Here is an 87717-nt window from a genome sequence, read left to right on the forward strand (position 1 = left end):
CGAGGGTGGCATCGGCGTTGACGGTGAGGGCGGGCGTGCTCATCAGCTCCCCGGCCGTCAGCGCGCCGGCCTTGCGCGTGTCGTCGAGGCGCCGCAGCTGTTCCAGACGGTCCGGATCGAACTCCCGGAACTCCTCTTTGGGCAGCAGATCGGCTTCGGAGACCACGCCGATGACCCGTCCCTCGCCCTCCAGCACCGGCAGGGCGCTCACCTTCCACTGCTCCATGGTCTCGACGATCTCCTTGAACCGCGCCTCCCGGCCGACCGAGACCACGGTCTGGGTCATCACGTCACTGACGATGCGCGGTGTATGCCCCATGACGACTCCTCGATACGGACCCCTGTTCCACAGTCGGCGTGACACCTCCACCATGGGTTTCCCCGACGCCCCGGGACAGGGCCGTTCGGCCCGCGAATGGGCCCGGCAGCCCCTCACCGGGACCGTCCCCGCCGGGCCACCGTGGAAGCGGAACCGTCGAAGAGCTCCCGCTGGAGGCGCACCATGACCAGCCCCGTGGCCGTCGGCCTGGACGGCTCACCCGCCAGTCTCGCCGCCGCGGACTGGGGTGCCCGTGAGGCACTGCGCAGGAACCTGCCGCTACGACTCGTCCACGCCTGGGAGTGGCAGCCCCTCACCTACGCACCGCTCGCGGGAACGGACGCACCCCGGCTGTGGTCCGAGCGCGTACCCCGTGAGACTGCCGCCGAACTGCGTGAACGCTACCCGGATCTGGAGATCACCACGGACCACCTCACAGGCGCGCCGCCGGAGGTGTTGTGCGATGTGGCAAAGGAATCCGAGCTGCTGGCCCTCGGCAGCGCGAGGCTGGGCAGACTGGCCGGCTTCTTCATCGGTTCCGTCGCGATGTCCACCGTCACGCACGTCGAGCGGCCGACCGTGCTCGTACGGGCCGGAACGACCGCCGTCGACGAGCATGTGTCCGCGACCGACGGACGGCCGCTGTCAGCGATGCGCTACCGCCCGGTGGTCCTCGGCCTGGATCTGAGCCGGGCCTGCGGGGACGTGATCCGGTTCGCCTTCGAGACCGCGTCGCTGCGGGCGGCCCCGCTCCGGGTCATCCACGGCTGGAACCCACCGGCCTTCGTCACGTACGGCCTCGGCTCGGCCCTGGGCTCGCCGACCGACATGGCGGCCCGGGAAGCCGACGCACTGCGGACCGCGCTGCGGCGATGGCGGGAGAAGTACTCCGGCATCGACGTGATCGAGCAACCCGTGGTCGGACAGCCCGCGCACCACCTGGTGGATGCCGGGGCCGACGCCGGGCTCGTCGTCATCGGCAGACGCACCAACCGCCTCTCGGCCGGGCCGTCCCGCATCGGGCACATCACCCATGCCGTCATGCACCACTGCCCGGCCCCGGTCGCAGTCGTCCCGCACGACTGACCTCGGCCCGTCCGGACGGGTCAGTCGCACCGCAACGCGAGCGTGCACGTGTCACCGGGCGCCACCGTGACCGCCCGGTCGGGCAGCACCACGCGGACCGGGGCCTCCTCGGGGCCGGGCACGGTGATCACCAGATGCCCGCGGCGCAGCCGCACGCCGACGCCCCAGTGGCCGCGGTAGCGCAGCGAGAAGCCGTACTCGGACAGCTCCGGCAGCGGGACCGGGGGCCAGCCACAGGCGTCCTCCCGCGTTGCGAGACCGGTCAGGCCGCACTGGACCAGGTCGAGGGTGCCGGCCATGGCGCCGAGGTGGATGTCCTCACCGGTGGTGCCGCCCTGCACGTCGGCCACGTCGCTTTCGAGTGCGTCCCGGCAGTACGTCCATGCATCGGCGCGGTGCACGCGGGCGAGAACCCAGCCGTGGACGAGGGCGCTGAGAGTCGATCCGTGGCTGGTGCGGGCAAGTAGTGTGCGACGGTCTCGCGCCAGGTCTCGTCGGTGAGTGCGTAGCCGAGCCGCCGGAAGAGATCTGCCCGTTCGACGGGTGAGAAGAAGTAGCCGAGCAGTACGTGCCCGGATAGTGCACCAGGCCGGCCCTGCTCTCGGGCGCCGCCGCGCGTGGCGAAGTAGCCGTTGCCGAGCGTGCACAGCACTCCGCGGCAGGGACATAGCCCTCGTACTGCCAGGTCCACTCCGGCATCCGTCCTCACTCCCGCACCGTCACGAAAGGCCGAAAGCGCGACCGGAGGCACCCGTTCACGCCCGCTGCGGAACGACGGCGACGGGACAGCTCGCATGGTGCAGCACCGCGTGGCTCACCCGGCCGAGCTGCAGCCCGAACCGGCCGTGGCGTCGGAGGGCGCCGACGACCAGCAGGTCGGCCTGCGGCGATGCCTCCAGCAGGACCTTGTGGGCGGGGCCCTCGGTCACCTGGCGCCGCGCATCGACCCGGGGGTTGTCCCGCACAGCCCCACGCGGTGCGTCGGGCGCCGATGCAGGTCCAGCGCGCCAGGTCCTCGTCCTCGCCGCGGTCGGTGAGGTTGCGTGCCTCGGCTTCGGCAGGCGGCTCCGGTATCCACTGCAGATGCCATCGGGTGGGGAAGTCCAGTGCCGCGCCTTCCCGACGGGCGGCGTCGCTCAGGACGGAACGGACGGCCTGAGGGATGTCGGTTTCGGCGAACGGGTGACGGCTGGTGTGCCGACGGCGAACTGCCATGCGTCGCCCCGTCAGACGCCTGGGCTCGATCAGCACCCACAGGGAGCGCTCACCGCCTGCCCAGGGCCTGGAGTGCGCGCACTCGTCCTTCTCTCTGCACCAATGGCACGGGGCGACTGCGCTCGTTCTTATGTGGTGAACGTGGCCGGGGGCGGCTGGACGTCCAGGACAACTGCCGTGCCTGCCACGGATTGGTCCTCGTGCATGGTGATCACCTGGCCGGGCTGAAGGTGCTGCCACTGCGAGGGGTCCAGGGGCGCGAGTCGTACCGAGGCATGTCCCCCGGGCTCCAGGAAGGGCGTGAACTCCACCCAGAGCCGGGCAATGTTGAGAGCCGGTTCGCCGGTCGCGGTCCGGTTGCCGATGTTCCACATCGGTCGCAGGAAGCCAGCGCCGGGGATGGGCGTCTGGCGTCGCGCTTCGTTGGCAGGGCGGAGGGTGAGGTCGGCTCGGAGAATCCCGTGGCGGGTCTCGAAGCCGCGCCAGTGGCACCAGGCAGCGCTCTTCTCCAGCCTCATCTGTTCGGCAGCGGTGGCCAGGGTTTCCCAGAAGCTGAGCGGAAGCGGGCGGACGTCACCGAGTTCTTCCAGCAGATCGAGGGCCACTTCCCACTCGTCGTGAGCGAGGTACTCCCAGACGTCGCTCACCGTGATGTCGTTCTCAGTGGCGATCTTCTCAGGAACCAGCAGGGAAGCGGCTTCCATCAGTGTGGGGACGTCCATGCCCTGATTCTGGACCACGGTCTCCTGACCGCAGCAGGAGGTGCCCGATGACCGCCATCGAGCAGATCGCGACCCTGGCGACCTTCGGGGCGGTGTGGGCGGTTCTCTCCGTCGGTCACAACCTCGCGGACCACGTGATCGGGCAGACCGACCACCAGGCCACGGTCCCGATCGCATCCCACCTGCGCGAACAGCTCGTCCCACAGCCGATCCGGAATCGCCCGGGGCTGGCGTTCCCGCGCCTTCGGCCGCAACCGGGCCCGCCGGGTGGGCACCGGCGCCTCCAGCGGGGAGCGGTCAGCCATCCGGGCCCGGCGGTCTCGACTCTCGGGCACCGGGTTGGCCACCGGCCCCCGGCCGTAGTGCTGGTGGAAGGCGTAGAAGCCGTGCAGCACGGTCAACGCGTGCGCGATCGTCCGCGGCGCGTACCCATCCCGCAACGTGGCCTTGCCCGTCTTCGGGTTGACCACGCCCGCATCAGATCCCGCAGGTACCGGCTCACTGGCTCGACCTCACGGCCAGCCGCATCGACCACGAACCACGACAGCGAAGGTCTCGCCCCCTTCACCACCGCACCGACCGACGGCAACCGACCGCAGCCATCCATCAGATCCCGATGTACGGAGGACATTCCATGAAACGAGGACATGCCGAGATCCTCGGCACCCACCAGCCGGAACACCAGCGGATCACCAACTTGGTGCAGTCAACAGACCAGTCGTCGCACCGCGTCGGGATCGGTGACCGCCCGGGCCGGGCCGACGGCCGGCACGCTCCACCCGCCGCTCATCGCCTCGTCCACGTGGTCGACCTCGAACGCCCGTCCGATGACGGCACGGCGATGCGCCCCACACCATGCGTACCGAGCCGGTCCCGGCATTCGTCGGGGCCCAGCTCCCGTAGCTCGGGGTGGTACGCGGCCTGGCCCTCGCCGGGCGGGCGGTCCATGCCTGCGCCGCGCAGGCGGGCCGCGGTGGTCCCCAGGGCAGCGGCCAGCGCGGTGAGCGTGCCGACGTCAGGGTCGGCCGGTCGCTCTTCCAGATCCGATGTCGCCGGGGTCGAGCCACCGGCGGGACAGCACGTCGGACGCGGACGCCTCCGCTTCGGGATGTCCGCTCTCGGGCCGGTGCCCGAGGTGTTGGATGTGTGCGTCGGGGCCCGGGAACACGAGCGTCACGTCATGCGTATCCGACCAGCGCACGTCATAGGGCGGCGTGCCGTCCTCGTGGTGGACTCCGAGGCGGACCTGCTGCGGAAGTCGGCGGATCGGTCCGACTCGTCCGGCCCGGCGCCGCTCCCGCACCTGGAGGCGTGGGAGCGCGCCAAGGCCGGGGGTGCCAGGGCGGAGGAGCTGATGTCCGCTCCCGCGGTCTGCGCACGCCGGGACTGGAACGTGGGCGAAGCCGCGCGCCTCATGGAGGTCCAGAACGTCAAGCGGCTGCCGGTGGCGGACGAGACCGACGACACCCGGACCTGAGAACTCACCCGGCCCCGGGAACTCGCCGCATTCCGCACTGGTACGGCGGCCTTCCCACCCGGGCCCGCGCTCACTCACGGAACCGTGCGGACCACAGCGGTTCCACCAGACTCCACTCGGCGTCCCACTGCGCGTACCTTCTACGGTCCAGCAGCAGGCGCAGACCTCCCCTGGCCGCGACCGCCAAGGTCACCACGCCGACCGCCGTCGTGCCGCCCGTCAGCCAGCCCATCGCCACGGCGCTCTGCGGCGACATCGGTGCCTCCGTGACGCCTCCGTCCCGGTCCACCCAGACCCGCACGGTGTCACCCGCGTCCATACCGGGAGCCACGAGCGCCGTCCCCGTCCGCTGCGTGCCGTCCTTCTCCGTCCAGCGGACCTGCGCACTGGCCCGGTCGTCGGCGCCGACGGTACGCGTCCCCCCGGATGCGTCCTCGGTCAGCGACGCCGTGACCTGGTGCCGCTGCACGGACTGGGCGTGCGCTGCGCGCATCTGGGACGAGTACATCGCCCAACCCGCAGGCAGCGATGCCACGGGCAGTCCGACGATGACTACGAGCAGCAGCAAGGCGGACAACCAGCGCTCGATACGGTCGGAGAGCCGACGCAGCGGGTTGGCACCTGCGCAGGGGTGCTCCCGGTCGGGCGGACGGGGACCGCGGGGGTTCTGAGGACCGGGCATGTTCATGGTCCCGCCTCCGTCCTGCACGTGCTGAGGGCGCTGTCCCTTCCCCACCACGGTCGGCCCCTGCGCACTTCTGGTGACGGGGCCGAAGGTCCCCTGAAGACAGCCGACCGGCCCGTAGCGGCCGCTGCCGCGACTGCTCCCGCACACGGCGGCACCGGCTGCCGGCCTGGCTGGGCTGGCAGCACTTCCTCAACCTGTTCCTGATGATCTTCATCATCCGGTCCGGGATCCAGATCATCGGCGACCACCCGCGCCTGTACTGGACCAGGCACAGTACACCGGGCCGGGAGTGGTTCCGGGCCCAGAAGCCGGTGCCCTCCGATCCGCTGTGGACGGCGAAGAAGGACTCCATCGCCCTGCCCGGACAGGTGGGGCTGCCCGGGCTCCGGCACTCGATCGGACTGGCCCGCTGGTGGCACCTGGGCGTGGGGACGCTGTGGCTGGTCAACGGCCTTGTCTTCCACCTGCTACCTGTCGCTGGACTGGCCGACCGCGCCTGCCTGGGTGAATTACAACAGCCTGCAGCAGCTCTCCTACTTCACTACGGTCTTCCTCGCAGCCCCGCTGGCGCTGCTGACCGGACTGGGCATGTCGCCGGCTCTCTCGACCCGGTTCAGGCGGATCAGCAAGCTGGTGAGCATTCAGGCGGCGCGTTCGCTGCACTTCCTGGTACTCGTCTGGTTCCTGGTCTTCCTCGTGGTCCACGTCGCTCTGGTGTTCACCACCGACCTGCAAAGCAACCTCAACCAGATGTACGCGGCCCGCGGCGGTGACGGCTGGACGGGCCTGTGGGTCTTCCTCGCCTCGATGGCCGTGGTCATCGGCGGCTGGATCGCCGCCACTCCGTTCACCCTGCGCCGGCTGCGGGCCCTGCCCCACCACGAGCAGATCACCCAGCACTTCTGCATCCAAGGCTGGTCGGGCGTCACCAAATGGGGTGGCGTGTCCATGCGCACCATTCTGGACCTGGTCAAGCCGAGACCCGAGGCCAAGTGGGTCGTCTTCTACTCCCTGGGCGACGGCCCGGACAAGTGGCGCTACTACGACGCCCACCCCATCGAGCAGATGAGCCACCGCCTCACCATGCTCGCCTACGACATGAACGGCCGACCGTTGTCGTTCGGCCACGGCGCTCCCCTGCGCCTGCGCAACGAGGTGCAGCTCGGCTTCAAACAGGTGAAGTGGATCGAGGGCATCGAGTTCGTCGCCGACTTCTCCCGGATCGGCGGCGGACACGGTGGCTACAACCAGGACCACGAGTTCTTCGGCTACCACCAAGCCCTGTAGCGGGCGACCGGCCGGCGTGGTCGGGGCCTGGGACGAATGGCCATGCTCCTTGGCGAGGAACACGCCCGGGCACAGGGCGAGCGTTGCCTGATACGGCACGTAGTGCCGTGCATGAGGGGACCACGGAGGACATCCAACGATGGGGGGACTACCTGGATACTGGATAGGCGACTACCTGGTCACTTCATCGTGCGGTACGCAGAGGCAACGGGGGATCACGGCTGTCGCCGGAACCGTCAGGGTGGCGGCACCTTCAGGGTTGTGGAGCGGGGTGTCCGACTTGAGGGGGATGTCGAATGGGTACGCCAGTCTGACGATTTCGTATCGCGCCGGATCCAAGATGGCAGCAGACAGGAAAGTCCGGATCGGGAGCAAGCACATGGGTAGCAAGTCCGTCGTCATGGCCACCGGCGGCACCGTCGCGGTGCTGGGCATCGCCGCGGCGATCGCCGTTCCGGCGGCGAAGGACTGGTTCGACAACCGGCACCAGGAGACGGCCTCGTACGCGAGCGGAGCCGAAGCGAAAAAAGACCGCCCCTCGGTTCCGCGCTGGCTCCCCGACGACGCCTCCTCGATCCAGTACGCGATGAAGACCACCGGCGGTGAGCGGCTGGTGAAGGCCACTCTCAAGGACGGGAAGCTGCCCTCGGTGTGTAGGCCGGCCAAGAGCCTGAACGCCCCCTCCCCGGAGATCGAGGCGACGTGGTTCCCGAAGGCCGCCGCCGGCAACGCGACCGCCCGCTGTGACCAGTACTACGCCTACACGGACGGATCCACCCTGTACGCGTGGCAGATCAACCAGGACTGGCTCGACCGCAACAAGGAGTGATGACGCCGGAAGACACCGGAAGACATACGTGCCGTGTCCCCAGGCACGTAGTAGGCACGTAGGCACGCGGTGATCGTGGACACGGTGGCTGCCGGTTCGCCGACACGGTCTTCCCGGTTCCGCACGCCCATTACCCCGCCCACCATGACGGCACCGTCCACCGGCCGAGCCGATCGACTGAACAGCGAAGTACCGATGCTCACCTTCGTCCCGACCGCCCTCTTCCTCGTTCTCTTCTGCCTCAGCGTGCGGCAGGACCGTCGGCGTTTCCGCAACGCGGTGCTCTTCGGGCTGACGTTGATCAGCCTCTCGATCACCTTGCTCTTCCAGGCCCGCCACTTGCCCGACGGCCTGGCCATGATGGTCTACACGCTGGCCTTCCTGGTCCCCGCCTTCGGCGTGGTGACGCTCGGCGGTTTTCTGATCGCCAACGGGCTCACCATGATCAAGAAGGAAGGGCGCAGCCTGGCCAACCTGCTCTCCGGCCTGCTGGGCGTGGCCGTCTTCGGCCTGATCTTCCTGCTGCTGTCGGCGGGACACACGGACGTTTCGCCTGCCTACGCGGCCGTCGCCCTGGCTGTGCTCCTTCTCTCCGTCTACATCGCCTTCCTCTTCCTCTGCTTCCTTGCTTACGCCTTCCTCTACGGGCAGATCACAGTCCGCGGCGATGTGGACTACGTCGTCGTGCTGGGTTCCGGTCTGATCGGCGGCGAGCGAGTGCCGCCGTTGCTGGCCTCCCGGCTGCGTAAGGGCCTGGAGATCCACGACGCACAGATCGCGCGCGGTGGCCCGGCCCCGATCCTGCTCACCTCCGGCGGTCAGGGCCCGGACGAGAAGCTCCCCGAGGCCACGGCGATGTCGCGCTGGCTCATCCGGCAGGGCGCCCCGGCCGCGCACGTCCAAGAGGAGCGCCGCTCCCGCACCACCGACGAGAACCTGCACTTCAGCCGCGAGCTGATGACAGCCGGCAAGTCCGACTACCGCTGCGCGGTCGTGACCAACAACTTCCACGCTTTCCGCGCCGCCATGACCGCCCGCCAGGCCGGGGTCAACGGGCAGGTGATCGGCTCGCCGACCGCGAAGTACTTCTGGCCCAGCGCCACCATCCGCGAGTTCGTCGCCGTGTTCTGGGAACACAAGACGGTCAATCTGAGCATCTGCTCCGCGTTGACCGTCCTGGCGGTGATCGCCGGGCTCGGCCTCTGAACCGACATGGAGGGGACACACCTCGGGCAGGCAGCGCAGACGTGGCCGAATCAGATGCGGGCGACATCCGCGGAGCCCACAACCACCATCACGAAGCCCTTGCCGTTGTTGTCGGGCTCGTCGCGGGCCCAGACGATCGCTGGTGCGGCCCAGTTCACCGCCCTGCGCCACTCCGCGCTGGACGGTACCGACCACGCCAGCCACAAGGAGGCAGGGCAGCAGATCCGCCGCTACATCATCTGCCGGAACAAGCACACCGTCATCGAAAGGCTACGTGCCGTCGCCGACCTGAATCGCTGAGCGTGCACTCTTGGGTGTGGCATTGGGTTTGCCCACGACGGCGGTTGGACCTACGCGCGGCTCGCCGTCGAGACCGGTCTGCCCCTTGACCGAGTCCAGCAGTTGATCGGAGAATGCCCGCGCCCTTCGCGACCGCCTTGTCCGTATGGCCGTCACGGCCGACGACACCGACGTAGTCGCTCGCGAGGAACGTGACGCCCGACGTCGTCTCCATGTGAGCCTCGATGAGGTCCTGCACAGCCGCCTCGACCTCAGCAGACATCCTTCGTCCGGCACAGCGGACATGGTCAAACGGGACTGGTCGGCTTCGAAGCCTGTGACCAGGTGAACCAGCACCGATTCAGTCTCGCGCTCCCTCACGGTCCGTCCCGCACCAGCACTCTTCACCTGCACCGCAAGCAGCGAGCGACCAGAGGACGGCCGCACGCTGCCCATGTGCAGCACATTGGACCCACCCGGCAGCCCAGCCCGCTCCCCGTCATTCCCAGAACTTCCCAGCCCACCCCGTCCCCTGCACCCCAGGACTGACCGGACCAAGATCCGGACCATTTCCGGACCAGCCCACACCAAGGATCCGAACCAACTGCCGTTCCTGCTGGTCAACATGGGTGCACCTGGTGTACCACCAGCAGACCAAGAACCTCCTGGTCTCCTACTCCCCGAAGAAGCTCGGCTTCTTCCAGAGGCCCCAAAAGAGGCGCCTGATGCGGGCTTTCGCCCCGTCAGGTGCCTTTCGTCTGCCTGCTCAGGGCCGGGACGAGGCCGACGGCACTTGCCAACGATCAAGGATTGATGCAGGATTCACGCATCGGCGAAAGACCTCTCTTCGAGGAGGAAGCTGCTCTCTTCGAGGAGGATGCTGCAGCCTTGCTGGTAAACGGGGATTTATACGGGGAATCTGCCGCACCTGACACCCTCTGCCGGGGCCGAGTTGGCGGCCCTCCGGCACTTCCGGTGGGAACGGTCGGACATACCACTGCCGCGACATTGCGAGAATACGCCCGCGTGCATCTCAGGCCTGGACTCATCAGACCCGAACTACGCGGCGCAGCGCCGCTCTGACACAGGGTCCGCACGAGCAGGCTGCCCGGGCCGTCGCCTGGGCGACCGTACGATTCGCCACCCAGGATGGCGACCAACCGCTAAGGGGCAGAACGTGAAAGTGAAGATTTCGCCGCGCTTCTCCGAAGTCGATGTGCTCGGGCATGTCACCAACTCCGCGGTGCCGGTCTGGTTCGAGCACGGCCGGATGCCGATTTTCCGGCTGTTCAGCAAAGAACCGAACATGCGCGACCTCGCGCTCATCCTGCGCCGGTACGAGATCGACTTCACCCGGCAGATCGTCGCTTCCGTCGATGTCGTCATCGAGACGAAGGTGGCGAAGGTCGGGAACACCTCGGTCACCATCGAGCAGATCGCCACACAGCACGGCGCCGAAGTCGCCCATGGCACCTGCGTCATGGTGCACTTCGACTACGCGACGGATACCACCGCCAGTATTCCGGACCATCTTCGAGCCGCATTGAGCGCGCTGTAGCGCCGGAACCACTTTGCCAGTTGAGAGGGGACCCTTCCCATGAGTGTGCCGCGCAGCCTGTTAGTTGAACTTGATTCGTCCGACTTCCTGGACAATTTTCAGCGCAGTATCGATGAGTTCGACAGCGCCCGACTACCCCAGGAACCACTCTCCAGGGAGGCTCTGCGCAAGCTGGTCGACCTGGGCATCTACCTGCCGGCGATCCCGCGTGAGTACGGCGGCCGGGAAAGCCACCGGGAGATGTGCGAGATCATCGAGATCATGTCCGAGCGCAATCTGCCGCTGGGCATGTACACCATGATCGTGACCGTCCTCTTCCTCCGCAACGTGGCGGCCAGCGGTGATGACGCGCTGAAGAAGGAGGTCTTCGACGACTTCGCCACCCATCCCGTCATCGGCGGGCTCGCGTTCACCGAACCGAGCAGCGGCTCGAACCTCGCGCGTATGCAGACCACTTACCATGACGAAGGTGACGCGTACCGGATCACCGGAACCAAGCACTGGCAGGCGTTCAGTGAGCAGGCGGACTGGTGGATCATCTGCGCCAGGCATCCGGAGCGCAAGGAGTTCGGCTACTTCGCCCATAAGCGATCGGACGGCGGATTCGTCACCACCGAGGTCTACGACAGCCTGGGGCTGAAGAACCTCGGATACGGACTGAACACCCTGGACCTGCGCGTGCCCCGCCACTACCGGCTCACCAAGGCCAGGGAGAGCCTGGGCGACGCCGCCGAGATCCTGTGCGGGTCCCGGTACAGTAAGGCCGCCATGGCCAGCGGCTTCCTGCGCCGGCTGCACACCGAGGCGCTGCGCCAGGTCACCACACGGAAGATCGGTGACGGCACCCTGCACGACATCGACTATGTGCGGTACAAAGTCACGCGCGTCAAGCAGAACTATGTCGTGTGCAACGCGCTGTACCGGCAGCTGATGCTGGGCGAGAACTACTACGCGGACCTGGAAGACAGCATGTTCGCCTCACTGGCGACCAAGGTGCTGGCGTCCGAACTCATGCTGGAATCGGCCCTCGACTACCAGCAGTTGTGCGGTGGCGAGGGTTACCGGACGGGCGCGCCGGACAACATAGCCGCCTATGCCCTGCTCGACGCGCGCGTCTACACCGTTTTCGACGGAACGAACGACCTGCTGTGCCAGCATCTGGCCCATCTGTTCCTGAGACGGTTTCAGCAGTCCGGGCTGCGGTCTCCGCTGGAGTTCACCGGCCAGTTCGGCTATCTGGAGGACGCGTTCTTCCACCTCACCGATATCAACCTCAGCTATATCGCCGACGCACCGTCCCAGGACAGGATCGTGATTCTGGGGCGCATCCTCTCCAGGATGTACGGCATCAGCATGCTGCAGAAGTCTTCCCGGTCGGCCGCGCCCCACGCACGGCTCGCCGTGGACGACGCCGACTACCCCAAGGCAATCGCGCTGCTGAAGAACGAGATCGTCGGTCTGCTCAACGAGTACGAACTGGCCGGCCGGCTCGCCGGCACCCAGGAAGTCTCGGATGCGGTGCGTCCGCGCCCAGCCGTGACGAGCGCCGACTCCGGGGCGGGAACGCACTCGTGACCGGCGTGAACAACAAACGCAAGGTCGCGCTCATCGCGTTGGCGTTCGTCGTCATCTACGGATCAGGTTTTGTGGGCGGCCGCTACGGCCTGCCTTATGCGGAGCCCTTCTACTACCTGGCCATCCGGTTCGGCGCGACCGCAGTGATCCTGTTGGCCCTCATCCTCTGCTTCCGGGTCAGCTGGCCGCGTTCGGGCTATGTCCACCTCGTCCTCAGCGGAATCCTGCTCCAGGGTGTGTTCTCCGTCGGGGTGTTCTACGCGCTCTACCACGGCATGACCCCCGCGGTCTCGGCACTGATCATCGCGTTGCAGCCCCTTCTGGTATGGCTGATGGTCTCCGTCGTGACCGCGCGAAAGATCCGGCCGCTGTCGGTACTGGCCCTGCTCGGCGGGCTGGCCGGGGTCGCCATCACGGTGTACCGGGGGCTGGAGTCGTCGTCCGGGCTCACCGCCACGAACATCGCCTTCGGCGTGCTCGGCCTGGTGGGGCTGTCGACCGGGCAGTTCTACTTCCAGATGAAGAACCCCGGCGCGCACCTGCTGGTCAACGGATTCGTCCAGTCCGGCTCGTCGGCCGTCGTCATGCTCGTCGGCGGGCTGATCTTCGAGCAGGGCGTCATACGGTGGACACCGCAACTCCTGCTGTCCGAACTGTGGATGTCGGCCGGCGTGTCGATCGGTGCGCTCAGCCTGCTGTTCATCCTGATGCGTTCGGAGAGCGCGGACCGGGTGGCGTCGTACTTCTACGGTGTACCGATCGCCGCGGGGCTGATCGCCTGGCCGGTACTGGGCCAGCGCCCGACCCTTTCGGAGATCGCCGGGTTCGCGGTCATCATGCTCTCGATCATCGTCTTCAACCGCAGCAGCAGACCGCCCCAGGCCGAACTCGCTGCCACGGTGCCGCTCGACGACTCCGTACCGGTGACGGACCGCCGCTGAGCCCGGGTGCGCTCCCGGAAAGCCCCGCGTGGCGGTTCCGCCACAGGAAAGGCGCCTGGCCCGGCTCGCCGGCCGTCAGGCGCCTTTCCCTCTGTCGGGCACGGTCCGCGACACGCCGGTGGTGGTCGATGCCGGGCGCCGTTCCGCAAGGGCGCACACTGGGGGCGCTTTCGCGTCAATGTGCGCAGGGTGCGGTGGCAGGGCCTTCCGTGCCGCATGTGGCTCTTCTACGCTCCTGCGCCTGACGCGAGGCGTTGCCGACCATAAGGGGCTCGGAATGGACCGTAGTGGCAGCGGATCGGGCACCCGGCGCGGCTTCCTCGGCGGGGCCGTGGGCGGTGCGCTGGCCCTCACCGCCGGGGCCGCCGTCACCGACGGGAGCGGGGCCGCCGCGGCCCCGCGGCGTACGGCCGGCAGGGCGGCCCGGACGGCCCGCCGGGTGGCCGTCCTCGGCGGCGGTGTGGCCGGTCTGACCGCCGCGCACGAGCTGGCCGAACGCGGCTTCCAGGTCACCGTCTACGAGCGCAAACCGCACGGCCTCGGCGGCAAGGCCCGCAGTATGGACGTCCCGGAGAGCGCCCGCGGCGGCCGCAGACCGCTCCCCGGCGAACACGGCTTCCGCTTCATCCCGGGGATCTACCACAACCTCCCCGACACGCTGCGCCGCATCCCCTTCCCCGGCAACGCCAACGGCTGCCACGACAACCTGGTGGCCTCCACCGAGGTGATGCTGGCCCGCACCGGCGGCCGGGAGAACCTCCGCTTCCCCTTCGCGGTCGTCGGCACTCCCCCGCCGGTCCTGACCCCCGACTCGTTCACACGGATGCTCATCGGCCTGCTGGACGCCGCCGTGCACGCCCCGCCGCACGAGGTCGCCTACTTCGCCAACCGGCTGCTGGTCTACTTCACCAGCTGCGACGCCCGCCGCCGGGAGACCTGGGAGCGGGTGCCGTGGTGGACGTTTCTCAAGGCCGAGGAGATGTCGTACGACTACCAGCGGCTGCTGGCCATCGGCATCACCCGCAACATCGTGGCGACCAAGGCGGAGATCGCCAGCACACGGACGGTGGCGTCCGTCATCGAGGCCTTCGTCTTCAACCTGCTGGGGCGGGGCGCGGACGGCCAGCCGGACCGGGTCCTGAACCTGCCCACCAACGAGGCCTGGATCGACCCCTGGGTGGCCCATCTGCGCTCCCTGGGGGTGGAGTTCAGGGTCGGCTGGTCGGTGCGCGAGCTGAAGCCGGCCGACGGCCGGATCTCCGGGGCGGTGGTGACGGACCCGCGGGGCGCCGGACAGCTGATCACCGCGGACTACTTCGTCCAGGCGATGCCGGTCGAGCACGCCCGTAGGACCTGGAACGCCGCCGTGCGGGCCGCCGATCCCCAACTGGCCCGCTGCGACCGGCTGCAGACGGACTGGATGACCGGCATCCAGTTCTATCTGACCGAGCCGACACCGGTCATCCACGGCCACGTCAACCACGTCGACTCGCCCTGGGCGCTGACCTCCGTGAGCCAGGCCCAGTACTGGAAGGACCGGAGTTTCCCCGCCGACTACGGGGACGGAACGGTCGCCGACTGCCTGTCCGTGGACATCTCCGAATGGGACAGGCCGGGAATCCTGTACGGCAGGACGGCCAAGGAGTGCACGCGCGAGGAGGTCGCCCGCGAGGTGTGGGCGCAGATGAAGGCGGGGCTCAACGACTCCGGCGCCGCGGTGCTGCGGGACGGCGCGCTGCACTCGTGGTTCCTGGACCCGGCCGTGGGCGGCCTGGGCACCCCCGCCCCCACCAACGACGAGCAGTTGCTGATCCACCCCACCGGCACCTGGTTCAACCGGCCCACCGCCCGCACCGCCGTCCCCAACCTCTTCCTCGCCGGGGACTATGTGGCCGTCGACATCGACCTGGCGACGATGGAGGGCGCCAACGAAGCGGCGCGGCGGGCCGTGAACGCGCTGCTGGACGAGGCGGGCTCCGGCGCCGAGCGCTGCGCGGTCCTGCGGCCCTACCAGGCCCCCGAGTTCGCCCCCCTCAAGTCCGACGACGCCAGGCGCCATCGCCTGGGCCTGCGCAACGCCTTCGACCTCGGCTGACCCCGTCGGCCCGCCCGCCCCTGGCGACCAGGCCGACGGCGGCGTACGGAGGTGCGTACCCGACGCGGTGCCCTTGCGCCGGACGCTGCCCTGTAGTCCGCTGAGCCCATGAGGAGCATGACGAACCGGAGCATCGCCGTACTGGTCACCGCCCTGGTCGCGGGGAGCCTGGTGACCGGCGCACCGCATCCGCGCGCGGCAGCCGTGGCGGCCGGCGCCGGCAGCGCGCCGCCACCGACTTCCCCCCCGGAACTCGGCGTCGATCTCGACACGGTGACGATCCCGGAGTTACAGGCACGCATGGCGGACGGCTCGCTGACCTCGTCGGCACTGACCGCCGCCTACCTGCGCCGGATCAGGACCATCGACCCCGGGATCCACGCGGTGCTGCGCACCGACCCGACGGCGCCACGCCAGGCGGCCGCCAGCGACGCCCGGCACCGGCAGGGCGACACCCGCGGCCCGCTCGACGGTATACCCGTCCTGCTCAAGGACAACGTGAACACCCGCGACCTGCCGACGACGGCCGGGTCGACGGCACTGGCCGGCGCCCCGCCGCACACCGACGCCGCCCTGGTGACCCGGCTGCGGGACGCGGGGGCGGTGGTCCTCGGCAAGACCAATATGTCCGAGTGGGCGAACTTCCGTGCGGCGAAGCCGACATCAGGGTGGTCGGCGGTGGGCGGACAGACCCACAACCCGTACGTCCTGGACCGGAATCCGTGCGGGTCCTCCTCCGGTTCGGCCGCCGCGGTCGCCGCCTCGTTGGCGCAGGTGGCGATCGGCACCGAGACGGACGGCTCCATCGTGTGCCCGGCCGGGATGAACGGGGTGGTGGGCCACAAACCCGGCCTCGGCCTCGTCAGCCAGGCCGGTGTGGTGCCGGTCTCCGCCGAGCAGGACACCGCGGGGCCCATGGCGCGCAGTGTGACCGACGCCGCGCTCACCCTGGCGGTGCTCAGCGGTACGTCACGTCGCGGTGGCTCCGGCGGCCCCGACGGCGGCCCCGACGGCATCGGCGCGCCGGCCGGCCTCCCGGACGCTCCGGCGCCCTCCGGCGGGCTGCGCGGCAAGAGGGTCGGTCTGTGGCGGCTGCCGTCGCTCGGGCCGGCGGTGGACGCCCTGATGTCCCGTATCGCGGAGCGACTGCGTACCGCGGGAGCCGAGGTCGTCGAGGTGACGCTCCCGCACCAGAAACGGCTCGCCGCACTCGAATTCCCCGCGCTGCTCAGTGAGTTCCAGCGGGACATCAACGCCTACCTCGCCACCCGCGAGGGGCCGCGGAGCCTCGCCGAGCTGGTCGAGTTCAACCGTACCCACCCGGCGGAACGGACCTGCTTCGCCGGCCAGGAGCTGTTCGAGCAGGCCCTGGCCGCGCCGCCCACCACCGACCCCCGGTACCGGGCCAGGCGCGCCGAGCTGACGTACCTCGCCCGGCGCTCCATCGACGCCACCCTGGCCACCCATCGGCTGGACGCCATCGCCGCGCCGGCGAACCCGCCCGCCTGGACGACCGACTGCGCGCGTGGCGACAACGACGTGATCCCGTCCTCCACCCCCGCGGCCGCCGCGGGATACCCGTCGTTGTCGGTCCCCGCCGGGTTCGTGCACGAGCTGCCCGTCGGCCTGCTGCTGATGGCCGGTGACCGCCGGGACGCCGAGCTGCTGTCGCTGGGGGCCGCGGTGGAGCACCGGCTGGCCGCCCGGCGGGCACCGCGCTACCTGCCGTCGGTGGGGCCCGACGGCTCGTGACCGCCGGAACGTGACCGGCGGCACGTGACCGATGCCGCGTGACCGCCGGCCGCACGGCCGGGCACGGCCGCGGCCGCCTCGCGGCCCGGCCCGGTCGCGTCATCCCTTGAGCACGCCCAGGGGCACGAGGCGTGCGACGAGGTGCCCGAGGCCGTTGTGCTCACCGGCGCTGACCACGGCGTCGACGTCCTTGTACGCCTCGGGCGCCTCCTCCTTCACGCTCCGCCAGGACGTCGGCCGTACCGTGACCCCGGCGTCGGCGAGCTCGGTGCGCAGCCGCCCCGAGGTGACCTCCCGCAGGGCGCGGTGGCGGCTCCATACCCGCCCGGCGCCGTGGCAGCAGGAGTCGAACGCCTCATTGTCCCTGACCCCGGTCAGGACGTACGAGGCGGTGCCCATCGTGCCGGGGACGAAGACCGGCTGGCCCACGGCCGCCAGATCCCCGGGGAGGTCGGGATGGCCGGGCGGCAGGGCGCGGGTGGCGCCCTTGCGGTGCACACACAGGGTCTTGCGGGCCCCGTCCGCCGGGTGGCTCTCCAGTTTGGCGAGGTTGTGCGAGACGTCGTAGACCAGGGCCAGATCGGTGCCGGTCACCGCCCGGAAGACGCGTCGTGCGGCATCGGAGAGCCACTGGCGGTTGGCCCTGGCGTAGTTGGCGGCGGCCGCCATCGCCGCGAGGTAGTCCTGCCCCTCCGGGGAGTCGACCGGTGCGCAGGCGAGCTGCGGGTCGGGCACCGAGATGCCGTAGCGGCGCCGTACGGAGTCCATCCGTCCGACGTGATCGCTGCAGATCTGGTGGCCCAGGCCGCGCGAGCCGCAGTGGATCATGACGCAGACCTGGCCGGCGGCGAGGCCGAACGTCCGCGCGCACGGCTCGTCCATGACCGTGTCGACGGCCTGGACCTCCAGGAAGTGGTTGGCCGACCCCAGACTGCCGACCTGCCAGGTGCCCCGTTCCAGAGCGCGCTCGGAGATCTGGGAGATGTCGGCGTCGTCCACCACTCCGTGGTCTTCGCACCGGTCCAGATCGCGCGGGACCCCGTGACCCTGGCCGACGACGTAGCGGGCGCCGCCCAGCAGGACCTCGTAGAGCTCATCGCGGTCATGCGGCCGCCACAGGCTGCCGCGTCCCAGGCCGCGGGGGATCACCCGGTCGAGCCGGTCCATCAGGACGGGCAGGTGGGGCAGCAACGCGGCGCGGTCCAGGTCCGCGGTCAGCAGCCGCACCCCGCAGGAGATGTCGAAGCCGACGCCCCCGGGGGAGACCACACCGCCGGCGGAGACGTCGGTCGCCGCCACCCCGCCGATCGGGAAGCCGTAACCCCAGTGCAGGTCGGGCATGGCGTACGAGGCCCGCACGATGCCGGTCAAGGTGGCGACGTTCGCCACCTGCTCCAGCGTTCTGTCGCCGGGCTCGGACGGCAGCAGCTCCCGCGGAGCGAAGGCCACTCCCGGTACCCGCATCCCGTTCGTCGGCTCGATGCGGAACCGCCAGGGCCCCTCCTCGATGAGACGGATGTGCATGGAGCCGCTCCTCCCTGCACCCGAGGACGCCGCCCGGGGCACACCACACCTGCCCCACCTCCCAGTCAACGCCGGCGGGGACCCCGGCGCCACCTCTGGGCGGGCCGCGCCGGCGACGACGGTCACCCGCCGGGCGGGACGAGGCGAGTGAAGCCCGCTTCCCGGACGGGCTCAGCCCCGTATCTCGAACGGGCTCGGAACCGGGAAGTACCCCTCGAGGAAGGGCGATATCAGCGCGTCCGTGCGGGCCAGGTCCCCCTCGGTGGAGACCGTGTCGTTGATGCAGAACACGTCCATGTCCCGGTTGGCCAGCAGCCGGTTGAGGCGGCGCGAGGTGTTCGGATGTGCCAGGTCCATGTAGACGTAGCGCATGTCCGACGGTATGGCCCGGCCCTGGTGGTAGGCGTAGTAGTGGTGCAGTGACGAGGCGACGGACAGGTCCCCCGGGCTGCGGAAACGGGCGGCGGCCGTGGCCCGGTGACGTTCGGCGTAGCGCTCCTCCAGCTCGGCCAGCACACTGCGGCGCAGGGCGTGCGGCACATGCCGCATCTTCTGGGTGAGCGTCGTGGAGAAACCTTCCTCCATCAGCACCCGGTTGTTCTTCGCGGCGGCGGCGACGGGCGGGTCGGCCGGGTTGTGCTCGCCGAGCGGAACCAGCGCCGGGGACAGGAAGAACTTCGTCAGCCCATTGGAGAGGAAGAACGTCTGCGGGGTCAGCGGGCTGCCGAGAAAGACGTCGTCGTTGAAGTAGAGGAAGTGCTCCGACAGGCCGTCGATGTGGTGCAACTGGCTCTCGATGGCATGGGAGTTGAAGGTCGGGAGCACGCTCGGGTCGGAGAAGATCTCCTTGTGGTTGACCACCCGGATTCCGGGATGGCCGGTGTCCAGCCAGTCGGGGGTCTGGTCGTCGGTGACGAGGTAGACGGTGCGCACCCAGGGGGCGTACTGGTGGATCGAGCGCAGCGAGTACTTGAGCTCGTCCCGGCTGAGGTAGCGCGCGGCGTTGGTGGCCTCCTCGTGGTGGGCGCGGGGCCCGCCGGCCTCCTCCAGCGCCTCGGCCCGGCGCCGCGCCCAGGCGGGGTCGCTGCCGTCGACCCAGGTGTAGACGACATCGACGGGGAAGGGGATGTCCTGCGGCAGTCGGAGGGTGAACTCGGGGCGGGTGCGGACGGTGCGGCGCGCCCGCGCGGATCCCCCGGTCCCGGTCCGGCCGCGGTCTCCGGCGTGCCCGAGCGGACCGACGAAGAGCTCGACGGGGGCCTCCGCCGCCGGTGCGTCCGCCGCCACCTCCGCGGTGACGTGGTTGCGGTGCGGGGCGACGAGCACCGGCCCGTCCGGGCCCTCCGCACGGGACCAGTACTGGATGTCGCAGCCGTGCTCCTGGCCGAGCACCAGGGAGCCGTCGCCGTCGCGAGGGGTGCGGAACCAGGTGACCCGGATGACCGGAGCCTTCGCGACCTGGCGCCAGGAAGCGGAGACGAAGCCCGGGAGAGGCTGCCCGGGCTCCTTGTCGCGGTTCACGGTGGCGACATAGCCGGGAATCTGCGCGCAGACGGCGGCCAGTACCCGCTGGACCTTCTGGCGGTCGGCGGCCGCGACGGCGACGATGGGGGCGGCTCCCGGCTCGCCGCGGACGCAGAAGTAGTCGATGCGGGCGTTCTCGAGAGCGGTGCAGACGAGGGCCAGGGCGTCGGTGCGCGCTCCGTGGAGCGTGGGCGCGGGGTCGGCCAGGGCGATCTGGGCCCTGCCGTCGACCAGGACGACGCGCGGCAGGGCCCGGTCGAGGTGCCGGGCGTAGCGGCGCTGGAGCCTCTTGCCGCGCAGCCGCTGCCGCCGCTGCTGGAAGTCCAGGCTCTCGGCCATGTGCTGCATGAGAGCGCCACGGGTCTCCACGGACACCCGCCCCGCGATCGCCCGGCGAGCGCTCTCGGGGAGCAGTCGGCGGTACGCCTTGACCAGGCCGGACTTCTCCGGGTTGGCCCGCTGGGCGGAGGCAGAGGCCTGCTCCGTTGTCATGTTCGCAAACTCTCGGTTGTCGATCCCCACTGGTGCAGCGCTCGCGGCGCGGTGGCCGCCCGGGCACGAGGCGGCTTGCGCCGTTTTCCCTCCCCCCTGCGGTCGGCAGCGCGCTCCGGGGTTCCCCGCACGCTCCCGACGGGCGCTTGCTCGTCCACGGGCGCGCAGCAAGAAACACGCCGGCAAACAAAGCATGAACTATCTATCAGAGGTCATGAATTCGGGCAATCCGCTTTGTGGCGGTGACGAGCGGAGGAATCGGGGCCGGGGAGGCCGTACCGGGCGCACCCGACGGACGCGGTTCCCGCGCGAGGACACCGCGTTGCCGCGCGGGACGACCGGACGGGCACCCGTGGGGAGACCTCTCCCCGTGCCCCGCGGATGTGGGAAATATCATGGTCATCTTCCGTAAATTGCCTGTTCATCGCCCACACCGTGACTCTTCCCGCAGGCTGCGGCACTCCTCCGCTTGGGAGCCGTTTACGCTGTTTGGGTGCATATCCAGACCACGACTTCCGGGAATCGGCGCAGCTCGCGCGCCGATTCCCCCCGCACGACCGCGTTCAGCGGCGGGGCGGCCCGGTGACCGCGCCCCGGCACGCCCTGCGCGTGATCAAGAAGTCCGCGCGTATCGCGTTGCGGAGGAGCCCGGTCCGGAAGGTCGGCAGCAAGGTCCGGCGCCGCGTCATCACCGTGAGCGCGAGCGGCCGCGACACGCTCGTCGACTCCGTGTTCATGCCGGCCGCGCACGGCTCGGCGGCCCGCGTCCGGTACGCCGGCGTGCTCGACGGCCACACCCTCAACCTGCACGCCGTACTGCCCGACGGGGCGGCGGACACCGCCGTCCCCGCCTCCCTGGTCTTCGTCAACGGCGAGCAGCGGGTACGGGCCGAGGCCCGGCTGCACCGCGACGGCGGCGGCCGGCTGTGCGCGAGCGCGACCGTGCTGCTCGGCGCGGACATCGGCGGCCTCCCCGTCACCGCGGGACGCTGGCGGCTGGCCCTGGAACTGGCCGCCTCCCCGGCCACCACCCGTCTGCGCCTGCTCGGCGACGGATCCCCCGCCTTCGCGGGACCCACCCGCGCCCGGACCACCTGCCCGCGCACCGGCCGCCGCCACCGCCTCGGGATCTCCCCGTCCGGCCAGCTGCGCCTGACCGTCGCCCCGCCGCGGCCCAGGGCCGAGGTGCTGCGGATCGAGCACTCCTTCACCGGCGCGAGCGTGCTGTTCGCCACGTACGGGCCCACGGGTCAGGGCCCCGGCGACAGCGGCCCGGAGCCCGTCGTGGAGCTGGTCGAGCAGGAACGGCGGCTGGTCCGGCGGCACGCGGCCGAACCCCTGCCCGGCGACGACGGGGCGTGGCGGGTGACCGTGCCGCTCGCGACGATGCTGGACACCTCCGCCCGCCAGGTCTGGTCGTTCCGCCTCCCCCGCCCGTCCGGCGGCAGGCCGCTGGACATCGGACTGCGCGAGCACGACCTGCGCGCACCGCGCAGGGTGCTCACTCCGCCCCGGTTCACCGTGCGCGCGGCGGACGGCACCTTCGTCGTCGTCAAACCCCAGTACACCCGCCGCGGCACACTCCAGCTGGTCTGCACCCCACGCGAGACCAGCGCCCGCTGACCCACAGTCCCGCCGTCCGGACCGCCGCACACCACTGAAGGCCACCCGTGAAAATCACTTTCCTGCTGACCTCCGCCGACACGATGGGCGGTACGGAACGCGCCACCATGACGCTCGCCGAGCTGCTCGCCCGGCAGCACGAGGTGGAGATCCTCGGCGTCTTCCGTACGCGGGGCGAGTCGTTCTTCGACAGCGGCTCGGTGCGCGTACGCCACCTCGTGGACACCCGCGGCGGCCAGCAGCGTCCGCACGGCGCTCAGGCCGGCGGCGGCGACCTGGCGGCGGCCTACCGCCGCCTGGCGGACGCCCCCAGCGAGCTGGTGCGCCCCGAGTGGGAGTCCGCCTTCAACCGGCTCTCCGACCTCGAACTCACCGAGGCCCTCCGTACGACCGACACGGACGTACTGGTCTCCACCACCCCGGCGCTGCTCGCCTACATGGCGCAGCTCGCCCCCTCGCACGTCCTCACGGTCCACCTCGACCACCGGGTGTCGGAGCTGCGCGGTCCCTCCGGTGAGCCGCTGCGGATGTACACCTCCGCCATCGACGCGCTGGTCTCGCTCACCGGGCGCACCCAGGACTGGTTCGCGGAGACGCTCGGCGCCTGCGCGCCCCGGCTGGCCACGATCGGCAACTCGCTGCCCGACGGCTTCCGGCCGCGCTCCACCCTGGAGAGCCGGACCGTGGTGCTGGGTGCGCGGCTGGCCGCCGAGAAGCAGATCGAGCACGCGATACGCGCGTTCGCCACCGTCGCCGCCGACCGCCCCCGCTGGAACCTGCGGGTCCTCGGCGACGGTCCGCGCATGCGGCCGCTGAAGAACCTCGCGGGCCAGCTGGGCGTCGCCGACCAGGTGCAGCTCGTCGGCAGTACCCCCCACATGCCCGAGGAGTGGGCCAAGGCGTCCATCGCGATGCTCACCTCGCGAGTCGAGGCGTTCGGGCTGGTGCTGGTCGAGGCGCAGGCGGCCGGCGTACCGGTCGTCGCGTACGACTGCCCCAACGGCCCCGGCGAGATCCTCACCGACGGCGAGGACGGCATCCTCGTCCCGCTGGGTGACGAGGGCGAGCTGGCGGGTGCCCTGGCCCGGCTGATGGACGACGACGCCCTGCGCAGGGAGATGGGCGCGGCCGCGCTCAAGACCTCCGCGCAGTTCACCGATGGCGAGGTGACCCAGAAGTGGCACCGGCTGCTCGACGAGCTGGCCGCCCACCGTGCGAGCGGTGAGCGGGACGCCGCCAAGGCCCGGCGCCGGCTGCTGCAGGCCGCGGCCGACGCGGAGGGGGGCATCGCGAGCGCCGCTGTCCCCCGGGGCATCGACCGGGCACAGTCCGATGTGGCCCACAAGGCGCACGAGGTCCGGATCGAGGCGGCCCGCCCGGACGTCCGGCGGGCCGGCGGCCAGCTCGCCCTGGTCCGCGAGGACACCACGCCGTTCGAGGTGATGCGGGACAACCTCGACCTCGCGGTGGACGTGCTGGAGTCGCTGGACGTCCACCACCTGCTCACCCGTACCACCCGGCTGCGGCACACCGTCGTGGTGGACGGCGAGCGGCGCGACGCGTTCCTGTCGGCGTGCGCCGAGCGGTACCACGACGAGCCGGTCTACATCGCCATGCTCAACGAGCGCGGTTCGGTGCTGCGCACCGTCCTCGCCGCGCTCGTCGACCCCGCGCTGGTGCCGTCCAGTTGTACCGGCCTGCGGGTCTTCCGCCCCGTGGTCACCGGCGGTGGCCAGCTGCGCGTCAGCGGCGTCTACGGCTGTGACGTGATGTTCTGGCACGACACCCCGGAGGACGAGGAGAGCGTCACCGTCTCCGGCGGCACCCGCTACGGCGCCACCCTGCCCCGCACCGAGCTGGCCCGGTCCGCCCGCACGAGCATCGGCGGACGCGCGTACCGCACTGTGGAGGCGTACACCAGGACGTTCGTCGACGAGGTCGACTTCCCCATCGACGTCGTCTACACCTGGGTGGACGGCACGGACCCCGAGTGGCTGGCGCGCAAGGAGAAGGTGCAGGCGGAACACGGCATGCTCGCGGCCGAGTCCGCCGGCAGCGCCGCGCGCTTCCGCAGCCGTGACGAACTGCGCTACTCGCTGCGCTCGCTGGACATGCACGCACCGTGGGTGCGCAACATCTACCTCGTCACCGACGACCAGACCCCCGACTGGCTGGACACCGACCACCCGCGGGTGCGCGTGGTCAGCCACCGGGAGATCTTCGGCGACACGGGACGACTGCCCTCGTTCAACTCGCACGCGATCGAGAGCCGGCTGCACCGTATCGAGGGCCTGTCGGAGCACTTCCTGTACTTCAACGACGATGTGTTCGTCGGCCGCCCGATGAGGCCCGAGACCTTCTTCCACGGCAGCGGCGCGAGCAAGTGCTTCCCGTCGCCCACCACCGTGCCGGCCGGCGACCCGTCGCAGGACAGCGACCTCGTCTTCGCCGCCGCGAAGAACAACCGGGCCCTGATCGAGAGGGAGTTCGGCAAGGTCCTCGCCAACACCTTCCTGCACGCGCCGCATCCGCTGCGCCGCAGCGTGCTCCAGGAGATCGAGGAACGCTTCCCGGAGGAGACGGCGCGCACCGCGGCGGCCCAGTTCCGCGAGCGCGGCGACCTGGCGATCCCCTCGTCGCTGCACCACTGGTACGGGCTCTTCACCGGGCGCACCATGCCCGGCGGCATCAGCTCGGCATTCGTCAACGTCGGCCTGCGCGACCACCACGTCCGGCTGCACCGGCTGCTCGCGACGCGCTCCCACGACGTGTTCTGCATCAACGACTACCACGACGGTGATGTGCCGGAGCAGGAGCAGGCCGACGCGCTCGCCGTCTTCCTGGCGGGCTACTTCCCGGTGGCGTCGCAGTTCGAGAAGGGCTCGGCGCGCAACGCCCGGTACGCGCGCCAGGAGGGCTGACGCGATGGCTTCGCCGGGCCGGAGGACGGTGCTCGGCGCGCTGTTCGCGCTGGCCGCCGCGGGGTGCGCGTCGAACGTCCCGGAGCAGCCGCGGTACGCCGCGGCCCCCGCCCCGCGGGCCGGGACGCCCGCCCAGCGGGACGGCACGTCGGGCGCCACCATCCTGCAGATCGTCGCCCACCCCGACGACGATCTCTACTTCATGAGCCCCGACCTGCCGCAGTCGGTCGACGCCAACGACCGCATCGTGAGCGTGTACCTCACCAGCGGGGAGGCCAACGGCCGCAACAAGGTGCCGGGAAGCGACGCGAAACCCGAGGAGGACTTCGCGGGCTACGCGGGATCCCGCCAGCAGGGCCTGCGCCAGGCCTACGCCCTCATGGCCACCGGGGACGGCCTCGCGCGGTGGAACCGCACCACGCTGGACCTCCCCGGCGGTCTGCGGGCCGAGGCGGACAGCCTGGCGGACCACCCCGGTGTCACGCTCGTCTTCCTCGGCCTCTCCCAGCACACCCGGGACCGCACCAAGAGGGCGGACGTGGGCCTGCCGGTCCTGTGGAAGAACCCCGAGGCCGTCGGCCGGACCCGGGTGGCCACGGGGTCCACGGTGCGCGAGGAGCGCACGGTCACCCGCGGCACGGTGATCGACGCGCTCACGGCCCTGCTCGACCGTTTCCGGCCCACTCTGGTGCGCACCCTGGACCCGGATCCGGACATGCAGGTCCATGACGCGGAACACCGCCGGCACCACGACCAGACCGGCTACTCCGACCACCCGGACCACACCGCCGCCGCCCTGTTCACCTATGCGGCGCTCGAGCGCTACCGGGGCCCGGGCGCCGGGCGGCATTACGTGGTCACCGCGTATCGCGGCTACTACACCGAGCGCTGGCCGTTCAACCTCCCGGCCGACGTGGTCCGGGCCAAGGCGGAAGTCCTCAATGTCTATGGCGGATCGCCCGGCTTCGGCTGCGGATTCGCCGCCGGCTGCGGTGACTACGACGTCGGCCGCGACCGCTCGTACACGACCGGCTGGCTGCAGAGCACCACCTACCGCTACCCGGGCACCACCACCTGGCTGCGGCGGGGACCCGACGATCGCCTCACCGCCTTCGGCGTTCTCGACCAGCAGGCGGCGATGTGGACCGAAACCGCCCCGGGCAGTGGCCGCTGGAGCGGTCCCCGCCTGCTCGGCGGGGGCCCGCTCGTCCCGCATATCGCGGTGTCCCTGACCGAGGACGGCCGCTGGCAGCTGTTCGCCGAGCGCCTCTCCGGTCTCACCGCCGCCCCTCGGGGCAACCGGCGCGAGATCGTCGCTCTGGAGCAGAAGAGCCGGGGCGGTGCCTTCGGCTCCTGGGTCTCCCTGGGGAATCCGGAGGCCGATCCCGTCCGCGGCCGCCGGGTGGGCGCGCCCGTCGTGGCGCGCAACGCCGATGGCAGCGCCCAGGTCTTCGTACGCAACTGGGCCAAGGGCGTGAGCACGGCGCGGCAGACCGCGGACGGCTCGTGGAGCGCCTGGACGGACCTCGGGGGCGCCGAAGTCCAGGAAGGGCTGAGCGCCGTCACCGGCGCCGACGGCCGCGTCCATGTCGTCGGCGCCGGTCACCGGACGGTCCACCACTGGGCCCAGGACCGTCCGAACGGACCGCTCACCCGGGCGTCCGCCACGGGACTGCCGACCCCGGTCGACCCTCCGGTGCTGGTGGCCCGGCCCGGCGGTGCACTGCTGCTGATGTACCGGCAGCAGAAGGCGGTCGAGCCCGTCGCGTACCGCCTCGAGGGGCCGGACAGTACGTGGAAGCCGCTGGCCCTGCCCCTCGCGGGACGCGGTCACGGCCCCATGGCGGCCGCCGCCGACCCGGCACACCGGGAGCGCGCGGTGCTGGTGAGCCGCGACAACACCGGAGCCGTCAGCGTGTCGCCGCTGGGGCCGGGGGCCACGGTGAGGTGGTCGACGCTGGACGGCCGGATCGCGGGCCCGCCCGCGATCGCCGCCGACGCCCGGGGCCGTCTGGTCGTCGCCGCACTCACCCCCGAGGGCACGCTCCACAGCGCGGTGGCACCGCTCCCCGGTCCCCGGCCGCGTTAGGGACGGCCGGCCGCCCTCCGGGGACCACAGCGCACATGCCGGTACCGATCTCCACCGGTACGATAACACTACGCTCCAATGCGACTACGAAGGGTGGTCGGCTATGGGTGGATGCGGTTCGGCGGTGGTGACCGGAGTCGGGGTGGCCCTGCCGGCGATCTCCTACAGCCAGGAGGAGTACATGCTGCTGGAGGGAGACGAGTCCCGTCGGAGGCTCGTCGACCGGATCGCCGCGGCCTCCGGCATCTCACAGCGTCATGTGGCGGTGAGCCCCCTGCTCGACGACGTCAAGCACTGGTCCACGGCCGCACGGATGCGGCACTACCAGGAGGAAGCGCTTCCGCTCAGCAAGGACGCCGTGGCCTCGGCGCTGACCGCGACCCGTACCGATCCGGCCGACATCGGCCTGGTGTGCGTGGCGTCCTCCACCGGATACGCCGCCCCGGGGCTGGACACCCGGCTGGCCAGGGACGTGGGCATATCGCCGACGGTGGAGCGGCTCCTGGTGGGGCACATGGGCTGCGTGGGGGCGCTGCCCGCCCTGGCCGCGTGCGCCAACTTCGTCCGCACCCAGCGGCGGCCGGCCGTGCTGGTGAACGCGGAACTGTCGTCGCTGCACCTGCAGCCGCCGCCCTGGGACACCTGCCAGCGGGTGGTGAACGCGCTGTTCGGCGACGCCGTCACGGCCACCGTCATCCAGCCGGAGCGGTCCGCGGCGGACGGCCACGGCCTGGAGGTCGTGGACGTGGTCGCGCACACGGACACCGAGCACGAGGACTACATGGCGCTCACGGTCGGCGACCACGGCTTCCGGATGGACCTGTCCCCGCGGGTGCCCGATGTCCTCGAACGCCACCTGCGGCCCATGGTGAGCGGTCTGCTGGCACGTCACGCGCTCGGCCTCGCCGACGTGCGCTGGTGGGCGGTGCACCCGGGCGGACCACGCATCCTCGACGCGGCCGAGAACAGCCTCGGCCTGCCGCCCGAAGCCCTGGCCGCCTCCCGGCACGTACTGCGCGAGCACGGCAACTGCGCCTCCGCGGGGCTGCCGCTGGTGGTGCAGGAGCTGCAACACCGGTCTCCGCTGGCCCCCGGCCACTACGGCCTGTCCCTGGCCTTCGGCCCCGGGCTGACCCTGTACGCGGTTCTGTTCCTGGGCGTCTGACCGCGCGCAGGGCACCGAGCCCCGAGTGGACCACAGGTATCACCGTGTCCAACCCCGCCCGCACCACCACCGAAACCGAGCACCCCTCTCCCGGCACCGGACCCGGGCAACGGGCCGGCCGCTCCTGGCTCGCCGCGCTCGGACGCCTCCTGGTCCGCCGCCGGGTTCCCGTGCTGCTGGGCGTGCTGCTGGCCGTGGCGGCCGCGGTCCCGGTCGGCGGAGGCGTCGCCGGCCGGCTGTCCAGCGGCGGCTTCACCGACCCGGCCGCCGAGTCGACGCAGGCCGAGACGTTCCTCGCCGACCGCTTCGGGTCGGGTGTGCCCAATCTCGTGCTGCTGGCCCGCGCCCCGGGGCCGGTCGACGATCCGCGGGCCGCGGCCGCCGGGCGGGAGCTGACCCGTCGGCTCGCCGGGCAGCGGGGCGTGCTGTCGGCGGCGTCGTACTGGACGGTCCCGCGGGCGTCGGCGCCGCCGCTGCGGGCGCGGGACGCGCGCTCGGCGCTGGTGGTGCTGCGCCTGGGCGGTGACGAGGACCGGGTACGGGCCACCGCCCTGGAACTGGTCCCCCGTTTCACCGGCCGTCAGGGGGTGCTGGAGGTCTCCGCGACCGGGTCCGCGCAGGTCGCGGTGGAGGCCCAGGAGCACAGCGAACAGGACCTGTTCCGCGCCGAGGCGTACGCGGCACCCGTCATCGCGCTCATCCTGGTCTTCGTGTTCGGCAGCGCGGTGGCGGCCGGCCTGCCGCTGCTCATCGGGGTGTTCTCGATCCTGGGCACCTTCGTCGTGCTGCGCGTGCTGTCCGGGCTGACCCTGGTGTCCGTCTTCGCGATCAACATCACCACGGCGCTGGGACTGGGGCTGGCCATCGACTACAGCCTGTTCATCGTCACCCGCTACCGGGAGGAGCTGGCCCGCGGCCTCGGCACCGCCGAGGCGGTCGCCCAGAGCCTCCGCACGGCCGGCCGTACCGTGCTGTTCTCCGCGCTGACGGTGGCCCTGTCGCTGTCGGCCCTGCTGGTCTTCCCGCTGTACTTCCTGCGCTCCTTCGCCTACGCGGGCGTGGCGGTGGTGGCGCTCGCGGCGTTCGCGGCCGTGGTCGTCCTGCCCGCGGTGCTCGGCGTGCTCGGCCCCCGGGTCGACGCACTGGACGTGCGGCGGCTGTTCCGGCGCCGGAGCAGACCGGGCGCGGCCGGCCGGAGGCCGGGGGCCGGGCCGGCCGGGAGAACGGGACGGTCCGCCGGGCCGGAGCGGGCCGCCGGAACCGGACCGGGCGGGTTCTGGAGCCGGCTCGCCACCGCGGTCATGCGGCGCCCGGTGCTGTGCGCGGCCGGTGTGGTCGCCCTGCTGGTGACGCTCGGCCTGCCGTTCGCCCGGGTCTCCTTCGGCCTGGTCGACGACCGGGTCCTGCCCGCCGACGCGCCCGCGCACCGGACGGCGCAGTTCGTACGGGAGGAGTTCACGAGCCGGGAGTCCTCCGCCCTGTCCGTGGTCCTGCCGGCCGTCGGCGGTTCCGGTGAGCGGCAGCGGGTCGCCGCGTACGCCGCCCGGCTCTCGGCGCTGCCGGGGGTGTCCCGGGTGGACACCGTCACGGGCTCCTACGCCGGAGGCCGGCCGGTGGCGGCCGCTTCCGCCGCCTCCGCCGCCTTCACCGCGGGCGGCGCCACCTGGCTGTCGGTGGTGCCGTCCGTCGAGCCGTACTCCTCCGCCGGCGCCGATCTGGTGAAGCGGGTGCGGGCGGACGGCGCACCGGGCGCGGTGCTCGTCGGGGGTGACGCCGCGGTGCTCCACGACACCCGCGACACCCTCTCGGACCGGCTGCCCGAAGCGGCGCTGATCGTCGGCGGCACGACCGTGGTGCTGCTGTTCCTGTTCACCGGCAGCCTGCTGATCCCTGTCAAGGCCGTCGTGCTCAACCTGCTCAGCCTGACCGCGACCTTCGGCGCCATGGTGTACGTCTTCCAGGAGGGCCACCTGCGGGCCCTGGTCGGCGACTTCACCGTGACGGGACTGGTGGACATCACCATGCCGGTGCTGATGTTCTGCGTCGCCTTCGGGCTGTCCATGGACTACGAGGTGTTCCTGCTCTCGCGGATCAAGGAGGCCTACGCCGAGACCGGCGACAACACCCGGGCCGTCGCCGCCGGGCTGGAGCGGACCGGCCGCCTGGTCAGTGCCGCGGCGGCGCTCGTCGCCGTCGTGATGATCGCGCTGGCCACGTCGGGGATCACCTTCCTGAAGCTGCTGGGCGTGGGCCTGGCGCTGGCGGTGCTGCTGGACGCCACGCTGGTGCGCGGCGTGCTCGTACCGGCCGTGATGCGGCTCGCGGGGCGGGCCAACTGGTGGGCGCCGCCTCCGCTGCGCCGCCTGCACCGCAGGCTGGGACTCACCGACGAGTGAACGCGGTGAGGGCAACGGGCACGGGGCGCGCCGCGGTCAGACGCCGGGGTCTGCGCCACCTCCCGCTGCTGCCCGTCGTCCTGCTCGTCGGAGGCACCCTCTTCGACTACTCCACCGATCCGCACGTCACCGGAGAGGCCTTCTACACGGCCGCGCCGATGACCGCCGCGGCGCTGCTGTCGCTGCGCGCGACGGTCCTGGCGGGGCTCGGTGCCTGTGCGGCCGACGTCGCGCTGCTCGCCCACTTCGGCCTCCTGGGAAACTCCGGTGGGCTGAGCGAGCTGGCGTCGGTCGTGACCGTCTCGGCCCTCGCCGTCGGTGTCAACCGTCTGATGTACTACAGCAACGTGCGGCTGCAGTCCGCGCGCAGAGTCGCCCTCGCCGTGCAGCGCGCCGTCCTGCCGGAGCCACCGGCCTCGATCGGGCCGCTGCGGATCGCCGTGCGCTACCAGGCGGCGGCGAAGGACGCACAGATCGGTGGCGACCTCTACGGCGCTCAGGAGACCCCTTACGGCGTGCGCTGCCTGGTCGGCGACGTCCGGGGCAAGGGCATGGACGCGATCAGGGCGGTGGACGTGGCCATGGGCGTGTTCCGGGAGGCCGCCGACGAGGAGCCCACGCTCGCCGGGATCGCGGCCAGGGTGGAGCGGGCCCTGGTACGGGAGCGGGAGCTGCGGTCGGACACGGTGCGGACCGAGGGGTTCGTCACCGCCGTGCTCGTCGAGATCCCGCACCGCGGCGAGGAACTGCGGCTGCTCAACCGCGGCCACCCGGAGCCGCTGCTGCTGCACGCCGGCCGGGTGCGCGCCGCGGAACCGTCCGCCCCGGCCCTCCCCCTGGGGCTGGCGGAGCTGTGCCCCGGCCAGGACCGGACCGACAGCGTGCTCTTCCCTCCGGGGGCGACTCTTCTGCTGTACACCGACGGTCTGACCGAGGCGCGGAACCGCGCCGGGGACTTCTACGACCCCGTGGCCGGTCTGACCGGGCAGGACTTCCCCGGGCCGGACGAGCTGCTCGACACCCTGCTCGCCGAGGTGACCGAGCACACCGGCGGCCGCATCACCGATGACCTGGCGCTGCTCGCGGTCACCCGGGACAGTGGGCACACCGAACGGACGTAGGACAGCGGAAGGGGACGACGCGACGTGCACCCGAGCAGGGACCGAAGCCGGTACCGAGATGAGGACAGCAGGGCGCCGCGGACGGCGCGGACCTCTGTGCACGGAAGGCAGGGTGGTCGTGTTGGGCGGCGGTGACGGGTATGAGATGGCCGCCGTGGACGGCGCGGCGGCGGAGGGTGCCTCGCGTATCGCGCTCACCGCGGCGGCGGGCGAACTGCTGTGCCTGCTGCGCGATCAGCACGGCCCGCTGATGTTCCACCAGTCCGGCGGCTGCTGCGACGGCAGCGCCCCCATGTGCTATCCGGCCGGGGAGTTCCGTACCGGAGCGTCGGATGTGCTGCTGGCGTGGCTGAGCGTGGACGGCGTACCGGAACCGGTGGGGTTCTGGATGTCGGCGGACCAGTTCGCACGCTGGCGGCACACGCATCTGACCGTGGATGTCGTCCCGGGCCGGGGCAGTGGGTTCTCCCTGGAGGCGCCGGAGGGCGTCCGCTTCCTGATCCGCTCCCGGCTGCTCACCGACGAGGAACGGGCCCGGCTCGGGGACTGAACGGCGGCCGGAGGCCTGCCCCCTGGGCAGTGGTGAGGCCCCACGCACGGGGGAGAACGTGGGGCCTCACTCAGGTGAACGGCTGGAGCGGGCTGCCGGTTCCCTTCCTCGTGCAGATTCCGCAAAAAATTTTGCGAGAGGCGGACGGGCCGCCCGCGCGGCGGGTAAGGGAGAGGCCCTCCGGGGCTCAGCCCTCGTCGGGGCTCAGTCCTCGCCGGGGCCCAGATCTCGTCGCGGCTCAGTCCTCGTCCTGGACGAGCCGTTCGAGCAATTGACGGAACTCGCCGTCCAGCACCACCCGTAGCCCGTCGCCGTCCGGCTCGCTCAGCGGCGTCATCACCCCTCGCCGCCACCAGAAGACCCGGGGGCTGATCGCGCCCGCGGCGTCCTCGTACCCGGCCGCGGCGAACTGCGCCATGGCCTGCAGCGCCGGGATCACCTGGGCGTCGTGGATCCGGTGGAACGCCAGCTGGTGACGGAAGGGCAGGGCCACCAGCGCACCGTCCGGGGCGAGCGGGGTGCCCGTGATCCGCGGCACCAGTTCACCGAGCACCAGCACCCGGCTGGCGGTGAAGAACGAGTCGCCGAGCACCACCTCGAATGTCGTCCCGTCACCGCGCCGCACCGTCTCGTGTCCCTCGACCGGCAGGGCACGCAGGTTGTTCAGCGCCCGGATCCGCAGCTCGGCCACCTCACCGAGATCCGACAGCGCGTCCTCGCCCAGCATCTGCACCGCCTCGGGCAGATCGAGCGCGAGGACCTCCCGCAGCCCCGGAGCCGGCTCCCGGCCGTAGCGGAAGGAGAGCGAAGCGGGGAGCGTCTCCTGGGCGACGACACGGGGGTAGAGACAGGCCCGGATCTCGTCCTCGCTGAGGATCTCCAGCGGCTGCGGACCGTCCATCGTCCGCAGCACCTTGCCGACGTGATCCCGGATCAGCACCGGCCAGCCACGCTCGCCGCGCCGGTCGCGGTGGCACACGGCGGCGAGGTTGCCGAGGCCGAACTGGCGGCCCGCGGCGTCGGTGACCACCCCGGCGTACGCGGTCACTTCCAGGCCCTGTTCCGCGAAGGCCTGCCGGACCTGTGACCGGAAGACACCGCCCTCGCGCTCGGAGAAGAAGCTGAACTCCGCATCGCGTACCACCTCGCGGGGATCCCGCTTCGGTCCTCGGCGGAACAGGCCCATCTCTTCCTCCCGGCAGCGGGCACGCACAACGGCCTTGAAGGGCCGATCGTAACGGGTGCGCCCACCGCCCTCGCCGTCCTGCCGGGCCACGCACATGGTGACCGGTGGAGGGGCGCGAAGCGACGCGGTGCGCCCCGGGAGCGACGAGGGGGTGGGCCGGGCCGGCGGGAGAGGTCGCCGGAACGGGGCTGATCAGCCGCCGATGTTGACGTCGATACAGGCGTAGAAGGCGTTCGCGGTGTCGGCGATGTTCCAGACCGCGAGGATCTTCTGCTTGCCGGTGATGCCGCCGAAGTCGACGTTGTGGGTCACGGTCTCCGGCGGCTGGGCGCCGCCGTCGTCGAACTCGGCGACCTTCTTGCCGCCGACGAAGTACTGCCAGGTGCTGGTGGAGTGACGTGCCGTCAGCCGCCAGCTGAAGGCCTGGGAACTGCCGACCGGGGTGACCTTCCACCCCTTGGAGTCATCGTCGAGATCGGCGAACTGGCTGTTGCCGCCGCTGCAACTGGTCAGCCCCTTGGGGCCTTCGACGCTCTGCGGCTCCCACTTGATCGGACCGCATTCGACGGTGCCGGCCGCGCACTGCGCCTGCCGGCTGGGCGGCGAGGACACATAGCCGTGGGCGCCGGCCGGAGTCGCCGGCAAGGTGACGACGAGCAGCGGGGCGATTCCCGCGCCGATGGCAAGGGCCAGCCTCCTTTTCCTGTCCATGACAACCCTTTCGCGAGGGGGGTGAACGAGGGGGGAAGAGCGCAAGGGTGAGGTGATTGGTCTGGACTTTACTAGCTGACCGCGTACGGTCAAGAGGTGGCGGGGGAGTTGCTCTCCCTCGGCGCGCTGGAGGCCCGTACGACGAGCTCGGGCGCGAGCCGGACCGTCCGGCGCGCCCCGGCCCCGGCCACTCCCCCGGCGGGCCGCCGGACCAGCAACCGGGCGGCCTCGGCGGCCAGTTCACCGACCGGCTGGCGGACGGTCGTCAGCGCGGGATCGGCGAGACCGGCCAGCGGGATGTCGTCGCAACCGGTGACCGCGACCTCGCCCGGCACCTCCGCGCCCAGCTGCCGCAGCCGCTGCAGCGCGCCCGCCGCGATGAGGTCGTTGGCGCAGATCACAGCGTCCGGCCGGGACGGCCAGAGCCGGTCGACGGCGGCCCGGCCCCACTCCACCGAGAAGTCGCCGAGCGCGGTACGCCCGGGCGCCCCCGGATCCAGCGCCGCGACGCCCGCCTCATACGCGGCGCGCCGCTCGGCCGCCGCCGACGCGGTGCCGGCCGCCCCGATGAAGCAGGCGCGGCGGCGCCCGGTGGCGGCCAGATGCCCGAGGACGAGGTCCATGCCCGCCGCGTTGTCCACGGCCACCGAGTCGGCGACGCCCGGGCCGCAGCCGCGGTCCAGCAGCACCAGGGGGACCTGGGCGGCCGCCGCGGCCACCGCCTCCCGGCTGCGCCGCTCGTCGACCGGTATCAGCAGCAACGCGTCCACCCGACGGGCGAGGAGCGCGCCGATCCGGTCCGCCTCCGTGAGCGGGTCGTCGTCGCAGTCGGCGAGCAGCACCGCCCGGCCCTCGGCGTGCAGGACGTGTTCCAGCTCCCGGACCAGGGAGGGGAAGAACGGGTTGGTGATCTGCGGCAGTACGAGACCGACGGTGCCGGTGGAGCGGCTGCGCAGGGCGCGGGCCACGTGGTTGGGCCGGTAGCCCAGGCGCTCGGCGGCCGCGCGTACGGTCCGGGCGGTCTCCGCGCCGACCGGACGGGTGCCGGCCAGGACACGGGACACCGTGGCGATGGAACAGCCGGACGCCAGCGCGACGTCCTTCAGGGTGACCTCGGCCACGGTGCCGCTCCCCCTCGTGTCGAGAGCCGTCGGATTCCCGTCGAGTTCCCGTCGAGCGGCAGCGCGGAGGACAGCAGCTGGCGGCAGCTGACGGCTACGGACGGCGACGACGGCGTCGGATGGCGGCAAACGTTATCACCGGTCACCCGCCGTATTTCCGATGCGGATCAATCGGTCGCATGCGTCACACTCCGTTGACATTCGGGCCGACGATGAGCCAAATTCTCGGAGAACGTTTTCCCGCGGCAGCAGCCCCTGCGGCGCTCCCAGAGACTTCACCCCGCACCACCCCGTTCCGCAGAGCAAAGGGGCTCTCCCGTTGGCCAGAAAGATCATCCTCGACTGCGACCCGGGGCATGACGACGCGATCGCCATGCTCCTGGCCCACGGCAATCCCGGTGTCGAGCTGGTCGCCGTGACGACCGTGGTCGGGAACCACTTCCTGGAGAAGGTCACACGGAACGCGCTGTCCGTGGCCACCATCGCGGGCATCACCGGTGTCCCCTTCGCGGCCGGTTGTCCGCGTCCGCTCGTGCGGGACATCCAGATCGCCCCCGAGGTCCATGGCGAGACGGGCCTGGACGGCCCCGCGCTGCCCGAGCCGGCCTTCGCGCCGGACCGCCGGCACGCCGTCGACCTGATCATCGACACCGTCATGGCGCACGCGCCCGGCGAGATCACCATCGTCCCGACCGCCGGACTGACCAATATCGCGATGGCCGTGCGCAAGGAACCGCGGATCGCGGAGCGGGTGCGGGAGGTCGTGCTGATGGGCGGCGGCTTCCACGAGGGCAACTGGAGCGCGGTCGCCGAGTTCAACATCAAGATCGACCCCGAGGCCGCCCATATCGTCTTCAACGAGAAGTGGCCGGTCACCATGGTCGGCCTGGACCTCACCCACCAGGCGCTGGCCACCCCCGAGGTCGAGGCCAAGATAGCCGCCGTCGGCACCAAGCCGGCCCGCTTCGTCCTCGAACTGCTGGACTTCTTCCGCGCCGCATACCGCGAGAACCAGGGCTTCGAGCACCCGCCGGTGCACGACCCGTGCGCGGTGGCCTATGTCATCGACCCGGACGTGATGACCGTCCGCAGAGCCCCCGTCGACATCGAGCTGCAGGGCAAGCTGACCCTCGGCATGACCGTGACAGACTTCCGTGCGCCGGCCCCGGACGACTGCACCACCCAGGTCGCGGTGAAGCTGGACCACGAACGGTTCTGGAATCTCATCGTGGACGCGCTGGAGCGGATCGGGGAGGGCGGCGCGGCATGACCACGACCGAGACCCCCGTACGCCCCGCGCCGCAGGGCTCGGGCGTCCGCATCGGCGTCCTGGTCGCCGCGCTGCTGGCGGCCTGCTTCGCCTTCCAGCTCAACGCCAGCATGCTCAGCCCCGCGCTGAAGAGCATCGAGGACACCCTCGGCGCCAGCTCCGCCGAGATCGGCCTCACCCAGACCGCGTTCTTCACCTCGGCGGCGCTGTTCTCGCTCTTCCTGCCCCGGCTGGGCGATGTGATCGGCCGCCGCAAGGTGCTCGCCGGAATGCTGGCCCTGATGGCCGTCGGCTGTGTGATCGCGGCGCTGGCGACCAGCGTGCCGATGCTGTTCGCCGGCCGGATCATCCAGGGTGTGTCCGGTCCGGTCGTCCCGCTGTGCCTGATCATGCTGCGGGTCGAGGTCCAGGAGCCGAAGCGGTACGGCACGCTGCTGGGCGTGATCACCGCCGTCAACGGCGGGATCGCCGGCGTCGACTCCCTGGCGGGCGGCTACCTCGCCGATCATCACGGCTTCGGGTCGGTCTTCTGGGCGATGGCCGCGGTCGCGGTCCTCGCCACCGTCGCGGTCGCCACCCTCACCCCCGACACGAAGGCGCCCGCCGCGACCCGTATGGACTGGCCGGGGGTCGCCTTCCTCGTCGTCTCCGTCGGCGCGCTGCTGATCGCGCTGAACGAGGCGGGCAAGCTCGCCGCGGCCAACTGGACGCTGATCGCCGTCCTGGTGGTCGTGTCCGCGGCCGCCTTCGCCGCCTTCTGGCGTACGGAGAACCGCAGCGGCCACCCACTGGTCGCCACGCACCACCTCAAGCAGCGCGCCACCTGGGCGACCCTGCTGACCACCGTGCTCACCATGACCGGTGTCTTCGCCGTGATGAACGGCCTGATCCCGGCCTTCGCCCAGGACGCCCAGGCCGGCCTCGGCATGACCGCCGAGCAGTCCGCGTGGTGGACGCTGTCCCCGTACGCGCTCGCCGGGCTGGCCATGGGTCCGCTGGCCGGCCGCCTCGCCGCCACCTTCGGCTACGGCCGGATCCTGCGGCTGGGCCTGGCCGGCTCGGTGGCGACCGTCGTGCTGATGCTGCTGACGATGCACGGCCACTCGCGGGCCCTGCTGCTGGTGACCTCCGTCCTCGTCGGCATCGCCTACGCGGGCGTGGCGAACATCGTCCTGAACGGGCTCGGCATCGTCCTGTCCCCGCGCGAGAACCCGGGCTTCCTGCCCGGCCTCAACGCGGGCGCGTTCAACCTCGGCGCGGGCCTGAGCTTCGCGGTCCTGTACGCGGTGAAGACCGCGACCGCACCGGCGGATCCGGCATCGGCCGGCGGCTACACCGCCGGCATGATCGCGGGCGTGGTCATCCTGGCCGCGGCCATCGCCACGTCCTTCCTGATCCCGAAGCCGGTGGCGGCCGAGGCACAGCACTGAGCGGCCGGCCCCGAGGCGTACGCCGCCGGGGCCGGCCGTCCGCCGTCCTGGACCGCGGCCTCCGGGCCGCGGCCTCCGGGCCGGGGTCACCGGGCCGGGGTCAGCCGCTCAGGGACCGGCGCTCACCCCGGCGGCTCCTCCGCCGCCCCGCGGAGAATCGCGCCGAGCCCGCCCGTCGGCGCCTGTTCCGGGTCGTGGACCACCACGATCTCGGCGCCGCTCGCGGCCACCGACCGCACCAGGGCGTCATCGGCCCGTGCGCAGGCCGGGTGCTCCTCCCCCAGCTCCACCAGCTCCGTACCCCGTAGCGCGAGTTGATCGACGCCGGGACCCACCCAGACCTGCCGGGCGGCATCCGGGCCGTGCGCGGCGACCAGCAGGGTGTCGATCCGGTGTTCCCGAGCCGCCTCGACCAGCGCGGGGATACCGCTCGCGGCACGCCGGGCAGCCGTGCCGCCGGCGCCCTCACCGGTGCGGAAGCGGTCCGCCACGGCCCTCTCATGGTCCCGTTCCTGGGCGGCCCGGACCTGGGCGATGTCCCGCTCCACCAGGTCCCGCTCGGCTCCGGGCGCCCGGGCGCCGTGCTCGCTCTCGTACGTGACGGCGCGCAGCGGTCCGGGCAGTCTCTCGTGCACCAGGTGCCGCTCGCGGGCCTCGCCGATCAGTACGACCGCCTCGGCGCCACAGCTCTCGAAGGCCTCGCGCACCGCCTCCGCGATCTCCTCGGCGCTCCGCTCGACGGCGCCCTTCGCCGAGGTCCGGACGTGCCGCTCGGACCGGTCCTCGCCGGTGGCGCGTTCCCCGAGGACGGAGATGTCCGCCCCGGCCCGGTCCAGGCGAACCACGAGGCATACCGGATCGTCGCCGACGGCCGCCAGCAGAGGGGTGACCCGGGGTACCGGCCCCCAGGCCGCGAAGGGGTGGGCAGGGGGCCCGGGCAGCGGGGTGTCCAGCACGACCACCCCGTCGGCGGCGAAGAGCACCCGCCCGGTGTGCACCCCCGGCTCGGCGCGGCGCGGCGCGACCAGGGCCTCGTGGACGGCGCCGCAGGTGGCCTCGTCCGCGCCCAGCGCGAAGAGCTGTGCCGTGGTGGCACCGGCCAGCAGCTCCTGTTCTCTTTCGGCGTCCTCGGTGCCGTGCTGGATGTCGGCGTAGACCGTTGCCCAAGGGCCTGGCCGGTCGATGACCGGCCGAAGGAGCGAGAGTCGCATGGCGTCGCCTCCTTGGATGCGCGGAGCCGCCACCGGGCACGGTGGGGTGTCATACGAATTCCCGTTCACCCAGTTCGTATGCATTTGCGGCATATGCCGAGAAATTCGCCACTGTTCCGGCAGGCCCGGTCACACTCCGTACGCTCCCCCGGGGGCGGCTTACCTGCCCGCCCACACGGATACCGCCCACGGACCCGGGAGCTCCCCGCCGGTCCACTGCCGCTCGTTCCGGGTTGTTCGCACGGCCGTACCAGGGAAACTGGGAGAAACGCATCGGGTCTGTACGGCACGTAGAGCCGGAGGAAGCCATGGTCATGGAACACGGAACGGACAAGACCGGCCCCGCCCGGGACGACGTGATGAAGCGGCAACTGCGCGAGCAGCTGACCGCCGAGCGCTCGCTGCGGACGCCTGAGGAGTACGAGCTCCAGCCGGCCGGCGAGGACCAGCCGGTGGCGGCCTGGTCCCCCGAGAGCCGATTCCGCGGCGGTACGCCACGCGGCATGACCGAGCAGGACGTCGGGCTGCGCTCCGAGCTCGCCCAGTACCTCGGCCGGCGCCTGTACCCGGCCGACAAGGACACGATCATCGAGACGCTGCACCGCAACAACGCACCGGACCAGCTGATCCGGGTGGCCGAGCGGCTGCCCGCCCACGAGCGGTTCGCCAATGTGCAGAGCATCGCCCAGGCCGTCGGACTCCACACCGAACAGCACCGCGCCTGAGGCCGGGGCCGTCCGGTGGGTCGGCGCCCCTCCGGCCGCTCTGGCGGTGCCGGGCGGCGGTGGGTGGCGGACAATTGAGGTGTACCCGCACCTGCCGTACCGCGGCGGGGTGAGCCGATGGGGAGAAGGAGGGCGGTCATGTCCGACGACGCGATGGGCGACGAGGTCTACCAGCCGTCCAGGACCGATCCCCAGGACAACCCCAACGACCTCGACATGGAGGACGCCCTCGGCGAGCCCGGCCTCGATGAGATGCTGGACACCGGCTACTCACCCCCCGAACGGCCCTTCGTGGTCAACCACGAGGGCACCACCGCACGGGAGCTCCACGACCGTGAGTCTCTGGAGCACCGGCTGTCCGTGGAGCTGCCGGACGTGTCCCCGCCCGACGGTGACGACATCGGCGATCTGCCGGGCGGGGTGGGCGAGCCGGTGGACACCGAGTGCGGCCGCGAGCGGGCGGGCCGGCTCGTGGGCGCCGACGAGGGGTTCTGGCGCGGCGGCAGCAATGACGTCTCCGCCCGCGACGTGGGGATCGACGGCGGGGCCGCGTCCGCCGAGGAGGCGGCGGTGCACATCGCGCACGACGAAGACCTCCCCGGCTGACGAAGGCTTACGGAGGGCTCTCCGTACCGCCTAGACCGCCGTCCCGCCTAGACCGCCGTCCCGCGCTGCTGCGGTATCGCGATGCCCTCGGGCTGCTGCAGCGCGACCGTGCGCGCCGGGGCGGGAATCCGGATGCCCTCGGTCCGGTACCGCTGGTGCAGGCGCTTGATGAACTCGTGCTTGATCCGGTACTGGTCGCTGAACTCGCCGACCCCCAGAATCACCGAGAAGCCGATCCGGGAGTCTCCGAAGGTATGGAACCGGATGGCCGGTTCATGCTCGGGTACGGCTCCGGTGACGTCGGTCATCACACTGGTGACGACCTCGGACGTGACCCGCTCGACGTGTTCCAGGTCGCTGTCGTAGCCGACGCCCACCTGCACCACGACCGACAACTGCTGTTCCGGCCGGGTGAAGTTGGTCATGTTGGTGCCGGCCAGCTGGGCGTTCGGGACGATGACCAGGTTGTTGGAGAGCTCGCGCACCACGGTGTTGCGCCAGTTGATGTCGACGACATAACCCTCCTCGCCGCTGCTCAGCCGGATGTAGTCGCCCGGCTGCACCGTCTTCGAGGCGAGGACGTGCACGCCCGCGAAGAGGTTGGCGAGGGTGTCCTGCAGCGCGAGGGCGACCGCGAGCCCGCCCACCCCCAGCGCGGTGAGCAGCGGGGCGACGGAGATACCCAGGGTCTGCAGGACGACGAGCAGGCCCATCGCCAGCACCACGATGCGGGTGATGTTGGCGAATATGGTGGCCGATCCGGCCACCCCCGACCGGGACTGGGCCAGGGACCGCACCAGACCGGTGATGACCCGGGCGGCGGAGAACGTGACAACCAGGATGAGCAGCACGGTCAGCGTCCGGTTGACGGTGCGTCCGACCGTCGCCGTCAGCGGCAGCGCCGCGGCCGCCACCGCCAGACCGCCACAGATCGCCGCCCAGGGCACCACGGTCCGCAGCGCGTCGACGATGACATCGTCCCCGCTCCACCGCGTCCTGCGCGCATACCTCTCCAGCCGCCGCAAGGCCGCCCGCGACAGCAGGCCGGCCAGGATGCCGGCGACCAGTGCGGCCCCGGCGACGATCACGTCGTGCAGCGTCAGCGCGCGGTTCACCGGCCGCCTCCCATGCCCCGGAAGACCTCCTGGAAGACATCCTGGGAGACGCCCGGGAAGACACCAGGGAAGAATCGTTCCGCCACACAACAGATGTGATACTTCGTCACCTATTCACCTTGTCCGTCTCCAGAACCACGAAGGCGCCGGGGCATCCGCGGACGCGCCGGCGCGATCCGCCATCCTGCCGCACGCGGTACGGCACGCGGCAGGCGCCCCCGGCCAACGGCGCACCCGCACACCGCCCCCGCGCCGGTGCCCGCGCCGCCCGGTGCCCGCGCCGCCCGGTGCCCGCCGCCCGCCGGGCCCGGCGTCTCAGTGCCCCAGCCGCTTGAGGGCCTGTTCCGGGTAGCGGTCGCCCGCCACCGCCTCCTCCGGCACGGCCTGCCGCAGCAGTTCGCGGTCGGCCTCGGTCAGCGACAGTGCCACGGCGGCGGCGTTCTCCTCCAGGTAGCGGCGGCGCTTGGTGCCGGGGATGGGCACGATGTCGTCGCCCTCCGCGAGCAGCCAGGCGAGCGCGGCCTGGGCGGGCGAGCAGCCGATCCGCTCGGCGACGTCGCGTACGGCCCGTACGAGCGCGAGGTTGTGCGGGAGGTTCTCGTCGGCGAACCGCGGCCAGCGCCGGCGGTTGTCCTGCGGGGCCAGCTCGTCGCGGGAGGAGAGGGCTCCGGTGAGCATGCCGCGCCCGAGGGGGCAGTAGGCCACGACGGCGACGCCCAGTTCCCGGCAGGTGGCGAGCAGTTCGCCCTCCACCACGCCACGGGTGAAGAGGGAGTACTCCACCTGGACCGCGCTGATCGGGTGGACGGCGTGCGCCGTGCGCAGCGTGGCGGGGCTGACCTCGCTCAGTCCGATGTGGCGCACCAGTCCGGCCTCCACCAGCCGGGACATGGCGCCGACCGTCTCCTCGACGGGCGTGCCGGGGTCACGGCGGTGCACGTAGTAGAGGTCGATGTGCGTGGTGCCCAGGCGGCGCAGTGAGGCCCGGCAGGCGAGGGGTACGTAGTCGGCGGAGGTGTCGACGGCGTCGACCCGGCCGGTGGCCGCGTCGTGGCGGAGGCCGAATTTGGTCGCCACGACCATCCGGTCCCGCTCGTGAGCATGCCGGCGCAGCCAGCGGCCGACCAACTCCTCGTTGGCGCCCTGCCCATAGGCGTCGGCGGTGTCCAACAGGGTGATGCCCGTCTCCAGGGCGCGGTCGAGCGTGCGCTGGGACTCCTCCTCGTCCGGAGTGCCGTAGGCGATCGACATACCCATACAGCCCAGGCCGATCGCGGACACCTCGGGGCCGTCAACACCCAGTCGGCGGTACTTCATCGAACCTTCTCCTCCATCTCCTCCGTGGAACGAACAGCGGTGTAGGCGCGGGCGACGTGCAGCAGCCACGCGACCAGTTCGGGGTATCCCCCGTCCTGTGCGGTCTCCGGCCCGAGCGCCCCGGACGCCTGGACCGGCGGACGGTCGTCGTGCTTCGCGCGCAGCGCCGACGTCAGCAGGCCGGCCAGCACCATGGCGTCCAGCCGGTCGCCCGTCAGCCCGGCCTCCTCGGCCGACCGGCGGGCGCCGGCGGCCACGGCCGGGTCCATGTACGGGCGCAGCGCGAGCAGACCGTCCTGGATCTCGATCACCCTGCGGTAGAGGCGGTAGCTGATGTCGCCGGGCAGGAAGCGGGCGAGGCGGCCGGCGTGACGGGGGTTGAGCGCGATGTCCGGCACGGCCGCGTACAGGGCGCTCCACAGGGGATGCAGCCGCTGGTAGGTGACGAAGTTGCGGACCAGACGGCGCCACTGGGAGACCTGCGGTCCCCAGGAAGGCATGGTGAGCCCCGCCACCAGGAAGAAGATGCCGGTGCCGTTGGCCACCGGCGTCAGCAGTTCCCATTCCAGCGGGTCCAGTCCGCACTGCACCGCGATCAGCGACAACAGCCGGTTGAGGCAGTAGACGAGGCATGCGCTCGCCCCGATCGCCGTGCAGTACAGGCCCCTTCGCAGCCACTCCCGGCCGGCCACCCGCCCGTAGCGCAGGCACAGCCGGATGATCTCGATCATTCCGGCGCCGAACGCGCTGACGTAGAGCAGCAGATACCCGGCGACCAGCGGGCGGTGCGCGTTCTGCAGCAGATAGTGCGCGCTGCGCTGCTGTGCCTCCGCGCCCGCCGCCGCCCACATGGTGAGCATGGCCACCGCGCACAGGGCGGCGACCAGCAGCCGCACGACAGCACGCCGGCGGGCGACTTCGGGCGGGTACACCCAGTAGACGATCGCGGTGAGGAAGGCCGCGCTGGACGCGACGCCGCCGAGGAGGTGGATGCCGAGCGCCCCGAGATCGGCCACGCCCAGACGCGCGTCCACGGCCCGCGAGACCGAGGGCGTGGAGAGCGTGAAGGAGATCCCCTTGAAGAAGAACGCGATGAGCAGCGCGCACAGCGCCGGATCGTCCCGCTGATGGCGCAGGTCGCGCAGCCGGTAGAGCAGGGCCAGTACACACAGGACGGCACACGCGGGGAAGACGACGGCCTTCACACCGGTCATGACACGCCCCGCCGACCGGTGCGGCGAAGGTGCGCGGGCGGACTACTGCCCATGGGAACCGGAGCCCGGACGCAGCGAGTTCTCGATCCGGGCGACCGTCTCGGCGGCATCGGACGGCACGTTCCAGACCGACTCCACCGGCGGCCGGGTGACGCGTTCGAGGATGAGCGAGGCGACGGTCTCCGCCTCCTGTTCCTCCTCACTGGAGTAGGCGGCGCGCCCCAGCATCTCCCGCACCCGCCGCGGATCCAGATCCGGCAGCAGACGCTGCATCACCGCCGTGTCGAATCCCGCGGAGTCGCAGTGGTCGCACAGCATGTGCGCGAGCTCATGGGCGATGATGTGGTCCTGGTGCAGTCGGCTGGTGTCCGCCTCGACGACGATGACGTCGAACGCGTCCGTCGCCAGCCACATACCGCAGGGAGTCTTCGCGCCCAGGGGCATCGATACGAGCCGGATCGGGCGGCCGCGGTCCGCGCTGAGCCGTTCCATCAGCGTGGCGATACTGCATCCGTCGGGCAGCTCCAGGCGCGTCAGTACCGCCTCCGAAGCCCGTCGCAGGGACTTGAGGTTCTTCTTGCGGGGCTGCTTGTGAGCCCTGGAGGGTAAGGCCACGGCTGATGCCCACTCCTTCCCGCCACCGGTCTTCGCTCCCCGCAGGCCGATGGTAGCCGTCCTCGGAGCCCGGAAGCCGCTGTTGACGGCTCGGCCCCAAGGTACGCGATGGAGGGCGGCTCCCTGAAGCCGGACCGGCCGCCCCGGACGCGTGGCCGCCCCGGACGCGTGGCCGCCACGGACGCAGGGGCGGCGATCACGCCGAACATGTCGAAGAGGAGCACACCGCCGCCGGCGGGGATGTGTCATGGGGTGGTCACGCCATTCGTACGGTGAGGCCCGCGGCGCTCAGCGCGTCGGTCGCGTCGGCGGGGGCGGCCTGGTCGGTGACCACGGCGTGCAGCGCCGAGGCCGGTGCGACGTGGGCCAGGGCGGTGCGGCTGAGCTTGGCGGCCTCGGCGACGGCGATGACGCGGCGGGACGAGGCCATCGCGGCGCGCTTGACGGCGGCGTCGGCCAGGTCGTAGGCGGTGAGCCCGTCGGTGGCGGTCAGCCCGCAGCAGCCGAGGATCGCGGTGTCGAAGCGCAGCGCGGCGAGCGAAGCCTCGGTCAGTGGTCCGGTCAGGGCCAGTTCGCCGCGGCGTGGCTGGCCGCCGGGCAGCAACAGCGTCAACTGCGCTGCGTCGGCAAGGGCGTTGGCGGCATGCAGGGACAGCGGCATGACGGTCAGCCGACGGTGCACCAGGAGGCGGGCCACCTCCAGGCACGTGGTTCCGCCGTCCAGGACGACCGACTCGCCGTCCGCGACGAGCGCGGCCACCTCGGCGGCGATCCGCCGCTTGACCTCGAGACCTTCCTGGGCTCTCAGCGCGAAGGGCGGTTCCTCGCCCCGTAGCAGCAGACTCCGGGCGCCGCCACGGTAGCGCTCCAGGACTCCCTGTTCGGCGAGGACCTCCAGATCGCGGCGGATGGTCATCTCGGAGGCACCGGTGAGCTGCGCCAGCTCGGCCACACTGCTGCGGCCGTGCTCGCGTACGGCGTCGGTGATCCGCTTCAGTCGCTCTGCACTCATCCTCAAATTGAACATCAAAGATGTTCGGAATGCAATTTACGAACATGAATTCTGTTTGCTACGTTCGATCGCATGCAGAGAATCTTGCGGCTCGGACGAGGCGCCACCTTCGCCTACTTCGCCCTCAACGGCTTCCTCATGGGCATGTGGATCGTCCACATCCCCGTCGTGGAGCAGCGCACCGGCATCGGCCACGCGCTGCTCGGCTGGCTGCTGCTGCTCCTGGGCGCCGGTGCCTTCGCCGGGATGCGGCTCGCCGGTCCGCTCACGGACCGGATCGGGCCCCGCAAGGCAGTCCCTCTCGGCGCCGCACTGTGCAGCTGTGCCGTACCCTTGCCGGGGCTCGCCACCGACGCATGGGGGCTGGGCACGGCCCTGCTGGTCCTCGGACTGGGCAACGGGGTACTCGACGTGAGCATGAACACCCACGCCGTCCAGGTCGAACGCGGCTACGGACGGCCCGTGATGTCGGCCTTCCACGCGATGTTCTCCGTCGGCGGTGTGCTCGCCGCACTGGCCGGCGCCCTCACCCTCGGCCTCGGCTGGAGCCCCGCCACCGCACTCGGCATCACCGCCGCGGGCGGCCTCGCCCTCACCGCACTGGCGGTCCCGGCCCTGCTGCCCCACGACCCCACTCCGCCCGACGAGACCGAGGGTGCGGCCGAGAGCGGAGCCACCAGGATGCGACGCACCACATCACGCGGACCCTCCCGCGTCTGGATCCTGGCCGTACTCGCCTTCATGCTCATGCTGTGCGAGGGCGTCGCCAACGACTGGAGCGTGCTCCACCTCAAGAGCGTGCTCGGCGCACCGGTCGCCACCGCCGCCTTCGCCTACGGCGCGTTCGCCACCGCCATGACGACCGGCCGACTGCTCACCGACCGCCTCGCCGGACGCTACGGTCCCCCCGCGGTCCTGCGCTACGGCTCCGCTCTCGCCACCGTCGGCCTGACCCTGGCCGCAGTCGCCCCCACCACCCCGCTGGCCCTGATCGGATGGACGGCCACGGGAGCAGGACTGTCCGGCTGCATCCCCCAGCTGTTCAGCGCCGCCGGCCACCTCGACCCGGGCACCGCCGGGGCGAACGTCTCCCGGGTCGCCGGCCTCGGCTACCTCGGCATGCTCGCCGGCCCGGCCGTCATCGGGCCACTCACCCATCTCGTACCGCTCAACCTCACACTCTTGCTTCCGGTGGCCTTCTGCATCATCACCGCCTGCACCGCCCACATACTCAAGCCCTCGCCCTCCACCGCCACCGACTCCACCCCATCCATCCCTCTCGAAGGCACCACCCGATGACAATCCCTGCGCGAACTGCACGACATCGAGGCCGAACACGGCCCCATCACCGTCGGATTGGACGGCGGCGAGAACAAGTCCGAACCCCGCGACGCCAAAGTCATCGCCGATGGCGGTGATCAGCTCCGCAGCGTCCGCACGGCGTGCTTCCTTCAGCTGCCGCCGCGCGGCATGTTGTCGGCGCACGGCCCGTCGCGTCCCGCCCAGGAGCAGGCCCAGGCCGAGCATGCCGACGGCGCCAACGATGGCGCCAACGAGGAACAGCACTCCGGTGGAACCGGTGATGTGGTAGCCGAAGACCACAAAGGCTTGAGGGAGCTCGTGGGCGCTGCCTGCGTTAGTGACGACTGCGGCCACGCCGACGACGATCGCGGCCACCAGGAGGATGAGGCCGAGGATCACGATCATGACGCACTCCGAAGATCGACACGCATGTCTCCTTCCAGACTGCGCCCGTCTTCCCGCCGCAGCCACCGCCAGCATCGGCCATAGCGTCTCGGCACCATCACCGCTGAGCACGACGCCACTGCCGTCCTGGTCCTGGAGTGCGGCGGTGCCGTATCCGTGCCGACGGACCAGCCGAACAAGTCCCCAGAGTCGGAGGCGGCGCTGTGAGTTCCGCGAGTTCCCGCAGGGGGGTGACCGACGGCGGCCCCGCGCCAGCAGAGTGTGACTGGGCGCCAAGCTGCACGGCACGCCGCCGCAGCCGTGCCCAACCTGCGCCACGTGGAGTGGTTCCATGATCACGTCCGTATCGAGCGCATGCTCTTCCGCGGCACGCTCGATCCCGCCGGAGGAAGCGTGACACCTGGCGTCGACGGCGCGTCGGGACACGGACTGACCTTGCGGACCACGACGCCGACTCCCACCGGGTCGGCTGAGCACCACTCGTACGGCGGCTGTGCCCCCGCACCAATCAGTCAGGCAATGCTGTTCGGCTCCAGCCAGTGGGCGGCCAGCTGCGCCAGATGAACAAGAAGGATTACGCACATGACACAGACCCTGGTCATCACGGGAGCGAGTGCCGGGATCGGCCGCGCCACCGCCCGTCTCTTCGCCGAACGGCGCGCCAACATCGCTCTCCTCGCCCGCGGCCACACCGGTCTCGACGCCGTTGCCGCAGAGATCGAACAGGCCGGCGCCCGGGCGCTCGTGCTCCCCACCGACATGGCTCGCCACGACCAGGTGGAGGCAGCGGCGGAAGCGGCCCAAGCGGAGTTCGGTGCCATCGACGTCTGGATCAACTGCGCATGCACCTCCGTCTTCGCGCCGTTCACCGACATCGCACCGGCGGAATTCCAGCGGGTCACCGAAGTCACGTACCTGGGATACGTGTACGGTACCCGCGCCGCCTTGCGCCGGATGCTGCCCCGCAACGCGGGGACGGTGGTGCAGGTCGGCTCGGCCCTCGGCCATCGCTCCGTACCGCTGCAATCCGCATACTGCGGAGCCAAACACGCCGTCCAAGGATTCACTTCCGCCGTACGCACCGAGCTTCTTCACCAGGAGAGCGACGTACACATCACCATGGTCCAGATGCCGGCCGTCAATACGCCGCAGTTCTCGTGGGTGCTCTCTCGTCTGCCCAGGCACCCGCAGCCGGTACCGCCGATCTACCAACCCGAAGTGGCGGCTCACGCCATCGCCTACGCAGCTGACCATCCGCACCGCAAGCAGTACTACGTCGGCGCTTCCACCGCCGCGACGATCTGGGCCAACGCCATCGCACCAGGTCTGCTCGACCGTTACCTCGCCCGAACCGGCTATGACTCCCAGCAGACCGACGAAGCACCCACCAGCGACCGGGCCACGAATTTGTGGCAACCTGCGGACGGCCCTGACGGCCGGGATTACGGAGCCCACGGCATCTTCGACTCACAGGCCAGACCCCACTCCGCGCAGGCAGCACTCGCCCGCCACCCGGCTCTCACCGCAGGAGCCCTGGCAGCAGGGGCCCTGTGGGCACTGGCTCTGCGGCGCTCACGAACAAGACTCTTGCCTTCCGCGGGACAACACCGCATCGAGTAGCGAGAGTGACCTGGCCTCTGCGACGGGGCGCCCCACCACCACATGGGCAACTCGTCCGCCCGTGCGGTTACAGTCACACCATGATGGATGGGGAGCAGGGGCCAGCGCTGACGACGTCGCACGGCATCGTGGAGCCTCGGGCAGGGCATGCCGACCGGGAGGCAGTAGCAGAGCAGCTGCGGGTCGCCGCAGGGGAAGGCCGAATCGACCTTGCCGAGCTGGAGGAGAGGATCGATCGGGCTTACGCCGCGAAGACATTTGGCGAACTCGACGTCCTGGTGGCCGACCTGCTGCAGGAGCGGCCCTCCGGCTCGCGTCCTGGCACTGACGCGGAACCGCTGGTCCTCAAGACCAGCCTGAGCAACATCAAGCAGAATGGCCGGTGGACAGTTCCCCGGAGGATCACCGCCGAATGCAAAATGCTGAGCATCGTGATCGACTTCACCGAGGCGACCTGTGTGCACCGTGACGTCACCGTCGAGGCGCGTTGCGGAACGGGCAGCATTCAGTTGATCGTCCCACAGGGCTGGGCGGTGCGGGTCGACGGGGCGAGCACCAATACCGCTCACATCAGCAACAAGGCCACCGCACCGGCGGATCCGACCTCCCCGACACTCACGATCGTCGGACACCCGCGAGCCGGCCGCATCAAGATCAAACAACCCCGCCGGAGGCGGTAGCCCACGCTCGCGCGGCCGGTTCCCCAACACTGTCCCCGTTGTACCGAACGCCGACACGCGCTCCGAGGCCAAGCGGGGAACGATCGACCTCCCGACGGGAAAGGATCTCCGGAAGCCCATTTCGCCGCAGGGCAGGCCCATTCGTGAACACCCGCTACCGGTCTCCCCTCCGGCAACTGACCACCCGTTCAGGCATCCCGGGCAGGACCACACCGTCCGGCACCGGGCCTGGGGCCGCGTTCGTACAGGAGGGTTCACCGAGAGCGGCCCCGACAGCGCGGCCGGGCGATACCGTGGCCAGACGACACCGGTTCTGCCCCTGGAGCCGCACGGCCCCTGCCGCGCCCGCATCGTCTTGTCCTTCGTCACCGCACTCCAGACCGTGGTCGTGGTCGCGTACCTCGCGATCTGCCCCGCTGAGGAGTCCAGTCGTGCAGGCCGCCGAGGGCTGGTCGCGGCAGCTTGTCGGCGTACCCCGGCGCGTACCTGCCGGGGTACGGCAACAAGCCTCAATCGTGGGCTTTACTGCCTCACCGTGACTGGTTCAACGGTAGGAGCCTGCAGTCCGTCGGGTGGTGACGTTGATGCGGTTCCACGCGTTCGCCGAGGCGATGGCCATCACCAAGGCCGCCAGACTCGACTCGTCGAAGTGCTTGGCAGCCTGCTCCCAGATCTCGTCGGGCACGCCGTCGGGGTTGTCGGCGATGCGGGTGGCCGCCTCGGTCAGCGCCAGGGCCGCACGTTCCTGGTCGGTGAAGTACGGGGCCTCGCGCCAGGCCGCCACGGCCCACAGCCGCTCGTTGCTTTCGCCTGCCTCATGGGACCGGTGCGCATGCAGATCCACGCAGGTGGCACACCCGTTGATCTGGCCGGTACGCAGTCTGACGAGTTCCAGGATGTGGCGGGGAACGCCGCTGCCTTGCAGGAACTGTTCCATCGCGGCCAACGCCTGGTAGCCGCCGCCTGCGAGGCGGTACACGTCGGCCATCCTTGCTTGCATGGCTTTCTCCTCATTCGTGACAGGTGATAGCTGATAACTGAATCTTGGGGGTGACTTTGCCCCGTCTTGCGCCCTGCCGGGGCGGAACTACAGGTACTGAGCGTTCCTCCCGGGTGGTCAGCAGAGGGCGTGACAGGGGCAGCTTCGGGGATATCCGCCCTGTGTGAGCTCTGTTCGACTGCCGTCCCTTGTGCGTCGTCGCCTCTGCGGATCTCAGCCGACGTGAGCCGCGATGAGGTGGTCGCGGTCGGGCGACTGCCAGCTGAGGATCGGAGTGAGCGCGTGGAGCATGGCCGAACCGGGAGTTCGGCGGAGCGTCAGGTCGCGCAAGGTGGTGGCGGGCGCTGAGCGCCATTGCGCGGTGACGCCGATCCGGTGGGAGCGACGGGCGATCAGCTGGGTGCGGGGGCGTCGATGCCGGTCGTAGGCGGCCAGCGCGGACTCCACGTCGGGGGATGCGTCCAGGAGCACAGCCAGCGTGACCGCGTCCTCCAGCGCCTGGTTGGCCCCCTGGCCCAGGTTGGGGGTCATGGCGTGCGCGGCGTCGCCGAGCAGCGCGGCGCGCCCGGTGACGAAACTGGCCAGCGGCGGCAGCTCATAGATGTCGTGGCGCAGCACCGCGTTCTCGTCGGCGGCCGCGAGCAATTGCGGAATCGGGTCGTGCCAACGTCCGAAGCGTCGACGTATCTCGGCCAGTTCGCTGTCGGCGCTGCGCTGCCCTTCGGGGGCGTTGGCGACGCAAAAGAGGTAGGTGCGGCCGTCCGCGAGCGGAGCGATCCCCACTCGCTCACCACGTCCCCAGCTCTCACCTCCGGCTGACAGCCGTCGGCCTGTGTCGACGACGAGGCGCCATGCGGTGTACCCGGCGTACCGCGGCGCCGAGGCCTGCGGCCACAGGGAGCGCCGCACGGTGGAGTCGATTCCGTCGGCGGCCACCAGCAGATCAGCCTGCGAGACGCCGGTGTCGTGCTCGACCTCGACCCGTCGCTCACGCAGGCCGACTCTGGCGACCCTGGCGTTCGCGCACAGCGCGCCCGCCGGAAGGGCCGTCCGCAGGACGTCGAACAGCCGAGCCCGGTGAATCATCACCACAGGGCCGAATCGCCTGGCCAGCTCTTGGGTGTCGGTCCGCGCCAGCCAACGGCCGGACCTGTTCCGAATGCCGGCCCGGGCCTCGACCAGGGCCTGCTCGCGGACGCGGTCTCCCACGCCCAGCACGTCCAGTGCGCGCAATCCGTTGGGCCATAGCGAGAGTCCTGCTCCCACCTCGTCGAAGGTGGCGGCGCGCTCCAGCACCTTCACCTGCCAGCCGCGCCGCGTCAGCGCAAGGCCGGTGGCCAGGCCGCCGATCCCGCCGCCGACCACGAGCGCGGAGCCTTTCCCGGCACCGCCGACGTGCCTTGTCCTGCCCATCAGAACCCCTCTACATCTGTAGTGGACGCCGATAACTCTACACTTGTAGAGGCAGAGGTTCAGACGAGGAAGGAAACCAGTGACCCCAACCACGCTCCGGCGGCAACGGTTGACCGACGCGGCGATCAGCACTCTGGCCCATTCCGGCATGCGCGGACTCACCCACCGCGCGGTCGACCAAACCGCCGAAGTCCCGGCGGGCTCGTGCTCGTACTACTTCCGCACGCGCCAAGAGCTCCTCCAGGCCGCCGTCGAGCGGCTGGCCGAACTGGACATCACCGAGATCGACGAGCGCCCCGCCCTCACCGGGCCCGCGAGCACCACCCAGATCGCCGAGGCTGCTGCGGGGCTCGTCGAGCACTGGACCACCGCGGGACGCGAGCGCATGCTCGCCCGCTACGAGCTGGCGCTGGAAGCGCCCCGCCGCCCCGGCCTGCGTGCCGCCCTACACACTGCGGGCAGTCGCCACCGGGCCCTGGCCGAGAACATGCTCGCCGCCGCGGGCGCACCCGACCCCGCGGCACAGGCGAACGCGTTCGTGTCCTTCCTTGACGGCATACTCTTCAACCAGCTGACCGCGGCAACCCCACACCGGCTCACCCCCGAGCAGCTGCGCCGAACCCTGCTCAGCCTGATCCACACCTGCACCGGACCGCAGCATCCCTGATCCTTGAGTTCCTTGCTCAACGAGCGCCGTGGAGCGTCGGACGCGGGCCGACGATGCACTACAGCCCGGCCGCCGGGGCGTCGGCGGTCACGGCCGGCCTTATGCCGACTGCGCCGCTACGGCCAGTTCTCATTCCTGCCCGGCACGGGTGAGCTGATCCACTTGCCGGAGTCCCCGTTCGTCCAGCCGCACCGGAGCCATCCGCTCTACGTGGACGTGGACCGTCGCTTCGATGCGCTGACCGAGTCCTTCGTGACGGACCCACCGCTTTACGGAGGGCCGGCACCGCGACGGGGTAACTCTGGTCTCCTCGTTTCTGGTCGTTCGCGACAACGCGACCGGGGGCCGGAGCACCGTCTTCGCCCGGGACGGGATCGAACAGTTACGTCGTCACGCCCGTCGGCCGCTTCGTGTGGGGCGGTCATTACGAGCCCGGAACCCTCATCTGGCGCAGCTGCTGGGTCACCGACGACGGCATCGTGGAGTGCCGCGAGGCACTGGCCTTTCCCGGTGAGCAGAGGCGCGCGGTGATGCTGCGCCGCATCATCGCCCGGGACGTCACCACGCGCCTGTCGGTCGTGCTGGCGCCCGCTGCTGGTTTCGACGCTCATCCGCTGCGCGAGGCGGTGTGCGGCCCCGGCGGCCTCTGGTACGGCCGTGTCGGTGACCTGTGTATGCGCTGGTCGGGAGCGGAGACGGCCCAGCCGACCGGGCCGGGCGGATGCCGCCTGGCCATGGAGCTGACCGTCGAGGCCGGAACGCACCACGACCTGGTGCTGGAACTGGGGGACCGCCCGCTCCCCGATGCCCCGCCCGATCCGGACGCCTGCTGGCGGGCGACGGAAGGCGCCTGGCGGCGGGCGGTCCCGGACCTGGCACACGTCGCGCCGACGGACGCACGGCACGCCGTCGCGGTGCTCCGCGGGCTGACGGGCGGTTCCGGGGGGATGGTCGCGGCGGCGACGACCAGTCTCCCGGAGCAGGCCGCGGAGGGCCGTGACTACGACTACCGCTATGTGCGGATCCGCGACCAGTGCTACGCCGGCCAGGCGGTGGCCGCAGCGGGGGTGCCTGCGCTGCTGGACGATGCCGTCCGGTTCGTGAGCACGCGGCTGCTCCAGGACGGTCCTCGGCTCATGCCCGCCTACCGCATGGACGGCCGTCCCGTTCCCAGCCCCCGCCGGGCTCGACCTGCCGGGCTACCCCGGTGGCTTCGACCGGGTCGGGAACCAGGTCAACGAACAGTTCCAACTCGACGTCTTCGGCGAGACGTTGCTGCTACTGGCCGCGGCCGCCCGGCACGACCGGCTGGACGCGGACGGCCGGCGAGCGCGGTGGTCGCCGCCGAGGCGATCGGCCTGCGACGCCACGACCCCGACGCCGGCATCTGGGAGCTGGCACCGCGCAGATGGGCACACAGCCGCCTGATCTGCGCCGCCGGCCTCCGGGCCTACGTCCGCAGCGGCGCGGCGGCACAGCGGTCCGAGGCGTGGACAGCGCTCGCCGCCGGCCTCGTCGAGGAGACCTGTGCGGACAGCCTGCACCCCTCCGGGCGGTGGCAGCGCGCGCCCGGAGATACCGGACTGGACGGTGCCCTGCTCCTGCCGGCGATCCGGGGCGCGCTGCCCGCCGGCGATCCGCGCTCGGTCGCCACCCTGGACGCCTACGTGGCGGAGCTGGCGGACGAGCACTTCGCCTACCGCTTCCGCCACGGCGACCGTCCACTGGGGGAGGCCGAAGGCGCGTTTCTGCTGTGCGGTTTCGTCACCGCGCTCGCCGAGCACCAGCAGGGCCGGGAGGTGGCCGCGTTCCGGTGGTTCGAGCGCAACCGTGGCGTCTGCGGCCCGACGGGCCTGTTCGCCGAGGAGTACGACGTCGCCCAACGGCAACTGCGCGGCAATCTTCCGCAGGCGTTCGTCCACGCGCTGATACTGGAGTGCGCGGTACGTCTCGCCGGCCCCTGGACGGACAGCTGATCCGCCCGGCCGCCCGCCCCACCCCGAAGCCAGGGCCGTGCGTAGCCCGATTGGCCGACAGGCGCGTCGACGCCACGGCAGCCGGCGTCAGCCGGAAAGGGACTGCTGGCGTCCCGGAGTACGTAGGCGGAAGCCGATGTCCGCAGGGAACCTCGTAGCCATCATGCCACCGGCTGCCGGCGGAACAGGGCGGGCAGGGCAACCGCCTGGGCCAGCTCGACCGCGACGAATACCCGCCCACGGAGAGCCGAGGCCCGGCGCCGGGGCCTGCCCGCTGTCCACGCCATCTGGCGCAGGCCAGGGCTCCGCGGGCGACGACTAACTGCCCGCCCCGCTCCCCTTCTTGGTCCTGGTCCCCGAGGTGCTCGACGAGACGGCCGAGCAGTTCGGGTTTGCCGGGCGCCACAGGAGGAGTCAGGAGCGGTGAGGCTGGTGAAGCTGCGGGCGATGTGGACGAAACGCGCACGAAGGAGATGGCCCGCCGCTGCCGCCGCGGTGGGCTCGGGCATCGTGCCGTCAGTCGCGCCAGGTGCCCGTCCAGTCGTAGAGCGGGGCCGTGGTCGCGTACTCCCGAAGATAGGCGATCCGCTCTGCGCGGAGTCTGGCGATCGTCGCTCCCTCGAACCCGATCGCCCTGCCCTGCCAGGTGTAGGAGAAGGCCCATTCGGCGATCAGGGTGTCGCCGGCCGCCGCCTGTGTGCTGATCTCCCAGCCGTCGACCGCACCGCCGGCACCGAACCAGGCACGCATCCACTGCTCGACCCGTGGCCGGCCACGGTAGACCGGACCGTAGGACTCGATGACCACGCAGTCGCCGGTGAGTGTGGCCAGCACTCCGTCCACGTCGTGGCGTCGCCACGCATCGATGTAGGCGCGGAGCTGGTGCGTCATGCCGCTGACCCTGCCACGGTACGGGCCACCTGAGGCTCGACGAACCGCCCCGGGGCTTCCCCGCCGACCGCGGGTTCACCTGAAGGGGCCACGGGTCAGGTGCGTCCGGCGGACCCGAGAGCGAACCCCGCCGGATGCCGCCCCGCCGGCACCTGGTCCCGGGGAGGGCTCGGCTGCGTACGGTGAGAGCGGGGCATCGGTTGTCGATGAGTCCCGGTTCTGGCTCACTTTCCGTGAAGCGTGCACCGTGTGTGATGGTTGGAGGCCGCTCCTGCCGTCCGACAGAGATGGTGCTCCGGCTGGAGGAGTTGCTGTTCCAGCCGATCGTGGCCGGGGCGAGGTCAGTACTGCCCGGACACCGTGTCCGCCCTGGGCACCCTGCAGTGCGGGCAACGCTCGCGGCCGTCCCACGCGGACCAGCCGAAGTCGGCCGGGGTGAGGACGTGGCCCTCCAGCTCGTCGCGGACGGCCTCGCGGTAGGCCCAGACGGCGTCCAGGTAGGGGTGGTAGATGTCGTGGAACGCGGGGGTCGAGGTGCCGGCGCCCGCGGCGACCGCCTTTCGGAGGGCGCGGAGGTGTTCGAACATGGTCTGGCCCTTGCCCGCGATCCGGGCGCTGGCGTCGAGGAAGAGGCGCTCGCGCACCTCGTAAATGCGGGCGTCCGTCAGCGCCGAGCGGCTTGCTTCCTCCAGGTCGATCGCCTCGGCGCCGTTCTGAGCGAGGCGGCGCAGTTCGGTGTGGGCCGCGCCCGCCGCCACGATGAACTCCGTGTAGACATCCCGGCGGCGCCCCTGAAGGCCGCGGCGGTGTTCCTGGCGGGTACGCAAGCGGTCGGCCAGCACCGTGCCCCCTATCGCGATCAGGCCGCCGCCCAGTGTGGCGACCAGCGTTCCCCACTCCATACCGTGTCCCCCCAGTCGATGTTCCGGGAGGGAGCGCCCCCCGTTACCGTCTTCGTCGGCTCCGCAATGGTCCTTCTACGAACCCCAACCCGCCGCGGTCAAGAGAGGGTTGAGGCCCGATCTGTCAGTCCTCCGGGTGCCTCGCGTCGTCCCGTCCCGCAGATCATGCCCGATGGCCGGGTCCGACCGTGCAGGTGGGAGACACCAGCAGGTCACGGCAGCAGAGTCCGGCCACCACCACACACCACTGACATCACACTCAGTCAACCCTCCACGGAAAGCGAGCCAGAACCCCACAGGTTCGTCGACAGCGGAAGGGCCGTGGCGCAGATGGCCGATGCATACGACGAGGCGATTGGGGGCTCCCCTGCTCGAACGGAGTTGAGAGCTGGGGAAAGGATCGGTGAAGTGATCCGGCGGGCATGGGTGCTGGCGAACCGCACCCAGACGGACCTCGCTGCCGCGCTGGGCTACCACCAGTCCAAGGTGAGCCGCCTGGAGCAGGGCCGGCGGACCGAGGACTCCCGCGTGGTGCGGGCAGCCGCGCTGGAACTCGGCAATCGTGTGCTGTGCCTTCGATGGCGTAGCGGAAGCTGCGGGGCGAGGTCTCGTCGTCCAGGACCTTCCATGTCGCGCCGTGCTCGCGAATTGCGACATCCGCCACATAGGCGGCCAGGTCATTGTGCAGGGTGACCCAGTCACCTGCTAGAAGTCGTCGAGCAGGAGCTGGGACACGTAATCCTGCAGCGGGCCGATGAGGATCAGCGCGTCCTGCTCGTACTGCTCGGCGGGGACGTTGAGTATGTCGGCGATGCCCAGAACATTCGAGACAGCCAAGCGTTCGGACCTGGCCGGCTGGGCCGAGTACGGCTACTGCGCGTCGCACTGGCCCTGCTGCGACCGGCCCGCAAGGGCGAGCCCGCGTGGGCCGGAGCGCACCTGTTCAAGCCGCTGCGGCAGACCATCGAGTCGATCAACCAGACCCTCAAGAGCCAGCTCGACCTGGAACGACACGGCGGCAAGAGTCCCGCCGGAGTCGCCGCCCGGGCCCTGTCCCGCATCCTCGCGCTGACCGCCGGCAATCTGGCTCACCGGCCGGACCGGCCAACCCGACAAACGATCACTGGTTGACTTCGATCACTGACCGCGACGGTACCTCTTGAACTCATTCATCTAGGCCGTGTCACCTTGAAGGATCGCCAGTCGAGCAGCCGCACCTGATGAACGGTGACCAATGTGGTGTGGCACGGATCGCACCTCTCATGCGTGACCGCGGTGAGTTCAGTGCTGCTCGGTCGCTCGCCTGCTTGCCTGGCGCAGGGCGACACAGATCAGGATGGCGAACGCAGCTACGGCAGTGCAGGTGCAGGTACGCGCTTCGTTGAACAGTTTCCAGCGGCTGAGGATCTTCGCATGGTCGGCTGGCGGCGTGGTGGCGGCCCACTGCTTGATACGGCCGTTGATCGGGACGTTCCCGAACCGGGTGATCAGGAAGGACGCGACGGTTAGGAGTCCTGCCGTGGCCGCGAGGACTCGGGTCCGTTCGCGTGTCAGGGCGGCCAGGGCGAGGGTGCTGAGAGCCGAGACCGCCATCGCCGCCTGCATGGTGATCCCGTTCATCTTCATCAGGTCGGTGTGGAAGTCGAGTCTCATGTCGATCGGCACGGCGTTGAAGGTGGGGACGAGGTTGGCGGCGCCGTAGCCGAAGGCTCCGGCGAGCAGACCGGTGGAGAGCAGGGACAGGCCCAGGAGGAGGCGAGTGCGCATCTGGTTCATGCGTCCTTGGCCGGTCGGGTGAAACGGCTGCTCGGTTCTCCTCGTAGCCGGCCGTCCGGAAGTCTGCGGCCGTAGGCCAGCAGCAGGAGGTCCTGGGCGGCGCCGAACATGGGCGAACCAGAGCCGTACGACCAGTCGAGGTCCTCGGCGCACAGCTGCACTCCGTGGCCGAGCGCCGCCGTGAGCCCGCCGACGGGTGGTGTCCAGGGATGGTGGGCGTTGTCCCGCAGGAAGGCGGCGAGCGTGGTACTGGAATGGGCGGCCGAATCCCTGCGCGCGACCCGATCGGTCATGCGGTGAAGGTTTCCGCGCGCCTTGGTCAACTGACCGAGTATCGCGGGCAAGGAGAGTCGGAACCCCATCGACATGTGCGCCGCCACGTCGCGAACGCGCCATCCCACGCAGAGGCTCTGCTCGTTCCACTGGTCGGTTCGCAAAGTGTCAAACAGGTCGGCCAGTTCTCGGCGTTCCGCCGCGATCGCTGCCCTGACGTCAACACTCTTGCCTCTGCGGGCTGTCGCGTTCTGCATGTGCTCAAGCCTGCGCCGTTCCGAGGACGGCGATGTCGAGCTCGCCGGCCAGGAGCGCGGCCTGCATCCGCTCCGTGGTGTCCTCGGTGAGGGCCACCTCCACCGAGGGGTGGGCGTCGTGGAAGTCCGCGAGTAAAGCTGCGATGCCGAAGGCGTGGCCAGTGGCGCCGGAGACCAGTCCGAGCGTGACCCGGCCGCGCAGCAGCCCCGTGTACGCATCGACCGTCTGCCGCACCGACTCCGCCGCGGCCAGTGCGGCCCGGGCGTACGGCAGGACCGCCCGGCCCACCTCGGTCGGCGTCACCGACCGGCCGGAGCGGTCGAGCAGGGGCTGACCCAGCTCCTTCTCCAGCTGGCGGATCTGGGCACTGAGGCCGGGCTGGGCCAGATGCAGCCGGGCGGCGGCTCGTGTGAAACCGCCCTCCTCGACGACACAGACGAACTAGCGCCGCTGATCTGCCTGCCGCGCGGTACCGGGGTGCGCGCGGCGCTCGAACGTGGCTGTGCGCAGGCAGGATTCCGGCCCCGGGTTGCCTTCGAGGCGGCAGCCCCACACGTGCTCTCGCAGCTTGCCGCGCGGGGCCTGGGCATTGCCGTGCTACCTGCCGGCGAGGACGAGTCCCCCCTCGACGGACAGCTTCGCACCCTGCGGATCGGCCCGCCCGAGATGCGTGCCCGCATCGCGCTCGCCTGGCAGGCCAGGGGCCCTTCGAGCCCCGCGGCCCGGGTTCTCCTCGACCGCCTACGCGAAGCCATTCCCAAGCCGCCCGATTCCTACGCTTCCTCCGTTCCTGGTCATCGTCGTGCCCAGATGAGAATGGCGGCGAGGTGAAGTGCGGCCTGATAGGCGAGGGCGAGTTTGTCGGTTCGCATGGCCAGGCCGCGCCATTGCTTGAGACGATTGATGCAGTGAGGCACGCGGATGCGAGCCATGACCAACTCAAAGGCCACCAACTCAAAGGCCAGAGCGTCACCGGCCTGACCCGCGCTGACGGTCGGAGCCAAGAGTCCTCCGCGGGAGCGTCCGAGTGCGTGATCGACGGGCCCGCTCCGCCAACTACGCCCCCTTTTCACTCTCCAGCACCGTGTTGGTGGGAACGGACGACGGTGGAGGCCACCGATTCCATCCAGCCGATGTCGTTGTCGGCGCCGGCTGCGGCATCGGATAGAAGGAGTCGACGGAGACGCTGGGTTCCCTTCCCGTCGCCGAAGAGACGCTTGCGCGGAGTGCGCAACATGACTGATGTGCACGGGATATCGGGTGCCGTGGTCAAGATGGCATCGACGCCAAGGCTTCGATGTCGCGTCAGCCCGACGCCGATTCCGCGATGAGGCATCCGCGGATGGCGGTGATCAGCATAAGGATACTCGGCAACGACTCGGCATCGGTACGCTCCGAGGCGGCCGGACGTGATCGAACCTGCACCTCGCCGTGAACCGAGGTTAACCGCATGACCTGGGAAGACGCTGGTCATGCGGCCAACCTCGGTCCCGCCTGTGCCCGACTCGGGCGATCCCGCATCGCCTGATAAACTGGAGAGTTCGCAGGTCAGGGGAGATTACGCACTTGCCTGGTCAGCAAAACGCCAGCATCAGACCGAAGTGAGTCCCCTTGGTCAGCAACAACAGCACCCTTGCCCGAGGCATGGGGAGCTTCTTCAAGACCTGCAACTGCGCCCGCCCAACCAAGTGTCCGCACGACTACACCATCCGCTACCGGGACGCTTCTGGCACGCAGCGCGAGGAGAGCGGCTACGCGAATCAGGACAAGGCGAAGAACCGCCTGATCGCCCTCTACAACGAGAAGCGCACCACTCCGGCCGACGTGATCGACCAGAGGAGGGAACTGGGCCAGCAGACCTTCAAGGAGTTCGCTGACGACTGGTTCAAGGCCCAACGGCATCTCGTAGACGGATCGAAGAGGGTCGTGAAGCCCTCCCTGGAGATCTGGCTGATACCCCGGATAGGCAGCCGCCGAATCAACACCTTCACGCCGAAGGTTGTGGAGAAGTTCATTCAGGATCTTGAGCGAGAAGAGGGTGTCACTGACAGCATCCTGTCTCGCTCGTTCACGACTCTCCGCAGTGTCCTCAAGTCAGCAGAGAACCAGGGAGCCACTGCCGGCAACCCTCTGAAGGGTGTCGTTGCTCCCGAGTACAAGCCGCCCAGGGTCATCATTCCGACCAGAGAAGAGCGTAAGCGCGCTATCGCTGAAGCGGGCGATGCTCTGGCATTGATCATCGAAGTCATGAGCGGCTGCGGCCTCAGAACTTCCGAAGCATGCGCGGTCAACATAAACAACATCGTGGCCGATGACGTGTATCGGGTCACGGAGCAGATAGACAACAAGAAGCGAGTTCCGGCACCGCTCAAGCATCGCGATGAGGGGGATTTCCGTGAGGTTCCGCTTCCAGCCACCGTGAAGGCCGCCATCCTGGCCTATGCCGAAAAGCATGGTACGGACGAGAAGGGCTATCTGATCCGGACCAACAGGGGGAACTACATGGGAAGCGATACGCTCTCTCATCAGTGGCTGAAGCTCAAGAAGAAGGCGAATCTTCCCGAGAATCTGCGCCTGTACTCGATGCGCCACTTCTTCGCCTCTAACTGCCTGACTAAGCATATCCCGATCACTGACGTGGCGGAATGGATGGGCCACAAGTCCATTGAGGTCACATTCAAGGTCTACAGGCACCTCATGCCCGGCTCCGTCAGCTCTGCTGCCAAACTTCTCGATATGGAACTAGCGGCCTAACCAACATATGGCCATGGGTGGCCGGTAGCCAGAAGCACAAAAGCCCCCTGACGGGAAGACACTCATCATCATGTCGATCCATCAGGGGGCTTGCTGCTACTCACTATTCCCAATTGATGACAGCAGACCCCACGCCGCGAACTCCAGCGTTCGACGTGTAGGCGTGTGAGCACCGCTCCCGTCAGCTCCCCCGAGCCCCGTTCTCCTTCGGGTCGACGCCCGTTCCCCTTCGGGTTGACGCACGTGAGTTGAGCGACTGATCCCGTAGCACAGCGGTAGCGCATCCGCCTTCCGGGCGGAGGGCACTGGTTCGGTCCCAGCCGGGACCGTATACAGCGCCTCCACCTGGACACCAAGGCCCAGACGCGGTCACTCCTGCCCCGGGTTACCCGGGGCCAGCTTCCGGTCTTCGTCGCAGCGCACAGGGCACTGATCTTCAGTGGTGTGGGCCGCTCTGCGCCAGGCCGACACACCGACGCGCCTCTTCGGCCATCTGACTGGATGTAGGCGGCCCGTCCACAATCTTCGAGCGGGGAATTCACCGATCCGCTACAGGAGGTTGATGTGCGTCGGCTACAGTATGTTTTTCCTCAACGGCACTCTGACGGGCAGTGGCAACCGCCCGGAGGTAGCGCTGCCGGCTCGTTCAACAGCATGGGCTCCGGCTCCAGGGGCCTTTGCAAGGTGGCGGGATGATCGGGTTCGTCCGTGACGTCGATGTTGTGTCGTCATGTGCGATTCATGGTCGAGGGGGCGGGGAAAGAGTGCAGGCACGGCCGCGGTGATCATGTGGGTGTCGAATCCCATGAACGCCGAGTGAGTCCGTGCCTGCCACCACATCTTCCCCCATGTCCTGCGCGTTGGATCGACTGGCCCGCCTTTGCGGTGCAGCACCGCTGCCTTGCGCGGTCGATCTGTTGTCGTACCTCGCAGTCATCCCCGACCCGCGCGATCCGCGCGGGCTCCGCTACCCACTGCCCGTGCTGGTGGCCGCCGCGGCGGCGAGCGTGCTGGCCGGCGCCCGCTCGCTGGCCGCTGTCGGCGAATGGATCGCGGACGCTCCCGGGTGGGCCCTGCACGCGCTGGGCTTCTCGGCCGATCCGCTGACCGGCACCGTCGCCGTGCCCCACTGGCCCACCATCCGCCGTGTACTGTCCCTGGTCGACGGCGACCTGCTGGACGCGGCCATCGGCGCCTTCCTCGCCGCCCGCCGGACCGGTGCCGGCATCGCGGACGCCTCGCCGCTGCGGGCGATCGCGGTGGACGGCAAGACCCTGCGCGGTTCCCGCACCCCTCAACATCCGGCGGTTGTGCTGCTGGCCGCGATGGACCACACCGGCACCGTCCTCGCCCAGCGTCAGGTCGCCGACAAGAGCAACGAGATACCGGGGTTCGCCCCGCTGCTGGACACCCTCGACCTGGACAACACGGTGATCACAGCCGACGCCCTGCACACCCAGCACCACCACGGCACCTATCTGCGTGAACACGGCGCCCACTACATAGCAGTCGTCAAGGCCAACCACCCCCACCTGCACAAACGGATCAAGAGTCTGCCCTGGAGCCAGATCCCTCTGGAGCACAAGGACCGAACCCGCGCTCACCACCGCGTGGAGATCCGCCGATTGAAGGCGGTGACGTTCAAACACCTCGACTACCCCGGCGCCCGACAGGCCCTCCAGGTGGTGCGCTGGCGCCGCGAGATGACCAGCAGGAAGCTCACCGTCGAGCGCGTCTACCTGATCACCAGCCTGCCGCCCGGCGCCGTCTCCGGTGCTCAACTCGCCACTTGGATCAGGGGGCACTGGGGCATCGAGAACCTCCTCCACCACGTCCGCGACCGCACGTTCCGCGAGGACGACTCCAAGATCCGCACCGGCCGGCTACCCCGGGCGATGGCGTCCCTGCGCAACCTCGCCATCAGCATCCACCGCCAAGACGGCCGCCACAACATCGCCGCCGCCACACGCCATACCGCCCGCGACTTCACCCGCCCGATCACGGCACTCGGCCGGGCCATCACGGCCTGACAAAACCGGACAGATCCTCTCCATGCAAAGGACCCTGGCTCCGGCTCCATGAGCGCTGGCCCGCCTCCGGTCATCACCGAGAGCAGCACCACGATGAGCACAAGTTCCGTGGGCAGTACACACACGGACAGCGGCGCCGTTCCGCCGTTCACCATCACGTGTACCTGACGGGTACGACACGACAATCCGCTGCAGCTGGGCCGTGTTTCGCGAGTAAGTGTGGCCCTCTCCCAGCGACAGGGACGCTGTTGGCGAATGCGGGCCCGTGCGTGACGTCGGCCTTCAAGACCTGGTTATGGTCTTGAAGGCCGACGTTGTCGTATGGAGAGGGTGTCGGTCGATGCAACCGGAGGAGTCCGGGGAAATCCCGGCGGAGACGGTTCGGCTGGCGCGGGCGGCCTTCGCATGAGGGAGTTTGGCGATCAGGATCCGCGACGAGCTGGGGCGTTGTTTCTCGACGAGGAGTTCGCGGACTCGTTCCCTGCGACGGGCAAGCCTGCTTGGCCACCAGAGTGGCTTGCACTCGTGCTGGTGCTGCAGTTCGCGGAAGGGCTCGCCGACCGGCAGGCCACGGATGCGGTGCGGGCAAGGATCGACGTCGAGTACGCCCTCGGGCTGGACTGGCTGGCCGGCGTCAGCGCCCCCGAGTGGTTCAGGCACTACGCACCCGGGCCACTCCCGGTTCCCCAAAGCCCGGTCCGCAAGGGACACTGGGGCAACGCCTCCGCGCCGACGGGAGGGGGCTACTGGAGGCCGACTTCGCCTGCGATGCCCTGCAGAGTCTGACATTCCTCCCGGAAACCACCGTGGCCGATCTCGTCTGCTTCGGCCTCGGCTGGTCCCGCTGCTGTCCGACCCGATTGTCTGTGAGGTGCTTGCGCCGCAGACCGAGCCGGAGGGTGCCCCGCGGTCAGATGGGCCTCAGATGGGTACTGGCCCTGCCCAAGGACATCGCCGGGCACCACGGCGCCGGCCCCCGGTGCCTACGCGACCCTGAACGTCAGGCCGAGCACCGGCCAGACCTCGGTCGTCCTCACCAACCGGCTGATCTCCGTCGAACCGTCAACGACCGCCTCATCCCCCCGATCGCCTGGTCATCCCCCGCCACGGAGAGCACCGCTCGCCCGTCCTCCGTGGCGGACCGCCCTGCGGACGTGTCAGAAACACTGGCACCACGGCCTGCAACAGGTCACACAACTCAACCGGGGCCAAGCACTCCACGATCGTCATAGCGCAACAGGCTAGCGATCACGAACTGGGTGAAACCGTCACAGCAGTTTCTGCTGATCCAGCCACTTAAGTACGTCCGTCTTGTCAAACTGGATCTTCGCGTTCCGCCCCCTGCCCAACTTGTAACCTTTGAGGCCCATCTTTGGCGCATCCCGATAGACCCATGTCAGTGACATGTTCAGCATCTCAGCCGTCTCCCGTGCGCTCATGAGTATCGGTTCCACCAAGTCAATCCTGCTTTCTAACCGCCATAATTCTCAAAGTAGTTGTTCACACGCTCCGAGCGCCGCGCCCGCCCCGATGGCGGGCAGGTCGATGTTGCGGCAGGGACTCACTGCGAGTACGCCGTCGACGACAGCCGCGCGCATCGTGGAGGACGTCAGGTTGTAGGAACGCTGGTTCGCCGAGGCTCCCGCGCCCTTCTCCACGAGGGCATATCCAGCTCTGATGGGTGATTCATCTATTGCAAGCTACTTGACTCCTGACAAGAGGAATCATCGGGATGCATCGGAATCCCCTGGCAAATTCAATGGTCCGCAGGATCGCCGGTTTGGCCAACCGACGATCGTCGGCTATGTTCCGCTCGCGCCCAGTCCCCCTCCGCCCTGGGCGGTCGGGCAGGACACCAGCCGATACGACGAGGAGTGGAGGAGGTGGGCCGGTGCGCGAAGGGCTCTCCGACCCCTTCGCTAAGGTTCCCGATCTAACAGGAGGGCGTCGAGGTCTTGGATTCGACTAGGTAGGGTCGCAGTACCCGACCAGGAGAGGACGTTGCATGGCGAGCGAGATTGTGATTGCGCAGACGACCATCGACGACGAGGACCAAGCGAAGGCGCTGGCGTGCGGGGCGGTTGAGAGCCGATTGGCGGCCTGCGCCCACATCGACCAGCCGTTCACAGCGGTCTACCGTTGGAAGGGTGCCATCGAGACCGACACAGAATGGCGTATCTCGTACAAGACGACCACGGACCGACTTCCGGAACTTGAAGCGTGGGTGGCCAGGGAGCACAGCTACGAGGTGCCGGAGTGGATCACCCTCCCGGTCACCGGCGGGTCTGAGGCATATCTGTCGTGGGTGGTCGACGAGTCGGCAGCGCAGTAGCCCTGGAGGTGAGCGTCCGGTCGGGTTTGCGGCACGGACGCTCACTTTCGGCAGTTGCGGACTGGGTCAGGCAGCGAACTGCAGCAGATGGTGAGCGAGTTCATGCTCGCTGTCCGGGAGCCCGGCAGCGATAGCCTGAGCACGCTCCCTGCCCATGGTGTTCGGTCGCGCTTCTGCGGCGGCCGCGAACTGGCGTGACACATAGACACCTTGGTCGATGTCGCCGCCGCGCAGGAGTGCTGAGGCGAGGTCGCCCAACACGACGACGCCGGAATCCGGCAGAGCTCCGCCCAGCCGGCTGACCGCGGTCTCTGCCGCTTCGGTAAGTTCCTTCCGCCGGAGTTGCCCGTACACCGACAGCGCCAGCGAGTCGACCCGGTACGGGGTTACGAAGCGTACCCATGCTTGCTCGTTGGCATGATCGGCGAAGTCGTACACGACCCTGGCCCGGTCCAGGGCTCGCAGAGCACCTGTGTCATCTCCGGCATTCGCCACCTCCTCTGCGTACCGGCCGTGAACCCAAGCGGCAGCAGCGGCATTGCCATGCCCCCGCACATCCTTGGCAGCTTGAGCCAGAAGCTCCGCCGCCTTCTCAGGCGTAGCGGCACCGTAGCTGGCGTAGGCCAGAGCCAGCGCCCGGAGCGGCGGGTGCCCGGCCGACGCTGCACAGTCCTCTGTGACGTCGTAGTAGGCGCGAGCCCTGTCGTAGTCCCCCAAGTCCCAAGCGACCCATCCTGCCAAGGCGGCGGTTTCTCCGGCAGCAATCGTCAGCGCCCGCTCGTGCTTGCCGGCACGGGGAAGCGCGGCAGTGATCGCGTCAAGGTGCGACTCCACCAAGCCCTGAAGCTGCTGAGCTGTGAGGTGGTCCTCGCTCACATGGAGGGCGCTCGCTCGGTCAATCAGAGCGCCTGCCGCAACTGAGTCGATCTTGGCTCCCTTGCCGAGGGCGTGAGCAAGACGGCCCCATGGCTCGGCAGCGGAGGCCGCGCCGAGGATTGCGCCCCCGAGTAGCGTGCGGCGTTTCACGTCGTCCAGGTCCTCCCCTTCACGGCTGCCCGCCTTCCTCCGTCGGGCGCGGGCGGCTGCTGCCTCCCGCCGCAGTTCTTCAGGGGGTAAACCGCAGGCCACCGCAATATGCCCGAGCGTGTGGTTGGTGGGGATGTTCTCGCCGTGCTCGTATCGGTTGATCTCCCGTCGGGTCATGCTGTCCCGGCCGGAAACAGCGTTGATCGCTTCTGCCTGCTGCTCCTGTGTGCGTCCTGTCTTCTTACGAAGCCGAAGGAGCAGTTCAGCGAACGGATCTGCTGGCATGAGTGTGACCTCTGTGGGTGGACGGAATCCAATCATGGCCCCAAGTCCCCCCGTCAGTTTCCCCCTTGACAGATTTTCCCCCTCTGGATTCCCCTGGCAGGCCACTTGGACGCACGATGCGATAGGCCCATGACCAGGTTCCTCAAGACGGCCAACCGAGGCCAACCGGTGAAGTTCTGGAACGGGGCCAAGCTAGGCGGCCAACTCTTGCCGTATCCGGTCCAGGGCATGGTCTGCTGCCTCACTGATCTCCGGCAGCCGGTTGCCAGCGGCGCGCAGGATGCGCTGCAACTGGTGGGGAAGGCGCTGGCGGCCAGCCTCGTCGACTGCGGTGAGCAGGGACTGAGCGGCGCCGCAGTAGTCGTTGGCGGCCATCCGTACTTGGGACACGGTGATGAGCTCGATCACGCGCCACTGAGGTGCGACGGTGGTCGTCGGTGCGGGACTGCCCTGCTCGACCCGTTGTATGGCGACGTCGATTCGGCCGGTGGAGATCAACCCGCGCAAGCGAATCTCGTGCAGTGCGTAGGGGTTGAACAGCGAGGTGTGCTCGGTCTCGTCAACGAGTCGGTCCGTTTCCTGCATCACCCTGTCGAACAAGGGCTGGTTGCGAAGCGTGCCGGCGGCACGGGCGAGGAGGGGAAGTGCGGCGGCTCTTGCCTCCTGATTCGGTGCGAGGGCAACGGCGTGCCGCAACCGGTCGACGGCGGCTCCGTGGAGGCGGGCCTTGCGCAGTTCATTGCCGTGCATGCGCAGCACGTAGGAGGTGAAGGTCGGGTCGCCGAAGTACCGCGCGATGTCGACGCTCTTCCCGGTCCAGCGGGCAGCGGTGCTCAGACGCTCCTCCGGCAGGACATTGCCGAGAGCGACGCCCAGGCCGACACGGGCTCGGCCCAGGAGGTGCAGGGCCTCCCGTTCCGTGTGTCCGTCCTCGACCCTCGCTTCGAGCCGGGCGATCAACGGCCACAGCTCGGCGACGGCTTCGGACGCGTGGCCCGATTGTCGGGCGATCTCGGCGAGGCGGACGGTGGACTCACCGAACTGCAGCATGGCGCGGTGGTCGGTATCGGCGGGGTCCGTGACGCCCAGTACGTGAGGGGGAAGACGCAGGGACTCGGCGATGTGTCGGCGGGAGCCGAGATCATCAAGGCTCCGTTTACCCAGTTCGAGAAGCGAGATGTATGTCTTGTCGTAGCCGAGGACCTGTCCGAGTTCGGATTGGTTCATGCCGTGCACGGCGCGGTGGAAGCGCAGGATGGCGCCGAGGTCGCGGGTGGCGAGGATTGCTTCGGCCTGCGGGGTGGCCCAGTGCCACAGGGTGTGTTGCGAGCGCCGTGCCACCTTGTCGCCGCCCATCGGTGGTCACATCCGTTCGTACCAGGCCGCGATAGACTGCTTGTATCCCTCGGGCATCGTCAACCGTGGCACTTCTTCAGCGGTGAACAGGCCGAGTTCCTTGTGCTCGTTGCTGACCACGGGCTCCGTATCCGGGGTGAGCACAGTGCAGCCATAGGTGACGATCACGACCCGGCGGTCTGGCAGAGTCTCGGGCAAGGGCTGGTAGATCCACACGTCCAACAGAGGGCCGGCCTTCACTGTCCAGCCGGTCTCCTCCTCGATCTCCCTCTGCGCCGTCAGCTCCGGGGTGGGGTCCGTTGCTTCGAGTCGTCCGCCGGGCAGCTCCCACTCCTCGCGTTCGTTCTTCAGCAGCAGTACGCGTCGACGGCTGTCCACTGCAACGCCCTTGACGGAGACGGGCCAGGTAGGGGGCGTGTACACCATCGCTCTCCTCGGATTGCACGGATGGCCGGGGCCGCTCGGAACGTACCACGCCACCCGCAACCGAACTCCTTCCTGGGCGAATTGCCCGAGTCGACAATCTGTCGCTTTACCCCCAGCCCAGCGGCTCCGAACAGTGGGAGCACGACATCGCAGCGAAGGAGTTCCGTGATGCGCCGACCCCATCAGCCGTACGCCGACGCTTTCGCGCACCACCGCATCGACCTCATGGTGCCGAGCGTAGAGGCGGCGATCGCGGCGCAGCTGCGGGACATGGGCCTGGTCACTCTCGATGGCCTCACCTCGCGCGACGCGGTGCTCGCCTTCGCCACTCGGATCATGCACCTCGTACCGCACCGCGATAGCGACTCGGACGGCCTCACTACCATTCGCGACACCCGCCGACACCCGCACCGAGCGGGCTTCGCCGGATTCGGCCATGGGGAACTCGCTCCACACACCGAACGCTCCGGCACGCCCAATCCGCCTCGTCTAATGCTGCTCGTGTGCGGGCAGGCCGCGGTGACGGGAGGGGAGTCGCTGCTTACCGACGGGCAGGCGGTTCACACTGACCTGTTCCTCGGTGGGCAGGAGGCGGGGCTGGCGCTGGCGCAGCCCCGCACAGCGTTCTTCGGAGCCGGAGACGGTCACACCACGCAGGTGTTCACCGTCCACCGCAGCCAGCGGGTGTCCGTTCGCCTGCGGCTCGACCGACTCGCACGCTGGAGCCCGATCGTCCAGCCTCACCTTCCACAACTGAGGACCGCGGCGGTAAGCCATCAGATCACGCTGGCCTTGGCGCCTGGCCAGGGCTATCTGCTGGACAACGAACGTTGGCTCCACGCTCGCCGTGCCTTCACCGGCGATCGGCTCTGCTGGCGTGCCCTTGGGAATCCACGCATCCCCATGACGCGCGGGTTCGCGCCCGCGCCGGAGGCCGTCCCTCCGGCCATGCTCTCTGAGGCGGGATGACGGTGAAGCGAAGCATGACGGTCACGCACACGCCGGCGAAGCCGGGGGCAATGATGCGCCAGAGCGCCGTTGTCCGCGGAACGGGGCATGGCTGGATGGATCGGGAGCGTGCCTTCGTAGCAGAGGTGCATCCGGGCAAGATCCGCGTCGAGACCGACCCGTACGCTCCGCTTGAGGCAGCTCGGCGGGACAACCTCGAACGGATTGCGGGGCGGGTCCGTGCGAGTAGCCGGATGCCGCGGGTGTGCCTGTACGCGCTCTCCGTCGGGGGTCAGGAGCCGCGGCACTCCTTGGTCGCGGTGCGTCAGTCCTGGCAGGTCGGGGTGGGGCAGAGCTACTCGGACCACCACGGCACGACCGACCCCTTGGTGCGACCGGGATGGTGCACGGTTCGCCAGCAGATCCGGGCCGGGTACGCAGACGGTGTCGTCGTGATTACGCCCTTCGTTATCAGTCCACACGCCAGTGAGTACAAGCAGCAACTCGAGTGGTTCGCTGAGCACTTCGGGTTCATCGCTGTGGTAGCACCGGATGCTGAGGTTGGCCGCCGATGATGACCCTGGCCCGCGGGGCTGGCCGCGCCGGCGCCTTGCTACACGACGCTGACACAGCGGAACCCGGTGTCGTTGTCCTTCATCGTGGAGTTGGCCGCGTTCTCGAGAGCAGGCGCGGCGCGCTCGAACGGGCTGCTGAACGCGGAGCCCTTCAACTGGTACCGGCCGGGCCCGTCGGTACCGGGTGTGGAGCACCACTCCCACACGTTGCCGCACAGGTCCTGGACGCCGTACGGGCTGACGCCGGACTGGTAGCGCGTGACGGGGGTCGTGGAGCCGATGCCCGACTCGGCGGTGTTGCACTTCGCGGCTGTCGGCTCCTCGCCCCAGGGGTAGGAGCGCCCCTTCGGGCCGCGGGCTGCTTTCTCCCACTGCCGGGCCGTGGGCAACGACTTGCCCGCCCAACGCGCGTACGCGTTGGCGTCGCCCCAGGTCACCCAGACGACAGGATGGTCGCGCAGGTCGCTCGGGCAGCGGCCCCCGGGCGGCCAGTGCTGTGGGGGCTTGTGCCCGGTGGCGCGAACGAACCCCTCGTAATCGAGGTTGGTCGTGGGGTATACGTCGATGCGGAACTCGTCGATCCAGATCGACGAGTTCCCCCCTCCGGAGAGGTAGATGCCTTCCTCGACGAGCGCCATGACTTTGCCGTCGACGGGGTGGCGGACCGTCCGCGGGTCGCGACGCAGCAGCTCTTCCGTGCGCTCGTCATGGCCCGCGGCGGCATCTTCGGTGAGCATTTGAGCGAAGCGCCATTGGGCGGCCGGGGGCGCCGTGGAGTGCAGGGTGTCCAGTGCGGCCTGGTTGCTCGGGCGCGGCGAGATCGTTGCTCCGCGGCCTTCCCAGTTCTTGAGCTGCCGATGGCTGATGCCGACCTTCGCCGCGAACTCCTCGCCGTCCATGCGCAGTGCTTCGCGCAGCAGAGCGATCTCACGTCCGGTCCATCGAGTGACGCCGCCTGTCGCCACGCTCGCCCCCTCGCCCTGCGTCTACAGGGTTTCTCCGGTGATGGACAGGTAGGTCTCAGTGAGCGCGCTCATCACGGGGTGCTCCGTGGGCAGGGTCGTGTCGTCGATGGCCGACAGCGGCCGGACGCCGATGGAGGTGTTCGTGGCGAACGCGGCGGCCATACCCTTGGCCTGGTCGAGGGTGACGGTCGCGGTGCGATGCTCGATGGCTGTGACGTGCTGCTGGAGCAGGGCCGTCGTCACACCGGGCAAGACGGGAGCCTTCGGCCACACCACGGTTCCCTCTCCGTCGACGAAGCCGACGTTCCAGGTGCCGCCTTCGGATACGTAGCCGTCGCGGCCGACGAACAGGGCGTCTCCGTATCCGGCGAGCTGCGCTGTGCGGCGGGCGTGCAAAGCGCCGAACAGCCCCGTGTGCTTGACCTCGGGCAGATCACGCTCGTACGTGACGCTCATCGCGCGCAATGGCGCCGGGGGAATCGTTCCAGCGCCGCGCACGGACACGAGGATGTGCGGATCGTCGGCGTCAGCCGGGCGGCCCATGTCGACCTTCGGGTCGTAGATCGTGACGCGGACAGTGCACGGCCTGTCCTGCCCTGCCAGACCCTGCCGGACGTAGGCGCGAACACGGTCGGTGTCCAGGTCGGCACCGAAGACGATCTTGCAGTCCCGCACGAGGCGTTCCATGTGGAGCGAGAGGCCGCGGATAGAGCCATCGGTATCGACGCGCATGGACGTGAAGTGGGCGAGGTTCGTGAGGGCCAACGGCTGCAAGTCGGCGGCGGTGGCGGGCTGTCCATCGAGTGTGAGCATGCGGCCCAGCATGTCAGGGAGGCGCCCGGCTCCGGCACCTGTTCGGCGGTTACTGACGCGTCAACTTCCCCGAAACTTCCTTCCCCCCTTCACGCCGCACGGTGTTCGCTGGTCACCGAGCGAACACAGAGAGTGATCTTCGAGATGTGTCCGGCTGCGCGACGCTATGCCCCCGCAAGGCGCACGCTGCCCCACACCGCCCTTCCGGGAGGCCACCGATGACCATCGCAACAGCCGTCGCACCGGTCACTGCGAGACCGCTGCCGCGGCCGGCGTACGCCGCCTTCGAGGTGTCCTTCGCTCCGGACACGGTGTGGGTCGGCTGCTCGCGTCGGATCACCAGCGCCTTCCTGCGGTGGCTCAAGGTGAGCGAACCCTTGGCGGACAACATCGTGCTCGGTGTCTCTGAACTGGTGACCAACGGCGTCACGCACGGAGTAGGGGACGTCTCGCTGCGCGTCCGGTATCGCAGTAGCGAGGTCCGCGTCGAGGTCGTCGACGGCAACCCGGAGCCCGCCACGATGCGTCTGGCGAACGACGCTGATCCGTCGGGCCGTGGGCTGCTTCTCGTCAAGGTCCTCTCCCGGAAGTGGGGCGTCAGCAATGACGGCAAGACCACGTGGTGCACGTTCCGGATCCCCGAGGGGAGGTCGTGATGGTCGCCGTCGGTGTTGCCACCTCGGTCGAACTGTGCGGACAGAGCTCAACCACATGCGAGCCGATGATGACGACGCGCCCCAGTCGCGACCTTGAGCCGTGGAAGCCTCCTCACAGTGCCGGCGAACTCATCGGCATCCTCGGTCGGCTGAGGGGCTGGACACCGTTCGATGTGGGGTCACTCTTGGACGACGTCGCCGAGGCCCTGGACGACTTACCGCCCACCGCGATGGACATGCCGACACTACTTCGGCGCCTCCACGCCCATCTCAGCCAGCTCGCCACCATCTCGATTGCCAACGAAGCCAACGAGAAGGAAGACGACGTTGCCCGCCTACTCCTCCGCGGCGAGACCCTACGTGCCTCTCCCCTTCCAGCCGAGCCCGCCAAGGCCCAGGGTCACCTGCGCCAAGTCGGCTGGGTCGTCAACGAACTCGTTGAACGGCTCGTCGCCGCCCAGTACATGAAGGGAACGGAATGAGTACGGCTACGGCGTCCCGCGCCAGGCCCCACGCGCGGCTGCTGCCCCCAAGGGACGCGTTCGACTACGACTACTTTCGCGAGCGCCTGGCCGTCCCCAGTCTCGCCGACGCCGGCGTCGCGGTCGCACTCTTCCGCATCCCAGTACTGGCCGTCCCAGTAGGCAGCGGGCGACGAGGCGGATACGCGAGCTTCGAGCAACTCGTGCACGCCGTTGAAGCCCGCGCACTTCTCAGCACCGTTCCCGGTTTCCCGAACCTGCGTATCCGCTGGTCTCCGTATCGCGACACCCGCCACACCGTCGAGTGGGGCGAACCCGGTCTCCCATGGTGGGAGAGCGACGAGGTCTTTGGCAGCTTCTACGGCTACAGCGACAGCGCCATCGCTGCCTTCGTGAGGGACCACTCACAGACCCCTTCTTCAAAGTTCTCCGAACCGTGTTCCCCCACAGCTCAGAGCCACCTGACGAGCCCCAACGTCTCACTACGGACGTGAGATTCGACGCGTCGTACCGGCAGATCGCTCATACCCAACAAGGAGGAGAACAGTGACCACGACGACCGTCACCAGGATCATCCTCGCCCCGAGGGAGAAGCAGGTCCTTGAGGGCCTGGCCGACGGCAGCATGCTCGCCGCGGTCGCGCTGCGCCTCAAGATCCGGGAGGGTACGGCCTCGGGCTACCTCAAGCTCGCCAAACGGAAGCTATACGGGGTCAGTGAGACGGCTGCCGCGCTCGCCGTCGGCTACGCCACCGAGGCCATCGCCCGGCCGGACCTGCTGGACCCCGAGTCGCTGCGCCTGACCCGTGAACAGCACGACCTCGTGCCGCTCATCGCACAAGGGATGTCCTCCGCGCAGATGGCCAGCGAACTGAAGCGCGGGGTCGAAATCATCCGCCGGGATGGCCGCGAACTGCTGGCGAGCCTGCAGGCGCGGAACCGCGCTCACGCCATCACGCGGGCTTGGGAGCATCGGATCCTGACCCGGGACCAGGTGATCGCATGGCTGTGCTGACGCCCTCCTCCACCGCCCCCGACTGGAACGCGTACACAGCGGGCCCGGCCCGCGCATCACCGTCTACCCGGCGGGCACGCCCGATGACCGGATCACCGGCGACCGGATCATCGACAAGATACACAGCCGGATCTCGGTCTCCTGGCGCCCGGCGTAGTCGTTAGGTATCAGGCGTCCTGCACCACCCCATCGATCAGGAGGATGTGCTGTGGCTCCCATTACGAAGGAATGCCGCCCGCAGCCGGTGCGGGCGGCCACCCCGCAGGACCCGTTCGACCTCGACGTCAGCGTTATCGAGTCCGGTGGGACGGTCGGCGCGGTGGCCGCATACGACGGCGGCTGCATGGCGACGTGCGGCAACGCCTGCGTGTCGAACGCGGCCTGACCAGCACCAGAACTCCGGGACGAGACACCTGGATGTCCCGGACGCCGCCCACCACAGCGGCACCCACACCGGCTCCCTCGGAGCCATACACCCAATCTAGAGGAGGAACCGCATGGACAACGACGAATTCGACCTGGACATCAGCATCTTGGAGTCCGATGACGGGACCGCGACGCTGATCAACCTCACCGACGACGGGTGCGGCAGCACGTGCTCCAGCCCGTGCGCCACCAACGTCGCCTGAACCTGACCGTCTTCCACCGCGACGAGTAGGAGAACTGGCCATGGACGCCAGCACGATCGAGCGGCAGTCGCAGCCCGCGACCGCCGCAACGACCACGGACTCCTTCGGCCTCGACATCAGGGTCCTGGAGTCCGGTGACGGGTCCGCCGCACTGATCAACCTGACCGACGATGGGTGCAAGCCCAGCTGCCAGGGGTCTTGCGCCACCAACGTGGCCTGACCTCGCCGCATCGTCCGGTGCCGGCCCGTACAGCGAGTGCTCGCTGTACGGGCCGGCACCACCGGACTTCACGAATCAGGGAGGGCGCATGGATTCCAGGAACGGCGGGCTGCTGTATCGGAGCGCGGATGTGGCACTTGTCCGGGCCACCCGCTACGCCAAGCTGCCGCTGCCAGCGTGGCCGGACTTCACCGACGACTCACCGGGCCAGGTGAGGCGGTGGCAGACGTGGCTGCGCGAGGTCTGGGCGATCGAGACGGTCACCGAGGCCATCGAGCATGCGAGTCCCCTGCTCGCCCGGCAGGTAGAGGCGATGTGCTCGGCCTCTGCCCCGGAGGCCCGTCAACTGCGCCGCACGCTGGTTTCTGTGATCCGGTATGTGCTGCGGATGACTGGCCGCGCGACGCCCCACGGTCTGTTCGCGGGAATCGCGCCCGTCTCCTTCGGGTCTGAGCCCAGTGTGGCCTGGGGCGACTGGCATCGCGCCATCGCACGGGCCGACGCGGCGTGGATCAGCGACGTGATCACCCGCCTCGAAGCATGCCCGGCCCTGTTGCAGCGATTGCCCGTAATGGCCAACACCACGGCGTTCGTACGGGGCGACCGGCTGATCGTGCCCTACCCGCCCCGGTCGCGCCGGACGGGCAGCACCCGACCGGCTGAGGTGTCCCTGCGATTAACGTCCGCCGTCCGGATCGCTGTCGACGCTGCCCGAGCCCCCATCCGCTTCGCCGAGCTGGTGGACACCGTGAGAGCCGAGTTCCCCGAGGCATCAGCGCCCCGGGTGGCTGGTCTGGTCACCAGCCTGGTGCACAACAGCGCCCTCATCAGCAGCCTGCACGCGCCGTCCGCGACTCTCGACGCTCTCGACCATCTGGTGAAGCAGGCCGAGGCCGCCGACGCCGGCGATGTGCCATTGGTAGCGGACCTCATCATGCAGCTGCGGGCGGTCCGCGACGGCATGGTCCAGCACAACCAGGCTCTCACGCCGACGGACGGGCGGCGCCTGCGCACCGGCCTGCGCGACAAGATGAGGGCGATGAGCAGCGTCGCGGATCAACCGGTGGCGGTGGATCTGCGCATGGACTGCTCGCTCGTCCTGCCCTCGTCCGTTGCCCGCGAGGCAGAGAAGGCGGCCTCCGCACTGGCCCGCCTCACCGCGTTCCCCTTCGGCACGCCTGCGTGGAAAGACTTCCACAACCGCTTCTTCGAGCGGTACGGCGTCGGCTCCCTGGTCCCTGTTCTGGACGTGGTGGACCCGGATGCCGGGCTAGGGTTCCCAGCCGGCTATCTGGATGCAGAACCCGAACAACGAGAGGCACTGAGCCCCCGCGAGCAGCAGCTGCTCTCGCTCGCCCAGGCGGCTGCGCTCGACGGCCGCGACGAGATTCAGCTGGATGAGGACCTGATCAACGACCTCACAGTCGGGGACCAGGAGCAGATGCAGCTGCCGCCTCACCTGGAGCTGCGCTTCCAGCTTCATGCCACCTCCCCAGCCGCACTCGCCGAGGGAGACTTCGCTCTCACCGCCCTTGGCCCTTCGCGCGGCATCGGCACCACGAGCGGCCGGTTCCTCGGCCTGCTGGACCCGACCGACCAAGCCCGGGCTGCCTCCGTGCTGGAACAGCTGCCCGTGGCCGCACCCGGCGCGTTACCCACCCAGGTCTCCTTCGCGCCCCTGGATCGCAGTGACGCCCACGTCACCCGTGCGCCCGAGCTGCTGCCGGCCGTGATCAGCCTCGCCGAACACCGGCCGCCCGACGCACGGACCATCGCGCTCGACGACCTGGCCGTGGGCTGCGACCGAAGCAGGCTCTACCTTGCCTCTCTCTCCCGCGGGTGCCTGCTGGATCCGATAACCCTGCACGCCCTCGACCTGCGAGCCCACACACCTCCGCTTGCGCGGTTCCTTGTCGAGATCAGCAGATCTCAGTGCGCCGTCCTGACTCCGTTCCCGTGGATCGCAGCCGCGACGCTGCCGTTCCTGCCGCGCGTGCGCTACGGACGCGCGGTCCTCTCCCCCGCCCGCTGGCGTCTGAATCGTTCGGACGTGGCCGACCGGCGCGCCTCATGGGAGCAATGGAACAAGGCAGTGGAGGAGTGGCGAACTCGGCGCCGAGTACCGGAAGTCGTCGCGCTCACCGACGGCGACCGGCTGCTGCCGCTGGACCTCTCCGAGAGCGCGCACCTGGTGCTGCTGCGTGCCCATCTGGAGACAGCTGAATCCGCCGTGCTTACCGAAGCCGGCCCCGATGGCGGCTGGTTCGAGGGGCGGGCTCACGAGGTCGTCGTCCCCATGACGGCTGCTTGTGCTCCGCAGTGGCCGAAGGTGCCGCCCGTGACCATCGACCGCGTACTCACGCGCGACCACGGCTATCTGCCGGGTGCCTCGCCCTGGCTGCTGGTCAAGCTGTACGGGCATGTCGAGCGGCACGCCGAAATCCTGGCCCACCACCTGCCCGGCCTCCTAGCGAAGTGGGATGAGCCACCGACGTGGTGGTACATGCGCTACCGCGACCCCCGGTGGCACCTGCGGCTGCGCGTCGCGACACCCGAGCCCGCCGACTTCGAGACGGTCGCGAGCCGCGTCAGCGCATGGGCGGCGCAGCTTCGGCGTCGCGGCCTGCTGAGCGACATGCAGTTCGCCACCTCCTACCCGGAGGCCGGCCGGTGGGGCGCGGGCCAGCTGATGCGCTTGGCCGAGGAAGTCTTCGCCGCGGACTCGCGCACGCTGGCCGTACAGTTCGCCCAGCCCAACCGCCCCCATCCACAGGCTCTCGCCGCAGCGAACTTCGTCTCGCTCGCCGCCGCTTTCACTGGCAGCACGCAGGAGGGCATGGACTGGCTGATCACGTACGGAAGGATCACGGACCCGCGCCCCCTGGACCGGCAAGTGCTCGGCGAGGCGGTACGCCTGGCCGACCCGACGGACGACTGGGCGGCGCTGCGTGCCGCCGCCGGCGGGCCGGCCGTCGTCGCCGCGTGGGCTGATCGCGACCAAGCAGTCGCCCGCTACCGGGCCCAGCTGCGCGAAGCCGACGGCATCGACCCCAACACGGTCCTCGACTCGCTGTTACACGCCCACCACATCCGGACCGTCGGCATCGACAAAGACGACGAGCGCACCTGCGTACGGCTTGCCCGCGCAGCCGCCCTGGCCTGGAGAGCACGGAGGGGATGACCATGGAACTGCGCGAATCCGCGGGAGCAGCCGTCGACACGATCGCCGACCGCCTCGCCACACCGGACCACGCCTGCGGCCTGGACCTGAAGCAAGGGTGGTGGCCGCAGTCCCTGGCGCACGGCGCCGTCGGCGTGGCGCTGCTGCACATCGAGCGGGCCCGCACCGAGCACGGCCCGTGGCAGCGGGCCCACGCCTGGCTCTCATGCGCCGCCGCCGATCCAGCAGTCGGCGGCGACGGCAGCCACCTCTACTACGGGGCACCGGCGCTCGCCTTCGCGCTGCACGCTGCAGCAGACCGGCCCGGCCGCTACGCCCGCGCTCTCGACACCCTCGACCGGCACATCGCTGCGGCGGCACGCCAGCGCCTTGAGCGAGCCCACGCCCGCATGGACCGGGGCGAGATGCCCGCGCTGGCGGAGTTCGACACCATCCGCGGCCTGAGCGGCATGGGCGCCCTCCTGCTGCGCCGCGACGTACACACCGAACTGCTCCGCGACGTCCTCAGCTACCTCGTGCGGCTGACCGAGCCGGTCAAGCACGACGGGGAACTCCTGCCCGGCTGGTGGAGCCACCTTGCCCCCTCCGGCAAACCGTCCCCGGACTACCCCGAGGGGCACGCCAACAACGGCCTCGCCCACGGCATCGCCGGCCCGCTCGCCCTGCTGGCCCTGTCCGCTCGACATGGCATCACCGTGAACGGCCACACCGAGGCCATCCGGCGGGTCTGCGCCTGGCTCGACCGGTGGCAGCAGGACGGACCGGCGGGCCCGTGGTGGCCGTACTGGATCACCCGCGAGCAGCTCCGATCTGGACAGCCGGGCCATGGGCCGTACCGCCCGTCCTGGTGCTACGGGACCGCGGGCTTCGCCCGCGCACAGCAGCTCGCCGCCCTCGCCACCGGCAACACCGTACGCCAACGCATGTCCGAGGACGCGCTATTGCGCGCCATAACCGACCCCGACCAGCTCAACGAGACCGTCGACCTCTCCCTGTGCCATGGCTTCGCCGGGCTGGCGTATATCACTCAGCTCGTGGCCGCCAAATCGATCACCTCCGGACTGACCGAGTGCCTGCCCCGCCTCCTTGCCCCGATCACCGGCACTGCTCCCGATGAACTGGCCGCTTCGCTGCTGCACGCGCCAGACGGCGGGGACATCGGGCTCCTTGAAGGGGCAGCGGGCACTGCCCTCGCACTCCACTCCTTCCAGGCCGACACATCGTCCATGTCTGGCTGGGACTCCTGCTTCCTGATCAACTGACCATGGAAAGAGGACGCATGACACATGGCGAGTGGCCCCAGCGCGTCATTCAGTTCGCCGACTGGTCCAGCGCGGAGACCGTAGCGGTGGAACATCTGCTGCCGCTGCTGGACAGCCAGGATGGCGGGCTCACCCAGTGGTCATTTCTGCGCAAGTATCCCTCCTGGCGTCTGCGCTACCGCCCCACGGGCCCCGACGACGCGGAGCGGCTCGACCGCGCGCTGGACGAGCTGGTCAACATAGGCGTGCTCGACTCCTGGACACCGGGCCTCTACGAGCCCGAGACGATCGTGTTCGGGGGCTCCGCAGCCATGGAGGCCGCGCACGTCCTGTTCCACCACGACAGCCGCCACGTCCTCGACCACCTCGCCCGCCAGCCTGCGCAACCGAACACGCCCGGCCTGGGCCGACGCGAGCTGGCGATCCTGCTGCTCAGCGTGGCCATGCGCGGCGCCGGGCTGGACTGGTACGAGCAGGGCGACGTGTGGGCGAAGATCGCTGCGGAGCGTACAGATGGCAGCGGGCCGCCTCCGCCCGCCCGGCTCAAGAGCGCCGTTCACCGGCTCATGACCGTCGACGTCAGCTCGACCAGCCGCCTCGTCACAGGCGGCCGCCTTGCACCCTTGGCCGACTGGATCGCCACGTTCGACCGGCTTGGCCAGCAACTCGCCGACCTCAATCACCGCGGTCATCTGGAGCGCGGACTCCGCGCCGTGCTCGCCCACCACGGAATCTTCCACTGGAACCGCTTGGGCCTCCCCAGGGAGGACCAGCGCGCACTGTCAACACTAGCCAGAGAGGTAGTCATGGGAACGAGGGACAACGCTGCGTCCACCCCGACCGAAGAAGCCCCCGGCACTACGGTCAGCGGGGTGAACAGTGACACGATCGAAGAGACCCCCGCCGAGCGCCTGCGCACCAAGCTGATCGACCGGCTGGTCGAGGACGGGTCCGTCCGTACACCCCGTGTGGAAGAAGCAATGCGGGCGGTGCCCCGCCACCTCTTCGTGCCGAACGCTCCGCTGGAGGAGGCGTACGGGAACGCACCCGTCAACACCAAGTTCGACGACGGCGGCGCATCCATCAGCTGCGCTTCCCAGCCCGACATCGTGGGGATCATGCTGGAGCAGCTGGAAGTCGAACCGCGGCAGAAGGTGCTGGAGCTGGGGGCCGGCACGGGCTTCAACGCCGGGCTCCTGGGCTATCTGGTCGGCGAGGAGGGCCACATCACCACCATCGACGTGGACGACGACATCGTGGAGGGCGCCCGCTTCGGGCTGGCCGCCGCGGGTATCAACAACGTGACGGTCATCCTCGGTGACGGGGCAGTCGGCTACGCCGGCAACGCACCGTATGACCGCATCGTCGCCACGGTGGGCGCCCACGCAGTTCCCCACGCCTGGCTTGACCAGCTCGCCCCCGGCGGACGCCTGCTCACGCCGCTGCGGCTACGTGGCAGCGTTTCCCGCTCCATCGCCTTCGAGCACAGGGACGGCGCATGGCGCAGCGTCGGAAGCAAAATGAACACGTTCATGCCGCTCAGGCACGGTATCGCCGACGACCCGCGCACCTTCGTGCCACTCACCCCCGACAACACCGTCACGCTCGTGGCCAACGGAGACCAGACGGTCGACGCGGACGGGCTGGCAGGCATTCTCCAGCAGCCACGCACCGAGGCGTGGACGGGCGTGAACTTCCGGGGCCCGGAGTCGGCCGAATGGCTGGAGCTGTGGCTGGCCTGCGCGATGCCGAACGGGCTCAGCCGGATGACAGTCAAGAAGGAAGCCATCGAAAGCGGCCTGCTCACAGCCCCGTACATGAGCTCCGGCACAATCTTCGAGAAGGGTGGGCTCGCTTACCTGACCCGTCGCACAGCCGCCGAGAAGGCGCCGGATGGCGCCACCCTGTACGAGTTCGGCGTCATCGGCCACGGTTCCGGTGGCCACGAACTGGCCGGACGGGTCGCTGCAGAAGTCCGCACCTGGGACCGCGACTTCCGGGGCCGCGAGGTCGAGTTTGAAATCCAACCCCTCGCCGCCGCGCCGCCAGCTCCGAAGCCTGGCCGTTTCGCCTTCGACAACGCCTTGAACCGCATCATCATCGAGTGGCAGTGAGATGGACGCCAGCCAGATAGCACGACGGTTTCCGCTGGTGGCCCGTCCGCGCCCAGCATGCCTGCCCCTCGCCGAACGGGTTGAGGAAATCGCCGACTTGGCGCGCTCCGCCAGGCGCGACGGCAAGCTCACCTCAGCCGCTGTCGCTCAGAACAAGGCGGCTCTGATCGCCAGCGACTGCGGTATGCCGGAACTCGCGCGCGCTCTGTGCTGGCGCCACACCGAGGTCTACCTGTGCGCCCAGCCCCTGGGTGCACAGGAGGCTCGGTATGCCCTGGAACCCCTCGTCAACCTCGCCCGTCTGCTCATTCGCGACGGCGATGGTGACGGTGCCTACCAACTGCTCGATACCCTGAACCGAGCAGCCAGATCACGCGGAGAAGCCGTCATCGACGGCCGCGTCTTATCCTTTCGAAACCTCACGTCCTCAGACGACGACCACCGACAGCTCTGCCAATGGCTGTGGACCACCCTGCTCGGTGACGGAACCCGTGCCCTCGTGGCAGCTGGCCGATGGGACCGCGCACGGGCACACGCCCAGCGGCATCGCGGAGTCGGCAACCGGCTCTTCGACGGGCGCCAAGTGGAAGCCTTGGCCCGCTGCCTCGGCGGAGAGCCCGCCTCAGCCTTGGAGTTCCTCAAGCGCAGCACACTGTCCGAAGGGTGGGAACGCGCTGTTGCCTCTTGCCTCGGTGCCCTGTGCCTCGCGATCTCGGGGAACCCGGACTCAGCCTCCGTCGCGGCTATGGTCAGGGACTACCTCAGCCTCGATTGTGCGCGCGAACTCGCCGTGTTTCGTACCCGCGTGGGTCTTACCGTGGTCGATCTCTCCAACAGGGACGCAGCCGCTGAGGTCTATGACCGGATCGTTGATGAAGCGGCGACATTCGGAGACGGATATGTCGCGCGCGAGGTACTTGCTTGCGCACGCTACCGTGAACAGCTGAGCTCCGCTGAGCGACGTGGTCTGTCCGCGGTCGTCGTCTCCGCAGGGCTCGGCCAAGGCCATATGCCCCGGAACCTGGAACAGGATCTGCTTAGCGCCGTAGGGATGAGCGCGGCAGCTACGGAACGCGCCCTGGCCACAACTTCTCTGCGCTGACGAAGGCTCGGCCGTCAGCCGCAGGAAAGCTCATACACCACAGGCGCATCGGGGGGACTACGCCGCGCTGATCGCCTCCGACGTCGGGACGCCTGACCTGGCAACCGAGCTGCACTGAAGCGATTCAGCCAAGATCTCACAACGGCCGGGTGCGGTGAGGCAGGGGTGCGCGCCGAGCTCATCGCGCAATCGCGGGGCGACGACACGACCGAAACACGTGTGTTCGAAAAGCTGATGTGCGTCGTTGGTCCCGACACCGACAGTAGGTACGCAACTTACCTGGGAGGAAATGCAATTGACGTCTACCGATACGACGAACGAGAGTACTTCCCCGCCTTCACCTCCCCCAGCTGAGATCACGTACAGCGGCCAGTACTCCATCAACCCGATGGCGGAGGCATCCTTCGGGCGACTGTGCTCGCGTCTCCCCTCAGTTCTCGGGCGCATCGCGCGCATGGCATGGAGGATCGACCGTGCGGCCGTGATCGTGCTGATGTCCTGCAAAGTCGCTGCCGGTGTGGCCGCGGCCGTGCTGCTGACCGGCACCGCCCACACTATGCAGGCCCTGCTGGACACCAGCGGCACGGTTTCGCAGCGGCTTCACCAGGCGCTGCCTGCGCTCGTAGTCGTGGCTCTCGCGGCGGGGCTCGCACGTGTGTGCTCCGCGGTGTCGCAGTACGCTGAATGCCGTTTGACCCCGCAGGTGAACGCGGACGCAGACATCGCCCTCGTCGAAGCCGTCCTGAACGTCGAGGCTTCCGCGCTCGCCACGGACGGGTTCTCCGACCGCCAGGAGGCGGCCGAGATGGGCGTCATCCGCACTCACGTCATGATCACCGACGCGTCACGCTTCCTGTCTGCGCTGGTCAAGCTCGTCACCGCATGCGGCGTCCTGTCCGTCCTGCACCCGCTAATGTTCCCCCTTCTGGTTCTCACAGTGGTCCCCACTGGTCTTGGCGCCCTACTGTCCGCCCGGGTCGACTACGAAGTCCACTACGGCAACATCCGCGACCGCAATGTCAAGGGAATGACCCGCTGGTGGGCCACCACCCCCAAGTACGCCGACGAAGTCCGCGCAAACTCGATGATTGGATACCTCAGCTTCTGGTACCGGTGCCTGTCCCATCGCATCACCCGCCGCACGCTCACCGCCGCACCGCGCACCCTGCGCATCAATCTCACCGCGGCACTGATCGGCGGCGTCTGCCTCACCACTACCTGGGCTGGGCTCGCGTGGCTGACCTCCACCGGCCGCATCCCCCTCGCCATCGGCGCCACGGCCGTGGTCGCCGTGCAGACCACGCTGGCCGCACTCAACCAGCTCGTCACCAACGGCGCCGCGGTCTTCCACACCAGCCTGTACCTGACCGACATGCAGGCATTCCTCGATCACGCAGCGACATGCACCCCCCAGCGCGGCACGGTAGAGACAACCCCGCCCCTCCGTGACAAGACTGTGGAACCCGCCCCCCGCCGCGGTGTAGTGCGGGTGTCCGCGCCCGTACAGGAGATCCGTCTGGAGGACGTGGTCTACCGCTACCCGGGCAAGGACAAGCCGGCCGTGGACGGGATCTCGCTCACCCTCCGGCGTGGAGAGATCCTCGCCATCGTCGGCGACAACGGCGCAGGCAAGTCGACCTTGACTCGGCTTCTCACCGGTATCTACCTCGCCGACAAAGGACGCGTCACCTGGAACGGGATCGACCTCGCGGAAGTGGACCCGGACTCGGTGTGGGAGTGCACCGCTCTGGTCCCGCAGATCTTCGCCCAGTGGCCGCTGCGGGCCCGGGAGAACGTCACCTTGGGTCAGCCTCGCACTCATGACGATGCAGCCGTCTGGGAGGCCATCGACGCTGTCGGGATGCGCGAGGCGATCGAGGAACTGCCCGACGGGCTGGATACCCTGCTGGCCCGCGAGGTCTTCGGCGGCGCGGAACTGTCCGGCGGGCAGTGGCAGCGTATTGCGTGCTCGCGCGCTCTGTACCGCAAGCCGCCACTGCTGATCCTTGACGAGCCCACTTCACAGATGGACCCGCGCGGCGAACACGACATGTTCGAAGAGGTCAAGGCCATCGCGGGCGACCGCATCACTGTGATGGTCACCCACCGTCTGGAAAACACCAAGATCGCCGACCGCATCCTCGTTACCCAGCACGGCCGCGTTATCGAACAGGGACGGTACGACGAACTCGTGCACACAGGCGGTACCTTCGCTGAGCTGCTGGCCTTGTCGAACGACCGCTGAACGCTAACCGACCATCAACACAGGAGACGCCGTGCAGCCCGATGCTTGGAACACCGTCCACGCCCTCGCGGACTACTACGACACCATGTCCGACCTGCCCCGCGAGCAGAACTGGATCCTGCAAGTCCTCAAGATCGCCGAAGAAACCGGCGAAGCCGCCCAGGCCGTCATCGGCCTGACCGGAACCAACCCCCGCAAGGGCCTCTCCCACACCTGGGACGACGTCCAGGCCGAAGTCGCCGACGTCATCATCACGAGCATGGTCGCCCTCGCCCGCATGCACCCTGACCCGGAAGAGTTCTTCACCAACCAACTCACAGCCAAGGCCAGCCGCGCCCTCGAAGGAACAGGACGCCTGCCGTCCCAGCGCACCCAGACCCGGATCAGGAACTCCGCCAAGGCAGTGATCATCCACGACGGGAACGTGCTGTTGACGCGGAACCTCTGGCGCGGCCGGGAGTGCCACTTCCTGCCCGGCGGCGGACAGCATCCCGGCGAGCCCCTGCCGCAGGCGGCTGAGCGCGAGGTCCTTGAGGAGACCGGACTGACCGTCACCGCCGGCCAACTGCTGTGGGTACGCGAGTGGGCGAGCGATCCGGGCGACTTCCCGCAGGACAGCGACCTCGTTCACCGCATCGAGATCGCCTTCCACTGCACTCTCTCCGGGAGCCCTGAGCTAACTGGCGGCCACCACGCGGACAGCGACCAGATCGGTCTGGAGTGGGTTTCGCTGGAGAAGATCAGCAGCCTGGACACGCTCGCCCCGCACTACCGGAACCGCATCACCGCACTCGGATTCGGGACCTCGGAAGCAGCGGACTACCTCTCCAGCGACACAGGGGCGTGAAAACCTGCACACCGGCCAGCCGTGCGACGCATTGCGGCGCCGCCTCCTGCAACCCTGTCGGCGACGAAGCGCGGAGGAATGAGCAACAACGGCCGCTGCTCCCCTCACACCGGCGGCAACCCAGACCAACCAATGACAGGTACACCCGCAGAGTCCGCCGTCGTTGCGGGGCGCCGCGCAGGGCACAGCAGTGGAGCACACCCTGTGTCAGGCTGCCCGCCTTGCCAGATCAGCATGTTTTTGTAGAGTTCGCATATGGGCGCAATATCGCCCGAAGGGCGCATAGGTGATCTAGCTGAGCACCTCCACGATCACCCGTCGATGTACGACTTTCAGCGACCGCCCATAACGCTCCGCGAGTATGACCAGGCTCTTTCGGCCGCCGCACGGAGGACCGCGACGGCCGAGGTCCTGGGCATTGCCGTGAAGCGGATCGGACCGCCGACGCTGTACGGGGCCTCCGCCTACGGCCCAGTCGTCCGTTGGCGCAGCCCCCGCCAGACGCTGCTGCTCGACCGCGGGGCGCAGGGGCTGCAATTCTCAGTGCGGCCCACTACGGAACTCGAAGCCGCTGAGCGGGCACGTTTCGCCTCCTGCACTCACTGCGATCCCGCGTCGTACTACGCCGGCGTCCCGTACCTGTGGCAACTGTATAAGGAAGCTGTGGGAAGCCCGCCGCTCAGTTTTCCCTCCGTACCGCCGGCGCCTGACTGGTCATGGCTACAGGAGTCCCTCACGGCGCTGCTGGGTTCCTGGTGGGAGCAGGTGCCGGCCCAGCTCGGCCCAGATGACATGACGGGGTTCAGCATCGTTCCTCGAAGCATCGATCAACGCTCCCTGGGTCGGATTACGGTGCTCTGTTCGGAGGCCGAGGGCGTGCTGCTGCTCGTAGATGATCGGGCGGTGCCCGGTGGAACCCCTGCAGCCGTAATGGAAACCAGAGGATGGCAGGTCCAGATCGCGGGCTGGTGGCAGAGAGATTTCCACGACCTCGGCGCGGAGGGGGCTGCTGCCGCCGCCCGGATGGCAGTCGAGGAGTTGCGCCTGCGCGAAGTGCCGTCGCCCAGCGCGGTGAAGGTGGTGGACGTGTGGTGTGAGGAGGGCGGCCTGCTCGTGCTGCCCGGGCTGGCGATCGGCCGGTGAAGGTTTCCCATCAGCTAGAGGGTGACACCCGATAACGCGACCCATTGTTCTTAATTGCTCAGCGGAAAGATCTGACGGACGCGGAGTGGGCGGCGTTGGGGCCATTGCTGCCCAAGAGGCCGGATGACAGGCGGTGCACGATGATTGGCGCCGAGCCCATGCCCACAGTGTGCGTCGAGCTG

80 protein-coding genes, 1 tRNA gene and 6 pseudogenes are annotated in these 87717 nt (G+C 69.6%); 52 read left to right on the top strand and 35 right to left on the bottom strand.

All coding sequences use genetic code 11. The annotated features are described in order from the left end of the window. Positions 1–319: CBS domain-containing protein (locus tag AZE13_RS28355; RefSeq protein ID WP_147264745.1), on the bottom strand; the 319-nt coding region annotated here is incomplete at its 3' end. 183 nt (positions 320–502) lie between these two features. On the opposite strand from AZE13_RS28355, the gene AZE13_RS28360 reads away from it, so the two are divergent. After that, complete coding sequence (locus AZE13_RS28360; RefSeq protein WP_066938133.1) at positions 503–1405, top strand: universal stress protein; 903 nt, start codon at positions 503–505, stop codon at positions 1403–1405. A gap of 20 nt (positions 1406–1425) precedes the next feature. Here AZE13_RS28360 and AZE13_RS34525 read toward each other — a convergent pair. The 5 genes and pseudogenes from AZE13_RS34525 to AZE13_RS39330 form a co-directional block, all read right to left on the bottom strand. Continuing rightward, a pseudogene (locus AZE13_RS34525) lies at positions 1426–1973 on the bottom strand (glycosyl hydrolase family 65 protein); the annotation flags it as partial. Positions 1974–2160: 187 nt separating this feature from the next. Then, on the bottom strand, positions 2161–2370 hold the full coding sequence (locus AZE13_RS35890) for a universal stress protein (protein WP_066938137.1): 210 nt from the start codon (positions 2368–2370) through the stop codon (positions 2161–2163). A gap of 378 nt (positions 2371–2748) precedes the next feature. Continuing rightward, complete coding sequence (locus AZE13_RS28375) at positions 2749–3342, bottom strand: hypothetical protein (protein WP_066938306.1); 594 nt, start codon at positions 3340–3342, stop codon at positions 2749–2751. Continuing rightward, positions 3324–3812, bottom strand: a complete 489-nt coding sequence (locus AZE13_RS37160) for a hypothetical protein (RefSeq protein WP_181690472.1) — start codon at positions 3810–3812, stop codon at positions 3324–3326. The genes AZE13_RS28375 and AZE13_RS37160 overlap by 19 nt, the downstream gene beginning before the upstream one ends. A 545-nt stretch (positions 3813–4357) precedes the next feature. Next, the gene (locus AZE13_RS39330) at positions 4358–4645 is read right to left on the bottom strand and encodes a DUF1918 domain-containing protein (RefSeq protein WP_398780244.1); all 288 of its coding nucleotides are present in this window, start codon (positions 4643–4645) and stop codon (positions 4358–4360) included. Between AZE13_RS39330 and AZE13_RS39115 the strand changes: the two are divergent. Beyond that, positions 4571–4804: pseudogene (locus AZE13_RS39115) on the top strand (CBS domain-containing protein); the annotation flags it as partial. The gene AZE13_RS39330 and the pseudogene AZE13_RS39115 sit on opposite strands and share 75 nt — an antisense overlap. Before the next feature lie 85 nt (positions 4805–4889). Here AZE13_RS39115 and AZE13_RS28385 read toward each other — a convergent pair. Next, positions 4890–5501: a hypothetical protein gene (locus tag AZE13_RS28385; protein ID WP_107288490.1), complete on the bottom strand. Its 612-nt coding sequence runs from the start codon at positions 5499–5501 to the stop codon at positions 4890–4892. A gap of 459 nt (positions 5502–5960) precedes the next feature. On the opposite strand from AZE13_RS28385, the gene AZE13_RS28390 reads away from it, so the two are divergent. From AZE13_RS28390 to AZE13_RS28430, 9 genes are all read left to right on the top strand, one after another. After that, entirely contained in the window at positions 5961–6794 is an 834-nt protein-coding gene (locus AZE13_RS28390; RefSeq protein WP_066938142.1) for a molybdopterin-dependent oxidoreductase, read from the top strand. Positions 6795–7173: 379 nt separating this feature from the next. Then, the gene (locus tag AZE13_RS28395) at positions 7174–7623 is read left to right on the top strand and encodes a hypothetical protein (protein WP_066938145.1); all 450 of its coding nucleotides are present in this window, start codon (positions 7174–7176) and stop codon (positions 7621–7623) included. A 195-nt stretch (positions 7624–7818) separates the two neighbouring features. After that, positions 7819–8829, top strand: a complete 1011-nt coding sequence (locus AZE13_RS28400; protein ID WP_066938147.1) for a YdcF family protein — start codon at positions 7819–7821, stop codon at positions 8827–8829. A gap of 99 nt (positions 8830–8928) precedes the next feature. Beyond that, complete coding sequence (locus AZE13_RS35920) at positions 8929–9129, top strand: hypothetical protein (RefSeq protein WP_147264741.1); 201 nt, start codon at positions 8929–8931, stop codon at positions 9127–9129. A gap of 1156 nt (positions 9130–10285) precedes the next feature. Continuing rightward, entirely contained in the window at positions 10286–10666 is a 381-nt protein-coding gene (locus AZE13_RS28410) for an acyl-CoA thioesterase (RefSeq protein WP_066938153.1), read from the top strand. Between the two features lie 39 nt (positions 10667–10705). After that, positions 10706–12241 (top strand): acyl-CoA dehydrogenase family protein, encoded by a 1536-nt coding sequence (locus tag AZE13_RS28415; protein WP_066938156.1) that lies wholly within the window; start codon positions 10706–10708, stop codon positions 12239–12241. Further along, positions 12238–13182, top strand: coding sequence for a DMT family transporter (locus tag AZE13_RS37165; RefSeq protein ID WP_066938160.1), 945 nt, complete (start codon positions 12238–12240; stop codon positions 13180–13182). Before AZE13_RS28415 ends, AZE13_RS37165 begins: the two co-directional genes overlap by 4 nt. 277 nt (positions 13183–13459) lie before the next feature. Continuing rightward, the gene (locus AZE13_RS28425) at positions 13460–15277 is read left to right on the top strand and encodes an FAD-dependent oxidoreductase (protein WP_066938163.1); all 1818 of its coding nucleotides are present in this window, start codon (positions 13460–13462) and stop codon (positions 15275–15277) included. Between the two features lie 117 nt (positions 15278–15394). Then, complete coding sequence (locus tag AZE13_RS28430) at positions 15395–17029, top strand: amidase family protein (RefSeq protein WP_066938165.1); 1635 nt, start codon at positions 15395–15397, stop codon at positions 17027–17029. 99 nt (positions 17030–17128) lie between these two features. Here AZE13_RS28430 and AZE13_RS28435 read toward each other — a convergent pair whose 3' ends face one another. After that, a complete protein-coding gene (locus AZE13_RS28435; protein WP_066938168.1) occupies positions 17129–18553 on the bottom strand; it encodes an RtcB family protein in 1425 nt (474 codons plus the stop codon). A gap of 171 nt (positions 18554–18724) precedes the next feature. Next, entirely contained in the window at positions 18725–20569 is a 1845-nt protein-coding gene (locus AZE13_RS28440) for a stealth family protein (RefSeq protein ID WP_066938172.1), read from the bottom strand. Positions 20570–21151: 582 nt separating this feature from the next. On the opposite strand from AZE13_RS28440, the gene AZE13_RS28445 reads away from it, so the two are divergent. From AZE13_RS28445 to AZE13_RS28475, 7 genes are all read left to right on the top strand, one after another. Further along, positions 21152–22192 carry a hypothetical protein gene (locus AZE13_RS28445; RefSeq protein WP_079124458.1) on the top strand — a complete coding sequence of 347 codons (1041 nt, stop codon included), beginning with the start codon at positions 21152–21154 and terminating at the stop codon, positions 22190–22192. 47 nt (positions 22193–22239) lie between these two features. Continuing rightward, positions 22240–25113, top strand: a complete 2874-nt coding sequence (locus tag AZE13_RS28450; protein ID WP_066938175.1) for a stealth conserved region 3 domain-containing protein — start codon at positions 22240–22242, stop codon at positions 25111–25113. 4 nt (positions 25114–25117) lie between these two features. After that, positions 25118–27202, top strand: a complete 2085-nt coding sequence (locus tag AZE13_RS28455) for a PIG-L family deacetylase (protein WP_066938178.1) — start codon at positions 25118–25120, stop codon at positions 27200–27202. 103 nt (positions 27203–27305) lie between these two features. Next, the gene (locus AZE13_RS28460) at positions 27306–28367 is read left to right on the top strand and encodes a type III polyketide synthase (RefSeq protein ID WP_066938181.1); all 1062 of its coding nucleotides are present in this window, start codon (positions 27306–27308) and stop codon (positions 28365–28367) included. Between the two features lie 44 nt (positions 28368–28411). Beyond that, positions 28412–30763, top strand: coding sequence for an MMPL family transporter (locus tag AZE13_RS28465; protein ID WP_066938185.1), 2352 nt, complete (start codon positions 28412–28414; stop codon positions 30761–30763). A 5-nt stretch (positions 30764–30768) separates the two neighbouring features. Next, a complete protein-coding gene (locus AZE13_RS28470; protein ID WP_066938189.1) occupies positions 30769–31884 on the top strand; it encodes a PP2C family protein-serine/threonine phosphatase in 1116 nt (371 codons plus the stop codon). A gap of 145 nt (positions 31885–32029) precedes the next feature. After that, positions 32030–32434, top strand: coding sequence for a DUF779 domain-containing protein (locus tag AZE13_RS28475; RefSeq protein ID WP_066938311.1), 405 nt, complete (start codon positions 32030–32032; stop codon positions 32432–32434). A gap of 238 nt (positions 32435–32672) precedes the next feature. Here the strand turns inward: AZE13_RS28475 and AZE13_RS28480 are convergent, their stop codons facing one another. The 3 genes from AZE13_RS28480 to AZE13_RS28490 all read right to left on the bottom strand — a co-directional run bounded on the left by AZE13_RS28480 (position 32673) and on the right by AZE13_RS28490 (position 35452). Beyond that, positions 32673–33620 (bottom strand): hypothetical protein, encoded by a 948-nt coding sequence (locus AZE13_RS28480; protein ID WP_066938192.1) that lies wholly within the window; start codon positions 33618–33620, stop codon positions 32673–32675. A 192-nt stretch (positions 33621–33812) separates the two neighbouring features. Continuing rightward, positions 33813–34331 (bottom strand): lytic polysaccharide monooxygenase auxiliary activity family 9 protein, encoded by a 519-nt coding sequence (locus AZE13_RS28485; RefSeq protein ID WP_066938194.1) that lies wholly within the window; start codon positions 34329–34331, stop codon positions 33813–33815. An 89-nt stretch (positions 34332–34420) separates the two neighbouring features. Beyond that, positions 34421–35452, bottom strand: a complete 1032-nt coding sequence (locus tag AZE13_RS28490) for a LacI family DNA-binding transcriptional regulator (protein ID WP_066938197.1) — start codon at positions 35450–35452, stop codon at positions 34421–34423. A gap of 319 nt (positions 35453–35771) precedes the next feature. On the opposite strand from AZE13_RS28490, the gene AZE13_RS28495 reads away from it, so the two are divergent. Continuing rightward, positions 35772–36722: a nucleoside hydrolase gene (locus AZE13_RS28495; protein ID WP_066938200.1), complete on the top strand. Its 951-nt coding sequence runs from the start codon at positions 35772–35774 to the stop codon at positions 36720–36722. Next, positions 36719–38152, top strand: a complete 1434-nt coding sequence (locus tag AZE13_RS28500) for an MFS transporter (RefSeq protein ID WP_066938203.1) — start codon at positions 36719–36721, stop codon at positions 38150–38152. The genes AZE13_RS28495 and AZE13_RS28500 overlap by 4 nt, the downstream gene beginning before the upstream one ends. Before the next feature lie 122 nt (positions 38153–38274). On the opposite strand, the gene AZE13_RS28505 is transcribed toward AZE13_RS28500, so the two are convergent. Beyond that, the gene (locus AZE13_RS28505; RefSeq protein WP_066938205.1) at positions 38275–39363 is read right to left on the bottom strand and encodes a hypothetical protein; all 1089 of its coding nucleotides are present in this window, start codon (positions 39361–39363) and stop codon (positions 38275–38277) included. Between the two features lie 314 nt (positions 39364–39677). On the opposite strand from AZE13_RS28505, the gene AZE13_RS28510 reads away from it, so the two are divergent. Together AZE13_RS28510 and AZE13_RS28515 are read left to right on the top strand one after the other, a co-directional pair. Then, positions 39678–40088, top strand: a complete 411-nt coding sequence (locus AZE13_RS28510) for a DUF2795 domain-containing protein (protein WP_309302240.1) — start codon at positions 39678–39680, stop codon at positions 40086–40088. A 138-nt stretch (positions 40089–40226) separates the two neighbouring features. After that, positions 40227–40694: a DUF5709 domain-containing protein gene (locus AZE13_RS28515; protein WP_066938209.1), complete on the top strand. Its 468-nt coding sequence runs from the start codon at positions 40227–40229 to the stop codon at positions 40692–40694. A gap of 47 nt (positions 40695–40741) precedes the next feature. On the opposite strand, the gene AZE13_RS28520 is transcribed toward AZE13_RS28515, so the two are convergent. The 5 genes from AZE13_RS28520 to AZE13_RS28540 all read right to left on the bottom strand — a co-directional run bounded on the left by AZE13_RS28520 (position 40742) and on the right by AZE13_RS28540 (position 45967). Next, entirely contained in the window at positions 40742–41809 is a 1068-nt protein-coding gene (locus tag AZE13_RS28520) for a mechanosensitive ion channel family protein (RefSeq protein ID WP_066938212.1), read from the bottom strand. Between the two features lie 315 nt (positions 41810–42124). After that, a complete protein-coding gene (locus AZE13_RS28525) occupies positions 42125–43126 on the bottom strand; it encodes an aldo/keto reductase (RefSeq protein WP_066938213.1) in 1002 nt (333 codons plus the stop codon). After that, positions 43123–44340, bottom strand: coding sequence for an MAB_1171c family putative transporter (locus tag AZE13_RS28530; RefSeq protein WP_066938216.1), 1218 nt, complete (start codon positions 44338–44340; stop codon positions 43123–43125). Before AZE13_RS28530 ends, AZE13_RS28525 begins: the two co-directional genes overlap by 4 nt. 42 nt (positions 44341–44382) lie before the next feature. Then, a complete protein-coding gene (locus tag AZE13_RS28535) occupies positions 44383–44955 on the bottom strand; it encodes a hypothetical protein (protein WP_066938219.1) in 573 nt (190 codons plus the stop codon). 256 nt (positions 44956–45211) lie between these two features. Next, positions 45212–45967, bottom strand: a complete 756-nt coding sequence (locus tag AZE13_RS28540) for a DeoR/GlpR family DNA-binding transcription regulator (RefSeq protein WP_066938222.1) — start codon at positions 45965–45967, stop codon at positions 45212–45214. Between the two features lie 72 nt (positions 45968–46039). Between AZE13_RS28540 and AZE13_RS28545 the strand changes: the two genes are divergently transcribed. The 4 genes from AZE13_RS28545 (at position 46040) to AZE13_RS28555 (ending at position 49974) form a co-directional block, all read left to right on the top strand. Then, positions 46040–47266, top strand: a complete 1227-nt coding sequence (locus AZE13_RS28545; protein ID WP_066938225.1) for an MFS transporter — start codon at positions 46040–46042, stop codon at positions 47264–47266. A 57-nt stretch (positions 47267–47323) separates the two neighbouring features. After that, on the top strand, positions 47324–47758 hold the full coding sequence (locus AZE13_RS37170; protein WP_181690474.1) for a hypothetical protein: 435 nt from the start codon (positions 47324–47326) through the stop codon (positions 47756–47758). Between the two features lie 498 nt (positions 47759–48256). Then, a complete protein-coding gene (locus tag AZE13_RS28550; RefSeq protein WP_066938227.1) occupies positions 48257–49294 on the top strand; it encodes an SDR family oxidoreductase in 1038 nt (345 codons plus the stop codon). 80 nt (positions 49295–49374) lie between these two features. After that, positions 49375–49974, top strand: coding sequence for a DUF1707 domain-containing protein (locus tag AZE13_RS28555; RefSeq protein WP_079124461.1), 600 nt, complete (start codon positions 49375–49377; stop codon positions 49972–49974). 544 nt (positions 49975–50518) lie between these two features. Here the strand turns inward: AZE13_RS28555 and AZE13_RS28560 are convergent. Together AZE13_RS28560 and AZE13_RS28565 are read right to left on the bottom strand one after the other, a co-directional pair. Next, positions 50519–50962 carry a carboxymuconolactone decarboxylase family protein gene (locus tag AZE13_RS28560; protein WP_220127612.1) on the bottom strand — a complete coding sequence of 148 codons (444 nt, stop codon included), beginning with the start codon at positions 50960–50962 and terminating at the stop codon, positions 50519–50521. Between the two features lie 225 nt (positions 50963–51187). After that, positions 51188–52387: an FAD-dependent monooxygenase gene (locus AZE13_RS28565; RefSeq protein WP_066938232.1), complete on the bottom strand. Its 1200-nt coding sequence runs from the start codon at positions 52385–52387 to the stop codon at positions 51188–51190. Positions 52388–52466: 79 nt separating this feature from the next. Here AZE13_RS28565 and AZE13_RS28570 point away from each other — a divergent pair, with 79 nt between their 5' ends. The 3 genes from AZE13_RS28570 (at position 52467) to AZE13_RS35940 (ending at position 55030) form a co-directional block, all read left to right on the top strand. Then, positions 52467–53054: a TetR/AcrR family transcriptional regulator gene (locus tag AZE13_RS28570; protein WP_066938235.1), complete on the top strand. Its 588-nt coding sequence runs from the start codon at positions 52467–52469 to the stop codon at positions 53052–53054. A gap of 301 nt (positions 53055–53355) precedes the next feature. After that, the gene (locus tag AZE13_RS39120; protein ID WP_309302243.1) at positions 53356–53568 is read left to right on the top strand and encodes a hypothetical protein; all 213 of its coding nucleotides are present in this window, start codon (positions 53356–53358) and stop codon (positions 53566–53568) included. Further along, a complete protein-coding gene (locus AZE13_RS35940) occupies positions 53465–55030 on the top strand; it encodes a glycoside hydrolase family 15 protein (protein WP_066938237.1) in 1566 nt (521 codons plus the stop codon). Before AZE13_RS39120 ends, AZE13_RS35940 begins: the two co-directional genes overlap by 104 nt. Before the next feature lie 516 nt (positions 55031–55546). Here the strand turns inward: AZE13_RS35940 and AZE13_RS28580 are convergent. Both AZE13_RS28580 and AZE13_RS28585 read right to left on the bottom strand, forming a co-directional pair. Further along, positions 55547–55921 (bottom strand): nuclear transport factor 2 family protein, encoded by a 375-nt coding sequence (locus AZE13_RS28580; RefSeq protein WP_066938240.1) that lies wholly within the window; start codon positions 55919–55921, stop codon positions 55547–55549. A 341-nt stretch (positions 55922–56262) separates the two neighbouring features. Next, on the bottom strand, positions 56263–56823 hold the full coding sequence (locus tag AZE13_RS28585; protein ID WP_066938243.1) for a CchlQ: 561 nt from the start codon (positions 56821–56823) through the stop codon (positions 56263–56265). A 330-nt stretch (positions 56824–57153) separates the two neighbouring features. Between AZE13_RS28585 and AZE13_RS38490 the strand changes: the two are divergent. Beyond that, positions 57154–57378: pseudogene (locus tag AZE13_RS38490) on the top strand (helix-turn-helix domain-containing protein); the annotation flags it as partial. 150 nt (positions 57379–57528) lie between these two features. Here AZE13_RS38490 and AZE13_RS38495 read toward each other — a convergent pair. From AZE13_RS38495 to AZE13_RS28605, 5 genes and pseudogenes are all read right to left on the bottom strand, one after another. Continuing rightward, positions 57529–57660 carry a hypothetical protein gene (locus AZE13_RS38495; RefSeq protein ID WP_258528038.1) on the bottom strand — a complete coding sequence of 44 codons (132 nt, stop codon included), beginning with the start codon at positions 57658–57660 and terminating at the stop codon, positions 57529–57531. Between the two features lie 33 nt (positions 57661–57693). Then, the gene (locus AZE13_RS39335; RefSeq protein WP_066938245.1) at positions 57694–57915 is read right to left on the bottom strand and encodes a hypothetical protein; all 222 of its coding nucleotides are present in this window, start codon (positions 57913–57915) and stop codon (positions 57694–57696) included. A 189-nt stretch (positions 57916–58104) separates the two neighbouring features. Then, entirely contained in the window at positions 58105–58590 is a 486-nt protein-coding gene (locus tag AZE13_RS28595; protein WP_066938316.1) for a DUF1772 domain-containing protein, read from the bottom strand. A gap of 5 nt (positions 58591–58595) precedes the next feature. Then, complete coding sequence (locus AZE13_RS28600; protein WP_066938248.1) at positions 58596–59129, bottom strand: maleylpyruvate isomerase N-terminal domain-containing protein; 534 nt, start codon at positions 59127–59129, stop codon at positions 58596–58598. Positions 59130–59142: 13 nt separating this feature from the next. Then, positions 59143–59571, bottom strand: a pseudogene (locus tag AZE13_RS28605) (LysR family transcriptional regulator); the annotation flags it as partial. Between AZE13_RS28605 and AZE13_RS28610 the strand changes: the two are divergent. After that, positions 59518–59961 carry a LysR substrate-binding domain-containing protein gene (locus tag AZE13_RS28610; protein ID WP_309302241.1) on the top strand — a complete coding sequence of 148 codons (444 nt, stop codon included), beginning with the start codon at positions 59518–59520 and terminating at the stop codon, positions 59959–59961. The pseudogene AZE13_RS28605 and the gene AZE13_RS28610 overlap by 54 nt on opposite strands. On the opposite strand, the pseudogene AZE13_RS39565 reads toward AZE13_RS28610, so the two are convergent. Next, positions 59925–60283: pseudogene (locus AZE13_RS39565) on the bottom strand (IS5/IS1182 family transposase); the annotation flags it as partial. The gene AZE13_RS28610 and the pseudogene AZE13_RS39565 overlap by 37 nt on opposite strands. Before the next feature lie 491 nt (positions 60284–60774). Between AZE13_RS39565 and AZE13_RS28615 the strand changes: the two are divergent. The 4 genes and pseudogenes from AZE13_RS28615 to AZE13_RS28630 form a co-directional block, all read left to right on the top strand. Continuing rightward, positions 60775–61884 (top strand): tyrosine-type recombinase/integrase, encoded by a 1110-nt coding sequence (locus tag AZE13_RS28615; RefSeq protein WP_066938250.1) that lies wholly within the window; start codon positions 60775–60777, stop codon positions 61882–61884. Between the two features lie 258 nt (positions 61885–62142). Further along, positions 62143–62213: transfer RNA gene (locus AZE13_RS28620), tRNA-Gly, on the top strand. Positions 62214–62801: 588 nt separating this feature from the next. Beyond that, positions 62802–63914, top strand: a complete 1113-nt coding sequence (locus AZE13_RS28625) for an ISAs1 family transposase (RefSeq protein WP_258528039.1) — start codon at positions 62802–62804, stop codon at positions 63912–63914. A 295-nt stretch (positions 63915–64209) separates the two neighbouring features. After that, positions 64210–64535: pseudogene (locus AZE13_RS28630) on the top strand (transposase); the annotation flags it as partial. Between the two features lie 647 nt (positions 64536–65182). Here AZE13_RS28630 and AZE13_RS37180 read toward each other — a convergent pair. Continuing rightward, positions 65183–65353 carry a helix-turn-helix domain-containing protein gene (locus tag AZE13_RS37180; RefSeq protein ID WP_181690475.1) on the bottom strand — a complete coding sequence of 57 codons (171 nt, stop codon included), beginning with the start codon at positions 65351–65353 and terminating at the stop codon, positions 65183–65185. A 48-nt stretch (positions 65354–65401) separates the two neighbouring features. Beyond that, on the bottom strand, positions 65402–65572 hold the full coding sequence (locus AZE13_RS35945; protein ID WP_258528040.1) for a hypothetical protein: 171 nt from the start codon (positions 65570–65572) through the stop codon (positions 65402–65404). A gap of 347 nt (positions 65573–65919) precedes the next feature. On the opposite strand from AZE13_RS35945, the gene cutA reads away from it, so the two are divergent. Further along, entirely contained in the window at positions 65920–66246 is a 327-nt protein-coding gene (gene cutA / locus AZE13_RS28640; RefSeq protein ID WP_066938261.1) for a divalent-cation tolerance protein CutA, read from the top strand. 66 nt (positions 66247–66312) lie between these two features. On the opposite strand, the gene AZE13_RS28645 is transcribed toward cutA, so the two are convergent. The 3 genes from AZE13_RS28645 to AZE13_RS28655 form a co-directional block, all read right to left on the bottom strand. Next, complete coding sequence (locus AZE13_RS28645; RefSeq protein ID WP_066938263.1) at positions 66313–67557, bottom strand: helix-turn-helix domain-containing protein; 1245 nt, start codon at positions 67555–67557, stop codon at positions 66313–66315. Positions 67558–67749: 192 nt separating this feature from the next. Then, complete coding sequence (locus AZE13_RS37185) at positions 67750–68913, bottom strand: helix-turn-helix domain-containing protein (protein WP_181690476.1); 1164 nt, start codon at positions 68911–68913, stop codon at positions 67750–67752. A 6-nt stretch (positions 68914–68919) separates the two neighbouring features. Next, a complete protein-coding gene (locus AZE13_RS28655; RefSeq protein ID WP_066938265.1) occupies positions 68920–69339 on the bottom strand; it encodes an NUDIX hydrolase in 420 nt (139 codons plus the stop codon). Positions 69340–69507: 168 nt separating this feature from the next. Between AZE13_RS28655 and AZE13_RS28660 the strand changes: the two genes are divergently transcribed. Both AZE13_RS28660 and AZE13_RS28665 read left to right on the top strand, forming a co-directional pair. Further along, a complete protein-coding gene (locus AZE13_RS28660) occupies positions 69508–70308 on the top strand; it encodes a TauD/TfdA family dioxygenase (protein ID WP_181690477.1) in 801 nt (266 codons plus the stop codon). A gap of 14 nt (positions 70309–70322) precedes the next feature. Continuing rightward, on the top strand, positions 70323–70862 hold the full coding sequence (locus AZE13_RS28665; RefSeq protein ID WP_258528041.1) for a hypothetical protein: 540 nt from the start codon (positions 70323–70325) through the stop codon (positions 70860–70862). A 38-nt stretch (positions 70863–70900) separates the two neighbouring features. Here the strand turns inward: AZE13_RS28665 and AZE13_RS28670 are convergent, their stop codons facing one another. Together AZE13_RS28670 and AZE13_RS28675 are read right to left on the bottom strand one after the other, a co-directional pair. Then, entirely contained in the window at positions 70901–71761 is an 861-nt protein-coding gene (locus AZE13_RS28670; RefSeq protein ID WP_066938328.1) for an SUMF1/EgtB/PvdO family nonheme iron enzyme, read from the bottom strand. A gap of 87 nt (positions 71762–71848) precedes the next feature. Beyond that, positions 71849–72652, bottom strand: a complete 804-nt coding sequence (locus tag AZE13_RS28675) for an aminotransferase class IV family protein (protein ID WP_258528043.1) — start codon at positions 72650–72652, stop codon at positions 71849–71851. A 206-nt stretch (positions 72653–72858) separates the two neighbouring features. Between AZE13_RS28675 and AZE13_RS28680 the strand changes: the two genes are divergently transcribed. The 14 genes from AZE13_RS28680 to AZE13_RS28740 all read left to right on the top strand — a co-directional run bounded on the left by AZE13_RS28680 (position 72859) and on the right by AZE13_RS28740 (position 87535). Next, positions 72859–73296 (top strand): ATP-binding protein, encoded by a 438-nt coding sequence (locus AZE13_RS28680; protein ID WP_066938268.1) that lies wholly within the window; start codon positions 72859–72861, stop codon positions 73294–73296. Continuing rightward, positions 73296–73778 carry a DUF6415 family natural product biosynthesis protein gene (locus AZE13_RS28685; protein WP_079124466.1) on the top strand — a complete coding sequence of 161 codons (483 nt, stop codon included), beginning with the start codon at positions 73296–73298 and terminating at the stop codon, positions 73776–73778. The genes AZE13_RS28680 and AZE13_RS28685 overlap by 1 nt, the downstream gene beginning before the upstream one ends. Further along, positions 73775–74272 carry a DUF6302 family protein gene (locus AZE13_RS28690; protein ID WP_066938271.1) on the top strand — a complete coding sequence of 166 codons (498 nt, stop codon included), beginning with the start codon at positions 73775–73777 and terminating at the stop codon, positions 74270–74272. The genes AZE13_RS28685 and AZE13_RS28690 overlap by 4 nt, the downstream gene beginning before the upstream one ends. A gap of 52 nt (positions 74273–74324) precedes the next feature. After that, positions 74325–74792 carry a LuxR C-terminal-related transcriptional regulator gene (locus AZE13_RS28695; protein WP_066938275.1) on the top strand — a complete coding sequence of 156 codons (468 nt, stop codon included), beginning with the start codon at positions 74325–74327 and terminating at the stop codon, positions 74790–74792. A gap of 208 nt (positions 74793–75000) precedes the next feature. After that, on the top strand, positions 75001–75177 hold the full coding sequence (locus tag AZE13_RS34595; protein WP_181690478.1) for an FxLD family lanthipeptide: 177 nt from the start codon (positions 75001–75003) through the stop codon (positions 75175–75177). A 112-nt stretch (positions 75178–75289) separates the two neighbouring features. Continuing rightward, positions 75290–75421: an FxLD family lanthipeptide gene (locus AZE13_RS34600; RefSeq protein WP_079124468.1), complete on the top strand. Its 132-nt coding sequence runs from the start codon at positions 75290–75292 to the stop codon at positions 75419–75421. 40 nt (positions 75422–75461) lie between these two features. Continuing rightward, on the top strand, positions 75462–75641 hold the full coding sequence (locus AZE13_RS28700) for an FxLD family lanthipeptide (RefSeq protein WP_066938278.1): 180 nt from the start codon (positions 75462–75464) through the stop codon (positions 75639–75641). Between the two features lie 88 nt (positions 75642–75729). Further along, positions 75730–78822: a lantibiotic dehydratase gene (locus AZE13_RS28705; RefSeq protein ID WP_107288488.1), complete on the top strand. Its 3093-nt coding sequence runs from the start codon at positions 75730–75732 to the stop codon at positions 78820–78822. A 2-nt stretch (positions 78823–78824) separates the two neighbouring features. Next, the gene (locus AZE13_RS28710) at positions 78825–80084 is read left to right on the top strand and encodes a lanthionine synthetase C family protein (protein WP_066938280.1); all 1260 of its coding nucleotides are present in this window, start codon (positions 78825–78827) and stop codon (positions 80082–80084) included. A gap of 17 nt (positions 80085–80101) precedes the next feature. Beyond that, positions 80102–82198: a methyltransferase, FxLD system gene (gene fxlM, locus AZE13_RS28715; RefSeq protein WP_066938283.1), complete on the top strand. Its 2097-nt coding sequence runs from the start codon at positions 80102–80104 to the stop codon at positions 82196–82198. Between the two features lies 1 nt (position 82199). Beyond that, on the top strand, positions 82200–83300 hold the full coding sequence (locus AZE13_RS34605) for a hypothetical protein (RefSeq protein WP_079124470.1): 1101 nt from the start codon (positions 82200–82202) through the stop codon (positions 83298–83300). Between the two features lie 295 nt (positions 83301–83595). Next, positions 83596–85545 (top strand): ABC transporter ATP-binding protein, encoded by a 1950-nt coding sequence (locus tag AZE13_RS28730; protein ID WP_066938290.1) that lies wholly within the window; start codon positions 83596–83598, stop codon positions 85543–85545. Positions 85546–85576: 31 nt separating this feature from the next. After that, a complete protein-coding gene (locus tag AZE13_RS28735; protein WP_066938293.1) occupies positions 85577–86392 on the top strand; it encodes an NUDIX domain-containing protein in 816 nt (271 codons plus the stop codon). Between the two features lie 321 nt (positions 86393–86713). Continuing rightward, on the top strand, positions 86714–87535 hold the full coding sequence (locus AZE13_RS28740) for a hypothetical protein (RefSeq protein ID WP_066938295.1): 822 nt from the start codon (positions 86714–86716) through the stop codon (positions 87533–87535). The last annotated feature ends 182 nt before the right edge of the window (positions 87536–87717 follow it).

This window comes from Streptomyces sp. NBRC 110611, from assembly GCF_001590865.1.
In the GTDB taxonomy this organism is placed as follows: domain Bacteria; phylum Actinomycetota; class Actinomycetes; order Streptomycetales; family Streptomycetaceae; genus Streptomyces.

What these genes read in the sequence shown, in the direction of transcription:
- AZE13_RS28540 (WP_066938222.1), bottom strand. Translation starts at nt 45,967, where the DNA reads ATGAGTGCAGAGCGACTGAAGCGGATCACCGACGCCGTACGCGAGCAC.
- AZE13_RS28360 (WP_066938133.1), top strand. Translation starts at nt 503, where the DNA reads ATGACCAGCCCCGTGGCCGTCGGCCTGGACGGCTCACCCGCCAGTCTC.
- AZE13_RS28530 (WP_066938216.1), bottom strand. Translation starts at nt 44,340, where the DNA reads ATGACCGGTGTGAAGGCCGTCGTCTTCCCCGCGTGTGCCGTCCTGTGT.
- AZE13_RS28685 (WP_079124466.1), top strand. Translation starts at nt 73,296, where the DNA reads ATGGTCGCCGTCGGTGTTGCCACCTCGGTCGAACTGTGCGGACAGAGC.
- AZE13_RS28525 (WP_066938213.1), bottom strand. Translation starts at nt 43,126, where the DNA reads ATGAAGTACCGCCGACTGGGTGTTGACGGCCCCGAGGTGTCCGCGATC.
- AZE13_RS28415 (WP_066938156.1), top strand. Translation starts at nt 10,706, where the DNA reads ATGAGTGTGCCGCGCAGCCTGTTAGTTGAACTTGATTCGTCCGACTTC.
- AZE13_RS28600 (WP_066938248.1), bottom strand. Translation starts at nt 59,129, where the DNA reads ATGCAGAACGCGACAGCCCGCAGAGGCAAGAGTGTTGACGTCAGGGCA.
- AZE13_RS34600 (WP_079124468.1), top strand. Translation starts at nt 75,290, where the DNA reads ATGGACAACGACGAATTCGACCTGGACATCAGCATCTTGGAGTCCGAT.
- AZE13_RS28670 (WP_066938328.1), bottom strand. Translation starts at nt 71,761, where the DNA reads ATGGACGGCGAGGAGTTCGCGGCGAAGGTCGGCATCAGCCATCGGCAG.
- AZE13_RS34605 (WP_079124470.1), top strand. Translation starts at nt 82,200, where the DNA reads ATGGACGCCAGCCAGATAGCACGACGGTTTCCGCTGGTGGCCCGTCCG.
- AZE13_RS28480 (WP_066938192.1), bottom strand. Translation starts at nt 33,620, where the DNA reads ATGGGCCTGTTCCGCCGAGGACCGAAGCGGGATCCCCGCGAGGTGGTA.
- AZE13_RS28580 (WP_066938240.1), bottom strand. Translation starts at nt 55,921, where the DNA reads ATGACGCACCAGCTCCGCGCCTACATCGATGCGTGGCGACGCCACGAC.
- AZE13_RS28400 (WP_066938147.1), top strand. Translation starts at nt 7,819, where the DNA reads ATGCTCACCTTCGTCCCGACCGCCCTCTTCCTCGTTCTCTTCTGCCTC.
- AZE13_RS28595 (WP_066938316.1), bottom strand. Translation starts at nt 58,590, where the DNA reads ATGCGCACTCGCCTCCTCCTGGGCCTGTCCCTGCTCTCCACCGGTCTG.
- AZE13_RS28660 (WP_181690477.1), top strand. Translation starts at nt 69,508, where the DNA reads ATGCGCCGACCCCATCAGCCGTACGCCGACGCTTTCGCGCACCACCGC.
- AZE13_RS28585 (WP_066938243.1), bottom strand. Translation starts at nt 56,823, where the DNA reads ATGGAGTGGGGAACGCTGGTCGCCACACTGGGCGGCGGCCTGATCGCG.
- AZE13_RS28705 (WP_107288488.1), top strand. Translation starts at nt 75,730, where the DNA reads ATGGATTCCAGGAACGGCGGGCTGCTGTATCGGAGCGCGGATGTGGCA.
- AZE13_RS28385 (WP_107288490.1), bottom strand. Translation starts at nt 5,501, where the DNA reads ATGCCCGGTCCTCAGAACCCCCGCGGTCCCCGTCCGCCCGACCGGGAG.
- AZE13_RS28440 (WP_066938172.1), bottom strand. Translation starts at nt 20,569, where the DNA reads ATGACAACGGAGCAGGCCTCTGCCTCCGCCCAGCGGGCCAACCCGGAG.
- AZE13_RS28740 (WP_066938295.1), top strand. Translation starts at nt 86,714, where the DNA reads ATGTACGACTTTCAGCGACCGCCCATAACGCTCCGCGAGTATGACCAG.
- fxlM (WP_066938283.1), top strand. Translation starts at nt 80,102, where the DNA reads ATGACACATGGCGAGTGGCCCCAGCGCGTCATTCAGTTCGCCGACTGG.
- AZE13_RS28460 (WP_066938181.1), top strand. Translation starts at nt 27,306, where the DNA reads ATGGGTGGATGCGGTTCGGCGGTGGTGACCGGAGTCGGGGTGGCCCTG.
- AZE13_RS28610 (WP_309302241.1), top strand. Translation starts at nt 59,518, where the DNA reads ATGCAGCCGGGCGGCGGCTCGTGTGAAACCGCCCTCCTCGACGACACA.
- AZE13_RS28675 (WP_258528043.1), bottom strand. Translation starts at nt 72,652, where the DNA reads ATGCTGGGCCGCATGCTCACACTCGATGGACAGCCCGCCACCGCCGCC.
- AZE13_RS28505 (WP_066938205.1), bottom strand. Translation starts at nt 39,363, where the DNA reads ATGCGACTCTCGCTCCTTCGGCCGGTCATCGACCGGCCAGGCCCTTGG.
- AZE13_RS28615 (WP_066938250.1), top strand. Translation starts at nt 60,775, where the DNA reads ATGGGGAGCTTCTTCAAGACCTGCAACTGCGCCCGCCCAACCAAGTGT.
- AZE13_RS28430 (WP_066938165.1), top strand. Translation starts at nt 15,395, where the DNA reads ATGACGAACCGGAGCATCGCCGTACTGGTCACCGCCCTGGTCGCGGGG.
- AZE13_RS28655 (WP_066938265.1), bottom strand. Translation starts at nt 69,339, where the DNA reads ATGGTGTACACGCCCCCTACCTGGCCCGTCTCCGTCAAGGGCGTTGCA.
- AZE13_RS28665 (WP_258528041.1), top strand. Translation starts at nt 70,323, where the DNA reads ATGACGGTCACGCACACGCCGGCGAAGCCGGGGGCAATGATGCGCCAG.
- AZE13_RS28515 (WP_066938209.1), top strand. Translation starts at nt 40,227, where the DNA reads ATGTCCGACGACGCGATGGGCGACGAGGTCTACCAGCCGTCCAGGACC.
- AZE13_RS28690 (WP_066938271.1), top strand. Translation starts at nt 73,775, where the DNA reads ATGAGTACGGCTACGGCGTCCCGCGCCAGGCCCCACGCGCGGCTGCTG.
- AZE13_RS37180 (WP_181690475.1), bottom strand. Translation starts at nt 65,353, where the DNA reads ATGAGCGCACGGGAGACGGCTGAGATGCTGAACATGTCACTGACATGG.
- AZE13_RS28565 (WP_066938232.1), bottom strand. Translation starts at nt 52,387, where the DNA reads ATGGGCAGGACAAGGCACGTCGGCGGTGCCGGGAAAGGCTCCGCGCTC.
- cutA (WP_066938261.1), top strand. Translation starts at nt 65,920, where the DNA reads ATGGCGAGCGAGATTGTGATTGCGCAGACGACCATCGACGACGAGGAC.
- AZE13_RS28700 (WP_066938278.1), top strand. Translation starts at nt 75,462, where the DNA reads ATGGACGCCAGCACGATCGAGCGGCAGTCGCAGCCCGCGACCGCCGCA.
- AZE13_RS28475 (WP_066938311.1), top strand. Translation starts at nt 32,030, where the DNA reads ATGGCCGCCGTGGACGGCGCGGCGGCGGAGGGTGCCTCGCGTATCGCG.
- AZE13_RS28510 (WP_309302240.1), top strand. Translation starts at nt 39,678, where the DNA reads ATGGAACACGGAACGGACAAGACCGGCCCCGCCCGGGACGACGTGATG.
- AZE13_RS28560 (WP_220127612.1), bottom strand. Translation starts at nt 50,962, where the DNA reads ATGGCCGACGTGTACCGCCTCGCAGGCGGCGGCTACCAGGCGTTGGCC.
- AZE13_RS28485 (WP_066938194.1), bottom strand. Translation starts at nt 34,331, where the DNA reads ATGGACAGGAAAAGGAGGCTGGCCCTTGCCATCGGCGCGGGAATCGCC.
- AZE13_RS28375 (WP_066938306.1), bottom strand. Translation starts at nt 3,342, where the DNA reads ATGGACGTCCCCACACTGATGGAAGCCGCTTCCCTGCTGGTTCCTGAG.
- AZE13_RS28710 (WP_066938280.1), top strand. Translation starts at nt 78,825, where the DNA reads ATGGAACTGCGCGAATCCGCGGGAGCAGCCGTCGACACGATCGCCGAC.
- AZE13_RS28645 (WP_066938263.1), bottom strand. Translation starts at nt 67,557, where the DNA reads ATGCCAGCAGATCCGTTCGCTGAACTGCTCCTTCGGCTTCGTAAGAAG.
- AZE13_RS28425 (WP_066938163.1), top strand. Translation starts at nt 13,460, where the DNA reads ATGGACCGTAGTGGCAGCGGATCGGGCACCCGGCGCGGCTTCCTCGGC.
- AZE13_RS28500 (WP_066938203.1), top strand. Translation starts at nt 36,719, where the DNA reads ATGACCACGACCGAGACCCCCGTACGCCCCGCGCCGCAGGGCTCGGGC.
- AZE13_RS28435 (WP_066938168.1), bottom strand. Translation starts at nt 18,553, where the DNA reads ATGCACATCCGTCTCATCGAGGAGGGGCCCTGGCGGTTCCGCATCGAG.
- AZE13_RS28545 (WP_066938225.1), top strand. Translation starts at nt 46,040, where the DNA reads ATGCAGAGAATCTTGCGGCTCGGACGAGGCGCCACCTTCGCCTACTTC.
- AZE13_RS28555 (WP_079124461.1), top strand. Translation starts at nt 49,375, where the DNA reads ATGATGGATGGGGAGCAGGGGCCAGCGCTGACGACGTCGCACGGCATC.
- AZE13_RS37185 (WP_181690476.1), bottom strand. Translation starts at nt 68,913, where the DNA reads ATGGGCGGCGACAAGGTGGCACGGCGCTCGCAACACACCCTGTGGCAC.
- AZE13_RS28550 (WP_066938227.1), top strand. Translation starts at nt 48,257, where the DNA reads ATGACACAGACCCTGGTCATCACGGGAGCGAGTGCCGGGATCGGCCGC.
- AZE13_RS28455 (WP_066938178.1), top strand. Translation starts at nt 25,118, where the DNA reads ATGGCTTCGCCGGGCCGGAGGACGGTGCTCGGCGCGCTGTTCGCGCTG.
- AZE13_RS28680 (WP_066938268.1), top strand. Translation starts at nt 72,859, where the DNA reads ATGACCATCGCAACAGCCGTCGCACCGGTCACTGCGAGACCGCTGCCG.
- AZE13_RS28395 (WP_066938145.1), top strand. Translation starts at nt 7,174, where the DNA reads ATGGGTAGCAAGTCCGTCGTCATGGCCACCGGCGGCACCGTCGCGGTG.